Raw genomic sequence first — 115343 nt, forward strand, 5'->3', positions numbered from 1 at the left:
AGATGGTTTTGGCAAATTTATCAATGTGGCGGTTTTGAAGGGCGATCAGATTAAAATCATTGATGAAAACAGTAGCGCATTGCCTGATTGTCCTGCCTTAATTGGTTCGATGATAGGAGTAGCTTCACCTTCTTCTTGGAATGACTCTCTGAACGTATTAGTACAATTGGCTGTTGCGATGCGAGCGCACCAAAGAGGAGGAGCATTACTGATTGTGCCTTCACAGCATGATAATTGGCGTTCGTCGATAATATATCCAATTACTTATTCTGTACAACCTGTTTTTGCAGGACTTTCTTTGCTGAATCATAAAGGAATTGATTTGCAGAATTATGCTTTTCAAAGTAAGCTCAATCAAGCGATTAATGGAGTTGCAGGGCTTACTGCCGTTGATGGAGCTACAATTATTAACGATAAATTTGAAGTATTGGCTTTTGGAGCAAAAATAGGGCGTTCACCCTCTGGCAAAGCGCTTGAAGCAATTTTAGTAACTGAGCCAATTTTAGGAAATGAACCTCAGGTGGTACATCCAGTACAGAATGGAGGAACGAGACATCTTTCAGCTGCTCAATTTGTTTATGACCAACGTGATGCTATTGCTTTGGTGGCTTCGCAAGATGGAAGATTTACAATTTTTTCATGGTCGCCTTGTGAAAGAATGGTTCATGCACATCGTGTAGATACTTTGTTATTATAAGTTAACAAGTAACACTTAGCCCGTCATAAGCTAATTTAATATAAGCAGGAAGTTCTTCATCAACATCACGGTGTAAACCCATTTGATGGCTGATATGAGTAATGTAAGCTTGTTCTGGTTGAATTTTATCGAGTACTTCTACTGCTTCCGACAAAGTAAAATGTGATAAGTGTTTTTCTTTTCGCAAAGCCCCAATTACTACAATTTTAGAGCCTTTTACTTTTTCGATAGCTTCATCAGAAATGTAGTTTACGTCTGTAATGTATGTAAAATCACCAATTCTGAATCCATAAACTGGAAGTTTGAAATGCAATACTTCAATAGGAGTGAAGGTAATCCCTTCTACCTCAAATGGCGTATTATGAATTTCGTTGAGTGTAATTTGCGGAGTGCCAGGATATTTTATTGCTGTAAAAGCATAAGCAAATTCTTGTTGGATTTGCTCTAAAACTGACGGACGAGCATAAATGGGCATATCTCTTTTTTGAGAGAAATTGTAGGCTCTAACGTCGTCTAATCCTGCTGTATGGTCTTTGTGTTCGTGGGTGAAAATTACAGCATCAAGCTTGTGAATGCGTTCACGAAGCATTTGTTGCCTAAAGTCTGGACCAGTATCAATAACAAAACTTTTGTCGGCTATTTCTAGGTGAATAGAAACCCTAAGACGTTTATCACGGAAGTCGAGAGATTGGCAAACTTCACAACCACAAGCAATGACAGGTACTCCTTGCGATGTTCCAGTGCCTAGGAAGGTAATTCTCATAAAATGATGAAGTATCAATTATGAGTTATGAATATATAATGATAGAAATTACAGTTTCATAACTCATAATTCATTTTCATAACTATTCAGTAAGTGATTTTACTTGTGCTACTAAAGCATCAAAATTAAGAGGCTTAGCAAGCATATCATCAAAACCAGCTTCTTTGAAATCTTCCATTGAATAGTTTCTAGCATTACCAGTAATAGCAATCATTGGTATTTTTGCTTTCGCTTCATCTTTCAAACTACGTACTGCTTTAGCACATTCCATGCCGTCCATTACGGGCATATTAATATCTAGCAAAATGATGTCAAAATCTTCTTTTTCAAGAGCATCTAACACTTGTTGCCCGTTTTTAACAGAGTGAATTTCGAAATTTTGAAATTCTAAAATCTTCTTAGCAAGGTTCTGGATAACTGAGCTATCTTCGGCAATCAGGACTTTCTTCATATTAAGGTTAATGATTGATTAATGTGGTAAAGATAAGTAACAGGAAACAATTAACAATTACCAATTAATAATTAAGCGTTTTTTTTGTAATTAAATCTTCACTTTTAAAGGTAAGTATTTACATCTATAAGCATTGTAAAGCTAATCAAAAATATTAAAAATCGCTTATGAAATTATCATCAAATTCGATAATGTGCTATTATGAGTGAATAAAATGATAAGTTTCTATATAAAAAAAGCTTGTTTGCGTTCTACGGCAAACAAGCAGAGTAAATTTTAACAGAGATAATTACTTCACTTTGAAAGCAACAGCAACTTTATCCCACATCAACGTTACGTCGCCGTTGTTTTCTGCTTTGATGGTAAAACGTTCCATCATGTCGTTAGCTTTTGGCGTTGCTTTTACTCTTAAAACATCTTCGGCTTCGTTATATTTGAAAGCTCCCCATTGTTTAGCAACTTTATTGAAAATGATTGTCCATTCTTTTTCTCCAGGAATTGTAAATAAACCATATTTCCCAGCTTTCAATATTTGTCCTTGTACTGTAACATCTTTACTTACTTCAAAAGTTGTAGCCTCATTTGCTCCTGTACGCCAAACTTTGCCAAAAGGCGCTAAGTTTCCATCCCAAACATTACGTCCTTTTACCGCAGGTTGACTGTAATTGATTGTTAAAGTAGTTTCTCCGATTGTCGCAGAAGTGGAAGCTGGTGGAGAAGGTTTTGATTTGGTGTCAGCCATTGCCTCATGTTGAGCATTGCTGATAAAAGCTGTAACAGTAAAAAAGGCTAATAAAAGTAATTTTTTCATTTTGATAAATCAGTTTAAGTTATTTTTGAAAGGAGTTCTCCATCTAAGCAAACGCAAAAGATTTTATAAAGTTTTATTTTAATGGAGTTATTTTACTGCAAATTTGTTATATTTCTATTAAACGATTATTATAATTTAGTAGATGAAGAGATTTTTATTTTCAGAGAACCCCGTATTAACCTATTTTGATAAACAATTCGAGCAAGAAAATATTCGTAGAGAACGACAAAGGGCGGGCGTTTTATTGATTTTTTTTTCAATTAGTTTTCTTTCTTATGCTTTGTTTGCCAAAACTGTATATCAATTAAACTACTTGAATGGGCATGAAAATGTTCCTCAAATTATATTTTTGTACTTGGCATTCATGACCTTCTACGAACTTACGGTTTGGATATCAATGAAGTACCTTTTAAAAGTAATGAGCCAAATGCCTTTGGTGGCAAAGTTTGGTAATGCTTCCTTAGAAATTACTTTACTTACTTTGGTGATGTATTTTGCGAGTCAAGAATATAATCATCCTATTCTGATAGTCCTTTCCCCATTGGTGTATATCTATTTTATTTTTATCATTCTTTCTACTTTACGTTTAAGCTTTGCTGTGTCTTTATGGACTGGACTGTTAGCAGGAGTTGAATACTTTTTTCTGAGTAATCATTTGATAGAATCGGGTACAATTGTTTCCGAACATGATATTTACACGAAACAGATGTTTTCGTATTTGCTCAAAACGTTTTCGTTGGTTTTTGGAGGATTATCTGCTGGTTATGTGGCGATGCAAATCCGTAAAAGTATTCAACTTTCGATAGAAAGAATGGAAACACAAGAACATATCGTTGAAATGTTTGGTCAGCAAGTTTCGCCAGAAGTCGTGCAAGTAATGTTAGAACAAAACGGTATTTTAAAAGCCAAACATCAAAAAGTAAGTATTATGTTTTTGGATATTCGAAACTTTACTGTGTATGCCGATAAGCACACTGCCGATGAAGTAATGAATTATCAGAATGTTTTTTTTGAAGTTGTGGCGAATACCGTCAATGAATATAATGGAATTGTTAACCAATTTTTAGGCGATGGCTGTATGGTTACTTTCGGAGCGCCTATTCCTTTAGAAAATCCTTCTGAAAATGCTGTCAAAGCTGGTTTGAGCATCATTGAGAAAATCAGTAAAATGAATGAAATGGGAACGATTCCTAATACTGGTGTAGGCATTGGAATTCATACAGGAGATGCTGTTGTTGGAAATATCGGAACAGATACTCGTCAACAATATAATATTACTGGAAATGTGGTGATACAGGCTTCAAGAATTGAACAATTGAATAAAAAATACCAATCTCAATTATTGATTAGCCAAGAAGTAATGGATGAAATTTCAGCGATTCCAATTGATACTGTTCAAGTAGGTTCAGTTAAGTTGAAAGGAATGGAAAATGAAATGTTTTTATGGAAATTAGCATAAATAAAAAGGAGGGACTTGAATTTCCCTCCTTTTTATTTTTAGAAAAATAATCCAGCTTTTACTGAAAATAAATTACTTTCTTCAGTTATTCCGTACATGCCAGTAATCACAACCATGTTGAACGGAGCAACCCAAATACCTCCTCCGTAGCCATGATGCCATTTCTCTGAATTTTCGTTTGGATTCCATACTCTACCTACATCATTGAATGCAAGTACGCCCGCATAAGCTGGAAATAAGTATGATTTAATATTGATAACTTTCAAACGAATTTCTGTATTGTTGTAGAAAGATGATTTTCCTGAAAAACGAGTACGCCTGTAACCTCTGATATTACTTAAACCGCCTAAGGAATTGGCTTGATACAATTCATAATCAGCAAGGTTCATCCCACCACCGAAACGAGTAGCCAAACTAACAACTGCTGGTAATTTAAAAGTATAATAAAACGATAAATCCGTTTTTAAATTAGCATATTTATTTTCTGTTACGTCGTTTGCACCTCTTTGTAAAGTAGCATCAAAATTCCATAAAATACCTCTTGTTGGAAAAATGATGTTATCTCTATTATCAAGTACAAATCCAGTTTTTAAACCAATAAAAAACTTGTCTTGATATATTTCATTGCCTGTCGGTGCAAATTCATGAATAAAACGTTTTGGATTTTCTTTGATATGCCATTCGTTTTTGATAGCTCCATAATATAAAGTCAATTTATTAAATCGACTTTTGAAAAGTGCTGTAATCTCTTCGTTTTCATACTGAATTCTGTAATAATCAATACCTTTTTCTTGTTTGTATTCAGATTCGTTACTCAAGCCAAAAAAATTATCAACCAAACCACCTTGTTGAATATTAGCTTTTAGTTCAAAATCTGTTTTTCCGATTACATCCATAAATTCTCCTTGATAGAAAATATTGTATGAATTTGTCCCGAAAGCATAATTTCCAGAAATAATGTGCTGTGAAGCGAATGGGTCTTTTCTAAAACCTTGACGAGTCCATTGTAACCCAGTTCCAATAAAAATTCCATCGTCAACATTGAAGGCAAAAGAACCAAGCGGAGCTATTCTGTCGTATTTAAAAGCTTCACGGTTATAATCATTTACAGCTTTTTTCTTACTTGTTAAATCTTTGGCTTCTGAACCTAAATATAAACTTGTATTGTCTTTTTTGTCGTAAATAAAAGTTTTCTTTCCTAAGCCAGCTACAGCCGAAGAATCACTAAAAATATCTTTTCCTTTTCCTCCAATCAAGCGTACTTTGATGCCTTTGTTGGCTTTGCCTAGCACTTGAAAATTGTCTTCACCATCTAATCCCCAAATTCTGATTTCTTTGGTAATTTTTGGCTCAAATGTTCTTTCATACAGTATTCTGCCAATTTCTCCATTTTTCTTTTGGTCAAAAACAGTTACTTTGGTTTCGCCATTTTCTAATCGATTGACAAAGAAATACTCGTCTTTATCACTTCCTAAAATATCAACTTCTTTACTTAAAAATTCATAAAGTTCTTTCGAATAAGTAGCTAAATCATCACGACGTTGTTTTAGTTTTTTAGCAATAATAGCAGAATGTTCAGGGAAATTTGGAAAATGACTCACTGCTGAATCAATGACTGAATCACTAATTTTTTGTTGTAATTCTGTTGCCATCGAAAGCCAATCTTTTTCTGAAGATTGTGTCAAAAACGAGCGGTCGAAGTAACGAGCATTGAATGCCAAACCCGCTACATCACGAATTTTATAATCGAAACCTTGAATTTTAGGCAAAATCCATTTTCTGGAAATAATAGTTGGTAAAAGCCCTTGATTGACAAAAAAAGCTTGGTCACGGTCACGTGGAATCGGTCTATAAGTAAGTCCTTTGTCGTTTTTGTTTTCAAAACCTGCCCAACGCCATTGGTCTTCGTGGCGGTCCCAATCGCCAATAAGCATGTCTAACAATCGGGCTCTGATTACTTCTTTTTCGTCAATATTACTGTGATTGTCCTCTGCGAGTTTTTCAACCACCTTTTGTGTACTCTGGATTTTTTTATAACCAGCAAAACTACCTTCTGGTCTTTCTTCAAAAAGTGCTAATTGATTTGTGAAAAGTCGTTTGTAATTTCCTAAAACATTACTTTCAGGAATAATTACCAAAGAAGGATTGGTGTGCAAAACACCAGCTGCTTCAGCTAAATGCGAAGCCACCAACGCCGCAAATGGATGGGAAGCAGAAATTTGGTCTGAAACAATATCGGTCGTAAACTGACTACGAATGGCTTCAGGAACGGCTCTTTCTGGATATTTTTCTACGGAACGAGTAACGAATTGTTCGCCTTTTGGATTTTGGTAACGCAATGAAAGCGTTTGAAAACCACCACCCCTTTGGATTACTTTCAATCCACCTTGCTCTTGCTCAAAATCTATCGTTTTGGGTTTGATGGCGGTCGTCCAAATGTCACGATAATTTTTACCTAATAAAAAACTTTTGAGTTTACCCGCTTTATAATTTGGGTTAGGGACGATTCCTTCTGATTGTATTTTGGCAGTTTGTAAATCTTTTGGGTCAATAGCATTAGTATTCAATAATATTTCTGTGCTGTAAAGTTCTTTGCCATTTTCGCCATCGCCACCTAAAAAAGTAAGTATTGTTTTATTATCGAAGAAATCTAAACGAGCAAAACCAATTTGTGAACTCGCAAATTTTGAATCTTTGCCCATTTTCACAGGCGTGTTTTTTGAACCAGCCCCAGAAGTAATATAATTGATAGAATCTCTTTGAATCAATTGCAAATTATGTTCGTGACCGTTGGCATAAATTACATTTTTGTACTGCTTAAAAATTCCGACCAATCCATCACGCATTTGCTTGTATTTCGGGTGTGGAATATCCTGAATATCACCAATTAATGTTCTATACAATGGATAAATTGAACCCAGAACAGGTAATGGAATGTGTACGTTTAATTCATGAAAAGGCAAAAGATGGTCTTCTAAAGTGAAATATCCACCATGAGAACCGTGCGAATACATGGGATGATGTCCCATCACAATCACTTTTTTATGCCGATTTCTATCTAAAATATCATTCACACTTACTAGCATTTCCTGTAGTGATTTTACTTCACAGTCAGATTCTGCTTCTGGTTTTTTCCAAGGATGAAGCCACCATTGTGTATCTAAAATAACAGCCGTTACTTGGTCATTCAGGGCTACTTCATGTGGCGTAGGACAGCCTCCTTTCGGAAAAAATACATCTTCTCTTTTCAAAAAATCAGAAACAAATTTTTCTTGATTTTTAATATATTCCCAACCTTTTTTCCCACCTTGTTGCCAATCGTGATTTCCCGGAATGATAAATGGTTTTCCTTCGTAATCTTTTAAAATCGCTAATTGTTCTGCTAAACGAGTGGAATCATTTTTTCGATTGGGTTCATCAAGATTACTTAAACCTTTTGGGTAAACATTATCTCCCAAAAAAACAATAGAAGAATTTTTCCCAGCCTTCTGCATTTGTCTTTTTAATGGCGTTAGTACTTGGTTTGCACCATTTTTTGGTGGTTCACCAGCGTCACCAATTAAAAAGATAGAGTAATTGGGAGTGGTTTGACTGTAGCCCAATGTTGCATTCCCCAAGATAGAAAGTAATAGACTAAAGCCTGTAACAATGTTCTGTTTGAGAGCTGTCTTCATATATGTTTTGGTTGATAAAGATGGAGGCTTAGTAATGGACTTGTTAATAGTTATGAATTGTGAATTATAAATTATGAGTTGTCCAGCGATTTGATTGTAATAGCTCGTTTGTTTTACTGTTACGATCTATTTTTTATAATCAAATTTCAAGATATAACCATCGCCACCATCGCCTTCTGATGAAATAAATAGATTTCCATCAGGCGTAAAACAAATGCCTTCTGGTTGTTTATAAAGTGAAGGACTCAAATCTACTAAAGCTTCTTTGGCTCCGTCTTTTGATAAAATCAAGAGTTTTTTCCCTTGTGAAGCAATAATAAAAACTTGCTGAGTGATTGGGTGCACTGCAATTCCTGAAGGTCTGAACATTTTTTTGCCATCTTTTCCTACTAATTTTTCTTCTGGAATGGCAATAGATTTAAACAATACTTTTCTGTTGAAATCGTAAGCATAAATCATCTTTTTGTTATCAACATCTTTTACTCTTTGCTTGGCAGCTAATAGTAAATTTCCAGTTTTGGGGTCATAGCCAAGTCCTTCATATTCAATTACGTCTGGGTCGCTACAATCAATTTCTCTTTCAAAAGCTTCACCAATTTTAAAGCTCTTAATCATGCCATTGCTTTTCAGTATAAATACTTCATTTCCAATTACTTCAACGCCTTCATAGTCACCTTTTTTGCCAAAGGGAATTGTCTGTGAAATTTCTTTTTTTACAAAGTCGAAAATAAAAACTTTGCCTTCTTCGTCATTAATGCAAGCCAATTGATTATTTTTATAAAATGACAGTCCAGAAATTTCTTGAAGACTATTCGGTAGAACGATTTTTTCAGTAGGATTTTCAAAATCATACTGAAGCTTAAATGCCTCAGAATCTTCTTGTTTGATGTCTTTTTCTTGGTGTTTGTTTTTACTTTCACAAGAAAAGAACGACAATGGAACGAAAGTTAGTAGAATTAAAGTTTTGGAAGAGATCATTATGCTTTTATTTTAATGTTTTAAGTATATTATGCAAACGGAATTGCTCATAAAGGTACAAGAATATGCTGAAGGAATTTTAAAGAAATTACCTTCGGAATTGATTTATCATAATTTGGGACATACCCAACATGTGGTAAAAGTTTCGGAGGAAATTGGTAAAGCTTCTGACCTTTCAGATAAAGCGTTGGAAACGATTCTGATTGCTGCTTGGCTACATGATGTCGGTTACCAAGAAGGATGTATCAAACATGAGGATAGAAGCAAACTTATGGCGAAAACGTTTTTGGAAGGCTTAGAAGTTCCTGAAAAGCGTATAAACAAAGTTTTGGGCTGCATTGAAGCAACAAAAATGCCTCAAAATCCGCAGAATGAAAAGGAAATGATTCTTTGTGATGCCGATTTATCACATTTGGGGTCACCTGATTTTATGAATTATTCTGAAGCTTTGCGGGTGGAATTTTGTGCTATTTTGCAAAGTATTGGAGAAAAGAAATGGTGGGAATCGACAGTAGAATTAATTCAAAATCATCATTATTTTACAGAATACGCTCGTGAACATTTTGAAGCTTCAAAACAAGAAAATTTGAAAAAAGGTATATTGAAATTGGCTGAATTTCAAGGAGAAAGTAATTTTGAAATTCCTATTCCAGCTATTTCAGAAATTCACGAAAGTAAGTTTGATAAGAAACTCAGAAAAGAAACCGAAAAACTGAAAAAACCAGACCGTGGAATAGAAACGATGTTTAGAACAACATCAACAAACCATTTTCAACTTTCTGCTATGGCTGATAACAAAGCCAACATAATGATTTCGGTTAATTCAATTATTATTTCGTTGGTTCTCAGTGTATTGGCAAGAAAATTGGAGGATTGGCCAAACTTGATTTTACCAACAGCTTTATTGACAATTGTTTGCTTAGTCGCTACTATTTTTGCCATTTTGGCTGTTCGTCCAAATGTTACTTCTGGTAGATTTACTCGTGAAGATATTGAAGAGAAAAAGGCAAACTTACTCTTTTTTGGTAATTTTCACCAAATGGAATTGACCGATTATGAATGGGGAATGCGTGAAATGATGAATGATTCAGATTTCCTTTATGCCAGTATGACTCGTGATATTTATTATTTGGGCAAAGTATTGGGCATAAAATATAAATACTTGAGGGTATCTTATACTGTTTTTATGTTTGGTTTTGCGGCATCAGTTTTATCATTTGCTATTGCAATGTATTTTTTTAAGTAGATTTTTTATCGGAATGTCCCAAGCTTTTTTCTGGACAAACAAGGTCTCGAACAATTTGTTTGAGTTCCTTTGCTTCTGGAAAATGTCCTTCTCTTTTTCTATCAAAAATTACTTCATTTCCTAAAAAAACTTGAAAACGCCCAGACACTTCGCTTGGGCGTAAACTTACTTCGCCTAATTCTTCAACAAAAGTTGTCAGTAATTCTTGTGCCATCCAAGCCGAACGCATCAGCCAATTACATTTTGGGCAGTATTCTATGGTGATTTTGGGTTTCATATTTTAGCTGTGAGCTTTAAGCCATTAGCTTCGAGCTTTTTGTTTTTTAGTTTTGAGCTAATAGTTATGAGCAGTGAGCATTGTGTCTTTCAATATAAAAAACTCAAATCTCACCGCTCATAGCTGTTAGCTTATCACAAATTCCACCAATAAGTAAATTTCAAGACGATTGCTCTGTTTTTAATGTTCAAACTTCCGGGAATATAATTATCGGTATAAACCAAAAATATATCTGAGGCTGGTTTGTAACGCCATTGCACACGGCTATTAATATTTACATTTTGTACTTGTTCGTTGTACTGAATAAAGGTTGTCCAGAATAATTTGTTGGTAAAAGTAATATCAATTTTTGGACTAACTAACCAAAAATTTGATTTCACAATTTTATCAGCTTGGTCTTTCACAGGAATTTTTACATCACTAATATCAACATAATTGATATTGGCTGATAAACTCACATAAGGCTGGAAACGATAACCAAAATCACTTGAAATACTGAGTAGTTTTCCATCGCCAAAATAACTTCCATAACTTCCAGTAAAACCAAAAGTATATCTTTTTCTTGGGGTAGATAAATAATTAAGATTAAAAGAACTAAAACGATGTTCGCTACCTACAGCTAATTTATCATCACTTCCTTTATTAGTTGGGTCGAAAGGGCGTGGAAGCTTGATATAATTGGTTTCATAATAAGCAGTCAAACTACTTCTATCTTTCATAGTAACCAAGTAATAATATTGGCGTTGAAAGTCGGTCAGCACTTTTTCTGTATTCCAATAAGTATTTGAAGTAAAGGCAGGAGCATGATATTGAACAATACTTTCTTTCTGTTTCGGATAAAAATTATATTGTAATGGCATCGCAATTTTATGATAACCAACACGAGGAACATAGCCAATTTCAGGATTATAATTGCTTCCAACATATTCGTATTGAATACTTCCAAAGAAATTCAAACCATTATGATACACATTAAAAGCACTCACAAAATCATCGCCTTTTGTATTTGGGCTGTATGATTTTAAGTACATGGCTTTGCCCGTCCACAAATTACTTGCTGAAGCTAAATTGTATTCAAAACCAAAGTTTCTGTTGTATTGATTATAGCCTTTATTGATAATTTCATCATAATTAAGCGACTGCTTATTTAAAAGCATCATACTGATATTCGAACGACTAAATACTTTCTGTTGAAGTACCAATGCCGAAAAATTTTGTCCCGGACGATTATCCAAATCACTTGTTCCAGTTTGGATATTCATCGCACCGATTCTGAGGTTATTATTGATTTTTCCGCTCAATCTAGCGCCATAATTAATGGGTACTCCTAAGCCAATTCTTCTTGAAAAGAAAGGACGAATACTGCTCAAACCAAAATTATTGAAGAGGTCGGCATTTTCTAAAAAGAATTGTCGTCGTTCAGGAAAGAATAATTCAAATCGACTTAAATTGGTTACTTGTTTATCGACATCTACTTGAGAAAAATCTGGATTGACCGTTAAATCTAAATTCAAGGCTGATGAAACAGCGATTTTAGCATCTAAACCAACATCTTTTCTGATACTTGTGGCTGAACCATCTTGAAAATTTTTACTTGTTCCACCCAAAGCGTAAGGAATGATTGAGATATTACTTTTAGGAGTAGGAGGAGGGGTTTCCCAATTCATCGTTCCCGTATAAGCAAGCGTGATACTGAAATACTGTCTTGGAATTCTTGCCCAAGTAGATTTCTCGCCAGATTTTAAATCTAATCTGCTGAAATTCATCCCCCATTTGGTTACGCCAGCTTTGTATCGAAGTGTTTTAAACGGAATGGCTGCTTCAAAAATCCAGCGGTCGCCTAAGTATTTGGTTTCCGAAAACCATTTATTGTCCCAATTGGCATTCAAATTAGTTCCTTCAGAAATGATGCCGTCGAATTGTGCACCTGCAGCATTTACACCGAAGACAAAACCGTTAGTTAAATCATTGAAAGGTTCAAGGATAAACCAAAAATTATCATTATTTCCAAAGTTGAAATCTCTCTTCAAAGATTCTACGACAAATCCTTTATTTTTAATTTTTTCGTGACAAATGGCACTGATATATAAAAAGTTATCATCATAAGTAAGGCGTACTTCGGTGGGTGTTAAGCTTTGTGAAGTATCCATTGGCGTCATCATCCAGAAATCTTTAGCAATATCTGTTTTACTCCAAGCTTCATCATCAAGAACACCATCAATTTTGATTTTTGTGTCGGTTTTTTTGATATTAAACTGAAAGGATTCGTTAATCTTTTGCGAAAAAGATGAAATAGAAATAAGGATTATGGATAATAAAAGTAAAAGTTTTTTCATAGTAAATGATTCAACATATTGATTCTTATGCGAAGATACCCATAATCTTTTCGATTCATTGAATAATGAAAGAGTAGGTTTTTCTGTCCTGATTCACCAGATAAACAAACCTTGTGGTTCATTACTTTTTGTGTACATTATCAGCATCTTTTAATGACGAATGTCTACTTTTTTGTAATTCTTGCAATCATTGACTAATTTGTATAGAATTGTCAATCCTTTAAAACCACATCAAATGAAGTCAACCCCTCCTAATCAAGGAAAATTAGTTCGCTCTATTGGACTTACCTCAGCCGTAGTACTCATCATCAGTTCTGTTATTGGTACAGGAGTATTCAAGAAAGTAGCTCCGATGTCAGCCGCATTAGAATCTCCTTCCTTAGTATTAATTGCATGGTTTGTGGCGGGATTGATTAGTTTAGCAGGCACACTTTCGAATGCCGAAGTAGCCAGTATGTTGGCAGATTCAGGAGGCGAATTTGTATATTTCCGTAAAATCTATAATCGTTTTTTTGCATTTCTTTTTGGTTGGACCAACTTCGCTGTCATTCGTACAGCATCTATTGCTTCGATTGCTTATGTATTTTCACAATCTTTAAACAGTGTTTTCCCATTTCCGACTACAGCTCCTTCGTTGGCTGAAATAAATTTTATAGGATTACATCCTTTCGATAACCTCAGCGTAAAATTAGTAGCCATTGCTTTAATTATATTTTTAACCTACTTCAATTACAAAGGATTAAAATTAGGTGAAAACCTCAGTAGAGTATTAACGGCTTTGATGATTACCGTAATGTTGTTGATTGTTATTTTAGCTTTACTGTCAAACTACGGGAGTTTAGAAAATATTACGACCAACAGTGTTCGTTACAATGCAGATGAAATGTCGGGCGCTACGCTTTTTAAAGCGCTGGCTTTGGCTTGTTTGAGTGCTTTTTGGGGTTACGAAGGTTGGGCAAGTGTTGGTTTTATTGGCGGAGAAATGAAAAATCCGCAGAAAAATTTACCTTTGGCTTTAATCATAGGCACATTAATCATCATGGCTTTGTACATGTCGATGAATTTTGTGTATCTCTATATTTTACCAATTGATGATTTTATTCAAATTTATGAATCAAAAAATGGAATAGCGGCTGTGGCTGTAGTGAGTCATTTCTTAGGTTCTTGGGGTGGAATTTTGATTTCAGGATTAATTTTAGTGGCTACTTTCAACTGTGCAAGTACAACGATTTTGTTGGCGTCAAGACTTTTCTATGCGATGGCGAATGATAAAATGTTCTTCAAAAGTGTAGATTATATTCATCCAGATTATAATACGCCATCCAGAGCTTTGTTTATTCAAGCAATTTGGACTTCATTATTGGTGTTGTCTGGAACATTCGACCAATTGACCGATATGTTAATTTTTGCAGCATTTATATTTTATGGCGCAACAGCTTTTGGTGTGTTTGTTTTACGAAAAAAAATGCCAGAAGCGCATCGCCCTTATAAAGTAATTGGTTACCCTATTGTTCCAGCTATTTTTGTGCTTTTTTGTGTTATTTTAATTGTGAATACTTTAATAGAAAAACCAGTCGAAGCACTTAGCGGTTTAGGTTTGATGGCAACAGGCTTACCTTTTTATTATTATTGGACGAAAAAGAAATAGAAAATATGTTCTTGTTACCATCCAATTAATGAGATGGTAACAAGTTTATTCCTTATCAATAAGATTACATTCCTATCAAACCAAATCTTCTTAGTAATTTTGGAACTTAATTGGCTGGACAGCGATTAACTATTAGCCTGAAAAACAGCGATTTTATTATTCCAATTTATTTAAGATGTCAAAAAAAACTTACTATTCCCTTATTCTAATACTTGGTAGCTTAACCGCATTAGCGCCTTTTTCAATTGATATGTATTTGCCTGGTTTTCCAGCCATTGCAGAAGATTTGAATACAAGCGCTGCCAAAGTATCGCTTACATTATCTGGATTTTTTATTGGAATTTCAGCAGGACAATTACTTTATGGTCCATTATTAGACCATTTTGGTAGAAAAAAACCTTTATACTTCGGTCTCTCCTTGTATATATTAGCCTCAATTGCTTGTATTTGGGTGAAAAATATTGATAGTTTAATCGTGCTTAGATTCATCGAAGCCATTGGTGCTTGTGCCGCTACTGTTGCTTCTGTAGCGATGGTTCGTGATCTTTTTCCTGTAAAGGACAGTGCTAAAGTATTTTCATTATTGATGTTAGTTTTGGGAGTTTCTCCGATGATTGCCCCAACAGTTGGTGGAATTGTTACAGCTACTTTTGGTTGGCAAGCCGTTTTTATCATTTTAACTGTAATTGGTGCTTTATTACTTTTATCGGTAATACTTTGGCTTCCAAATAGCTATAAACCAGACCCAACACACTCTTTAAAGCCAGAACCTATCATTCGTGATTTTATTTCTGTAATTGTTGAACCACAATTTTATACTTATGCACTAACTGGAGCAATTTCTTTTGCGGGCTTATTTGCTTATGTTTCTGGTTCACCAATGATTTTTATGAATGTTTTTAAAGTAAGCGAACAAGTTTACGGATGGATATTTGCCTTTTTATCAATTGGTTTTATTGGTGCAAGTCAGTTAAATAATATTGTACTTCGTAGATTTAAGAGTGAACAAATTATTCAAGTAGCACTCAGAACACAAGTATTGGTTGGGTTTATTTTCTTAATTGCTTCTTATAATGATTGGCTTAATCTTGGCATTACGCTTTTCTTACTTTTCCTCTTTCTTTCTTGTATTGGTTTTGCCAACCCAAACATGGCAGCACTTTCTTTAGCACCTTTTTCAAAAAATGCAGGAACAGCCTCAGCCTTGATGGGAGCAATACAAATGGGAATGGGTTCTTTGATTTCGGTCGTAATCAGTATGTTCGATGAACCATCTACTTTACCAATGGTTGCCGCAATGGCAGGTTCGGCATTAATTGCTAACCTAGTTTATTTATTAGGCAAAAGAACAATTACTGAAACAGTTGAAATTGGAGACAGTGCAGAAGCTGGATTAGTGCATTGATATTAAAAAACTTAACAGAGATTCAAGGATATAAACTTTAATATTTATTAGAGTGTATATCCTTGTTTTTTTTTGAGCACCTATTTTAATTGTTGTACTTTCTGTGAAATTTTAACCACCTTTTTAACGATAGTCTAGCTTTTGTATCCATGTTAGTCTCGCATTAAGAATAAAAATCTTAGATAAACTACCGCTTAATAAAAATTGACTCACTTTCTAACTGATTTCTTGCACATTAATATATTATTTTTTTATGTTTGTAACGTCTATTCATAGACTCAAGTAGTTGACGTTCGCAGGTAAATGAGGATGAATGAGTATATATTTACTTGAGATTATCATGCCTTATAAAGTTTCAACGACCACTTCAATAGCATAACCACTTCCTGAATGAGTTTGAATGATTTCATTATATACAAACTCGTCTTTTTTTCAATTTATCTTATGAGTTATAATAATGGATATTAGCATCATTCATCAAGAATGCGCATTACTCCATGCTAGAATTGAATAATTCTTTTAACAATTAAATCATAAAAAAATGGAAACATTAGAACTATTGAAATTGGCTACGATTGAAACAGAATCAAGGTCTTTTAAGTCTTCTGGTTTAGAAGTTTTAAAGTACCAACCTGATCTTAAAAAAAGTAAAATGCTATTAACCCAACAAGGGACAGCTACATTGTTTATTGCCAAAAAAGGAGAACCTCTCTTAGATGAAATGTACAAATACCTAAAAGAGGGGAATGGAACAGAGCAAATAATTATAGAAAAGTTTATGAAGCAATTTAGCGGCATTAAAGAAATAGCATTAGAAGATGCTGTGTTGCTTCAAAAAAAACAGAATTTACTTGCTTCAGTACGATATGGAGGAAAAACACTTTTAGAAGGTTTTTTTGTTCCAGAAAAAATAAAAGTAGTTGGTGCATCTTTTCCTTATAATGGTGGGAGAATATCCGAAGAAGATTTTAAATTAATCCAGCATTACAAGAAAGAAAATTTAAAAGAAGAACTTCAAGGGTTTATTGTTTTACACGAACCTAATTTAACGAAAGCTGAAGCCGATATTCTCAAACAACTACCAGTTAATCAATTTGAATTGAACATTGGTACAAATCCACTCGGTTATGCTACAGGTTTAATTGCTATTGCTGTTGCTGTAAGTCTTGCTACTGGTATATGCTGCCCTCAACGGAATGAAGATTTTGTGATTCCAAATTATGCTTTTGATCCTTATGATATTCATTTACCTGATGCTGTTTTAAAGCAAATCAGTGTGTCTGCTGCTGCCTCTGAAATATTGAAAATTCGTAGAAACTTTCTAATTCATAAATATTAATAAATTTATTTAATGGATATATACGAATATGCGATACTTGTGTTCTTTTCATCTTGGCTTATATTAACAGTTGTGTTTCATTTTCCTTTGACTGGTAATTATAAGCTAAGAGTAAAAGACCCCTTTGGTATTATTCCTGATTGGCGTTTCTTTTGCCCAACTCCAATTAAGCATAATTATCATATTTTACATCGTGAGTTTTTGCAAAACGGCGATACTTCTCCTTGGCGTGAAATACAACTTTTACCTCCTAGAAGCTTACTTGATGCGATATGGAATCCAGGACGAAAATCCCGAAAATCATTTTTAGATATAACTATTGAATTAGCCAACGTAGCATCCACGAACAAGGATAATGAAAATGTAATAATAGGCTCAATTTCGTATTTAACAGTACTTAATTACATTTCCCAAATCAATATCAATACTAATGATGAATGTTCGTTTATACAGTTCGCTTTAATGGCAAGCTGTTCTATCAATAAAAGTGAAAACACTGAATTATTACTTTTATCTAAAGTACATTTAATCAAAGATGAACATTCAACTAGAAATACTTAGCTCAACAAAATTAATTTGTGGCATTTGTTGTATTGTTTATGCACTTGAAAAATTGCTTTATAAAAAGCCGAAGCATGATTTATTAAGTTGGGATGTTTTACAATTAAGACATCCTATTTTTATAAAAATCCCAATATTTGATAAGCTATGTTCTGACAATGGGATAAAAATAGTAACAGTTATTTTTCTCATTACCTCCTTAATTTCAATTATTACCGACCTTACGTTTATTCTAACTCCTTGCTATTTTATTATAGCCTTAAGTTTGCTGATTTTTTCTGCAAGAAGTGCTTATGGAATGGATGGCTCTGATCAAGTAATTTTCATTATAGCTACTTGTTTATTATTGGTTTATATCCATAATACTATTATTGTAAGAGATATTGTATTTTCATTTATTTCATTACAATTATTGTTTAGTTATTTTATTTCAGGTTATGCCAAACTAACTGCCAAAGTATGGAGGAATGGAGAGGCATTAGTTGGAATTATGGGAAATGATATTTATGGGAATACTTATGGGTACAATTTATTATCCAAAAACATTAGAATATCTCGATTGCTATCATGGATTGTTTTTTGTTGGGAGGCTTTTTTCTTTGTTAGTATTTTTTGTAATCAGGAGGTATTTATTAGTTTTATTGTAATTGGGGTATTGTTTCATTTGACAAATGCTATAATTATGGGATTAAATACATTTTTTCTCGCTTTTATTAGTTGCTATTTCCCTTTGATACATAGTTACTTATTATTGCATGGTTATGCTGTATTTACTCTTCAAGTATTTGAATTACAGGTTTTTATTAAGTGAGGTGGTGGGTTGTTTTAAATGAATTAGTTCAAATAAAATGAAAAATCCACTCAGATGATGAGTGGATTTTATTATAATAGTAACAAGTTCTATTTTCAAGAGAATCAAACTAAGCCCTAATTTTTACTTATGTCCCATAATGGTGTGACCCATTTTATCTCTTTTTGTTTTAAGATAGCTCTCATTATGAGGATTTGAGTCAATTTCAATAGGTACTGTTTCTACAATTTCTAAACCATAACCCAATAACGCAGCTCTTTTCTTTGGATTATTCGAAATCAAACGAATTTTACTTAAACCTAAATCTCTTAAAATAGAAGCACCTACTCCGTAATCTCTTTGGTCCATTTTAAAGCCTAATTCAAGATTAGCCTCCACCGTATCACGTCCCATTTCTTGTAGTTTGTAGGCTTTTAATTTGTTGATTAAACCAATGCCTCTACCTTCTTGGAACATGTATAAAATTACTCCTTTGCCTTCTTTTTCTACAATTTCCATCGCACGGTGTAATTGCTCTCCACAGTCACAACGACAAGAACCAAAAATATCACCTGTAATACATGAACTATGAACACGTACTAAAACAGGTTCATCTTTTTCCCAAGTACCTTTTACTAAAGCTAAATGCGTTTCACCAGTGTTGATTTGCTTGAAAGCAATCAAATCAAAATGACCAAATTCCGTTGGTAAATCAACACCAATTTCACGTTTGATTAAACTTTCATGCTTTAAACGATACTCTACTAAATCTTTGATGGTTACTAATTTCAAATCAAATTTATCAGCAATAGCTCTTAAATCTGGTAAACGAGCCATCGTACCATCTTCGTTCAATACTTCAATCAATACGCCAGAAGGCTTGAAACCTGCTAATTTAGCAAAATCCATGGCAGCTTCGGTATGTCCAGTTCTGCGAAGAACACCTTCTGTTCTTGCTTTCAAGGGGAATATATGCCCGGGTCTGCCTAAATCTTCAGGTCTAGTTTTTTCATCTACCAAAGCCTGAATCGTTTTAGAGCGATCATGTGCTGAAATACCTGTTGTACAGCCATTTCCCAATAAATCTACAGAAACAGTAAATGGTGTTTCGTGAGTAGCTGTATTTGAACCAACCATCATGGTTAAATCCAATTCTTTGCAACGGTCTTCGGTGAGTGTAACACACATCAAACCACGTCCTTCACGAATCATAAAATTGGCTAATTCAGGAGTCATTGCTTCAGAAGCGCAAATCATATCTCCTTCGTTTTCACGATCTTCATCGTCGGCAACGATGATAATTTGTCCTTGGCGAATTGCTTCAATCGCCTCTTCGATACTATCTAATTTTATCTTTGACATTGTTTTCTTGGTAAAATCTTGAATCTAGGCTCAGAGGTTGCTTCGTCATTACAATTCACTTGTATTTTTATAACCTCAAAGGTACGATTTTTTGTTCCGTTGCGTTAAAGATTAAAGCCTCGGATAGTCAAAAATATGTAATAAATTTGTTTGTTAAGGCAATTCCCAACAGCTTAATCCATCATCTTTCTATCTGTTATTGACAGTTCTAGTAGATTTTCTGTCGTAATTTGTTGGAATAAACTAGAAAATATTCCTGAATCAAAAGTCTTGAAAAGTTTATAGCACAATTTTTGCGTATAGTATTGAAGAAATTTACTTTGTATAAATGGATATTATTTTGAATAAAATTGTAAAAATTTTGATGACTCAGCTTGTTATGATACTGATGTCTGTCAATGTTTATGCGCAATGTAAAAATAAAGCTGAACCACCCGGAACTGCACAAGGAGAGTTCAGTATTAACGGCGTTAAAGTACAAGTGACAGGTGATGGCGATGGTAATAGTACAGCCTCTAATAACATTCCAGTTAAAATTTGTGAAGGAGAGACCGTAACTTTAAAAAATACAATTAATGCTACCAGTACAACAGGTGTTAATTATTGGTTGATGCCAGTAGCTCAGTATAATTCCTTGTCTGTTCCGCCTTCTACACCCAGTACTGCAAGTGCTAGTTATAATACAATCGGTGGAGATGCTTCAATTACAATAAATACGTCATCGTCTTGGTACACTGGCCCAGGTATTTATGTAATTACCCAAGGAGATAATTCTGGAAATGGAACGACGAGTGATTACCATCATGCTTGCCAAGTCATTGAAATTATTAAGCCAAGTACTCCAGTAGCTACTTATAGTGTTTGTGGTGGTGATTTAATTAGGTTGAAATTGGAGGCTGACCCGAACAATAATTACGATGAATATAATGTGACATTTTCGGCTGTTGGAAGTTTATTTAACCCTACTTTTAATGTAAAACCTACATCGTATCCACAGACTGTATCTAGTGGCCCAATTCCGGATAATTTTGATAGAATAATTACAATCGTAGGACAATCTAAAACAGGAACTTGCCCAGCTCCAACTTATACTTCTCCCTCAATTTCAATGACTGGAAATACGATTGCACGTCCTTTAATTTCTTCAATTACTGGTACTGCTACTTCGAGTGAATTTGAAATGGCTGTTTTTGCCCAAAATAATATTCAGCGAAAAGTATTTATGAGAGACCCACTCACAACGGTTAATTATGATTATACAAATCCTGTATCAAATTATACTTCTACTTCAACGACTACATTTGATAAAGTTAGAGTAATTGTACCAAATGCTAACAGACAATATTGCTTTAGAACTGAGGCTGTTGACGCCAATTGTCCTATAACAACAAATGTTAACCTTGCTAATTTAAGCACTGAAGAGGTTTGTACTACACCAGCAAATTTAGCGATGGTCAACAGTGCGGTTCAGGTTTCTTGGTTAAGAGCTTTAACAAATGTCACTGGAGGAGTCTATAACGACTACCGTGTTGAAAGATTATTAACTGACGGAGTAACAATTGATAAATTTTTTCCAGCAATTAATAATATTTCAACGCTTACGCTTACCGACGATGATGTTGTTTGTGGGAAAGATTATATCTACAGAGTTATTACTAATTATGGACAAAAATCTACATCTCAACTCTTGACAATTAAAGCTACTTCAACAAAACCGCTTGCTAAAATTGCCAATGTTTTCGCTGATGTTCAAGCAACAAATAATTTAATCAACGTCAAGGGTTTTTTTGAATCGGGTACTGATGAACCCACTCCAACTGAAATGCTAGAATACCGTTTTTATCGGGCAGATTCTTATAACGGTTCTTATCAATTTTTGCAAGCAACAGTACCGACAACCAATACAATTGATGATGCCACAGCTGATATAAATAAACAATCTTTCTGTTATTATATGACTTGGAAAGATTTGTGTGACAGAGAGTCGGTGCCATCTGAAAAAGTTTGTAGTATTTTCTTATCCTCATCAGTTTCTGTTATTAACTGGACGCCAGAATCATCATTTTCGATTGCAACTGATTTTTATCGGGTTAATAAAATTGACCCTGCCACTCGACTAGTAATAAAACCTTTGGCAAATAACCTGAAAAATACTTATGCTTTTAATGCACAGGGTTTGCCAGATAGCGAAGGGCAAGTAATTTATCTTCAAATCGAAGCTAAACCTATTACAGGAAGTATTAGTCAAAATACTCATTCTAACATTGTAAGAATTTATCGACCATCACTTTTATTGAGTCCTGATGCTTTTACTCCGAATAATGATGGTGTGAATGATCAATTTATTGTTTATGGTAGATTTGTTCAAAAACTAAAAATGAGTATTTATGATCGTTGGGGAAATCCTGTTTTTTATGGAGAAACAGATAATTATCCAAATAATTCTCAGTTAGGTTGGGATGGTACTTTGAAGAATGGTGAAAAAGCATTGCAAGGAATGTATGTGTATAAATTAGAACTAGAAGATGCTACAGGACAAATGATTACTAAGGAAGGAACATTATTTTTGACTTATTAGTAATTAATTTTTTCAAAAGAAAACTCATGCGCAACATGAGTTTTCTTTTTTGTGTTAAATGAATAGTGTTGTAACTTGCAAAGAAAAATTATTACCAAAAAATACGAAGATTATGTTTGATATGATGGGAATGCTTGGAAAAGTAAAAGACCTCCAAGCGAAAATGAAAGAGGCTCAAGAATCATTAGTTACAATTGTTGAAACTGGCGAAGCAGGAGCAGGGATGGTAATTGCTACGGTAAATGGGAAAAAACAAATCTTGAAAATTGAAATTGACGAAGACTTACTTAAACCTTCTGACCGTGAAGTTTTACAAGATTTAATTGTAGCCGCTACCAATAATGCAATGGAAAATATTGAAGATAAAATCAAAGACCATCTTCAAAAAGCTACCCAAGGTTTGATGCCAAATATTCCTGGAATGGATTTAGGAAGTATGTTTGGACAATAATTGTTGCAAACAAAGAATTCAGGAATAAAACTTTCATTCATTCCTGAATTTTATCATATTCTTACCTTTCAATTTATGTCTTTAAAAATTCAGAATTTAGTGAAGATTTATGGTACGCAAAGTGCCGTAAATGATATTTCTTTCGAAGCAAATGAGGGTGAAATCGTTGGCTTTTTAGGCCCAAATGGTGCTGGAAAATCCACAACGATGAAAATCGCTACTTGTTATCTTACTGCTACTTCAGGAAAAATTGAAGTTTGTGGCTACGATGTACAGCAAGATGCGATGGAAGTACGAAGAAATATCGGCTATTTACCAGAACACAATCCTTTATATTTAGAAATGTATGTGAAGGAATTTCTGCAATTTGTGGGCGGACTTTATCAGATAAAAGGACAAAAACTGCAAAATAGAATTGCTGAAGTAATTGATTTAGTTGGACTTACACTAGAGCAGAAAAAGAAAATCGGACAATTATCAAAAGGCTATCGTCAACGGGTAGGTTTGGCACAAGCACTTATTCATGACCCTAAAGTGCTGATTTTAGATGAACCTACTACTGGACTTGACCCCAACCAATTAGCTGAAATTAGAGGCGTTATTAGAAATATTGGAAAAGAAAAAACAGTTGTTTTTTCAACACATATCATGCAGGAAGTAGAAGCGATTTGTGATAGAGTAGTCATCATTAATCACGGAAAAATCGTAAATGATAGTTCGCTTTCGGTCTTGAAAACTTCTGGAAAAACAATGGAAGAAGTTTTCAGAAACCTTACCAATCATTAAGTGATGGTTTATTTTCCATCACTTATTTTAGGAATCAACATCGGTACTTCTTTTTGATATTTTTCATATTGCTTCCCAAATTCCTTTACTAATCTTTTTTCTTCAAAATGAATCCCAATCCTGATATAAAAAGTTAAGCTGATTGCCGTAACTAAATGCAAGGATGTTCCGAAAAAGCCAAAAGCTCCCCACAAAAAAATCAATATCCCCAAATAAAGTGGATGACGAACGATTGATGATAGTTCATCTTTAATTAATAATGGCTGTTTCTTTTTATTTGAATCTTTGAGAACATCTGTTCCTAAAAACTCAGATAAATCATATTGTTTTAAAGCTGAAAAGCCAAGAAATATTCCAGAGCCCATCATTAAACCTCCCAAAATTTGATTCATGATTGATTTTTCTAACAATAATTCTGTTGGAGAATCAAGCTGAAATTTAATAATAGGCAAAATTAATACAATTGCTAAGATGTTATAAATCAGTCGATAATAAATAGAAAATCTTCCCAAAACTGATTTGAGAAGATTTTTAAAACTTTCAGTGGCAGTTAAACTATGGAAAACACCATAAACTATCCAAAGTATTGATAATATAATTTCTGATTTCATTTTATACTCAAACAAAATTTTATTTGTTATTCTTGAGGTTTACTTTCTGATTCTTCTGTTGTTTCTTCCTGTAAATCAGTGTCAACATTTTCAATATTTTCAAATGTACTTACTTCATTATCATCTGCATTAACTTCATTTTCAGATGCTACAGTTTCGTTTTTAACTTTTGGTTCTTCAAAGAATTTATTCTGGAAAATCAAAATGGTTACAACACCACAAAAAATAGAAGCATCTGCAAAATTGAAAATTGGTGTTGAATACCAAGTTCCTCCCCAAATAGGTAACCAGTCAGGTAACCAACCTTGATAAATATCAAAAAAGAACATATCAATTACTTGTCCATGAAACCAAGGAGTAGGAGAATCTAAAGGAGCATTATGGAAGATGATTCCATAAAAAGTACTATCAACCACATTCCCAATGGCTCCACCTAAAATGGCAGCAATACTCCACAACAAACCTACATGAGCTTTTTTACGTGCCAATGATACCAAGTAAGCGCCAATTCCAAACATCGCCACTATTCTAAACAAACTTAAAACAATTTTGCCGTATGGCTTAGGAATAAATTCGAGGGTCATCCCAAATGCCATTCCTTTGTTTAATACATAATGCAACTTGAATAAATTACCAATGATTGGTACTTCATTACCTTCATATTGCAAATATTTATGAACAGCTACTTTAATAATTTGGTCAATAACAATAAGCAAAAAGGTAAGCCAAAAGTATTTATATGGGGAACGAAACATATTGAATTTGAGCGATTGGTTGGAAAAACTGATATGAATTGTTGGATTTTAATGAAAATGATAATCTTCGCAAGTTACAAAATAAAAGTCACAAAGTCAGAAACACTTATGTTAACTGTCTTTGTGACGAAATATTTAATCTAAAAGTATAATAGCTTCAAATAATATTATTTTTTGTGAAAAGCTAGTCTTTTTCTTCTCACAATTTCACGTTTGATTAAAGTAAATTCTCTACTTGCTTGTCCAGAAACAGAAGTATTTTCATCTGCACGACGGAACAAATATGGCATTACAGCTTCTACTGGACCATAAGGAACATATTTTGCTACATTATAACCAGCTTTTGAAAGGTTGTACGAAATATTATCCGACATCCCCAAAAGTTGAGCGAAATAGAAGTGTTTATCGGCTGGAGCTATTTGATTTTTTTGCATCAAATCAACCAAATGTTTACAACTAAATTCGTTATGAGTACCTACACAAAGCGAAATGATATTTCTGTTTTCTACGCAAAAATCAACGCCTAAATTATAGTCGTGGTCGGTTGCTGCTTTTGTTTCATGAACAGGTTCACAATAATTTTCTTCGTGTGAACGCTGACGTTCTTTTTCCATGTAAGCGCCTCTTACCAATTTTACACCTAAAAGGAAATTACTTTCACGAGCATGTTGAGTAGCATCTTTCAAATTTTGCAACATATCTTTACGATACATCTGGAAAGTATTATAAACAATACAAACCTCTTGGTTGTATTTTTCCATCATGCCATAAGTAAGGGTGTCGATAGTATCTTGAATCCAAGATTCTTCTGCATCAACAAAGATTCTTACTTTCAAAGCATGAGCTCTTCCACAAAGGATGTTCATTCTTTCTCTTACTCTTTCGAAAGCGGCTTTGTCATCATTATCTAATTCTTCCTCATTCTGGATTTTTTCAAGTAAATCCATACTTGCAATACCTGTTACTTTGAATACTGCGAAAGGAATAGAAATGTTCTCGTTGGCTTTTTCAATCGTTAGCAATACTTCTTGAGTAGTTTTGTCAAAACTTTTTTCATTGTCTTCGCCCTCTACTGAATAGTCTAATATTGTGCCAATATGAGATTTGTCCAAATTTTCTATTGTCTTATTACATTCGTGCAAAGTTTCTCCACCACAAAACTGTTCAAACACAGTAACTTTTATGAGTTTTTTTATGGGAAAATGAAGAAAAATAAAGAGTTTGATAAAAAAAGTCCCTAACTTTACGAGCCAATTCTGGTTCATACTTGCGAAGATTAAATAAATCTTCTTCAATTGTAAGTTAGATTTTGAAGAAAAAGCGATTGAAGTATCTTCAAAACTAACTTTTGTGGACTCCTTAATGGTTGATGTGGCTGGCATTTTGGTCATGTTACAGACGAATAATCGTATATAAATTAAAACTGAATGATAATTTATTGATTGATAATCAGTTTAATATGATTTAGAGAGTCGTCAGTTGTTTTACTAAAACGTGCAAATATAGCATATTAGAATAATACAAAAACAAATTTTATCGGATTAAATTTTTTAGTTTAGTATTTACTCAGATTTTAGAGAGAGAGCTTAATCAAATTTAAATAAAGCTTTTACAATATTAAATGAAATATTATGGAGGTTGATACTGTTTGTTACAAAATAATGTTTTGAAAATTTGTTAACTGTTGTTTGAAAAAAAATTAATTTTTTTGAGGATTTTAGAATCTTAGAGAATAGAAATTGATAGAGTATAGATAATAGCAGTTGATTTTACTTAATACTGTTTGCCAAATGAACGCAAATTTAGATGTAGTGCCGATGCAGGAATGGATAAAAACTGACGGCAAACCCTTGATTATCGCAGGTCCATGTTCAGCCGAGACGGAAGAACAAGTGTTGGAAACTGCTAATAGAATTAAAGCAGAAGGATATGCCCATATCATGCGTGCAGGTGTGTGGAAACCACGCACACGTCCAGGAAGTTTTGAAGGAATGGGAGAACCAGCTTTAAAATGGCTTGTTGAAGCAAAAAAACAAACTGGATTACCATTAGCTATCGAAGTAGCAACTCCTGAACACATCGAACTTGCTCTTAAATATGGAGTAGATGTATTATGGATTGGTGCTAGAACTACAGTGAACCCTTTTAACGTACAAGATTTAGCTGACGCTCTTAAAGGTGTTGATATTCCTGTATTAGTTAAAAACCCTGTAAATCCAGACTTAGCACTTTGGGTTGGTGCTTTTGAACGTTTGCAAGGATCAGGCATTAAAAAATTAGGTGCTATTCACCGTGGTTTTTCTAATGCTCAAGAAGTAAAGTATCGTAACTCACCAATGTGGCAAATGGCTGTTGAGATGAAACGTTTGTTTCCTCAATTACCTATCATCGGTGACCCATCTCACATGGCTGGAAAGCGTTCGTTGTTGATGGAATTGTCTCAAAGAATTCTTGATTTGAATTATGACGGGATGATTATCGAAACTCACCGTGATCCAGATGCTGCTTGGTCTGATGCTTCACAACAATTGACTCCTGAAGCTTTAGGAACAATGTTACGTGAATTAGAAGTGCGTCAAGCAAATTATGGTGCTGAATTTACTGACGAATTAGCAGCAATGCGTGCTAAAATTGATAATATCGACCGTGAATTAATGGAAGTATTAGCAGCTCGTATGGCTATCGTTGAGAAATTAGGTGAATACAAACGTGATAACAACGTTGCAGTATTACAATTAGATCGTTGGAAACAAGTTCATGCTGACCGTGCTAAACAAGCAAGTGGTTTAGGCTTGTATCCTGAATTCGTTGAAGAATTGTTCAAATTGGTTCACTTAGAATCAATTCGTAAACAAACAGAAGTAATGAGCTCTACAGTAGCTTAATTTTTCTGATAGTTTATCATAAAAAAGCGGTTGTTTCTAATCTGAAACAACCGCTTTTGTTTTATCGGGTTAATCTATAAATGAGCAAAGCTGTTCTTTGTACTAATTTTGGAAATTCTTTAATGTTCATAGTTTCTCCTGGAGCATGAGCCCCTTTGCCTGAAGCACCTAAACCATCCAAACAAGCAACATATTTGGCAATGTAAGAAATATCGCCTGCACCTCTTGAACCGGGGTCGCCAGCTTTTACTTCACCAAAACCTAAATCCAAACTTACTTTATTGACAACAGCCAGTAATTGTTCGTTTTGAGGAGTTGGTTCCATCGCTGGAATACCGTCTGAGAAAACAATTTCAGCTTTTGTTTTATTTAAACTTTGAGCAACAATTTCTTTCATTTTTAGCCTAGCATTTTCTTTCTGAGTTTCAGTAAGAAATCTCAAATCTCCTGAAACCATTACTCTTGGAGAAATAATATTATCTTTTCCAATGGTTTCATTGTTATTGTTAATCTCAGAACCACCCATGATTAATCCCGGATTGAAAGTCAAGTATTTTTCAGTACTTAGTTTTTCTCTGAATTCATTCAAGATTCTTGCAGCTTCATAAATTGCACCATAACCAGCTTGTTGGCTAAAAATGGTTGAAGAATGTCCCATCACGCCTTTTACATTTAATTTCCACCCACTTGCGCCTCTTCTAGCTGTAGCAACGGTATTCAAATTAACGGCAGTTTCAAAAGCCAAGGCGATTTCATTTTTCTGAGCTCTTTCTATAAAATCTTTTCTACTAATACTGGTTGGTCGGCCTGCACTTTCTTCATCTCCAGTGAAATAGGCAGTAAGTGAAGTATTTTCAAGTAAACCATTTTGATGAAGTGCTTTCAATGCAGCTAATAAAACAATGTCGCCACCTTTCATATCATTTACTCCTTGTCCTGTAACGGTAGAATCATTTAGATAAGTGTAAGGAGTGAAAGTCATTGCTTTTTCAAAAACAGTATCTAAATGACCGATAAGAAATACTTTTTTACCTTGATTCCCTTTTCGTTCTGCCACTAAATGCCCCGCACGGTTGAGCGAATCTGGAAGTGAAATCCATTCAGTTTTAAAGCCAATTTCATCGAATTCTTTTCTGAGAATACCGCCTACTTCACGAACGCCTTCGGTATTCATCGTTCCACTGTTGATATTTACAATCTTTTTGAGGAGTTGTTCAGTTTGTGGCATTTGCTGATTGATGTAGTCAACAATTTTCTTTTCAGTTGAATTTAGTTTTTGAGCTTTTGTGAAGTTTCCAAACAGGGCTAGAAAACTAGCTGTTAGTACAATTTTTTTCATGATTAATATTTTTGTTTATCCTAAAGTATTAATTTTTTGACAAAATCGAAAATATGAATGTTACTTAGAAGGCTCAAAAGGGAATAATTGTCAGGGAAATTGAGCAAGAATTTTCTATTTTGTAGAATTTTACTTAGTACTTTTGGATTCTCCTGATTGTCTAATTTCAGGATAAATACTCTTTGAAGATTTATAGAGGAAATATTTTGAACTTATCAAATCTTGTTTTGACTTATTTTGGGATATACGTACTAATCCATGAAATTTGACATGATTTGACCTTTTTTATGCTTATACTAAAGACAAATCATGACAATTATGTAATTTTTTTATAGTATTTTCGTTTCAAATTTTAATAGAGCAATTAGCATTAAAACTAAAAAAGTATGAAAAAATTAATTTTGTTTGCCTCATCAATAGTAATCATGTCTTCGTGCGTGAGTAAGAAAAAACTAACAGCTGCTCAAGCGGAATATGCTAACTTCAAAGCAAGCACTGAAAGCTCTCTTGCCAAAGCTAAAGCGGACTTAAACGACTGTGATAAAACAAGAGCAAGTTTAGAAGCTGATTTGAAATCGAAAGATGGAGATTTGCAAGCTAAGATTAAACAGTTGAAAAGCTTAGAAGATCAAATCGACTATTTGAAAAAAACTAACACTAATTTGTTAGACAGAATGTCGGATCTTTCTATCGTGAGCAAAGCTGGTGCTGAAAGTATCAAAAAATCTTTGGAAACTTTGAACGACCAAAGCAAATACATCAAAGACTTGAACTCTTCTGTTCAACGTAAAGATTCTTTGAATTTAGCTTTAGTAATGACATTGAAACGTTCATTAGCTGATGTAAATGATGATGATGTAACGGTAGAAGTGAAAAAAGGAGTTGTGTATATCTCAATTTCTGATAAAATGCTTTTCCAATCGGGTAGCGCAGTTATCAATTCAAAAGCTGAAACAGTTTTAGAAAAAGTGGCTAAAGTTGTGAATGACCACAAAGAGTTAGATATTTTAGTTGAAGGTCATACTGATAGTGTACCTATCGCTACTGACTGTTTGAAAGATAACTGGGATTTAAGTACTAAGCGTGCTACTTCAGTTGTTCGTTTGTTACAAACTAAATTTAGTGTAGCTCCTGAGCGTATGACTGCTGGTGGACGTTCTGAATTTGCTCCTAAAGATTCAAACGAAAATTCTGCTGGACGTAAATTGAACCGTAGAACTGAAATTATCGTAACTCCTAAATTGGATCAATTCTTCCAATTATTGGCGAATGGTCAAGGAAAATAAGATTTGATAGAAAATAATTGTTTGAATTATCAAACTAAATTTTTCAAATCTATTCAAATAAAAGCCTGTTTCCACTCTGGAAACAGGCTTTTTGTTTTATTTATCTCCTAGAATTATTGGCGTATTTCCTTTGCCACCTAAAACAATAACTTTAGCATTGGGTGAAAGCGCTAATTCTTTTTGCGCTTTTATCATTTCGTATTGCAATTGTTTATCACTCAAACCAGTAGAAAGGATTTTCTGATAATCGGCTATACCTTGTGCTTCAACTCGTTTACGTTCGGCTTCCTGTTTTTCTTTTTGGAGTATAAATTGCATTTTTTGAGCTTCCTGTTCTGCATTAATTTTAGATTCAATCGTTTGTTTTACAGAAGTTGGTAAATTGATATTTCGGATTAATAATTGTTCAAGCAACAAACCTCTTTTTGATAAATCTTTTTCAATAGATTTGAAAATTCTCGTTTGAAATTCATCTCTTTTGGTAGAATAAAGTGCTACTGCATCATAATAAACGGCATTATCTCTGATTTTTGTTCTTGTGATTGGTCGAACAACTTTGTCGTTATAATCTAAGCCAATTTCTTTTAGAATTTTTGGAGCATCGGCAGGAACAATTCTGTACAAAACTGTTAAGTCGATAATTACTTCTAAACCATCGGCGGTTAGTACCCTGATTGCATCGTCGCCGTTCTTACTTCCTTCATCGTGTATTGCCGACATCGTGTAGTTTTGCGTTTTGGTATCAAAGGTTTGTACTTCAGCTAAAGGATTTACAAAGTTTAGTCCACTTGATAAAGTATTAGGATTTACATTTCCGAATAATGATTGTACGCCTACTTCGCCTGCATCAATTTGTTTAACACCAGCATTGAGAAAACCGATTCCAACAATAATACTTCCAACAACTTTAACTGGGCGAGAAAAACGTGCAATTGATAAAGAAGGAGTATTAATAGCAAAGCCTACTACTAAAACGATGATACCTAAAATAATTACAAACATGGTTTTGGTTGATTTAAGTTTGAAATTTGAGATGCTTTCAGTTAAATGGCTGAAAACGAAAACAGTATCAAATATTAACTACTTGATACTGTTTTATCCTGAAATAGTATGGATGGTAAGTTTTAAGGACAAGGAGTGCTGTTAGAATGTTGTCAATTTATACAATTGTTATTTTTAATAATTTATCCCCAAACGTTGGTAAATAAAGCTCATTAACCAAGCTGGGCCTATCATTAAAAAGAGTAAATCTTTGAAGAAGGAAGGTTTTTTTCCTTCAATTTTATGCCCCCAGAATTGCCCAATCCAAGCCAAAACGAAAATGGTAACGCATACTTGCCAAAGCGGTACAAAAGCAGAACCTTCAATCAAATAACAAATAAATAAACAAATGGCTGAAAATAGAAACATCCCAGCAGATAAGGGTTTTGAAAGATTAAAGTAATAAATCAGTGTGAGCGTTAGCACAATTAATGCAACGTTACCTTGAATATTGCCCAGACTAAAGAATGAAAGTTTGATGCTATAGAGTAGCCCTAAAAGACTAAAAAAAATGAGTGGAACGCAAATCCAATGAACAGTTTTGTTCGTGGGGTTTTGATGGCTTTCTCCGTATTCGTCGAGCCATTGATTAATCGTTTTCATGTTGTATTAGTGATTTATGGTTAAGTAAGCACAATAATACTAAAAAATCTTTAAATAAGACAATTTATTTACTGCTTTTTTGTATTATTTTGTTATTAATCAATTTACAATTTTTTGTCTTTAAAAGATAATTTCATATCATCCATTTTAAATTCTTTATCTTCGTAAAAAGATAGATTTTTTAGAACCAAAAATAATTAGCGAAGTGTTTATTGAACCGTATCATAACCAACATCAACAAAATGGAAAGAAAACAGGCTGGATAGAAGTAGTCTGTGGCTCAATGTTTTCTGGTAAAACAGAGGAATTAATTCGTAGATTGAATAGAGCAAAAATAGCAAAGCAAAAAGTAGAAATCTTTAAGCCAGCCATTGATGTTCGTTATCATCATCAAGATATTGTTTCGCATAATTCTTCCTCAATTCGTTCAACACCAATACAATCTTCGCATGAAATCCTCTTACTTTCTGGTGATTGTGATGTCGTTGGTATCGACGAAACCCAATTTTTTGATGAAGGAATCGTTGAAATAGCAAATTCTTTGGCATTTAATGGAAAAAGAGTAATTATTGCGGGTTTGGATATGGATTTTCAAGGCAATCCTTTTGGTCCAATGCCAGCGCTAATGGCTATTGCAGAATACATTACAAAAGTTCACGCAGTGTGTATGGTTTGTGGCGACGTTGCCAATTATTCATACAGAAAAGCTGCTGGAAAAGAACAAGTAATGCTAGGTGAAACCGATAGCTATGAAGCAAGATGTAGAAAATGTTTTCATTTATAACATAAAAATTTATGCTTGTTGAAGTGTCAAAAAGAAGCAAAACAGTTTTTAAACCTAAAAACTCTCATAGGTTTATCTTAAATCTGCTAATTTTTTCTTGCTTATTGAATGTTAGTATTTCTTCTCAAATTTTAGCACAAGTCCCAATTGGTACTTGGCAAACGTACTTCAATTATACTAGCGCAAAAGATATTGCCATTGTTCAAGATAAGATTTACTGCGTGACAGAAAATGGCTTTTTTTATTATGATAAAAAAGCGAATGAATCCGTTAAACTTTCTAAAATTGATGGTTTATCAGAAATTGGCATTGTGAAAATTGCTTATGCTGTCAATCAAAATACGCTAATTCTTACTTACCAAACTGGAAATATTGATTTGATGCAACTTGATGAAAAGGCAGAACCGTCAAAAATCACTAATATTTCTTTGTTGAAAGAATCTAGTTCAATTCTTGGCAGTAAAGTAGTCAATCATATTTCAGTCAAAAATAACCTTGCTTATTTAGCTTATGATTTTGGTTTAGTAATTCTTGACCTTGAAAAAGAGGAAATTAAAGAAACCTATCAAAATTTAGGGGAAAATGGTAATGCTATCAAGATTTATAAAACAGAATTTGCAAGTGATTCTATCTTTTTAGCTACTTCTGTCGGCATTCGCAAAGCTAAATTTGCCAGTAATGTTAATCTACAATTTTTTGGTAATTGGCGTACTCTGACAGCAGAACAAAGTACTTTGGTAAATTGGCAGAATGGACTTATTATCGCAGCAGAATCTGGAAGAGTATCTTCTTATCAAAATGGTAAATTATCTGGTGTATTATTACTTTCTGATAAAATAACCTCCATCAACCATATTACAGGCAACAAATATTTCCTTATTGCCAATGGTCAGCTAAATATTTTGGATATGGATTTGCTGACTTTTACAAAAGTATCAGATGCCAAAATTCAATCTCCACAATTTTTAAGGACAGATTCACAAGGGAAATATTGGATTGCAGATCATAAAAATGGACTTTTGAGTAACGTCGAAGGAAATTATAAAACCTACAGTCCGAATAGTTTAGATACTTTATTCAGTAAAAGAAAAGATTCTGTCGTAGTAGATTTAGAAGGAAATACATGGATTAGGAGTAATAATTTTGGTGGAATAATGGTAAAAAACACCAGTAATCAACAAAAATACATCACCACTGGCGTAGGTTTTGGCAATTTACCAAGTACTACTGTGAAAACTTTGGCATTGGATAAAGACGGACAAATGTGGGTTGGTACTGACAGAGGCGTAGTTGTTTTTGATAATCCTGCAAATGTTTTTTCTGGTAGAAATTTTGATGCTTATACACCCGTTTTTGAAAGAAGAAGATTGTTAGGAAACGAAACAGTAACGGCAATAGGCATAGACGGAGGAAATAGAAAATGGATGGGAACGTTAAACGGCATCTTTTTATTCAATGCCGACGGAACGGAATTAGTCACAAATTTCACCGAAAGTAATTCTCCTTTGCCTTCTAATGCTATTGACTATATTACCCTTGAACAAAGTTCAGGAAATGTATTTATTCGTACAACAAAAGGTTTGGTTTCATACAGAGGTACTGCTACCGAAAGTACCAATAGTCAAGCTGCAGAAAATGTAAAAGTGTTTCCGAACCCTGTTAGACCAGATTTTGAAGGACAAATTGGTATTGAAGGATTGGTTGAAAATGCCTTCGTAAAAATTACAGACATTGCAGGAAATTTAGTTTATGAAACCAGAGCCAACGGCGGTACTGCTGTTTGGAGTGGAAAAACTTTAGATGGAAAAAGAGCTGAAACAGGAATTTACTTGATTTTTTCTGCGAATGCAAAAGGAGAGGAGACTTTGGTAAGTCGCTTGGCTGTAGTGAAGTAAGCGTAGCTTTGATAGACAAATTGAAAATGGGTTTAGAACTTTTAGATTCTAAACCCATTTTTTATTAATCTTCTAATTTTACATGTCCCCAGTTTTCGCCAGAACGAATTCTGTTGAGTTGCGTATGCGTAATACCAAATTGCTTGGCAATCATTTTCAAACGGTTTTTATCTGACCTAAGCATTTTCTTAATCATGATAACTTTACTTTCAGTCAATTTGTAATTTTTGGTACGTTTCGGAATTACTCTATCTTTCACCGCAGGATTTTCACGGTTATGGATAGTCATTTCATCACGAGAAACCCACTTTAGATTTTCCCAATGATTATTAAGTTTGTCATGATCAAGATGAATGACAAATTTCTGTTCTTCGTTTTGCTTTTCTAAAAAGAATTCAGCTACAAGTTTATGAACATACCTGTTTAATGACTTATTTCCTTTTGCCCTAATATTCAACGATTTATATCCTTGAATTTTAGATCCATTAATGATGTCTCCTTGAACTGGGTCATTTTGGAAACTCTTTAAACGACCATAGTTTGACACCTTATAAACAGGTGGATTTTCAACTTCGTTAAAAGGAATATCTACCCATTTTTCATTCCAAAAGCTTGCGCTTTTTTTGGTTCCTAAAGCAGTTTTTTTGTCGATCATTTGGTTTTTTTTCTTAAATTTTTTTGTGGTTATATTACTGGGGTTAAAGTAATGAGATGTTTTTCATTACTTTAAAATTGATAACGGTAAATACTATATTCTCCTTTTTCTAATAAATTAATTTGGATATTTTCTGTATTACAAGTGATGTCCTTTTTTTTATTAGAAGTAAAAATATGCTCTAAATGTTTAGCTTCTACGATATTTTTAAATGAAATTTCTTCACTTTCATGCTCAGTATCCAAGTTTACGATAAATAGATACTGTGGATGCTCGCTTTGTGTCCATGCTATTACTTTATTTTTTCCAGTGAAATCTGGAGCAATAAGCCACTGTGTACTTTGTTTTGCTATGGCAGAGCAAATTTCCTCCGAGATTTTTCTCAAGGTAGTCAAACCTTTGAATAATTCAGCATTTTTTCCCCATTGATATTTTGAATGCGTCGCTTTTGGTCCTTCAGTAAGTTGAAAGACATACAATTTAGTATAGTGTTCATTTGGAGCGGGACTAAAGTGGACGTCTCTCTGTTCAAAGCCTAAGCTCATATAAGAAGGCATATCACTTAAAAATAATCCCATGAACATTCTAATTTCGTTTCCTCTCAAGTAAAACTCATCAAATCTTGGGTCGTCTTTATCGGCTGTAATAATGGTAAAGTTGGGCGCAAAAGTACATGTTTTTAATAATGAATGATAACGGGCAAATGCCGAAACAAATGTTTCAGAACCCAATGTCATTGATTGTAAATCGCCTAAAGTACTATCGGCATCAGAACCTTCAAGGTGTTCTTCTTCTACGCCATAAGCCATTGTATTGGGCGGAGCCAAGAAACTCTCTGCAAAATACGAAAAAGTAGGTTTTGTTCGACAAATTATTCCTTTGATATATTTATGAATGTCATAATATTCATCTGGATTGGCTGGAGTACCTTCTTTTCTAAGCTGAACATGCGACATATCACCACGCATGAAATCAAAATTATACTGTTGGGCGAAACCCAAATATTTTGCTGCTGTATATTCCCAAACTTCTTTTCGTGGACTTGAAAAGTCTATTTCCCAATGTTGGTTGTTGTCTAAACTTTCATACAATTTGAATCTTGCCAAAGGACCAAAAACTCTTGACATTGCTTCTGGTTTTGAAATGGTATAATCTCTCCATACTCTGCCGTCTTCATCAATTGTTTTGGCTTCTTCACGTTTATCAACTGCTAGTCCTCTGTAAGGCGGAGCCATCGTAGCTGGTACAGGCTCATAACCCTCATTAAACAAAAAGCTGATTAATTGATTTCTTTTTTTATTTCTAACCCACAAATAACTTTTTTCGCCAAAAAGTACTTGTAACCTTTTTTCTTCTGGAAATAACTGATTATTGAAAAATACTTCGGGTTCTTTTGGATATTCTATGTCAACGACTGCTCCAAACTGTTGAAGAAAGACCAGAATACGTTCTTGAACTTTTTCATGTAAGTTGGCATCATGATTAATGATTTCAAACTCTTTTCTTTGTAACCATTCAAAAAAATGAGGATTAGCCAATGCTATTTCAGAGTATCTATCCGTATGCGGAATTACATCCATTCCTACCGTCTTACCAGTTAAATGTAAAAGATTACAAACTACTTTTAACTGTTTTTCTACGGTATTCAAGTGAGGGAAAGCTCTTGCTAATTCTTCATCGTAAAATTCTGGATTAATATTCCAACTTGCCATTCCGTACAAACTAGCCACAACGCCACATTCCCAAATAGGAAGTAAATGTATGGAAGATTGCGATGTAGGTAAAGTAAGAGAATATTTTACAACATTAAAAAAACTACTAATGGTACGAACATTAATACCGACCATATTGACCGTTTTAATCCAAGATGTATCTTTTTGATGAGCAACAGGACTTGGAACAGTAAAATCTGGATTTAAAGCTTGGTACAATGCAGTTTGTCCGAAACGTTTTTCTAAAATATAAAATAGTTGAATAGCTGGCATTGCTACTGATTGTTCAGGCAATAAGCCCACGATAAAGGAGTCTTTCTGGCTAGTGTACGCCAAAATAGCCTCCTGTTGATGATTAGCCCAAAAATGGCTAAATTCATCATAAGTATCAGGAATGTGCATATAAGTTGTATAAAAATGGTCTTGAATTTTCGGAAGAACTAAAAGCCTCCTGAAAAATGTTTAAAAATAAAATAAATTATTGGTAAAATCATACAAACATGAAAACATTAGTAGTTGGAGCATCAACAAATACAGAAAGATATTCATTTAAAGCCACTAAAATGCTGTTAGCCAAGGGACATGAAGTGGAATTATTAGGAAAAAGAGCAGGGGAGATTGAAGGCAAAGAAATCAATACGAGTAATCCTGATTTCAAAAATATAGATACGATTACCTTGTACGTTGCTCCTAATCATCAGCCTGATTTATATGATTATTTATTAGGACTAAAACCAAGAAGAATAATTTTTAATCCCGGAACAGAAAATGAAGTATTTGAAGAGAAAGCAAAAACAGCAGGAATTATTGTAGAAGAAGCCTGTACTTTAGTATTACTTTCCACTAAGCAATATTGATTGAAAACAAAAAAACTCAGAGAAATTTCTCTGAGTTTTTTTGTGGTTGTTGTATCTGCAATAATGATTAGTTGAAGATATAACGGATACCTATTTGTCCTTGCCATCTTGAACCTAAACCTGTTGATTTTTGGAATGATTCTGTTAATGGATTAGTACCACTTTGATAAGGGTATGTGAAAATTGGTTTACCAGTAGGTACAGAACCTGTACTTACAGCACCAACTGCATTGTCATATCCTACAAAATTTAACAATGCAGTACGGTAAGTTGTTTGGTTTAACCCCCAGTTTGGATTTACAAAATTACCAGCATTGAACATATCGAAGGTTAATTGAATTGTATTTACTTTCCCTCCAACTACGATATTGAAATCTTGGATAATTTTAAAATCAAAGTTTGTTGACCAAGGTAAAACAGCACCATTACGTTCAGCATATTGACCACGTCTTGAACTTAAGTAAGGGTCTTGACTAATGAATTTATCTAAATCAGCCCATTGTTGTGCAGCTGTGTAAGTTCCAATAGCTCTCAACAAGATTTCATTTTGGTCTTTAGGTACATAAATCAAATCATTAGTAGTTTGAGAATCACCATTCATATCACCAGAATAGATATATGAGTAACGTCCTGAAGGGCCAGTTGAATAAGTAAATCCAAAAGTAGTTGACATTTTATTGTTCAGATAATTCAATTTATAACTACCAAATCCTATAATGCGGTGAGTTTGTAAGAAGTTAGAATAAGAAGCAACATCAGCATTTGGGTTACCTACAACTACACGGTCACGCCACATAGATTGAGCGATAGAACCACCATCATTAACAGAACGAGAGTCAGTATAAGTATATGAAATACTTGCAAATAAACCGCTATCGAATGTTTTAGCAAGGGTACCTGTTAAAGCATAACTATAACCATTACTTGTGTTTTTCATTAAAATTGCATCAGAAATGTTTGGTTTTTCAGCTGTGTTTCCTCCTTGTGCTGTTGGAATCGAACCATAGATTCTGTTGTTTGCAGTTGATGGAAAACCGAGAGCATTAACATTATAGTAGATTGCTCTATTATCAGCTCCTAGTGCATTTCTTGGAGAAGTTGGTAAGTTAACGTTGTCCAAATAAACAGCATTTATATCCTTTGTATAAATACCTTCAAATGTTGCTAGCCAGCCATCACCTAAACTCTTGTCCACAGCAATATTTGCTCTGAAAATCTGTGGGAATTTAAAGTTTTCGTCAGTTACAGCTAAGTTATATGACGTAGGTTTGAAATTGTTAATATCTACAGCTGGACGATAAGCGTCAACATTAGCATTGAAAGGGCGGTTAGTAGGATTGTTGATACTTTCAGAACCAAATAATACACCGTTATTAGATAATTGATTAGATAACCATACATAAGGTACACGACCAGAGAAGATACCAAAACCACCACGAATTTGTGTTTTCTTTTCTTCATTAACATCCCAATTGAAGCCGACACGTGGAGACCATAACAAAGTGAACTCAGGAAAACGATCTGTCGCTAACTTTACACCATCTCTGAATGTAAGAGCTGGAACGTAAGGATTAGTTGTAGTTGCATTTTTCTCAACAGGGAAAGATGTACCATCTGCACGCAAACCTACTGTTACTTTGAATCCTTTACCAACATTGATTTCATCTTGAGCATATAAACTTAACGTACTTCCTTTCATTTTAGCGAAAGGGAAAGAAGATGTGTTAGACCATTGTTGACGATATTGAAGTGCATTTGAAGTTCCATTGTTTACACTTGCATAAAAATCATCAAATGAATTAAACTGATAACCACCATAATAATTTGGAGCAAAACCGTTGCGGAATGAATTACTTTCAAATGCCGCTCCAAATGTAAATACATTTTTACCTGAATAAACAGTTACGTTATCAGAAATTTGGAAGACATCTGTATCTAGTATGTTGTTAGCAGAGAAAGGTTCAAAACCAAAAGAAGTAGCTGACTGACCAGCACCATTGCCAATATCAACTGTAGGGAAAGGTGTGCTATTTACAGGTGATTCACGGTAATCACGCAATTGAGTATAACCAACAGTTAAATTATTTGCAATATTTCCACCAAAAGTTGAGTTTAATTCTGCAATATATGAATCTAAATTATTATTGATTCTATATAAACCACCGTGGAAAGGTAAGTTAGTACTTGTTGGTCCACGTCCATTAGATAAAGCACCTGAATTTGAAGCAGTAATATCAGAGAATGAACGAAGTGTATTATACTTAATATTCAATTTATGTTTATCAGAAATGTTCCAGTCTAAACGTGCATTGAATTTAGTACTTTCAGTTAATTTATCATAACCTTCGTATAATCCTGGATTGTAATTAAATTTTTCTAATAAAAAAGCTTTTAACTTATCCAAATCTTCTGCTTTAACAGAAGACGTAGTAGCAGGGTCAGCAGTTACACCTGTACGAGTAGCAACACGGGTAGAACCTGGGTCTTTTCTATTTTCTTTTTCAAAGCTAGCAAAAACGAATAACTTATTTTTGATAATAGCACCTCCTACACGACCACCAATTTGTGATACGCTGAATGTAGGATACTTATTTTCAATATCACCTATTTTCTCACTAACTAAACTTTGACTACGGTTAAATGTATAAGCCGAACCAGACCATTCGTTAGTACCACTTTTAGTAACTACGTTTACACTGGCACCAGTTGACATACCTTGGCGAACATCAAATGGGGCAATATTAACTTGAAACTGGTCAATTGCATCAACAGAAATTGGTTGTGCTCCAGCTTGTCCACCTACAGTACCACTTAAACCGAAAGTGTTGTTGAATAGAGCACCGTCAACAGAGATGTTATTGTATGAACTGCTACGACCAGCGAAACTTAAACCACCGTTTGAACGTGGGTCAAGACGAGCAAAATCAGTTAATGAACGGTTTAAAGTAGGTAAAGTTGTTACCTGTTTATTTCCAACAGTCGTAGCTGCACCTGTACGACCAGCATTAATCACTGAGCTTCTTGCTGCTACAACCTTAATCTCTTCAATCTGTGATGAAGCAGATTCCATTTTCGCATTTATGCGAAGGTCTTGAGAAAGTGTAAGGTTAATACCAGTTTTAACATTGTCTTTAAATCCGACAAAAGAAATGGTTACTTTATAAGGTCCACCCACTTTCATGTTAGCAATGTTGAAACGACCATCAGCACGAGCTGCAGTACCATAGCGTGAACCTGTTGGTTCATGAATAGCAATAATATTTGCGCCTGGTAAAGCATCTCCTTTTTCATCAACTACTGTACCAGATATAGCAGCAGTGGTCGATCCTTGAGCGAAAACCTGTACACTCGAAATAGTGGCTATGAGAGCTAAGAAAACTGCCATAACTACCTTTGTAGTAAAGAATTTTTTCATGTTGAAAATTTGGAATTTAGTTAGAATTTGAATTGTTGAATTTGTTTGCAAAATAACAACTTTTTTTTAGGAAGAACAATATACCTTTATTAAGAAACTGTAAACAAGAATAGCCTAATCGCTTGATTTGTAGGTATAGTGCAATTATTTGTTTGAAAAGTTTAGTTGTTTGCCTTTTTTTGGAAAAGAAAGATTCAATTATAAAATAACTTATTTATAACTCTATAAGTTTAGTATTTTTTGAAGATTTACCTCTTGCCAGTATATTTGATTTTAATAAACTAAATATCGCTATAAAAGTTTTTTTAAAAGGGGATTTAATAGATAATTTTGCTTGAATATGCCTTTTTAGGCTATTTGTAATATTGAAAAAGAAAGGGGAACTTTGAAAAAGTTATTCATTAAAGATGAATTTTTGATATATAAACATTAGCAATAACATTATTCATCCTGAATTTGAGAAAATTTCTTGAAGCTCAGCATGGTAATTTATACAATTTTCAATGAAATTATATTGTAGAAAAACAGGAGAAAGTGGTTCGAATATTGTCATTTTACACGGTATTTTTGGCTCGTCGGATAATTGGTTAACTATCGGTAAAGTACTTGCAGAGCAACATACTGTTTATATGCTCGACCAACGAAATCATGGTCAATCGCCAAGAAGTGATGTCTTTAATTACGAAGTAATGGCTGCTGATTTGAAAGAATTTATCGAAGAAAATGCTATCGAAAATCCTATTTTAGTCGGGCATTCAATGGGAGGAAAAGTAGTTATGCAGTTTGCGATGAATTATCCAGATGCTTTTGCTAAAATGGTGGTGGTTGATATTGCTCCTAAATTTTACCCTGTTCATCACTCAATGATTTTACAAGGATTGGCAGCAGTTGATTTAAAAAACTTAAAAAGTAGAACCGAAGCGAACGAGATTTTAAAAAGATTCGAAGAAAGTGAAGGCGTTCGTCAATTTCTTTTAAAGAACCTTTGGCGAAATCCTGAAAAAAACAATGAGTTCGATTGGCGAATCAACGTTCCTGTAATCACTAAAAATATTGATGTAGTTGGGCATGAACTTGAAAATGAACACAGTGTAACTCAACCTGTTTTATTTATTCGTGGAGCATCATCTCATTATATTCAGCCAGAAGATGAGCGTAAAATTTGGGAATTATTCCCGAATTATGAATTAGAAACCATAGAAGGAGCGGGGCATTGGGTGCAAGCTGATAAACCTCAAGAATTCATCGAAGTATTATCTCGATTTGTAAAAGCTTAAATGTTTTAAGAATTTTTCTGGATTACAATCTCAAACAAATCGTTTTAAAAATGCTTTTTTTAATTCCTTCCACATTAGCTCCTGATACTTCTGAATCAGTACTTTCTCCACAAATCAGAGAAGTAATCAAGGAAACTGATTATTATTTTGTTGAAAATATTCGCACGACTCGTCGTTTTATCAGCGAATTGAAAGTCGGTAAAGTAATAGACCAACTTCATTTTTTTGAATTAGATAAAGATACTCCTCTTGCTAAAGTAAAGCAGTATTTCAAAGAAATTCCTGAAGGCAAATCAATTGGCGTGATTTCAGAAGCGGGTTGCCCCGGCGTAGCCGACCCCGGTGCTTTGGCAGTACAGACCGCCCATCAGTTGGGAATGAAAGTAGTACCTTTGGTTGGTCCTTCGTCGATTCTTTTGGGTTTGATGGCATCAGGTTTTTCTGGACAATCATTTGTTTTTCATGGCTATTTGCCCATTGATAAAGTAGAAAGAGCTAAAAAAATGAAAGTACTTGAAAATGATGCAAGAAAAGGACAGACCCAAATTTTCATGGAAACGCCTTTTAGAAATAATCAATTGTTAGATGATTTATTGAGTAATTTAGCTTCCAGTACTTTTTTATGTATTGCTTGTAATGTAACGGGTTCAGATGAATTCATTCAGACAAAAACAATTGCTGAGTGGAAAAAACAAAAACCAGATTTGCATAAAAAACCTACGATGTTTTTATTATCAATCTAAAAATTTCGAGGATTTATCGTCATCTTTGTGCGCTTTTAAACATTAATTATTCACCACTACTATGATTCAAGTTCAAACATTTAGGTTTAACCCTTTTGGCGAAAACACGTATGTGCTCTTTGATGAGACCAAAGAATGTGTCATCATCGACCCCGGTTGCCATGTTTATGAGGAACGAAGTGCTTTGAAAAATTATATTCATGATCAAGGTTTGAAGGTGATTCATCTATTGAATACACATGCACATATTGATCATGTTTTGGGCAATGAATTTATCAAAAGAACATACGGTGTGAAATTACATCTTCATAAAGAAGATTTACCACTTTTATTGAATGCCGGAAGTAGAGCTGAATATTATGGTTTTCCTACTTATGAGGAGTCAACTGTAGATGTTTTTATTGAAGAAGGTGATGTAATTACTTTTGGTAAATCTGCATTAGAAGTAATTTTTGTGCCCGGTCATGCGCCCGGTCATGTGGCTTTTCTGAATAAAGCTGAAAAAATTTGTGTGAGTGGTGATGTGTTGTTCAAAGGAAGTATTGGTAGAACAGATTTCCCTTTATGCAGTTTTGAAGATTTAGAAAATAGTATTAGAACCAAACTTTATACCCTTGAGGATGATATGGTGGTATATCCCGGTCACGGTGAAACTACAACAATTGGTTTTGAAAAAATTTATAACCCTTTTATCCGATTGTAAAAAACCATCTTCATCTGAATAAAATGATTGAAATTAAAAAACACATTCCTAACACACTAACTTGTGCCAATTTACTTTGCGGATGCTTTGGAATTTTAAAGGTGTTCAATGGGGACTTACCAACTGCTTCTTACTTAATTGGAATTGCCTTAATTTGTGACTGGCTCGATGGTTTTGTGGCTAGATTGTTACATGTTTCTTCGCCTATCGGAAAACAATTAGATTCATTGGCAGATATGGTTACTTTTGGTGCTTTGCCTGCTTTTATGATATTGAATCTTATTGAAAGTAGTTGTACTGGTTATTGTACTACTGGGCTTTTCGGTTTTCATAAACCTTATATTGCTTTTGGATTAGCTATTTTTTCAGCAGTACGTTTGGCTAAATTTAATATTGATACTCGTCAAAGTGATTCTTTTATTGGTGTGCCAACACCTGCGAATGGAATGGTCGTGGCAGCTTTGCCACTTATCGCTTTTTATCAACCAGAATACAAAGATTTTTTTATCAATTATAATGTGTTGATTTTCTACTCTATCATCATGTCGTATTTATTGGTGGCAGAGTTACCGCTGTTTGCTTTGAAATTCAAGGATTTTGACTGGAAGTCAAATCAAACGAAGTATATATTCCTGATTCTTTCTATTTTTCTGCTAGTTTTCTTGAAATTTGTGGCAGTTCCTGTCATCATTTTAATTTACATTTTGCTGTCAATTATTCAGAATTTCTTACTGAAAAGTAATCAATAATAAAGAAATTGTTGTTTCCTACTTTGATTATTTAGGTTGATACTAAAAACCTCAAAATACCGCAAAAAAGAGTCTCGTGAGATACTTGAAGTATGTCCGTTGATATAAATTGCCGCAAAATACCGCAAAAAAATATCTCACGAGATACTTGAAGTATGTCGTGAGATATAAATTACCGCAAATTACCGCAAAAAAGTATCTCGTGAGATAATTCATGTATGTCTTGAGAATCTAAAAGACGCTCAAAACATCATTTCAATTTATTTTTTAATGAATTTCTTCGTGAATTGTTTTTCGCCTTGGCTAACATTCAATAAGTAAATTCCTTGCGGAAGTTGTCGGATGTCGATTGGATAGATTTTACCAGCGTCTTTTTGTTCACTTTCATAAACTGGTTTTCCCAATAAATTGTTGATTTTAAGTAATATCGTTCCTTTTTGTTGAGTGTTTACTTCAACCGTAATGATTTCTTCACTTGGGTTTGGATAGACTTTAATCCCAACTTCTTGTTCTTCTGCATTTGCCAAAATCCTTTCTTCTTCTAATTTCCAAGGTACTAAATTGGCTTCTGGTTTGGCTAAAGCCACGCTGCTCAATACATGAAATTGTCCAGGTGCTAATACATATTTCGTTTTTAAATCGCTTACATTGATTTCTGAATTGGTAAAGAAATCGTACCATTTGCCAGTACTAGGAAAAACATCTGTGATTGTCTTCTGCTCTAAATCAAAATTAGCAATCATGAGTATTTTTTGAGAAGCTGAATTCAAAGTAATTTTTTTAACAGTTGTTGAAAGCTCCGTTTGAAAATCACTCGTTTTAAATACTTCCTGATTCGTTTTTAGTTTAATTAATTCCGAAAATACTTTATACAGTTTCATTCGGTCGGCATCGTCTTTATAGTCCCAATGAATCGGTTTTTTGCCCGTTCTACCATTTTGGTCGATAGAAATATCATAGCCCAATTCTCCAAATTGCCAAACCATTTTCGGTCCCGGAATCGCAAAAAACATTGCTGCTGCCGCCTTTGTTCTTTCCATCACAGTTGCTACACTAAAAATAGCTTTACTGTTTTTCAAAGCATCATAAGCTACTCTTTCTTCATCGTGGCTCTCCATATAACCAATTGCTCCTGCATTTTTGAAACCACGAGCTTTGTAAGAAAGTCGGCTGAAATCACTGGCATTTCCTTTTACAGCATTTCTGAATTCACCGTTGAGATTCGCCCAAACCATCATGCCCAAATCTGTAAAAGTTTGTTCTTCTTTATCTTCTGAAAATAATTCAAGAATGAAGTAAGCATCTTTATCGAAGCTTCTGATATTATCGTAATATCCTTTTAAAATATCAACTCTACTTTGGTCGTACAGTCTAAACTGACTATCGTTTGAAGAACTTTTTTGTGTAAAGCCTTTGGCTAAATCCACTCGATAACCATCAATATTATACTCTTTCAACCAAAATTCATTTGCACGATTTACATACGCTTTTGTATTAAGGCTTTCATGATTGAAATCGAAGAAAACGCTAAATGGATGATTTGCCTGCTGATTGAAAAATGGTGAATCAGTAGAAGGTTGCGAGCCATCCCAATACATTTTCACATAAGGAAATTCATAATCTGCTTGGTTGAAAACAATGTCCAGAACCACAGCAATACCATTTTCATGACAAGTATCAATGAATTTCTTGAGGTCTTCTCTAGTACCATAAGCTTTGTCGGCAGCGAAGTAATAAATTGGATTATAGCCCCAAGAATCATTCCCTGTAAATTCCGTCACAGGCATTAATTCAATACAATTGATTCCCAATGTTTTTAAATAGGGAATTCTATTGATGGCATTTTTGTAAGAACCATCCGTATCAAAATCACGAATATGTAATTCGTAAATCACCAAATTATCTTGTGAAGGACGTTTGAAATTAGTCGTTTTCCATTGATAAGGTGTTTGTCCAATCTGAAAAATAGAAGCAATACTCTTTACCGTTTCGGGAAGCTTTTTCAAGTTCGGATAAGTATTACTTGTAATGTATTGGTCATTATTAGGGTCAAGTATTTTTTCAGAATATGGGTCGCCAACGGCTAAAGTACCATTTACTAAATACTGATAAGCATATTCTTCCCCTTTGGTTAAACCCTCAATTTCTAGCCAATAACGATTGCCATCAGGAGTACGTTTCATCAAATACTTCGCATCACTTTTCCATAGATTAAAGTCTCCAATGAGGTAAACGAAATCTTTTTTCGGAGCAAAAAGTACCAAAGCAACTTTTGTATCAGAGATATAATTAATACCATCTTTTAAACCCGCTGGCAAGGCTTCAGTAATTGGCGTTGGTTTCACAGTAACAATAAATTCCGCAGTGGATGTTTCGGTTAGGCTTGTGGCAGTAAATTTTACAGTTTGGATGGCTCCAGAAATATTCCCTACGTTCAAAGAATACTTCAAAGAATCGTTATTAATACTCGTTACAACAGTGCTACCATTCACCGTTAAACTTAAATTAGCTTTTTGAGATGCCACTGCTACAATAGGAATTGTACTGCCAGCGTTGGCAAAAAATGTTTTTTCTTGAGGTTGAATAAAAGCCACATTGAGCTTATTATCGTACATTGTTACAAAGAGGTCTTCGGTTTGGGCAGTGCCGTCGCCACTTTTTAATAATACTCCAAGTCTTTTGATGGTTGATGAAACTGGCACTGCATAATACTCTCTGGGTTTCATTTTGATACTCCATTGGTCATTACCTAGTGAAGTCATTTTTCCTTTTTCAAAAGGTTGGGCAAAATTGGTTTGCCCAGCAGGTTGATATTGAAAGGCATCGCCCGTTTCGGTAGTGCCTGCGCCAGACCATAAATAAACGTCAGATGTTTTGCCTAATAAAGCTTTCGCACGAGAATCTTTGGCAAGTTTAAGGTTGAAGATGATGGTAATTTCTTGGTCTCCATTTGGTAATGCAGGAATTGTGGTGACGACCTGTGCAAAAGAGCAGAGGCTAATCACCCAAAACAGAGCGAATAGTATTGTTGATTTTTTCATGATGTTTATAAAAGGTTGGTCAATGGAAACCCGAAGGTACTAGAAAGGAGCGAGTACTTTGGTAGAGTGCTACACAGGTATAACGTAGAAATATTTAATTGTTAAATAGTACTTTGAGGTGAATTTTGTCAAGAAAAAGAAGAAAAATCAGCTTTTAGCTTCTAGTTATGCAAAGATGAAGTATTTTACAGAACCAGAAACTAAATGTTTGATAAACAGTATTTTATTGAATTTTGAAGAATGGTTGAAGGGCATCATAAACACGGTGAATGGGCAAACCCATTACGGTAAAATATGAACCCTCCATGCGTGGAATACCAACCATTCCAATAAAATCTTGAACGCCATAAGCTCCAGCTTTATCGAAAGGCTTACAAGTTTTAATGTAATATTCAATTTCTTGGTTCGTTAATTCACGGAAGAAAACATTGGCAATATCGACAAAATTTTGCGTACCTTCCTTTGTCATCACGCAAACGCCAGTAATTACTTGGTGCTGACGACCCGATAATTTTTTAAGCATCAAGCTTGCTTCGATAGCATCTTTGGGTTTATTTAGAATATCATTATCCACAACCACGATGGTATCGGCAGTAAGAATGATTTGATTATCAAGCTCTTCTTTGAATGCCTCTGCTTTTTTGAGGGCTAAAAAAGCGGGAACTTCAATAGCTGGCATGGTATTAGGAAAGTCTTCGTTGGTATCTTTTACTTTAACAGTAAACTCAAAACCAGCCTCTCGTAATAACTGTTGGCGACGTGGTGAGTTGGACGCTAGAATAAGCGGTTTAGTTAATTGAAGCATTATTTCTTGTTTTGGGAAATTAAAATTAATGAATAAAACTCGACAAATTTACTCAAATTCAGTCAATCAGCTCATGAAGTTTATTTTCTTCATGAGTATATTACTTTTTATTACTCCCATCAATTCAAATGCACAAAATTTAGACTCAATTAGGATAGAAATTCCAAAGGTAAAAGCAACACCACTAGATGTCAGCATGAAATCTGAAAAAGATAGCCTTACTTTTACTAAACTCAAAAAGAAGTTTTCTAAAAATAAAATTCTCAGAGAAATCCATCATGCCTTGTTCAAAGATGTTTATAATACGAATAATCAAGGGCAAGAAATTGTAAAAATTGAAGACGATCCATTTACAGAATATGAAGGTAGAGTAATTCGTAAAATCTATGTAAAACGCCTGAGAGTATTCGGAGAAAGTATTGCTGATACCACTAGAATTGCGGAAGGCTTTGAAAAGTTTTTGAGTTCATTACATGCGAATACTCAAGAGAGTGTAATTCGAAAATCATTTTTGTTATTCAATGTGGGTGATATTGTTGATGCTGATAGATTAAGAGATAATGAGCGCTTGATGCGCCAAAGTGCTATTTTGCACGATGCCAGAATTTTGGTTTTGCCCGACCCAGAGTATCCTAATTTGGTAGATTTATTAGTACTTACCCAAGATATTTGGTCTTTAATTGTTGATGGCGAAGCCAATGGATTACAAAATTATTCAATCAGGGTTCGACAGGTAAATTTTAGGGGCGTAGGACATTCGTGGAGTAATACTTTTTTCATGAATACCCGTGAAAAACCCGCTTTAGAATATGCCAGTACTTATACCATTCCTTATATCGGTAAAACGTTTGTGACTGGTCAGGCTGAATTAGAGTTGAAGAGAACTTCTTCACATTATGCTTTTCGGCTTTTTCGTCCTTTTCTTACACCTGAAATGAAATTAGCAGGAGGTTTAGTAATAAGTAAAGATGAAAATGAACGCATGCAATTCAGGGCTTTTGATGGCACAACCTACCGACTTAACGATAGCACCAATTTCTTTTTTCCTATCAAAAAGGATTTTATAGATTTTTGGTTGGCTCGTGCCTTTAAAGTAAATTTTTTGAACAAAGGAAAAGACAGCCGTTCCAGATTTGTAGTCGGACTTAGATTTAGCGATGTAAGGTTTGATAAACGCCCAGAAGTAACGGCCGATACCAATCAACTTTATAGAAATCACCGAGATTATTTGATTGGAATCGGTTTTTCAAATAGAAAATACAAACGTGATATTTTGATTTATGGTTTCGGATTAACGGAAGACGTTCCCTACGGTTACTTGGCTAGTTTTGTAACAGGTATGGAAAATTCCGATGCTTTCGGGAGTCGTTGGTATGCAGGAATAAAACTTGCGAAAGGAGAGTACATTGGCAAAGCTGGTTATTTGTATGGATTAATAAATGTTGGAGGTTACTCAAACGGTACAACTGGAATGAGCATTGAGTCCAATTATTTCAGTACGCTTCATGCTTTTAGAAGACGTACACAAATCAGGCATTTTGTTAATTTACGATATGCCTTTGGTACACAACGTTACACAGGAGAGTTCATCAACGTTAATCGTGAAAATGGAATTTTAGATGTAAATAGTGATAAACTTTGGGGAACGAAAAAAATGGGTTTGGGTTATCAGATAGTGTTTTTTTCAAAATTGAATTTTGTCGGATTCAGAATTGCTCCATTTTTTCAGACAGATTTTGCATTTATTAATCCTAAAAATGAGTTTTTGTTCAAGCAAACGCCCTATACAAGTATTGGAATTGGGATACGCCTCAGAAATGAAAATTTAACGTTTAATACTTTCCAAATTAAATTTTCATACTTCCCAAATCTGCCCAATATACAAGTTTTGAATGCCTCATTTAATGATACCTATAATTTAAGACTAAAAGATTTTGATATTTCGGCACCTGAAATTGTACCTTTTAGGTAAAAAAATGACCGTTAACTAAGTTTTAAGCCATTTCGAAACAATATCTCATTAGCTTACGTTTTTAAAATTAGTATAAAGTTTAACCTAAGTAAACGATTAGATTATGTCCATTGAAAAAGACATTAAGCAGAAGTCCTTTAAGAATGTTTATCAAAAAGTTGCAGTGAATTTGATGTACACAGATAGTTGGTTATTGAATCACTATACACAACTTTTAAAGCCCTATAATCTCTCGGATAAACAATATTTCGTGTTAAAAATCCTTAGTGAAAGCCATCCCAATGCTGTTTCGGTTAATTTTATTATCGAAAGAATGTTAGATAAAATGTCTAATGCTTCTCGTTTGGTAGATAAATTAGTCGAAAAAAAACTTGTTGTTAAAGTTCGTTCAAAGATAGATAAGCGTTCAATGAACGTTGCCATTACTCCTAAAGGTTTATTATTAGTAGATGAATTAAACAAAAAAGTAGCTTTATGGGAAGCCAATTACTCAAAACTGACGAAAGAAGAAATTAAAGTACTTCATAATTTACTGAATAAGATGAGAGATTCGACAAGTATGTGAAATTAAATACTTGATATTCAGTGTGTTATTCTTATTAACAAAAAATTAACAATTAAATGTATTGACATTAAATGTTTTTACATTAAATTTGTATCGTAATAAAATTATGAGCATCGAAAAAGACATAAAACAAGCAAGCTTTAAATCAGCCCATTCAAAAGCGATGGTCAATATTGTTTATACAAACAATTGGTTGGCTACTTTGCAAATGGAAGTTTTAAAACCTTATGATTTAACACTTCAGCAATACAACGTTCTTAGAATTTTAAGAGGGCATCATCCAGAACCTATCACAGTGATAGGAATTATTGAAAGAATGTTGGATAAAATGTCTAACGCTTCAAGATTAGTGGATAAGCTTTTGTTGAAAGAGATGGTTGTAAGACGTGAATGTCCGAACGACCGCCGTGCTGTTGATATTTTGATTACTGAAAAAGGTTTAGACTTATTAGCTGAACTAGATGTATTACAAAAACAATGGGAGCAACAACTTTATGGTTTAACAGAAAGTGAAGCCCTACAATTAAGCGATTTGTTGGATAAATTGAGACAGTCGCCACCCGAATCAGAACAATAAATAATTTTAATAAATAACAATAAATAAATTCAAGTAATGAAATCTATCAAATCTATTCTTAGCGTTTTAGCAGCAGCTTTGTTTGTAAACGTAGCGGTTGCAGGTACTCCAAACACAGGTAAAAAAGCAACAACTTTAGCAGTTGATACAAAAGGAAGTAAAATTCACTGGTTGGCTAAAAAAGTAACAGGTCAGCACGAAGGTACAATTGCTATTTCTTCAGGTTCATTAGTAACTTCAGGAAATAAAGTAACTGGTGGTTCTTTTGTAATCGACATGAAATCAATCGTTTGTACTGACATCACTGATGCTGAATACAACAAAAAATTCATCGGTCACATCACAACTGGTGATTTCTTCGAAGTAGAAAAATTCCCAACTTCTACTTTCAAAATCACTAAAGTTGCTGGTGCAAACATCACAGGAGATTTAACTTTACACGGCATCACAAAATCAATCACTTTCCCTGCTAAAATTACAACTGCTGGTGGAAAAACTACTGCAACTGCTTCTATTCCAGTTGACAGAACAGATTTCAACGTGAAATACGGTTCTAAGAAATTCTTCGAATCAATCGGTGACAAAGCTATCGATGACGTTTTCAATTTAGATGTAACTTTAGTTGCTGGAAAGTAATTTCCCTTAAACCTTCATTCTAGGTTTTAAAATCCTCATAAAGTATTCTTTCGAGATGCTTTATGAGGATTTTTCTTTGTTCAATAAATTCAACAAAGGTATGCTTGCATAATAATTATATTTAATTCATATTGCATTATATTTTATCTTGAAATTGTATAAAATTGATTGCTATGAATTTTAATGAACCAATGCTAAGGGATGGAGCCTTGCGAGGAAAAACAATTATTGTAACAGGCGGAGGAACTGGCTTGGGGCGTTCGATGTCAAAATATTTTTTAGAGTTGGGTGCCAACGTTGTAATTGCTTCAAGAAAAAAAGCAGTTTTGGACGAAACGGCTGCGGAACTCATAGCAGAAACAGGAGGGAAAGTATTGGCGATTGCTTGTGATGCTAGAAATTATGATGAAGTAGAAAATGTACTGAAAAGTTCAGTTGAGCATTTCGGTGCTGTGCATGGCTTGGTAAATAATGCCGCAGGTAATTTTATTAGCCCTACCGAAAAACTATCACACAAAGCTTTTGATATTGTTGTTGATATTGTTTTAAAAGGCTCTTATAACTTTAGTTTAGCCGTCGGGAAATATTGGATTGAACAAAAAATAAAAGGAACAGTAATGTCTATAGTGACTACTTATGCTTGGACCGGTTCGGCTTATGTAGTGCCATCAGCAACAGCAAAAGCTGGGGTTTTAGCCTTGACACGCTCGTTAGCTGTAGAATGGGGGGCAAAGTATGGTATTCGTTTTAATGCCATTGCTCCGGGGCCGTTTCCAACACAAGGAGCTTGGGAAAGACTTTTTCCAGCAGAAGCGATGGGAGAGGAGTTGGCAAATAAATTAGCCCCAGAAAATAGAATTCCACTCAAAAGAGTAGGTGAACATCAAGAATTAGCGAATTTAGCAGCTTACTTAATGTCAGATTTTTCAGCTTATATTAACGGCGAAGTAATTACAATCGACGGTGGTGAGTGGTTAATGGGGGCAGGAGAATTCTCAGATTTAAACGAAGTATCTGAAGAAAAATGGGAAGCCATTGCTAAGGCTGTTCGAGGAAAAAAATAATAGAGTTTATGAGTTGAAGGTTTATGAGAAGACAAATACAGTTTCGACTCATAAACTTTCAACTCATATACTTGCTAAAACTTCACTTTCTTAATCCATTCTAAATCATACTTCATAGATTCCAGTGGAGTATGCCCTTGATAGGATTCTTGCTCGATGATGTACTCGGTTGTTCCAGCAGTTTTGGCAGCCATTTTCAATACTTCTGCTACATTCATAATGCCTTTGCCAAGCATTGAACTTTCCCAAGGCTCTTTTTCGCCTTTTACTTCGTCTTTCACGTGCATCAATTCAAAACGACCGGGATATTGTTTCAATAATTCCATCGGACGACCGCCACCACCGTACATATTACCAATATCTAATTGCTGGCAAACCAATTTAGGGTCAGTGTATTGCATAATGATGTCGTACACTTTTACACTCGTGAGACGAAGACTAAATTCAAAGTCATGGTTATGATAGCCAAATTTCACACCAGATTTCAAAGAAAGTTCACCTGCTTTGTTGAATACATCCATAAAGCGTTTGCAATCTTCAAAGTTTCTACGAAGACTAATATCCAACCACGGACTGATTAAATACTTTTGTCCAAGAATGGCTGCATCTTCCACGGTTTGTTTCCAAGAGTCAGTAAAATCTTGCTTAGTGGCATCCCAGTCTTCTCCTTTCATCACCACGTGACCACTTCGCATCGAAAGCCCTAAATCATCAATAATTTTACGAAACTCCTTTGGTTCGTAACCATAAAATTTATGATTGATGTAATTGGCATGTTCTACATTTTTATAACCCATTTCAGCAATAGCTTTTAGAGTAGCCAAAGGGTCTTTTTTCATGTCGTCACGGACAGAATATAATTGTAAGCCAATATTTTTTTGAGAAGATTTACTTGCCCAAAGAGTATCTGGAATCAGTAGGGCTGTTCCAGCCAAAGCAGTAGTTTGGAGAAATTTGCGTCGAGAATGGTTTTGGTTCATTGCTGATATTTTTTTTCAACAATATAAAAACTTCGTGCAGAAATGGTGTCTTTGCTTGTGATGAATTTCGGTTTTGGTGGCTATTTCTCAACCGCCACCAAACCCAATTTAGCTCCTTCTGCCAACACAAATGGAATGCCTGACTCTAAAGTATTTTCAATTTGTCCTTCTAAAATGGCTTCACGAACGGCTATTTTGATGATGCCTACTTCTTTGGATGGTTTAATGCCAAATAATTCCATAATAAGTTCGCCTGTTACTACTGGCTGAAATTGACGTAATTTGTCACTTTCTTCTACTTCTTTTAATTTCTGTTCAACGATGTCGAAATTGCGGAGGTATTTTTTTACTTTTTCACCATTTTTAGAAGTAATATCTGCCCGACAAAGTATCATCAAACCTTCTAAATCTTCGCCTGCTTCGTAGAGCAAACGTCTGAGTGCTGAATCGGTAATGGCTTCTTTGGAAAGAGCGATTGGACGTAAATGTAAACGAACCAATTTTTTTACAAAACGCATTTTTTCATTCAAGGGCAAACGCATCTCGGTGAAAATTCCTTTCACCCATTTTGCTCCCATTTCCTCATGTCCGTGGAAAGTCCAGCCACGCTTTTTATCAAAACGTTTGGTAGCAGGTTTGGCAATATCGTGTAAAATGGCCGCCCAACGAATCCATAAATCATCCGTTTTGGTTGAAGCGTTATCAAGTACTTGTAGGGTATGATAAAAATTATCTTTATGTCCTTTGCCTTCTTCGGTTTCTACGCCTTTTAGTTTTACGAACTCTGGAAAAATTTTTTCTAACAAACCACAAGAATCTAATAATAGAAAACCGTAAGAAGGCTTTTTTGCCAAAATGATTTTATTCAATTCATCAGTAATACGTTCTTTCGAAATAATATCAATACGTTCTCTTTCCTTGATAAGTGCATCAAAAGTATCTGGATGAATATCAAAATTAAGTTGCGTAGCAAAGCGAATAGCTCGCATCATTCTGAGCGGGTCGTCCGAAAAAGTAATACTCGGTTCTAAAGGCGTTTTGATGATTTTTCTACGAATATCTGCTAAACCATCAAAAGGGTCGATTAATTCACCAAAATTATTATCGTTCAACGAAATCGCCATAGCATTAATGGTGAAATCTCTGCGATTTTGGTCGTCTTCTAAAGTACCATCTTCTACGATGGGTTTGCGTGAATCACGTTGGTAAGATTCTCTTCTTGCTCCTACAAATTCTACTTCCCAATCGTCTAATTTTATCATTGCCGTTCCGAAATTTTTGAAAATGGAAAGGTAAGTATCTTCTCTGCCAGAGTTTTTGGCAACTAATTCTGCTAATTCAATGCCCGAACCTACACAAACGATGTCAATATCTTTGGAAGGTCGGTTTAAAATAAGGTCACGCACAAATCCACCTACTACATAAGCAGGTACATTTAAGGCTTTTGCGGCATCTGCCACAATTTTAAAAATTGGATTTGTATGTAAAGTTTCTGCGAAATTCATATTGATAAGTAATTGAGCGATTTATTGATTACTACATTTAAATCGCAGCGGTTGACCGCTCACAAATTACCCTTTGTATTATTGTTGATTGATTTTACTTGCTTTAGGCTGTATGTAATAAGCATAAAACTATCTTTTTTAACAAAAATGTAGTTTGCCTGATGCCTACTGCATCATTACTAATTACTACGCAATTTATTTTCTGATGAATTTAAAATCACCACCAAGCCCTAATTTTACAATTTGTGAAGGCTGAATATTTTTATTTTCTCCTTTAGGATTCTTCAAAATGAAGTCAACATTTTCAATGATTTTCGGAGAAATGTCTTCAAATTTTTGCGGAGAAGGTTCTCCAGAAAGGTTTGCCGAAGTAGAAACAATGGCACGTTCAAATTTGTAAACTAAACCTTTACAAAATTCATCTTTCACCAAACGAATCGCAATGGAACCGTCTTCGCCCAATAAATTAGGCGCAAGATTTTTTCCTTGTGGATAAATTACTGTCAATGGCTTTTCTGCGAATTCTACCAAATTCCAAGCAATTTCTGGTACTTCAGTTACATATTCTGAAAGTTGTTCGATTTTTGAAATCAAAATGATAAAAGCCTTACTTTCAGGTCTTTGTTTAAGCTGATAAAGTTTTTCAACGGCTTTTTCGTTGCGGGAATCACATCCTAAACCCCAAATAGTATCAGAGGGGTAAAGAAGAGTATCTCCTTTGCGTAAATGTTGAAGGGCGTCGTGGTACATGATTAATATTTTTTGCAAAGGTATGAAAAAAGCTTCGCTCTGCCTTCTTAACTGGAATGATTGTAATTTCAGCTTTTCCGTTTATTGACTTTTTGCCTCTTTTTGTGGAACGTAATGGAGTTTCCGAAGGTAAAATACTTCTCTTGGTAATTCATCTAAACGACTATTACCTTCTAACTTTCTTTTTCCCCAAACCAGAAAATTCTGATTGTACCAAGCAGCAACATTGGCATCTTCATCGGCTTTTTGCGTACTATCACTTTTTATTTCAAAGGTTTCAATTTCTCCTAATACTTCATTTTTCCTGATTTGTTGCATTTGTACTTTGCCTTTTTTGAAATAAGCCATCAAATAGCGGTCTTGTAAACTAGAAATTTGTACTTGTTCTACCAATTCACCACTTTCTAAATTATCCATGACCAAGGCATTATCCCATAAAAGATTTCCTTCTTTATCAAATTCACAAATGACGGCGTGCGTAAAACGATAATCGTCTTTGTTTTCATAATTCTTGAATCTAGTTCGGGTTACAGTATTGAAATTATTGTAGTTTTTAGGCAAAGTATAATAAATTTCAGCAACTAAAACTGCTCCTTTTTTAGTTTCTAATAAGTTGTGAACCAGTAATTTATAGCTAAAGTTTGGGTCTTTTCCTTCTTTCTTTTTTTGTTCAATTTTTTCTTTCAGCTTTTCTTGTTTCTTGGGCGACATAAAACTGAAAAAGTTTTTCAAATCAGCAAATTTGATGATGTTGGTATTTTTTTCGAGTCCTTCTTCCAGACGAGTAAGGTATAAACCTTTTGAAAATTCATTGCAGTTATTCGAAAAATTGCCGACCAAAAGCGATTCTTTTTCATTTAAAGTCAACATTTTTCCACTAATAAAACTCAAACTGTTTCCTTCTTTATCTGGCACATGAATTGTTCTCAAAGATTTGCCTTCGTAAGAGTAAGTTTGAATTACCAAACCACATTTTCCTTTTCTACGTTCTTTGACGATAACGTTTAATTCATTTCTTTTTTCATCAATTTCCAAAGCATTAATTTCCAGTCGGTCATCGTACAAACCGTGGAGTACTTTAGCTTTTTGATTGAAAAATGAAAAAGAAGCAACAATGGGTTTATCAAAATAAATTCCACCCAAAAAAGCCGTATTGCTCAATACTTTAAAGAAAGAAAAATCAATAATACTTGGTAGTTCGCCTTTAAATTCATCAATTTCTCCTCTGGCTAAATCGATTCTAACAATATTGATTTTAGGAGTTTCTGGAATACTAAAAAGCCAAAACAAGTAATCTTTGTTTTGGAAACTCATTTGAAGCTCATACTCATAAGCCATTGAAAAATTAGTAGTCCAAGTTAAATGAAAATCGGTATCGTACTTTTGGAATGTCCATTGCATACCATCATGATTGTACATGCCATTTTTTTCGAGCGTCAACAGCAAGCCATCATTTTCTAATGGCAAAACCGTCATTGTTTCTTCCGTTTTAGTATTCTTGGGAATTTCGATAGCAGCAACTTGGTTTAGCTGTGCAAAAATGTTTTGGGAAAGTAACAAAAAGGAAAGAAATCCTGTAAAAGCAATTTTTTGATGTATTGAAGTAAAACGATGAATTGTTCTTAACCTCAACAACAACGAAAGTTTAGTTAGTAGATACTTCATAGCTTGAATACATTTAGAATAACAAGTTACAAAATCCGATGTTTACTCAAGATAAAATTGGCTAACTTTGTAGAAAATTATGTGAACATTGTCACTTTTTATCATAAGGAGAATAAATAACAAAAATTATGAAAACAATATTAAATAGTGGAACATTGGCAATTATGATTTTCGGGATAGGACCATTTGCTCTTCTTTTATGGTCTTTCGGAATGGACGGGGAAATAGTTTTGGGATTGTGGGTTGTTTCTGGCATACTAACAAAAGTATTTATTGTTAACAGAAGAAAGTGAACTAATAAGTTAAATATGAGCATTTTACGAAGACTTTTTATGAGAAAAAAAATTCTTTTATTCTTTCACTTGTTACTATTTATGTCACTTAGTGATAATGTTTTTTCTCAGAAGAAAAGTAGCACTGATGTTCATGTAAACGGATATTATCGTAACAATGGGACATATGTCAAACCATATTATAGAACGTCACCTAATAAAACTAATTCTGATAATTTTTCAACAATTGGTAATACAAATCCATACACTGGTAAAGAAGGAACTATCATACCTGACAAGATACCAATCTCTTCTGATGAAGATATAAGTAATTATATTTCAAATATTAAATCTGTACCCAATAATAGTTTACAAGTTAAACCCAGTAAGGACATTTTTTATGAATGGGTAAAAAATGGAACAAACAGAAACGACGATTGGTATAATAAAATGGTTGATGAAAGAGATTTGTCTTTGTTCGGACACACACACAAATCGACAAACACTCTCAAGTTTATTGTAAAAAACAATAAGGCATATTTTTATAGTAAACCATTAAATAGTCATATCCAAAACAGATACTTAATCGCTGGAGATATAGGGAAAGTCGTTTTAATTGAAAATAGGTTTGTATTTATAGAATTTTATGATCTAAAAGGGAATAAGCAAAAAGGATGGATTCGTAGAGATGACATATACTTTTAGGAATATTGATGTTTAGATATCTGTTATAATAGGCATGGAGTTTTAATGAAAATGACAATAAATTTAAATTAAACTATGAAGTATAGTTTTGATGATTCTTTTGATAATGAATTTATATGGACTGAACTCTATTACCTTGAGTTTGAAATAAACTTAGGTTTAGATTGTCTAAAACAAATATTGAGTAGTAGTGATGTTTGGTTGACTAAAAGTCGAGAAATTTTTCTTGAAAAAACGAAAAAGGATAAAATTCTTACCACTGAAGTTACAGAAATTAAAGTTGCTCACTATAATGATAATTATCAACGAAATGAAATGTTAATTGATAATTTACAAATTTTACAAGGATACTCATTATGCCAATCTATTACATCATTTTTTGAGAGTAGCTTAAAAAATGTAAGTGAAAAAGTTCAGAGTGAGTTTAAGTCTGAGATGCAACTAAGCAAAAAAAAGTTTATGAAAATAGAAGGTTATTACAACTACCTAATTAAGGTATTTGGGAAAGTCGATATTGAATATGATGAACTATACCAGAGCATAATGAAATTTTATAAAATTAGAAATATCATTGTACATTCTGGGGGTATATCAATCAGTGGAGAGAAACAGATTATAGTGTCTTCAAATGACTTGAATAAAATACTTGATAAAATAGCTTTGTTTTTTAATAAGTTACTTCTACATATAAACAATAAATACTATGAAATGAAAAATTGAAGAGTATTTTCTAAATAATATTTAAAGAAGAAAGAAAAAATAAAAATAATGAATTTAGAAAAAATATTACAAGAGCACATCGCAGCGGCTTTGAAAGCTGAATTTGACGTAGAAGAATCTAATATTGCCCTTCAACCCACTCGTAAAGATTTTGAAGGTTCTTTCACTTTTGTGGTTTTCCCTTATGTAAAAACTTTACGTAAATCTCCTGTTGAATTGGGAAACGCTATCGGCAATTACTTGGTGGCTAATTCGGGTGTGGTGAAGGCTTTCAATGTTGTGCAAGGATTTTTAAATATTTCTATTGCTGATGCTGCTTGGCTTGATATGTTCGGTGGAATTTTTAAAGATAAAAAGTTTGGACAACTAGCCGATAAAAAGGAAACTGTAATGGTGGAGTATTCTTCGCCAAATACTAACAAACCTTTGCACCTTGGTCACCTTCGTAATAATTTCTTGGGCTTTTCGGTTGCTCAGATTTTGTCAGCCAATGGTTATGAATTAGTAAAAGCCAATTTAGTAAACGATCGAGGAATCCATATTTGTAAGTCGATGTTGGCTTATCAAAAATTTGGAAATGGCGAAACACCTGAGTCGTCAGGATTAAAAGGCGATCATTTGGTTGGAAAGTATTATGTAGAATTCGATAAGCATTACAAAGTAGAAATTGAAGCTTTAAAAGCGAATGGTTTATCAGAAGATGATGCTAAAAAACAAGCACCACTTTTAATTGAAGCCCAAGAAATGCTTTTAAAATGGGAAGAAGGCGATGCTGAAACCTTGGCACTTTGGAACAAAATGAACGATTGGGTTTTTGCGGGTTTCAACCAAACTTATCAAAAAATGGGCGTAAGTTTTGATAAAATCTATCGTGAATCAAATACTTATTTGCTTGGTAAAAAATCAGTTGAAGAAGGCTTGAAATCAGGTGTTTTCTTTCAAAAAGAAGATTCTTCGGTTTGGATTGATTTAACCGATGAAGGATTAGACCAAAAATTGGTACTTCGTAAAGATGGTACTTCGGTATATATCACCCAAGATATTGGTACTGCTGATTTGAAGTACAACGATTTTAAAATGTCGAAATCGGTGTATGTGGTTGGTAATGAACAAGATTATCACTTTGAAGTATTGTTCAAGATTTTGAAAAAATTGGGTCGTCCATATTCAGATGGTACTTATCATTTAAGTTACGGGATGGTTGACTTACCTTCTGGGAAAATGAAATCTCGTGAAGGAACAGTAGTTGATGCAGATGATTTAATGCAAGAAATGACTGATACTGCTCGTGAACGTACTTTAGAATTGGGTAAAATCGACGGTTTTTCAAAAGAAGAAGCCGAAGAACTGTATCATACTTTAGCAATGGGCGCTTTGAAATACTTCTTACTAAAAGTTGACCCTAAAAAAAGAATGTTGTTCAACCCAGAAGAATCAATCGATTTCCAAGGAAATACAGGGCCATTTATTCAATATACACATGCACGTATTTGTTCGATTTTAAGAAAAGCGCATGAACAAGGAATTATCGGCGTAGCAAGTAATTACAAAACCTTGCACGAATCTGAACAAGAAGTAATATATTTATTGAGCGAATACCCGAAAAAATTAGCAGATGCTGGTAGAGAGCTTTCTCCGTCTTTAATTGCCCAATATGCTTACGACTTGGCGAAGGCTTACAACCGTTTTTATAACGAAGTAAGTATCTTTAATGAGACCGATTTGGATGCTCAGCAATTTAGAATTGCATTTTCGAGTGTGGTTGGAGAAACAATTAAGAAGGCAATGGCGTTATTAGGAATAAATGTTCCAAGCAGAATGTAGCATTTGCCATTTCATGAAAAAGAAAATTATTTTAACTTTCATCTTAATCATCATCACAATTATGTTACTCAAACTATTGAAAATTGGCTCATTGATGGGTGCTTTAGCAGTACCTTTTACTCAAAATGATATTGCAGTTCGTCCAGAAACGATGGAAGCTCCAGCAAAGCAAGGTCTTTATGATTTCAAAGTGAAATCTTTAGATGGCAAAAATGTAGATTTGTCGATTTATAAAGGCAAAAAAGTAATTATTTTGAACACTGCTTCTAAATGTGGATTTACACCACAATATGCAGATTGGGAAAAATTCTATCTAGCAAACAAAGACAAAGTAGTAGTATTGGGTTTCCCAGCGAATGAATTCGGTGGACAAGAACCTGGTTCTGATGAAGAAATCTCTACTTTTTGCAAGAAAAATTACGGTGTTTCTTTCCCAATGTTTTCAAAAGTAGTAGTGAAAGGTGAAGGTAAATGTCCTTTATATCAATGGTTAACTACTAAATCATTGAACGGTTGGAACGACAAAGAACCATCTTGGAACTTCTGTAAATATGTTATCAACGAAAAAGGAGAATTAACTCATTTCTTTGCTTCAAAAATCAAACCTGATAGCCCAGAGTTTTTAGAAGCCATCAAATTATAATAGATTTTAAAGAAAACCTCACCCCCAACCCCCTCTCCTGTTGAGAGGGGGCTTTTTTAGCTCAAAAGCTCCCCTCTCAACAGGAGAAGGGTTGGGGGTGAGGTTCTTACCATTATTTATAACGATATGAAACACTGGATTTCTGCTGCCAGACCTCGTACTTTACCTCTTGCCCTTTCAAGTATTTTCATGGGAAGTTTCTTAGCTGCTGGTGCACATGCTTTCTCTTGGACTACCTTCACTTTAGCCGTTCTTACAACCATTTTCTTGCAAGTACTTTCTAATTTCGCTAACGATTATGGCGATACTGTCAGCGGTGTAGATACTGCTGAAAGAACCGTTGCCACTCGTGCCGTTCAAACAGGAGCAATTACTCGTGAGCAAATGACTAGAGCGATGATTGTCATGGCTGTTTTGTCTTTTATTACAGGTTCTTGGTTGATTTATGAAGGGTTGAAAGATACTTCTACGCAAGCAATACTTACTTTCTTTGGTTTAGGAATCCTTGCCATTATTGCTTCCATTACTTATACCGTTGGTAAAAGACCTTACGGTTACATGGGTTTGGGCGATATTTCTGTATTGATTTTCTTTGGTTGGGTTGGTGTATTGGGTACTTATTATTTGTTTGCTCATGAGTTTGTTTGGCTGAATGTTTTGCCTGCTACTTCATGCGGTTTATTTGCCGTTGGAGTATTGAATATTAATAATATTCGTGATATAGAATCGGATACTAAAACGGGTAAAAACTCTATTCCTGTTCGTTTAGGGAAAGATAAAGCCGTAATTTACCATTGGTTTTTATTAGGAACTGGTTTTTTGTGTACGGTAATTTATGAAACGATTATTACCTTAAAAGAACATTCAGAATTTAATATCAACTTAAGTTATAAAAATACTGACCTTCATCTTAACGTTGGCACTGGCGACCAGAACTTTAATTTACTTTGGTTGAACTGGCTTTTTGTAGTGACAGTTCCTTTACTAATCAGAATTTGTAAAGGTTTAGCCAAAGGAAAAACACCTGCACAAATCGACCCTTTCTTGAAAGTAATGGCATTAACGACTCTTTTGTTCGTCATCACTTTCGGTATTGGACAATTGATTTAATATTTGCTTCATTTTTTTAGCCCAATTCAATTTTAAGATATTACAAATTTGAACTAATAGGCATTAAGCCTAAAAAACCTGACAGTAAATTTGTAATATTGTGGGCTTAAAATCACCCATTATAAATTGTTTATCGTTTTTACTTATGAAAAAGAGTTTACTTTTCTTATCCTTAGCCTTTTTGCTAATCAGCCACTTTAGTTATTCACAGGGTCAGACTTTCCAAGAGTTAATGGATTTGGGCGTTACACAAAGTCGTCTTGGTAACCATGCGATGGCTCAAAGCTATTTTTCACAAGCAATTGCCCTTAAACCAGATGATGCTGTTGCCTATTATGACCGTGGAGTGACCAAAGCCAATTTGAAAGATAATCGTGGTGCTATCAACGATTTTGATAAAGCAATTGAATTGAACCCAAAATATGCGGAGGCTTATAGTGGTAGAGGGCAAAGTAAAGCTCGTCAAGATGACCACAAAGGTGCTTTGCAAGATTATAACAGAAGCATTGATTTGAATCCTGTTGATGCTAATGCTTATTTTATCCGTGGAATCAGTAAAGCAAAATTAGAAAACTACAAAGGAGCGCTTTCGGATTTTAATAAAACGCTTGATTTAACGCCTGATAATGCTCAAGGACTTTCTTCTCGTGGAACGATTAAACAAAAAATAGAAGACTATAAAGGAAGTTTGGAAGACTTTAACAGAGCTATTGAAATTAGCCCGAAAAGAGCTAGTTCATATTCTGGAAGAGCTTATAGCAAAATGAAAATGAACGACTATAAAGGTGCTATTGCTGATTATAGTAAATCATTGGAATTAGTGCCTGAAGATGCTGAATCTTTGTATTACAGAGGTTTTAGTAAATGTCAATTAGAAGATTTTCAAGGTGCTTTAGGTGATTTCGACCAAGCACTTACTCAAGACCCTGAAAGTGCGAGTGCATATTATGGTCGTGGATTTGCAAAAAGTAGATTAGGTAATACAAAGAGTGCCATTGAAGATTATAACAAAGCAATTGCTATCGGAAATACAGAAAATACGAAAGTAGTTTATACTGGAGCGATTACAAAAGTGATTTTAGATGAGCTTCGTAACAATGTGCAAGAACGTTTGAAAATGTCTGAAATTACTGCACAGCGTTCGGAAGTATATTATAACAGAGGTTTGGCGAAAGCAAAGTCTGGTGATGCTAAAGCTGCTATTGAAGATTATAACAAGGCAATTGCATTAAATCCTACTTATGCAGAAGCGTACTTTACTCGTGGGATGGTGAAATCTCAGATGGGTGACCAAAGAGGTGCGATTCAAGACTGTAATAATGCCATTACTTTGAATCCGAAATATTCTGAAGCTTATTATGTAAGAGGTATCATTCGTCATTCTTTGGGTGATACTGATGGTTGCAATGATTTAAGTAAAGCTGGCGAACTAGGTTTCACAGCAGCTTATGCAGCTATTCGTGATTATTGTAATTAAGACTTGAAGATGCAAGATACAAGAGGCAAGATGTAAGACGAAAGATATAAAATTTGTCTTGTGAAAATTTAGAGATTCAAGATTTGAGCTTTGGAGACAAGGTTTAAATCTTGAATCTTTTTTTTGGGCATTAAAACGATGCTCATGAGTATCGAATTGATTCATTCGAGCATTAAAACGATGCTCATGAGTATCGAATTGATTCATTCGAGCATTAAAATGATGTTCATGAGTATCGAATTGATTCATTCGAGCATTAAAACGATGCTCATGAGTATCGAATTGATTCATTCGAGCATTAAAATGATGCTCATGAGTATCGAATTGATTCATTCGAGCATTAAAACGATGCTCATGAGTATCGAATTGATTCATTCGAGTATTAAAATGATGCTCAGAAGGAGTGAAGGAATTTTATCAAAAATATTTTTCTCACAATCAAAAAAATAAAGAATTACAATTTAATTTGGAGTATATAGCCATTTGGATTAGTTTTAATTAATGGTTTTGGTCTTGATCTTAATTATGTAGTTATGGATAGATATGAACAATCTTTGTATATAGCTGAGGCATTGAAAGTGATATTGGACAATTCTCCTGAAAGTATTGTTTTAATATCTCCCGAACATAAAGTATTAGCCTTTAACAAAGTAATTAAAAAAGTTTTACAGATTTATTTGAACAAAGAAATTGTGGTAGGACATGATTATAGAGATTATGTGCTGGATGCTCACAAGGATTTGTATTTAACTAATTTTGAAAAGGCATCTAAAGGAGGGAAAGTCGTTATTCAAAACGAAACCAAATCTGCACTGGGTTCAATATGGGTAGAATTCACAATGAATCCTACTTATAATGCTGAAGGTGTTTTTTTAGGCGTTACTTTGATGGCTAAAAATATAGATGAGCAGAAAAGAATGGAGTTGGAATTAGAAAACATGGTGGAGACTTTTCAGGCAATTATTGAAAATAATACCGAATCTATTTTACTCCTAAGTGTTGATTACAAAATTTTACAATTCAATAAACCTGCCAAGGAAAGGATTTTTACCAATACCAATAAAGAGCTCAAGATTGGAGCTGACTTCAGAGAATTCATTTATCAAGAACAATCCGAAACATTTTTTACTTCTTTTGCCAATGCCATCAAAGGCAATAATTATGAAATAGAAGTAATGATGGTAGATGGCAATAATGAAAAATATTGGTTTCAGTCCCGAATGTTTCCTGTTTATAAACGTAATGGTGAATTACTCGGTATTTCGCTTTTTGCTTTGAATATTACCGATAAAAAGAAAGCAGAAATTTCATTAAAAGAAAGTGAATCAAAGTTTAGAAGTATTGTAGAAGCCGCCCCAACATCAATGCTGATTGTGGATGAAAAAATGAATATCGTTTTGTCGAATCCTGAAGCTGAAAGTGTTTTTGGCTATACCTTTGAAGAGCTAAAGGACAAAAATATCAAAATGTTGATTCCAGATAGATATCATGACAATCATGTACATTATCAAAAAAACTATTTGAATAACCCAGTACCTTATAAAATGGGGGCAAACAGATTTACACCTGCTATCAGAAAAGACGGTACAGAAATCATTGTTGAAGTGAGTTTAAATAGCTTTGAATTGGGCGATAAACGCCATGTGCTAACGATTATTCAAGATGTTACACAAAGAGTAAAACATGAAAAACAGATTCTTGATCAATTGAATCGACTTAAAGCAATTGCTTGGCAACAGTCGCATGGAGTAAGAAAACCAGTTGCTAATATTTTAGGAATTTGCCACTTGTTAAAGACAGATGCTGAGATAAGTAGTGAAGAAAAAGACTATTATATAGATTTATTATTTCAAGCAACAGAAGAGTTAGATGAAGTAATTCGAAACATCGTTAATTATGCCAACGAGCATTGAAAAGCGAGAAAAGCAAAAGAAATACAAGTCATCCCAAATTTTAAAGTCATAAAAAAGCGGTCGAAATTAGTTTTTCGACCGCTTTTTTATGATTGATGAGTAATGAATTCCTACTGTTTGAGCGGAGCGAGGCGGTTCGCCGCTGCGATTAGGAATTCTTGATTTTTTTGCGGCCGCCGCTGCGGTTACTTTTTGTATCAAGACAAAAAGTAAGGACGAGAACAAATCCAAGAATTTTTAAAATTCGCTATTTAAAGAGAAAATTCGGGATGACTCATGTTCCAAACCTTAATCGGTCGCAATTTTATTATACTTATTTTTATATTCAACAGGGCTAAGTCCTGTTATTTTTTTGAAAGTAGTTCTAAAAGCCTTCGTGTCGGTATAACCAACATCAAACATTACTTCATTGATGTTTTTTCGGCTACTTTCAATACTTCGTTTGGCAGCTTCAATTTTTACTCTTTGAATGTATTCTAATACCGAATTATTGGTCGCTAATTTGAATCGACGTTCAAAACTTCTTCTGCCCAAAGCTACTTTTTCAGCAAGATCTTCTACAGTAAATTTCTCTTCAATGTTACTTTCAATATATACTTGAATTTTTCGGATGGCATCATCCTTATGTTCTTTTTGTCCTTTGAACATCGCAAATGATGATTGACTGGTGCGGTCAATATCAATGGCAAAATACTTAGAAGTAAGAATTGCCGTTTCACGGTCAGCATATTTTTCGATAAGATATAGCAATAAATTCCAACAAGAGTTGGCTCCACCACTCGAATAAATGCCATCTTCATCCGTTACAATTTTTCCATCTTGTAAAATCACTTCTGGAAACATCGTTCTAAATTCATCATTAAATCCCCAATGAGTCGAACATTTTTTGCCATTCACCAAACCCGTTGATGCCAACAAAAATGCCCCAACACAAAGAGAAGCTACTTCCGAACCTTTTTGATGTTGGCTGATAATCCAATCAATAGTACTTTTATTAGCCGAAATACCTTCTTGCATATTGCCAGCCATTGGTGGAATAATGATTAAATCTGTATCGTCAACCTCATTGATAAGTAAGTCAGGAGAAACCACAAAAGGTCCATCAATGATTTGCATTTGCTTTTGTTGTCCGACCAATTTAATATCAAACAGTTTTTCTCTACCCGAATTGATAAGGAACTGATTCACAGTTTCAAACATAAACCGTGAAATAGCTACCACATGGATAGTTGAATGCTCAGGAATTAGAATTGCCACTTTTTTCATAGTACAAATATAGAAAAATACTTTGTCGTAAATTACCCTTCATTTGTCGTTTTTACATCGTTAATTTAGAAAAAGCTTTTGCACATTTGTATCATTAATAATTCATTCAAAAAACCTAACATTATGGAAAGTGTAACAAAGACCAAGATTACCGTAGAAGTTTTAATAAATGCTCCGCTCGAAAAAGTATGGGAGCAATTTAATGGCCCAGCGCACATCATTCATTGGTGTTTTGCTTCAGACGATTGGCATGCACCTGCGGCTGAAAATGATTTCAGAGAAGGCGGAAAAAGTAAAACCGTTATGGCTGCTAAAGATGGAAGTTTTTCTTTTGATTTTGAATGGATTTATACCAAGATAGAAGACTTGGCAATTGTAGAATATGTTTTGGAAGATGGCAGAGAAGTAAGCGTACAATTTGAACAAACAGCCAATGGTGTGAAAGTAACAGAAACTTTTGACCCAGAGCAACAGAATTCTCTTGAACTACAAAGAGGTGGTTGGCAAGCAATTCTTGATAATTTTAAAAAGTACGTAGAACAAAACTAATCCAATTTCATCAACATGTACACAAACGCTATTACTTCATGCTTATGGTTTGACGGACAAGCCAAAGAAGCTGCAACATTTTATGGTGCTGTTTTTAAAAGTAGCAAAATCACATCAGAAAACCCGATGGTTGTCACTTTTGAATTGAATGGAACAAAATTTATGGGACTAAATGGTGGACCGATGTTCAAGATTAATCCGTCTATTTCATTTTTTGTTACTTGTGGGAGCCTCGAAGAAGTGAATGAAATATGGGATAAATTGATTGATGGAGGAAAAGCATTAATGCCTATTGATACTTATCCTTGGAGTGAAAGATATGGCTGGTTACAAGATAAATTTGGTGTAACATGGCAAATCAGTATCGCCAACGACGGTGGAACTGAGCAGAAAATAAGACCATCGATGTTATTCACCAGTAATCAATTTGGTAAAGCCGAGGAGGCAATCAGGCATTATACAAGTATTTTTGGTGATTCAACAACAGATTTACTGATTCTGTATCCAGATGGTGGAGACCATGCAGGTAAAGTAATGTATTCAGAATTTCAGTTGAGTCAACAACCTTTAATTGCGATGGATGGTCCTGGAGTACATGAATATACTTTCAATGAAGGAGTTTCTTTGATGATTAGTTGTGAAACACAGGCGGAAATAGACCATTATTGGTATAAACTTACAGAAGGCGGCGCTGAAAGTATGTGCGGTTGGCTGAAAGATAAATTTGGAGTATCATGGCAAGTTGTACCTTCAATAATAGGTAAACTTATGAGTAATCCCGAAAAAGGAGGACGAGCTATGCAAGCAATCATGAAAATGCGAAAACTTGATATCGAAACATTATTGAACGCATAAACAGAAGTATATCAATGTTTTAAATCGTAGCGAAGAATCGCTCATAATTCAAAACTCTTACTTATCTTAGATGTCAACTATCAGTGCATATTTGAATTTTAACGGAAATTGTCGTGAAGCTATGCACTTTTATCAGCAATGTTTAGGAGGAAAACTTTCTATGCAAACACTCGCTGAACATCCTGATGCCGATAAAATGCCCAAGCAAATGAAAGCTTGCGTACTTCATGCTAGTTTAAGCAGAAAAGGCTTACTAATTATGGGAACCGATATGCTTGGCGACGAAGGTTTGATAAAAGGCAATACCATTTCATTATTATTACATTGCGAAAGTGAAACTGAGATTGAAGATTGTTATCAGAAACTCTCAGAAGGAGGAAAGCAAACACATCCAATTGCGCTAAGTTTTTGGGGAGCTTTATTTGGCGATTTAACTGATAAATTTGGCAATCAATGGCTATTACATTACCAAAAAAATAAACTTAAAACTAATAAACATGAAAACGACTAAAATTACTTTCTGGATTAGTACTTCATTGATTTTCTTATTTATGGGTGTAATGCCAGCGTTGACTGGCCACACGGAGATGGCAAAAGAGGGTACAAGACATTTGGGGTATCCTCAATATTTCGGAATGGCTTTGAACATCTTTAAAATAATAGGCTCACTAGCTTTGATTATTCCACAGATTCCCAAAGTACTTAAAGAATGGGCTTATGCAGGTTTTGTATTTGATATTATTTTTGCAACCATTAGTTTATGGGCAGTTGATGGATTTAATGCAATGCTTTTAGTTCCTGTTATAGTGATGGCTGTTTTATTGGTGTCATATTTTAGCTATCATAAATTACAAAACTCACAATCTTAATTATTGATACTAAGCAATGAAAGTTGTAAATAATATTGATGAATACATTGCCGATTTTCCTGATGAAACGCAAGTGCTTTTAAGGCAAATCCGTGAGACGATAAGCAACGCTGTTCCCGAAGCTACAGAAAAAATAAGTTATGCCATGCCCACTTTTTATTTAAAAGGAAACTTGGTGCATTTTGCTGCATATAAAAATCATATTGGTTTTTACCCAGCCCCATCAGGCATTACAGCATTTCCTGAAGAAATGGTTCATTATAAGTTTTCAAAAGGAGCGGTGCAATTTCCCCTTGATAAACCTTTACCCCTTGAATTTATTAAAAGAGTTGTTGCTTTCAGAGTAGAAGAAAACCTTAAAAAAGCAGTGAAAAAATGAATTCATTGATAGAACTTTAAGCAATCATGGCAAAGAAACCTAAACTTTCTGAGGGAGAGCAAGTGACAGAATATTTTGAAGCGTTGAATCATCCATTGAAGAATGTTGTTCAAGCATTAAGAAAAATTGTACTTTCTGTCGATGAAGAGATTGCTGAACAAATCAAATGGAATTCACCAAGTTTCTATTATACTGGAGCAATGAAACCCTTTGACCCAAAAGAATATAAAAGGGATATTGTTGTGTTCAATCTTCATAAAAATGACTGTGTATTATTGGTTTTTCCGACGGGAGCAACAATAAATGATATATCAGGATTTTTGGGAGGAAAATTTACAGATGCCAGAAAGATTGCTAAATTTATGACTTTAGAGGAAGTAAGTAACAAAGAAATGGCTTTGAAGAAGGTAATAAAAACCTGGTTAAACCAAGTAGATAAATAAAATTGATAGGCTAGGATGACAGAAATAGTAATAGAAATATTCAAAACGAATGTAAGCAACAAGCAAACATCGGACGAAGTATTAAACTTACTCAAGGGCTTTTATCCTCATCTTAAAATAAATTTTGACCTTGATGATTGCGACAATATTTTAAGAGTTCAAGGTCATAACTTTCCTTCAAACCACATCGTTGAGATATTAAGCCAGATGGGACTTTGTTGTGAACGAATAGAGTAATAATAAACACTAAATCCACTCAAATCTGAGTGGATTTAGTGTTTATTATATCGAAAACTAATTTTTAAGAGAAATCTAGGGACATCACTTTACTCATAAACTCTAAACTCATTTACTTTCATTTCTTTCCTCTGGTAAAAATTGCTACAATAGCTGTTGTAATAATTCCCATCAATAAAGCACCGATTAATCCTTCTTTGATATAATTCTCTAAACTAAAGTATTGTTCTGCTTCCACCTGTTTCATCAAACCAGCGCTAACTGAATAGTTAATGGCATTTGGAAAAAACTCAGGCGTGATAATTTCTGTGGTAATAATTTGAGTTAGTGGACTCAAAATCGCAATGATTACACTGATAATTGTACCAGAAACAAAGCCTTGCAGATAAGTCATAGAACCATGATAAAACTTGTTCTTTTTCTCTAATAAAGCAAAAACATACACTGTAATGGCAGGAATGGCGATAAAATTTGTATAGGTAGCATGTTTGTCGATATGAGTACTGTGTAAGCCAGCGAGCTTTTCGAGTAACATCCATATTAAAGACATGGCAACAAATATTATTGCCCATTTGAATTCGAGGGATAGCTTTTTCATGAATTAATTGGTTAAATTGTTAAAATTCATCAAATAGAAAAATTGTCTTTCCAACCGCACTAAATCATTCCTCTTGTATTTAAAAGCTCTTCCAAAGAATTACAAAAAGAAAAAACTCTGTGTACTTCACGAACTGGTTTTGCTTTGATTTCCTCAAAGCTCATCCATTTTACTTCTTGGATAATTTGTTCTTCCAATTCTGGGTCAGTACCTTTTTTGACATTTCCTTTTTCAAGATTTACCATGAAAAATAATTCAATTGCATGTAATGGTGCATCAATAAACTCACTGACAAACATAAAGTTTTCTATAGAGATTTCTGTATGCGTTTCTTCTAAAAACTCTCTTTTTATACCATCTGCTGCATTCTCTCCAAATTGTAAACCACCACCTGGCGGACACCAAAAGGCTGCATTTTCAACAACACCTTGATGTTTTATCATTAAAATTTTATCGTTTTGAACACAAATACCGCATACTCTTACTCGTAATTGTTCACCGTATTGAGCCATCACTTGCTCATGAACTCTGTCTATCATTTTATACTTAGGTTTTGAAAAGAGCTAATTTTTAGCCATTTCTTTATCATGAAGAAGCTTTATATATTTGATACTTCCGGCATTAAATATCTGAATAAAACTTTGTTCTTTCAAACCTTCAGATTGATTAATGTTTAATCTTTCAAAGGTCTGCTTGTTGACCATAAAATTTTGGGGAGAAGTATTTTCTATTTTCTGAAAACCCAACGTTTCATAGCTTCGTCCGTCAGACCAATCTCGGTCAGCATAAGACATCACGTCGTCGGGCTGATACTCATTAGAAAAAGCCTTTAAAAGCTTGTCCATTCCACCAACTACATGATGGTTTTTTAGTGTTGCAAAACGCAATAATTCATAAGAACGAGTACCTGCACGCTCGCCGTATTTCATCGCTCGTCCTGCACTAAAAGTAGCCACAGCAATTAATAATGGCTTATTTTTCTCTTGAATTAGTGCCGAATCTATAAATTTTTCAAGGTACTGAGCTTTCAAAAATAAGCCATATTTGAATTTAGATTTTACCGAAGCCTGCAAATGATTTTCATTTAAAAATACTTCTGCCGTCGGATTATCAATTCTTTCTACAAAGCAATGTCTGGCATTTAGTCGTTTAGAATATCCGCACATAGCCAAAATTCTGGCATTCACTAAAGTTGGATTTTGGACATAAACATCTTCCCAAAGATGAATAATTCTTTGTTCTTGAGACTGAATTTTTTCAGAAAAATCTTTGAAGAAATTGAGAGGAATTGTTGCATTTTGAAAAATTTCAAGTGAAATAAAATGTAAATGCAATTGATAATCAGGTAAATAAATGAGCTCAAAGGGAGAGTCACAAGTCTTTATTTCAAAACTAATTTGATGATTTTCTAATAAAGTATAAATTTCGGATTGCCACACAAGCTTGTGAATTATGAGTTTTGAGTGATAAATTATGAGTGGTTTGTCGCTGCGATTTTAACTATTGACCTTACTCTAATTTCCACTATAAAGTCATGTGTTTTACAGATACGACTCGATTTATTTTGAAGTAAGATATACTTTATCAATCATTTCTTGGTACTCAGATTGTTCGTCAGAAAAAACTGTAATTCCACCGCCACTTTTAAAGATAAGTGAATTGTTTTCCGTTTTTTCGATAAACCGAATCATGACTGAACTGTCTAAATTTTCACCATCAAAAATACCAAAAACGCCAGTATAATACCCTCGTTTATAGTTTTCAGCTTCTTCAATAATGGCTAAGGTCTGAGCTTTAGGCGCACCACAAATAGAACCTGCTGGCAATAATTTGAACAATAAAGTGCCGATTTGCTCATGGAAATTCTCAGGCAATTTCCCGCAAATTTCAGAACTTACTTGTAATAAATCGCCTTCTGAAGTTTGTACTTTACTAATATATCGAAAACGTTCAACCCAAACTTTTTCTGCCACCATACTAATATCATTTCTGATTAAATCAACGATGGTAGCGTGTTCTGCAAGTTCTTTTTTATTATTCAAAATCTCCGTTTCGGCATTGGGAATGTTTGCCGAAATTGTACCTTTCATGGGATGTGAAGAAATGATTCCGTCCTTGATTTTAATAAAAATTTCAGGTGAAAATAGCACAAATTGATTTTTGAAGTACAATTGATATTGAGCCGAGCTACGTTCAAAAATCTCTTTTAAACTCAAATTTACTTTAATAGGAGTGGGCTTGGTAAGGTTTACCAAAAAACTATTTCCACGAATTAAATGGCGTTTTACGATGTCGAACGATTGTTGATATTCCTGAAAACTAATCGGATATTTTTCTAAATAAAGAGGTTTTTCGAGTAATTCTTTTGCTGGATTGAAATTACTTTTGCTCCCAACTTTGTATAAAATATCCTCTTTTTCAACTTCCTCAAGTGGCAAAACTATCGGCTTTTTCATCTCATAGTCAATGATGAAAAGGAAAGGCTTGCGGTCTTTCCCTAAATCATTCATTAACTGAATGGCTTCTTTCGATGCTTGAGATAATATTTGTTTTTTGTAATTCATTTAACACAAAGACCTGCGAGGTTTTTCCTCACAGGTCTTTTAGCTTATTAATAACTATTTTTTAAGAAATAAAAAAGCTCATAACTCAAGGCTCAGAGCTCACAACTAAACCGCACTTTTTCCTTTCTCAATTGCCTTCGCTAACCCTGATACATCTGAACCTCCAGCCGTTGCAAAGAAAGGCTGACCACCGCCACCGCCTTTTACTTCTTTAGCCATATCACGGATGATTTGTCCAGCATTTAAGCTTTTGTCAGCTACCAAATTATCAGCAATCATTACTGCTAATTGTGGTTTGCCAGCTACTTCCGCACCCAAAACGCAATACAAATTATCAATTTTAGCTTTTAATTCATACGCCAATTGTTTCAAGGCATCAGCATTTGGAACAGAAACTACTTCAGCAATTACATTTACTTCACCAACCGCTTGTACTTTCGTTAATAAAGTTTCTTTGATAGCTTGTAATTTTTCAGATTCAAAAGCTTCGATTTTTTTACTTAAAATGGCTTTTTCTTCTAACAAAGCTTTTACGGCTTTAACTACGTCCGCTTGACCTTTGAACAAACCTTTTAATTCGTTTACAATTGCCAATTGTTCTTCAAACATCGCTAAAGCATTTTCGCCTGTGTAAGCTTCAACACGACGAACACCTGCCGAAACCGAACTTTCAGCTACGAATTTAAACAAGCCGATTTGACCTGTCGAAGGCACATGTGTACCACCGCAAAGTTCTACTGAGAAATTCGGGTCGAAAGTGATTACACGGACAAAGTCGCCATATTTTTCTCCAAAAGTAGCTGTTGCACCTGCAGCAATTGCTTCTTGAATGGGTACATTACGTTTTTCGTCTAAAGCAATATTTGCTCTGATTTTGGCATTAACGATGTCTTCGATTTTGCCCAATTCTTCGTCTGTTACTTTCGAGAAGTGCGAGAAGTCGAAACGAGTAAGGTCTTCGTTTTGGTAAGAACCTTTTTGCGAAATATGCGAACCCAATACTTCACGCATCGCCGAAAGCATCAAGTGCGTAGCGGTGTGGTTTGAAGTAATTTTACTTCTGCGTGCTGTATCAATTTTGGCTACTAAAGTTTTGTTGGTAGCGTATTGTTCAACAAATTTCTCGAAATTTTTATCGGTAGAAATATGAATAAACAAATCGTTTTCCTTTTTAGTATCCGAAATTTTGATAGATAAATCTCCTAAAACTAATACACCAGAATCGCCAACTTGTCCACCCATTTCTGCGTAGAAAGGCGTTTTATCTAAAACAATATGGTACTCGCTTCCAGCTTTAGTTTTTACTTTACGGTATTTGATAAGGCTTGCCGACGCTTCTGTTTCGTCGTAACCTACAAATTCAAAGTCGAAATCTTCATCTGAAACAATTGTCCAGTCGGTTGCTTCTTTCGATGAATCTTTACGAGAACGGTCTTTTTGAGCTTGAAGGGCAATTTTGTAGCCTTCTTCGTCGATTGATAAACCATTTTCACGAGCAATCAAAGCTGTTAAATCTGAAGGGAATCCGAAAGTATCATTCAATTCAAAAACGATTTCTCCTGCAATTCTTCCGTTTTTCTCTGTTTCAGCAATGATTTTATCTAATCTTGTCAAACCTGTTTCCAAAGTACGCAAGAAAGAATTTTCTTCTTCCAAAATTACTCTTTCTACAAATTCTTGTTGAGCGACTAATTCAGGGAAAACGCCATCAAATTGTTCAGCCAACAATGGAATAATGCTGTGCATAAACGGCTCACGGAATCCTAAATAAGTATAACCGTAACGCACTGCACGACGCAATATTCTACGAATTACATAACCGGCTTTGTTGTTTGAAGGCAATTGTCCGTCGGCAATCGCAAAAGCAATCGCACGAATATGGTCAGCAATTACTCTTAAAGCAATGTCTTCCCATTTGCCTTCACCGTATTTTTTACCAGCTTTTTCAGCAACAAAATTAATTGTATTAGAAAAAACATCAGTATCATAATTCGATTGTTTGCCTTGAATTGCCATACACAAACGCTCAAAACCCATACCAGTATCTACGTGTTTGGCTGGCAACGAAACCAAAGAACCATCCGCCATGCGTTCAAACTGCATGAATACGTTGTTCCAGATTTCAACCACTTGTGGGTGGTCGGCATTGACTAATTCTTTTCCAGATTTTTTGGCTACTTCTTCCGCATCACGTAAGTCGATATGGATTTCAGAACATGGACCACATGGGCCAGTATCACCCATTTCCCAGAAATTATCTTTTTTATTTCCAAGAATAATACGGTCTTCACCAACCATTGATGCCCAAATATCCCATGCTTCTTGGTCGAAAGGAACGCCGTCTTTTTCATCACCTTGAAACACAGAAACATAAATTCTATCTTTCGGTAATTTGAAAACTTCAGTCAATAATTCCCAAGACCAAGCCAAGGCTTCTTTCTTGAAGTAATCACCAAATGACCAGTTTCCTAACATTTCAAACATGGTGTGGTGGTAAGTATCAAAACCTACGTCCTCAAGGTCGTTGTGTTTACCAGAAACACGCAAACATTTTTGTGTATCGGCAATACGTTTTGATGGAGGCGTACCATTGCCCAAGAAAAAGTCTTTGAACTGAGCCATCCCTGAGTTGTTGAACATCAAGGTAGGGTCGTTTTTTGCAACAAGAGGAGCTGAAGGAACAATTAAGTGACCTTTTGATTTGAAGAAATCTAAAAACTGTTGACGTATTTCTTTGGAAGTCATTATAAAATCGGAATTTGGAATGTCGAAACACAATCGTTCGACAGCATTTTTTAAATTAACCGCAAAATTAGTGAATAGTCTTGGAGAATGTTAGTAAAACAAGAGAAAATGAGAAGATACAGAAAAAATGAAGTTTTTATGGTAATGAATTAATACTTCCGTAGAACGAGTTTCCAACTCGTCCAAACAATTGTATGTATTTTTACAAGTTGAAAACTAGTTTTACTTTTCTTCCTTTTACTTTTGAACTTAAACTTTATCACTCAAAACCATTCCTCCATGAAAAAGTACGCCAAAAAAGCCTTTATTTTTCGTAATCCTGAAATTCAACAAGAAATCGCTTCGCTCAATCCCATCACCGACCATCAGCGAATAGTATATTTGATGACAGCTTATGAATTTCCTTTTGATATGGTGCGGTCTTTAGAATTGGCATTGTTCCATACTTATGCTAGTCCAAGTATTTCAGGACTTTTACAAAGAACTGGCGAGTTTGTAAAAAGAGGACAAAAGCGTTATGACGATACTGGAATCTTGATTGCCCAATTTATGCAAGCTGGTTATGATAGCGAACTAGGCAAAAGAGCGATTGACCAAATGAATAAAATTCATGGGAATTATCGGATTGCGAATGAAGATTATTTACTGGTACTTTCTACATTCGTTTTTTATCCAATCAATTGGATGGAAATAAATGGCTGGCGAAAAATGAGTGAAGATGAAAAATTAGCTTTGTTTATCTTTTTCAAAGAAGTAGCGCAAAGAATGAATTTAACTGATATTCCTGAGGATTTTGAAGCATTAAAAAACTTTGCAGAACATTACGAACAAAAGCATTTTCGTTATGCTGAAAGTAATAAAGTGATTGCTGATGCCACGATAAAAATTGTAGCAAATTGGTTTCCAAGCTTTTTAAGGTTTGCCGTTAAACCTGTTTTTGCAGCTTTGATTACTGAAAAATTAAGAGAAGCCTTTGGCTATAAAAAGCCTTCGACGTTGTTTGGTGAAATATTAAATATGAGTTTCCAAATCAGGAAGTACTTTTTGAAATATGTCACTTTCAAAAAATATCCGACAGAAATCAGCAATACTTATTATCGTACTTATCCAAAACATGAATTTACGATAGAAACTTTAGGTCCAGAGTATTTGACGAAGAAGAAATAATAAGGTTCTCGTAAATCTATCCAAAACTAAAATATCAAGTATTCTACAAAATATCTATCTTTGCTATGTTTCTTAAATCCTTATTTTTGTTTTTTTTTGCCTGATGGAAAGTGTTAACCTAACCAAACGATATTATTCAATTTCAGAAGTTGCCCAGATGTTTGATATGAACATCTCTAAACTTCGTTTTTGGGAAGAGCAATTTCCGTCACTCAATCCTAAGCGTGACCGTTCTGGAGATAGAAAATATACTCAGGAAGACATTAAACACCTTGAAGAAATTGTGGATTTGGTAGAAGGACAAGGTTATACGATTGAAGGAGCAAAGCGAGCTTTAGAAGCAAAAAAACGTAAAAAACAAGAAAATCAAGCAATTATAGATAGATTAGCAGATATTAAAAAGTTTATGCAAGAGCTTCGTGAGGCGATTGATGAAAACAAAGAAGATGTTACTCAATAACCCGAAAGCTAATTTTATTCAAGCTTAAATATTTTTCACTTACAATTCTACCTTATTTTTATGTCTTCTACCGAAAACCTGCAATATCAAATTGCGCTCACATTAATTCCCAAAATTGGGGATGTACTTATTCGTCAACTTATCAGTTATTGTGGCGGAGCAGAACAAGTATTTAAAACACCTGTTGCGAAACTGCTTAAAATTCCCAACATCGGGAAAACATTAGCCCAAAATCTTCAAGATAAATCTGTTCTCGACAAAGCTTCAAAAATTATTGAAGAAGCTGAAAAACAGCAAGTAGCATTGTTGTTTTATACCGATAAAAACTATCCCAATCGTTTAAAACAGCTTTATGATGCGCCTGTTTTGTTGTATTATAAAGGCAAAGCCGATTTGAATCATACCAAAACGGTAGCGATAGTGGGTACTCGTCAATCAACAGAGTACGGAAAAAATGTCACCGAAGAAATCATTGAAGATTTAAAACCTTTTAATCCTTTGGTGATAAGTGGTTTGGCTTATGGCATTGATATTATTGCTCATAAAGCTTGTTTAAAAAACGCTGTTCCTACATTGGGCGTAATGGCAAGTGGGATTGATTTGATTTACCCTTATCAGCATAAAAACGTTTCTATTCAAATGCAAGAAACGGGTGGAATCATCACTGAACAAACCTTTGAAACTCAGCCCGACCCAAGATTTTTTCCTCAAAGAAATAGAATCATTGCTGGAATGGCAGATGTTACCATTGTTGTGGAAGCAGCTGCAAAAGGTGGAGCGTTGATTACGGCAGAGTATGCTAATAACTATCATCGAGATGTTTTTGCCGTGCCGGGACAATTAGGGAAATCTTTTTCAGAAGGTTGTAATAAACTGATTAAAGAAAGAAAAGCTGAGATTTATACCAGCATTCAGGATGTAATAGAAACTTTGAATTGGGATTTAGTTGGTCACGAGAAAAACCAAGTAGTCAAACAAACACTTGATTTAAGTGCTTTCACCGAAGAAGAAAGTCAGATTATGGCTTTACTCCATAAAAATCAAGTGATGGAAATTGATGAAATTGCTTGGCAATCGCAAATTCATATTGCTAAGTTATCGTCATTGTTGTTGAATCTGGAATTTCAAGGAGTACTAAAATCTTTACCGGGGAAGAAGTATGCGATTTCTGTGCGGTAATCGGCTTTCGGATGTCAGCTTTCAGTTTTATGAGGAAACAAAAAACCAATCTAATTTTATTCGAGTAGTAAATGTTTTATGAATGATTGTGTGAATTAAAAATTTGAAAATCAGCATTTTAATTCACAATTACTCACTCACAATTCTCAACTCTTATTTAGATTGGCTTTTTATTTACGTTTTTAGTAAATTATACTTTCCATTCAGAAGGATTATGTCTCCATTCTTGTAAAGTAATTAATTGACTTTCAGAAACATAGTTTTTTGCAACAGCTTCTTTAATCAAAGTATCATAATTACTTAAAGTATAAACTTTTAGGTTTTTCTCTGCAAAGTTTTTGTCCGCAATCTCAAAACCATAAGTAAAAATAGAAACCATTCCTAAAACATTTGCGCCAGCTTCACGCAAAGCATCAACTGCTTTCAGTGAACTTCCACCTGTTGAAACTAAATCTTCAATTAAAACTACTTTTTGTCCAGCTTTAATTTTTCCTTCTATTTGGTTCCCCATGCCATGTTTTTTAGGTTCAGGACGAACATAACAGAAAGGAAGGTCTAACCAATCAGCCACTAATGCGCCTTGTGGAATACCAGCAGTTGCTACACCAGCGATAATATCAACATCACTCCAATACGCCTTCACAGCTGATGCAAGCCCATTTTTGATAGCAGTACGCACTTTAGGATACGAAAGCGTGATTCTATTATCACAGTAAATAGGTGAATTCCAGCCTGATGCCCATTTGAAAGGTTGGTCTGGACTAAGTCGAACAGCTTGAACTTCTAGTAACATAGAAGCGACTGTTTCTGCAAGAGTACGTTGTGCCATTTTGGGGTTTTTGTTAAATCTGTGTGCAAAATTAAAAACTCTCAGTAATGTTTCGTAACAAAAGTTTAATTTTACGATGAAATATAAATTTTGATTTTAATTTACGAGCTAATCATTAAGGATCAATCCAACTAAAAATGATAATTTTCATTAACGAAAGACCAATTAAGGTCATAGGGAAAAAGAAAGCCCAAGCACTTACTTCAACAGAATTTGATCACTTGATAGATGCTCAGTTAGAAGCCATTAAAGCCAATAGTTTGCATGGTCATGTTTTGATTATCAATGTACTTTCTCCGACAATTTCTAGGTTATTCTCTCTCTTAAAAAATGAAGAGCTTCCTAATTTACAATCGATAACGTTAGTTTCAGAAAATAAAGATGCAACAGAAACGCAAATCAAATCTCAATACAAAGTGGTTAGAGCCGCTGGTGGAGTAGTGAGAAATGAAGAAGGTAAAGTGTTGATGATGTATCGCCTCAAAAAATGGGATTTGCCCAAAGGCAAACTTGATAAAGGGGAATCATTCAAAGTAGCTGCCGTGCGTGAAGTAGAAGAAGAATGTAACGTAAAAGCTAGATTAGAAGAAAAAATCTGTACCACATACCATACTTATACTTATAAAAACGAAGCCATTTTGAAACAAACAAAATGGTATTCAATGGAATTAGTTGACGACGCTAAAATGAAACCTCAGTTTGAGGAAGATATAGAAAAATTAGAGTGGATGGATAGAAAACAAATCCACATGGCAATGATAAATTCCTATTATTCGATTCGTTATGTATTAAAAAAATACTTTTACGAAGGCGAAGACAAATGAATTTAATCGAAAAAGTCTGCATGGAAATTCAATAAAAATACTTCATGGGTTGCACGGGTGACAGCCGTGTAAAGCCATCTGATAAAATCTTCATTGATATTTTCGTCGGTTAAATAACCTTGTTCTACAAAAACGGCATTCCATTGTCCACCTTGTGATTTATGACAAGTTAGCGCATACGCAAATTTTACTTGAAGTGCATTCAAATAAGGGTCTTTTCTGATTTCCTCATTCCTGATTTTCTTACTGGCAAAATGCTCATAATCTGCTGAAACGGATTCATACAATGCTTTATTTTCATCTTTAGACATCGCTGGTGTATTCGTATAAAGCGTACTTAGCATTACTTTGGCTTCGATGTGTGGATGTTCTTCATAATCTAATAAACGAAGCGTAAGTGTCGCAAACCTAAATCCGTGCATCTCTTCGATGCCTCTGATTTTCATTACTTCCACAAAATCACCATTTGCTAGAAAACCCGCTGGAGAATCTTCGCCCAACCAATGATAATTGTTTCGGACAATCATCAGCAAATCGCCAGCTGACAATTCATCTTCCATCGAAAAAATTTGCTGACGAATGTATCGATTATACTGAACAGCCGTTTTGTTGGAACGAGTCAGAATGATGGTATTTTCTCTGCCAAATTTTCGATAAGCGTAATTCAAACCATCTTCCAGTTTTTCGCCAGTCATTTTAAAGAAATCCTTAAAACCTTTGGTGTTGAAACTGATTTGAGGTTTTTCGTCTTTCAAAATATTTCTTAGATTCGTCGCATTAAACAAAATGCCAGAATCCGCATCTTGACGCATTACTTCTGTCAATTCTTGTTCCATTATTCCCAAATGAAACTGGCTTTCCATATAACCTTTTTCTAAAGCAGGCGACATTAATTTGCCCACAGGAGGTAATTGAGCAGTATCGCCCACAAAAATTACTTTATTGAAATTATAGTCTAATTCAGGATGCGAGAAAATAAATTTCATTAAATCGGTCAATAATCCGGGCGTGCCAAATTCTGCATCATCCGAAATCATCGAGGCTTCATCAATGATAAAAATTGTTTTGGTAGCGTAATTATTCTGTAATTGAAACTCTAAACTCCCAGTATATTGGTTGGCAACTTGTCGATAAATCTTCTTATGAATGGTCAATGCTTTGGTTTTAGAGTAATTACTCATCACCTTCGCCGCTCTACCAGTAGGAGCAAGTAATATAGCTTTGTAGCCAAATTTAGGTAATACCTTCATAATGGTACTCAATACCGTAGTTTTACCAGTACCCGCATAACCTTTTAATAAAAAACACAGCGGACCAAAATCATCTTGATTAGGAATAAACTTATCCATTTTCTGAAACAAGTCAATTTGCCCATTAGTAGGTTCAAAAGGGAACTTTTGGCGTAGTAGGAAGGAAGGGGTTGGTTTTGGATTTTCCAAGTGTTTAGCTATGAAATGAGTGTTGTCAACACAAAAGTAATCAAAGCACTTGATTGAATGAAGAATGAATTTGAAAATCAAACAACAAAAGTCTTCTAACAATATTAAACAAAAAAAGAGTGCTGATTCTCAAGCGTTTTTGCATGGAAATCAGCACTCATAAAATTGTGATTTGAGAATCTTAGAAAATCTTATAGCCTAGAGTCATTTGCCAAAGGTTTCCTTTTTGGCTATAGTTAACACTTTTTGATAAATCAACTACTGAAGAAATATCTGAAAGACTTCCTTCATAACGTAAATCAACAGACAATGAACCAAGATCAATACCAGCGCCAGCTTGATAGCCATAAGAAGCATTTTTGAACGAATCACCAATGTTGCTAGAATAATTTTTCAAGTCGTCACTAATACTGTTTGATACTTTAAAAGATGCTACAGGACCAGCATTTACACGAAGAGGACCAAATTTGTAACCAATCAACAATGGTACATCAAGACTTGTGTAATCAATTTTTACTGTTTCATAATCAGTAGACGAACCACTTTTTAATAGATTCAAGCTTCCTCCTTTTGCCGAGAAAATTAATTCAGGCTGTACAAAAAACGTTTTTCCTAATCGGAAATATACACCACCAACATAACCAGTTTTGGTATCTAAGCTTTGTTTTAAATTCGCTCCAACCGACTGACTTTCGAAATCAGTTTTTAATTGAGAGAAGTTTACACCACCTTTGATACCGAATGAAATTTGTGCAAAAACGCTACTGGTTTTTACAAAAATTAACAGGGCAACGAGTAAAATGATTTTTTTGTGCATAGTAGTAAAATTTATTTTGTTAGCAAGATAACAGTATATCACCGACCTGAAGTATTTTGTTACCCGTTTTTTTTAGCATAATTTAGTAAACGGTATGTATTTTAAGGTTAAACTTGATAATCAACAAGTAATTATAAGTATAGTCCTAATGGAGGATTTTAAAGAAATAAAGTATAGTTCGTTATCATTTGATAATGAGCTTGTTAAATCATAATATGGCAAAAACTAAAACTTCATTTTTCTGTCAAAACTGTGGAAATCAGGCACCTAAATGGTTGGGTAGATGCCCATCGTGTGGTGAATGGAATACTTTTGTAGAAGAAGTTGTACAGAAAGATGAGCCTCAAAAAGGTTCTTGGAAAGTAAGTACTTCCTTAAAAATTGCTGCAAAGCCAAGAGCAATTCAAGAAATTAATTTTCAGGAGCAAGCAAGAATCTTGACGAAAGATGCAGAACTGAATCGAGTATTGGGCGGTGGAATTGTTTTGGGTTCACTAGTACTTATTGGTGGTGAACCAGGTATTGGTAAATCTACTTTGATGTTGCAAATTGCTTTGATGTTGGATACGCACCGAGTATTGTATGTTTCTGGGGAAGAATCTGAACATCAAATCAAGATGCGAGCGGAACGTTTGGAAAACAAAAGTGACAATTGTTTTATCCTGACGGAAACACAAACGCAAAATATTTTTAAGCAAGTAGAGAATTTTGAACCTGATATTTTGATCATTGATTCAATCCAAACGCTTCAATCTTCATTCATTGAAGCGGGAGCAGGAAGTGTTTCTCAAGTAAAGGAATGTGCGGCTGAACTAATGAAATTTGCGAAAGAATCGGGAACGCCAGTTTTTATTATCGGACATATCACTAAAGATGGTTCTTTGGCTGGTCCAAAGGTTTTGGAACACATGGTGGATACCGTTTTGCAATTTGAAGGCGACCGTCACTTGGCGTATAGAATTTTGCGAACCACCAAAAATCGTTTTGGAAGTACTTCTGAATTAGGGATTTATGAAATGTTAAATTCTGGTTTGAGAGAGGTTTCGAATCCTTCCGAAATTTTGATTTCACAAAGAGATGAAGACTTTTCAGGAATTACGATTGGAGCGATGTTAGAGGGCAATCGTCCTTTATTAATCGAAACACAATCTTTGGTTTCTATTGCTACTTACGGTACTCCACAAAGAAGTTCAACGGGTTTTGATGCTAAACGTTTGAATATGTTGTTGGCAGTCTTGGAAAAAAGGGGAGGTTTCAGATTGGGTAACCAAGATGTTTTCTTGAACATTGCAGGCGGTTTAAAAGTAGAAGACCCAGCGATTGATTTGGCAGTTTGTGCTTCCATTGTATCATCTTATGAAGATATTTCTATTCCGAGTACAATATGTTTTGCGGCAGAAGTAGGTTTGGGCGGAGAAATCAGAGCCGTAAATCGAATTGAAAATCGTATTTCAGAAGCTGAGAAATTAGGCTTCAAAGAAATCTGGATTTCAAAATTCAACGCAAAAGGTTTGGATGTGAATAATTATAAAATCAAAGTAAGAATGGCTTCCAGATTGGATGAAGTATTTATGCAGGTTTTGAGGAAGTAATGCTTTTTCCCAAATCTTTTCCCAATTAATAAATTCTTTGCAACGCTCTGTGTATTTTTGTGAAACATTTAATTTTTAATAGCAAACTCAAATTTCAAGTATTATTGTTCAAAGAAAATTTTTGAACTTATGATTTGAAACTTAAATAATCAACATGGCAAGACCTTCTCAAAATCCTAACGATACTTCAAAAGCCACCAAAAAACCTAACGAAACTCCCCTTGCCAAACAGTATAATCAAATAAAAGCTCGCTATCCGGGTGCTTTGTTGTTGTTTAGAGTGGGTGATTTCTACGAGACTTTTGGGGAAGATGCTGTTCGTGCTTCTAAGATTTTGGGAATTACACTTACTCGTAGAAATAACGGTACTGCCGACGACCACTTGGCGGGTTTTCCACACCATTCTTTGGATACTTATTTGCCAAGATTGGTGCGTGCGGGTGAACGTGTAGCAATATGCGACCAACTCGAAGACCCTGCAACTGCTAAAGGAATTGTAAAAAGAGGCGTTACAGAATTAGTTACTCCGGGCGTTTCTTTCAACGATAATGTACTGGATACTAAGCAAAATAATTACTTAGCTTCTATTAGTTTTTCGTCTTTTTCTACAGAAATTATTGGTATTGCTTTCTTGGATATTTCAACGGGTGAATTCCTTTGCTCACAAGGAAGTGCGGCTTATATCGAAAAATTATTACAAAGCTTTTCGCCTTCAGAAGTACTTTTTTGCAAGAAAAATCGACAAGAATTTACGGCTTTGTTCGGTGATAAATTCAATACTTTCGGGATTGACGACTGGGCTTTTACTCGTGATTTTACCTATCCGCTACTTACCAATCATTTCAAAACAAATTCTTTAAAAGGTTTTGGCATTGAAACGTTAGCGGAAGGAATCATCGCTGCGGGTGTAATTATGCACTATTTAGCAGAAACTGAGCATAAAGAAGTAAGTCATATTTCCAGAATCAACCGCTTGGAAGAAGAGAAATATGTCTGGTTGGATAGATTCACGATTCGTAATCTGGAATTAGTAGCCCCGCAACAAGAAGGGGGGATTTCTTTGATTCAAATTCTTGACCAAACTACCACTCCGATGGGGGCAAGATTACTCCGCAAATGGTTGGTTTTGCCTTTGAAAGAAAAGTCTTTGATTCAAGAACGTTTAGAAACTGTTTCGTTTTTCAAAGAAAATACGGAGTTGCGTGAAGCTATAGAACAGCAACTCAAACCCATTGGCGATTTAGAACGATTGATTTCAAAAGTTGCCGTTCGCAGAATTAATCCACGAGAATTAGCTACTTTAAAAAGAGCATTATCACGCATTGAGCCTATCCGAGAATTGTTGATGAATTCTGTACATTCAGAAGATAAATCAGCCTCTGCCAAAGCTACTAATGTGACGATGCTGAAAAAGTATGCCGACCAATTGAATCCTTGTCAGTTTTTATTAGATAAAATTGAAAATGAATTACGTGATGAATCATTGCCCATTGTGACCAACCAAGGTGGAATGATTAAACATGGCGTTGATGAAGATTTAGACAGACTTTTAGGCATTGCTCATACAGGAAAAGACTTTTTATTACAATTACAAAACCGTGAAATTGAACGCACGGGCATTACTTCACTCAAAGTTTCTTTCAATAAAGTATTTGGGTATTATTTAGAAGTAACCAATGCCCATAAAGATAAAGTACCCAATGACTGGATTCGTAAGCAAACTTTAGTGAATGCTGAACGCTACATCACGCCAGAATTGAAAGAATATGAAGAAACTATTCTGGGTGCGGAAGATAAAATTGCGGTGATTGAATTCAGAATTTTTAACGAATTGGTCAATGTTGCGAACGATTACGTCCATCAAATACAGCAAAATGCTAAGATTATTGCGGTGTTGGATGTACTGACCAACTTTGCTAAAATTGCGGAGAAAAATAATTATGCCAAGCCACAAGTGTCTGATAATAAAGAGCTTGAAATTAAAGATGGTCGCCATCCAGTAATTGAACAACAATTGCCTTTGGGCGAAGTTTATGTGCCAAATGATTTGTATTTGGATGATGCTACCCAGCAAATTATTATCATTACAGGTCCAAATATGGCGGGTAAATCTGCTTTATTACGACAAACTGCATTGATAGTTTTAATGGCACAAATCGGTTGTTTTGTACCAGCCAGCGAAGCCAAAATTGGGATAGTCGATAAAGTGTTTACAAGGGTAGGAGCGAGTGATAACCTTTCGAAAGGGGAATCTACTTTTATGGTAGAAATGACCGAAACGGCAAGTATTTTGAACAACCTTTCGGACAGAAGTTTGGTCTTAATGGATGAAATTGGGCGTGGAACAAGTACTTATGATGGTGTTTCGATTGCTTGGGCAATTGCTGAACATTTACATAACCATTCAAATTATCGTCCAAAAACACTTTTTGCAACACATTATCATGAACTGAATGAATTGGCGAATGATTTTCCAAGAATTAAAAATTTCAATGTTTCAGTCAAAGAAATCAACGGTAAGGTGATTTTCATGCGCAAACTAAAAGAAGGCGGTTCAGAGCATAGTTTCGGGATTCATGTAGCCCAATTAGCAGGAATTCCCCAAGCAGTAGTGTATCGTGCCAGTGAAATTTTGGTAGAATTAGAAAAAAATCGTTCAAAAGAACAACATCGCCAAACGATTCGGGAAATGCCAAAACAGAATTTTCAAATGAGTATTTTCGGAGGAGAAAGCAATCCGAAATTTGAGAAAATTGAAAGCCTGTTAAAACATCTCGATATCAATGCCATGTCTCCAATAGAGGCTTTGTTGAAATTAAATGAAGTGAAGAAAATATTAATATAGACATTGCCATCTCGGAGATAGGTTTTTGCATGTTTTTACCGCAAGATTCTATCTCGGAGATGGATTTTTGCATGTTTTTACCGCAAGATTCTATCTCGGAGATGGATTTTTGCATCTTTTTACCGCAATATTCCATCTCAGAGATAGGTTTTTGCGTCTTTTTACCGCAAAGTTTCATCTTAGAGATAGGTTTGATATTTTCAGGAAATCGTTAGTGTTAGTAATTTACCTCCATTAAAAACAATCCTTGTGGCGGAGCCGCACCACCTGCTTTCTGGCGATTTTTTGATTGAATAATCTTTTCAAAATCTTCTACACTAATTTTCCCCATGCCTACTTCAATTAACGTTCCGACGATTGCTCTTACCATTCCTCTCAAAAATCTATTTGATTTAATGTGGAAAACCAATATGCCATTTTCTCTTTCTTCCCATCTTGCTTCCATAATAGTACAATTAAAAGTAAATACTTGTGAATGTAGTTTACTAAAGCTTTCAAAATCAATGTATTTGAAGAAGTACTGACAAGCTTCGTTCATCGCTGTTATATTCAGAACAGGAGTGAATTCATAGCATAAATCTTTTAGGAATGGATTCTTTTTTCTCGAAATATGATATTCATATTTTCTTGAAGTTGCCTCAAAACGAGAATGGTAATCGTCGGCAACAGTGAAAATATTCAAAATAGAAATATCAAAAGGCAACATTTTGTTCATGCGATAAACCGTATTTTCAGGATTAGGAATGGCTTCTTCCAAATCAAAATGTGCTGTTTGGTGTTTTGCATGAACGCCAGTATCTGTTCTACTACTCCCTACGATTTCAACAGGTTTCCTGAGCAAAATAGAAAGTACTTTTTCTATTTCGCCCTGAATAGTACGTGCATTTTCTTGTGCTTGCCAACCGCAATAATTTGTGCCTTTATATGAACAATCTATAAAATATCGCATTTCAATTTTATTACTGAATGAATGATGGTTTTGAAAGAAAAAAGCCAGAGTAATCTGGCTTTTTTTATTGATTAAGAAAATCTATCTCATGTTATGATAAACGTTCTGAACATCATCATCTTCTTCCAAACGCTCGATTAGTTTTTCAACATCAGCCATTTGTTCTTCAGTGAGTTCTTTGGTGTCATTCGGAATTCTTTCGAAATCAGCTCCTTGTAATTCAAACCCTTTTTCTTCTAAAAATTTCTGGATAGCTCCAAATGCAGTGAATTCTCCATAAATGTTTACTTGATTGGTTTCTAAATCCAAGAAGATTTCATCTGCACCGTAATCAATCAATTCTAATTCTAATTCTTCCACATCAATGTCGGCAGTTTTGGCAATTTTGAAAACAGATTTGCGTTCAAAAATGAAATCTAACATGCCTGTAGTACCAACACTTCCACCACATTTAGTGAAATGACTTCTGATATTAGCAATAGAACGATTGGTATTGTCAGTTGTACACTCTACTAACACCGCAACGCCATGAGCAGCATATCCTTCATAAACAATCTCTTTGTAGTCTTCTTGTTCTTTGGATGAAGCTTTTTTGATAGCACGCTCAACATTGTCTTTTGGCATATTCACTGCCTTGGCATTCTGGATAATTGCCCGTAAACGTGAATTTGAATGAGGGTCTGGTCCGCCCGATTTTACTGCAATGACAATATCTTTACCGATTTTGGTAAATGTTTTTGCCATTTGTCCCCATCGCTTAAATTTTCTTGCTTTACGAAATTCAAATGCTCTTCCCATTTCTATTTTTAATTGTGATTGCTACCTTTTCTTTTTGAGTTTGCAAAGTTAGGAATTATTAGGTTTTACGCAAAGGGAGAGTTTGTTTTAGCTTTTGGCTTTACACAAAAAAAGCTCATGAATTTCATGAGCTTTAGAGAATTATATTTTTTAGGTCTTACCAACCATCATCTGCTTTAGGTTTTACATTTGCTGAGGATGATTTTTTTACCACAGGTTTGCTAGCTGTTGGAGCCGTAGCAGTAGCCGCCGCAGTACCTTTTACTTGGCTGTCTAAATCGGTACGACTAAATACTCTGCTTACGATTTTCCATTCTTCACCAAATTTTAACATACTTAGTAAATCAACATATTTGAATTCACCAAAACGTAATTCAACTGTTGCTAAGGCAGAAATACCTATGTATGAATAGGAAATCAATTTTGTTGAACCACCCTTTGTTTGAATGCCACCAGCTGGTGTAGTTGAAATGAATTTAGCAACTGGAATATCTTGCAAAGTACCATTACTTGTATTGACACTTCTCAACAATGCCGTTGGATGAAAGGCAAGATTTAAACGAGCCGCATCGCCTTTCAAAACACCTTCCAAGTAATTATTCACACAAGTTTTGATGGCTTCATCTTCCGACTGGGCTTTCACAGTGAAGGAAAGACACATCAACAAGCAAAAAAAATTGAGTAGTAGTTTCGAGATTTTCATGTTTTTTTAAATTTTCATAAAAGGTTTTTTACCCTCTAAAATTAGCTTTTTTTTATGATTAAACGAGTTTTTAAATAATTATTGTCAAAATTAAACGAAGTAAATTATTCAATTTCTAATTCACCCGGTAAGCCTTCTCCACTCATAAAATACCATGCTTTTTCTGGATATAATATTGATTGTGCCACCTTTACTCTTGCTAAGGCTCTATTTGAAACATTTTGTAAAATAATAATAGATGAATTATCTCGATTATTGTGCATATAATAGTTTTTAAAACCATGCCACCAACCTGTATGGAAAGTTAGCCAAGTACCATCATCCAATAACTGAAGTCTCCAACCAAAACCATAATTTTTAGTCAACAAGTTTTTAAAAGAATGTGCAGGTAAAAAGGCTTCGTTGAGAGTACTCATTTTTACGAGTTTTTCACTGTTCAAAGCCATGTCCCATTTATATAAATCTTCAACGGTTGAATAAATTCCTTTATCACCTACCACACCATCGAGGTGGTCGAAAGGTACTTGCCAAAAACCTCTTCGTCTTGGCGTATAACCAACAGCCGCAGAACTTACTAATTCTGGTTTAGCAGGGTCGTAAACAAAGCTTTTCGACATTCCAGCTGGTGCAAACAAATTTCGCTTGGCATATTCTCTGAAATTCATTCCCGAAAGTTTTTCAACAATATAAGCCAACAAAGCATAGTTTGAATTATTATAGTTGAATCTACTATTTGGATAATAATTAATGCCGGGCTTGTGGCGAGCAAATAAATCAACCACTTGGTTGTTGGTTAGCGCTACTTTTTTATTAATGATTTTATCTAAGCAATACACGTAGTTTGGAATTCCAGAACTATGCGAAAGTAAACTTTTGATGGTAATACTTGGGTCGTAAGGAAAATTGGGAATGTATTTATATACGGGGTCGTCGTAATTTATCAAACCTTTTTCATGTAATTGCATGATGGCAACCGCAGTAAACTGCTTTGAAACAGAGGCTAATTGAAATTGGGTTTGAGTCGTATTAGAATCTTTTTTACTGAAACGTGCATAACCAAAAGCATTTTTATAAATCACTTTGCCATATTGCGAAACCAAAACGGCGCCATTAAAACCATTAACTTTATGAAGTTTCTTGAAAAAAGTATCAAGCTTACTAGCCTTTTTGGCGGCGAGTTTAGGGTCAAATAATTTGGTAATACTATCATTTCTGATAGAAATGTCTGTTGAAGTATTTTTGCCTAATTGTTTTGGCTGATGTGAGCAAGCCAATAAAACGATACCTGAAATTAAGCTACATATAATGATATGTTTTGTGTACTTTAATATTATCACGATGCTGTAAAGGATTATAATCTTAATTGAGTGGTCAATTAATGTAGCAATTTACTGCTGGAATTTGAAAATTGCCAATCTACTCTCTAAATTGAATACTATTTTATCACAATGCTAATAAAACGACGCTGATGTCAAAAAGATATATTATTCAGAATAAAAACTTAGGAACTTCGCCCGGTACGCTCACTTATGTAGGAAAAGAAGTTGATTTTGTAACCAAAATACTTTGGACTAGCTATAATTTTGAAGAATATGAAGTAGCCAAAATACCTACTTTAGATACTTTTAATGTAGAATTAACAGATAATAAAACCTATTGGATGAATGTTGATGGCATTCATGAACCTGCCGTTATTGCTACGATTGGAGATATGTTTACCTTACATCCATTAATGTTGGAGGATATTCTGAATACACAACAGAAACCCAAATTTGAGTATTATAATGACGAACAACTTTTTGTAACGCTTAAAATGATTGAATACAATCCTTATACTCGTGAAGTTGAAATTGAGCATTTAAGTTTTGTCATGGGCGATGGTTATGTGATTTCGTTTCAAGAAGAACGTTCAAAAGATATTTTTGAACCTATTCTGACAAGAATTAAAGCTTCGGCTGGTAAAACTCGAAAAAATGGTGCTGATTATTTACTCTATTCTTTGATTGACTTAGTAGTTGATAATTACTTTTCAGTACTTGACAAGCTTTCAGAGAATATGGAAAGATTGGAAGAGGATATTATTAAAAATCCCAATCCAAAATCATTGAACGAACTTTACAGTATGAAACGTGAGCTTACTTTAATGAGAAGAGCGATTTTCCCTTTGCGTGAAATGTTGGCGAATTTGATTAGGGAAGAAGCTCCATTGATTACTTCTAATACTGGTCTTTATTTAAGAGATGTCCTCGACCACGTGATGCAAGTTGTTGAAACGATTGATTCTTTTCGTGACTTAGGAGCATCGCTGATGGATTTGTATCTTTCACAGGCAAGTAATAAAATGAACAACGTCATGAAAGTATTGACGGTCATTTCGGTGATTTTTATGCCACTCACTTTTGTGGCTGGAATCTATGGAATGAATTTCGATTACATGCCAGAACTACATTGGCAATATGGATACTATGTTGTTTGGGGAGTAATGATATTTCTAGTAATTACGATGCTATTATGGTTTAAACGAAAAAACTGGCTCTGAAAACTAAAAATATTTTTTATTATTTATGGGTTTATTTTTTAGCCATTTTTTAGAAAATAATGCTTTTAAATACTTGGACGAGTGTGAAATTGAGTCATTTTCTTTCAAAAAAGACTCTTTGATATAAAATCTAGGTTTAAATAGAAGTTTGTACTAGTAAAAGTGCAATAAAAAAACTTTAAAATTCAATAAAATAATTTTTTGGCAGAAGTAAGTTTTAAAAATGAGCAATTAGGACTTAAAAATTACAGATTTTGAAAAAATAGCTTTTAAAATATAAATGCTTAAATGAAAAAAATATAAAACCTTAAAAAATAGCCTTTCCGTTATCTTATGAGTAAAACCACTCAGGAGTCTAACCGCTTGGTTTTTAATGACTTTTGTCTGAAATTTGTATTGAAGCATAACAATTTATACTTCGTTCGGTCAAAGAATCATTAAATTTTGTGAATATGGAAAGTGCATTTAATTCAATATTACTTATCTCAGGCCCGCATGGCGTGTATGAGGGAGTGCCGCCATTGGTTATGGCTGGTTTTATCGTAGTAGCTGGAGCATTAATATTTTTAGGTATTTATTTAAGTAAAAAACGCCGTGATTGGTTGCAACATTCAGTGTTGACAAGCGGTGAAGTTGTAGAAGTAAGCAAACGTTATGAACGCAGTGATAAATTAGGACAAAGCCCAATTTTCTTCCCTGTTGTTTCATTCAGTGTAAATGGGAGACAATTCAAAATTGAAGCAGACAAAGGGATGTCAATGCTTAGTCAAGTTGGACAAACCATGCAAGTAAGATATAATCCAGAGAATCCTTATGATTCTGCTTTGGGAGAAAGAAGTATTCCAGGGTTAAATCCATCAGTTTTCTTAATATTAGGAATCGTTTTATTGTGTACTAGTGCAATTTTAATGTTCTAATTTTTTGGGTGATTAACAAAAAGGGGATGAATTTTAAATTCATCCCCTTTTTGTTTGCAAACTTTTGCAATAAATTTCAAAGAATCTCTACATTTTTATTTCTAAAACCAGCCAACAAGCTATCATTCGGGGCTAAACTTGTAATTAAATAGTCTAATCTTGTAAAATCGCAAACTTTATAATTTTCTTCTCGATTAATTTTTTCTTCAATTACACAAGTAACAATTTTTCTAGAAATACTCATCATCTTTTGTTTCAACAATGATTCTTCATAATGCCGAATAGCCAAACCTAATTCTGGATTGATACTGTTTGTTCCCATGAAATAGACATCAGCATGTATATGTTCAAGGTCTTGAACAGTTTTACTTCCCATCGTAATTTGGTAACGTTTATAGAAGGAACCTCCCAACAAAATGATTTCTACCTTAGGATGTTCTGCTAATGCTGTAGCCAAATGTGGATTATTGGTTACAACGGTAAGTTCCATGTTTTTAGGGAGTTGCTCGGCGATATAGAAATTGGTTGTGCCTCCATCCATCAAGATGATTTTATGATTTTCAATCAATTTCATAGCCTTTTTAGCAATGGTCACAAATTCAGTATTGACGATTCCAAGTCCTTTACTTGCTTTGATTGACAAGTACGAATTAGCAATAGCTCCACCATGAACTTTTTTTAGAAGTCCACGATCTTCCAACTCAATGATGTCACGCCGAACGCTGTCGTAAGACACATTTAGTATTTGCCCTAAATCTACTAATGTCACTTTTTTATCAGTACTTAGTTTATCTAAAATTATTTGTTGGCGTTCTTCTTTTAACATAATACCCAATTTGAAGTATAAAAATTAAATTCCTTGAAAATTATTGCAAATATTTGCAATAATTTTTGCTTTTATAATAAAAGTTTGCATAAATTTGTATCACAAGCATTAACCATTTCTTTAAAAAAACATTAACCATTTTTATAACAATCAATTTTTATATCAATCAAACCTGAATAATGAATCAGAAGCATTTTTACTCAAATTGTTTTTGATTGTAATTATGTTTTGAAAGGTTGAAGTTAAAAGTGCAAGGATTATTTCTTGCACTTTTTTATTTATAGCTGATAAAAAATTCGTTTTACTCTTTCGCTTACACTTGTCAATACTTCATAAGGAATAGTGCCAATTTTATGAGCTAAGTCGATGATGGTTAATTCTTTATTGAAAATAATTACTTCGTCACCTTCTTGAACATGAGGTACATCAGTAATATCAATCATGGTCATATCCATACAAACATTGCCAACAACGTTACATTGATGACCATTGATTAATACTTCACCAACACCTCTGCCATATCTTCTATCAAAACCATCGGCATAACCAATTGCAATAGTTGCAATTTTAGTATCTCTTTTTAATTCACCTTTCCTTCCATAACCCACTGTTTCATCCGCTTTGATGTGTTTAATTTGCGAAATAACTGTTTTCAATGTTCCAACAGTTTGCAAATTTACTTGATCCTCAGCTTTTGCGGCTACACCATAAAGTCCAATCCCAAGGCGAACCATATCTAATCTTGCTTCCGGAAAACGAGCAATCCCTGCCGAATTAGCCAAATGGCGAGAAGGAATATAACCAAGAGCTTCCGAAATTTCATTTGCCATTTCAGTAAAAGTATTGACTTGCTTTAAGGTAAAATCATCAAAAGCTTCCTCGTCAGCCGCCGCTAAATGGCTGAAAATTGTCGAAACCCACAAATTCGGATTCGATTGCAAACACAAAAGCAAGTCAGGAAGTGCTTCTTTTTCAAAACCCAAGCGGTGCATTCCTGTGTCAATTTTCAAATGAATTTTCGAACTTAAATTTCTGCTATCAATATAGTCTGAAAATTCTTGCAAAATTCTAAGACTATAAATTTCAGGTTCTAAAGAATAAGCTACTAATTGTTCAAAATCATTTGGAGAGGGGTTCATCACCATAATGGGCAAGTAAACACCGTTTTGTCTGAGTGCCACGCCTTCATCAGTGTAGGCAACAGCCAAGTAGTCAACGCCATGAAATTGAAGCAAATTTGCCACCTCTGTGCTACCAGCACCATAGGCAAAAGCTTTTACCATTACCATCATTTTAATTTGTTGTCCAATTTTATCACGATAGTAATTCAAATTGTTGGTAATGGCATCTAAATTAATTTCAAGAATGGTACCATGTGTTTTTTGGACAAGTCGATTTACGATTTGTTCAAAACCATATTTTCTTGCTCCTTTAACCAGAATCGTACAATTGTGTAATGATTTTATGATTTGACTATCCAAAAAATCTTGTGTGTTTTTGTAAAACAGAATGTTAGTTGCTGTTTTAGCAGAGCTTACAAGAAAATGGCTTTTATTACGAGAAATCACATCGCCAATACCAATGAAATACTCTAAATGTCTTTCTTTAACTAAATGTGCAATTTGTTTATAAAGCTCTTTTTCAGGAATTCCTGTTTCTAGTAAATCACTTAAAATGAGTACTTTTTGTTGTCTTTGCTTTTGTTGACTTAGAAAATTAAGAGCAATCGTCAAACCTGCCAAATCATTATTATAAGTATCATCAATCAAGTAATTTGAATTAATGCCTTGTTTCATTTCAAGCCTCATAGAAACAGGACGAAGTATTTGTAATCTTGCCTGAATTTCGGAAGTACTGTATCCTAAATGCCAAAGTGTAAGCATACAATGAATGGCATTTTCAATAGATGCTTCATCTGTAAACGGAATATCGAAAGATGTCGTAAATTTTTCAGCATTATTAGCTGTAGCTGTTAAATCTAAAAATACTTTGGTATTTTCTGCATCAACTTCCCAATCAGCACGAATACCAGTATTTGCCATTCTTGACCAATTGATGATTTCACAATTTGGATTTTCAATGATAAACTCTGATTTCACAATCTCATCTATTTCAACATAATCAGCACAATAAATAAGTGTTTTGACATGCTTGAATAGTTTGATTTTCTCTTTTATTTTCTGTGAATTGCTAGTAAAAAACTCGCTATGGGCAGTGCCAATATTCGTGAAAATTCCAATTGATGGCTGAACGACTTTTTCCAAATTTTCCATTTCATTGGGTTTGGAAACGCCAACTTCAAAAATTCCAAGATTATGGCTTTCATTAATTTGCCAAACAGAAAGTGGTACTCCAATCTGCGAATTATAACTTTTAGGGCTTTTTACAATTTTGAAACGATTTCCTAACAATTGCGAAAGCCACTCTTTTACAATGGTTTTGCCATTACTTCCAGTGATACTGATAATGGGTAAATTAAAATGTTCACGATGTCTTTGCGCTACTTCTTGCATAGCAGTAATGCTATTATCAACTTGCCAGATTTTTGCATCTTTGAATCTTTTTAATTCACGAAGAATTGCTGGACTAAGCGCATTCGTTTCGACTACAAATTCACGAACTCCTTTTCGGTATAAATCATCTAAAAAAAGATGACCATCATGATGTAGCCCTTTGATGGCAAAGAAAATAGAACGTTGTGGCGATGAAAGCTGACGGCTATCATTCAAAAGATATTGAGCACTTGTGTTGATGGGTAATGACTGAAATTCCACGTTTGTTTTATTTTAATTATCTCAAAGATAAATACAAAAAGGCGATACAATTTTGTATCGCCTTCAAATAATGCAAATGCTTTTTTATTTATTGCAATGCGGCAACACCTGGTAATACTTTGCCTTCCATATATTCTAACAAAGCTCCACCGCCTGTTGATACATAAGAAACTTTATCTCCATAACCAGCATTGTTCACTGCTGAAGCAGAATCTCCACCGCCGATCAATGAGAAAGCTCCGTTTTCTTCAGTTGCTTTTACTACTGAGTCTGCAATGGCATTTGTTCCTTTTGCGAAGTTAGGGAATTCAAAAACACCCATCGGGCCATTCCATAATACCGTTTTAGAAGCTTCAACTACTTTCTTGAAAATTTCAGCTGATTCTGGACCAATGTCTAAACCTTCCCAACCATCAGGAATTTCGCCTTTTGCAGCAATTAATGTGTTAGCGTCGTTTGAGAACTTATCAGCACATAAATTATCAACTGGCATATATACATTTACTCCTTTTTCAGCTGCTTTTGCTAAAATAGTTTTTGCTAATTCTACTTTATCTGGTTCAGAGATTGACTTACCAATTTTTCCACCTTCTGCCAAGACAAAAGTGTAAGTCATACCGCCACCAATAATCAAATTATCAACTTTATCTAAAAGACGTTCGATGATTAAGATTTTATCAGAAACTTTAGAACCTCCCATGATTGCTGTAAATGGACGTTCAGAGTTTTCTAATACTCTTTGAGCATTTTCAATCTCAGCTTGCATTACATAACCACAAATTCTGTCTTCGAAAAACTGACCAATCACTGCTGTTGAAGCATGAGCACGGTGAGCTGTTCCGAAAGCATCATTTACCCAAACATCACCTAACTTAGAAAGCTTTTCAGCGAATTCTACATTTCCTTTTTCTTCTTCTTTGTAAAAACGAAGGTTTTCTAATAATAAAATCTCTCCGCTTTGTAAGCTAGAAGCCAAGTCTGTCGCTGACTGACCGATACAGTCATCTGCAAATTTTACTGGACGACCAAATACAACTGAAAGTGGATTCACAAGGTGTTTTAATGAATACTTTTCAGTTGGTCCATCTTTCGGACGACCCAAGTGAGACATTAAAACTACTGAACCACCATCATTCAAAATTTTAGTGATTGTAGGAATCGTAGCCTTGATACGAGTATCATCAGTAATTTCAAAACGCTCGTTTAAAGGCACATTAAAATCTACTCGGATTAGGGCACGTTTGCCAGCAAAATTGTAAGAATTGACAGTTTTCATGGATAAAGTAAATTATGTATTTTTTGTTTATGGCAAAATAATATTCTGATAATAATAGATATTTCAAAATATTTTATTCTTTTACAAAGAGAATAAGCTTTTTGTGAATTGTTCTTGAATACAATTAGAAGATTATTAACTTAGAAATGAATTCAAGAAACAAATATACATTTTTCATTATCATTCACGAAAAAAGTAAATGATTTGAGTGTTTTTTCTTAGAGAATCATTGAAAGATTATATTTAATATTATTATGTCAATATTCTCCACCGGCACCACCTCCACCAGTACTTCCTCCGCCAAACTTAAGGTTTTCATCGTTCGAATGTAGCTTCGTATTTACAAGTTCTGATAACAAAATGGTATCTAAATTTAACCCTTCATAATTATTATCTGGTGCATAAGTAAAGCCAAATTTAGGTTGTTTTAGCTGATAGATAATAAATGAAGCTGCGGCAATCAACAAAGTCCCGCAAATCAATAAAGCGATTTCTGTAGGAATGATTCCGAAATAATATCGATAAGTAAAGAATGAAAAAGCAGCAGTCAATAAGCCCAATACCAAAAATGTTCTGTCTCGTTTTTTTAATCCAAAGGCAATGTAAGCTATTGGAATTAGTATGGTGAAAAGATAAAATAAAGGAGCTAAACCAATTTGCGGAGCAACCGAAGTAATTACTTTGTTAATCATTGCATTGCCTTCCCGAACGATAAAATAATTCACGCTCAAATAAGCTGAAGCCAAAGTCAGTGTTTTAAAAATATCTAAAGATGTTTCATAATAAAGATAATCTGCTCTTTGTTTTAGTTTTGCTACAAAGTAATAAGCACCTAAAGAAAAAAATAGCATGATAAATGGCAAAAGTGTTTTTCCGACAGAAAATGTGAGTGAAAAATCCACTAAAATAATCACCAACAAAAAGTAAATAACACAGGCTACAAAAACATCTGCATAACGAATATAAGCCACAATAAAGAAAGGTAGTATAAAAGAAAATTCAAGCCAAGCGGGTAAATGTAAAGGTTCTAACTGAACGTAAATGACAGTAACAAATGCTACGATGGCACTGTATAATAAACCGTTATCAATGCCAGATTGAAATATTTTTTTGGTTTTGATAAGAGATTCTAAGAGAAAAACTAAAAATACTCCAAAGGCAAATGCTAAAATGGTTAAACCTGTTCTGGGACTTTCTCGAAAAGTATTTTCAAAAATTAAGTACAATAATGACACACTAAAAATGCAAGCCAAACAAGTAAAAAGAAATAATGCAATTCTGATAAATGGATTCGGCTGGTAAAAATCTAAAGGAAATTGATTTTTGATTTCAATATTTTGTTGTTCAGAAAGTAATCCTTTTTCAAACCAATCTTGGGCTTTACTTTGAAGAAAAGAATTGTCAATCCATTGTTGTTGATATGCTTTCATAGGCGTTTTTAGCGTTTTTTAAGAATTTTCTTCAAATTAAATAGCAAGAATATCACACCTATTCCAGTGGCAACGAAGTAATACGCCGCAAACCAAGCCCTTACTGAACCTGCTGGGAAAATATCAAAAATAGCTTCGGTAAAGGCGATGTAGGCAAAAACAATTCCCGTCAACAAAAAAACATAAGACTGTTTTATTTTGGCATAGAAAAATAAACCGACAGAAATTGCCAGTACAATTAATGTGTACAAATACTTGTGATGCTCACTAAAAACGCCTGCAATTCCTGCAATTAATGCCAAATTACTTCCCAATAAAAGATAAGAAAAGGCAAAATGCTGTTTGAGCTTTCGGAGCTCAGAAAGTAAACCTATTGCCATGTATAAAAGTCCGAGAGCGATTGAAGTAAAAATAAAATAAGGAGCTGTAAAATCGTTCTTAGAAAATACTGCTAATGGAGAAATAGAAACCCCAACCCAAGAAGCAAAAGCCGTTATTGCCATTGAAAGTATGCCACGATGGTCAAAAAAATAAGCAGAAAAGAAAAAAACGATGGCAGGAATAAAAGTAATCAAACCATATTTTTCACCAAATAAATTGTATTGATATTGTAAATAGCCTTCCAAAGTTAAGAAACACAGGCAACCCAATAATAAAGCAAAATCTGCAAATGGATTTACTTGTTCTACAGCATCCCAAGTAAAGTTTTGTTTTTTCCAGCAAGAAAAAGCAAAGCATGCTACCACTAAAAAACTAATGAAAATTACAATCGCTGCATGACCAATTGAATCAAGATTTTGATAGATAACAATTCCCAAACCGCTACTCAAAAGAAAAATACCTAAATAAAGTAAAAGCCTTAATTCATAATGTAGTGAAAATGGTTTTGACTTTTCAAAGTCATTAATCTTTTGTACTTCCTTGGTAGAAATAATGGATTTTGCATGAAATATTTCAAAGACTTTTTGGTCTGTCATACCTAAATAGGATTGTTTATCTTTGTAAATTACGAAAAAAATGATTGAATGGCTCCTGAAAAAATAGAATTGCCTCCTAAATATTACTTGGAGTATTTCCAATACTTGCTGACTTTCGTTCAAAAAAAGTACCAACATATTCTGAACGAAAATGAACAGCAATTCTTGTCTGGCTTTGATGCTTTGACGGAAGACGAAAAATGTCTATTCATCAGATTTGCCAATCGTACAGGTTCTTTTTTTAGAACTGAAAAATTGAAATATGCTGAAATTGAGGATATTCCAGAAGTATTAAATAGTTTAATTAACAAAGGTTTTGTAGAACCTTTATCTAGCAAACATCTTCCGCAAGCGTATGAAGTATTAGATATTTTTAATAAGTCTGAGCTGATTTTTTTAGCAAAAATGCTCAATTTAGAAACCAGAGGAAAAGCTTCCTTGAAAAAAGAAGAAGTACTAGATTGGCTTTTGGAAGTTGGAAACTGGGAAGAAATTCATTTCCTACTCAACGAAAAAGATTTTTCAGCCATTCACGCTGTTCAGCATTCGGTCGTAAAAGTATGTTTTGAAGAAGAAGTACAACTTTTGAAATTTCTATTTTTTGGTACTCGTCACGGCGACATGTCAGAATTTGTAACTCGTGATTTAGGGTTTCAATCTTATGAAAAATACGACGAAGATAAAATGGTGGCGTATTTTCAAACTCGACAAGAAGTTGAGGATAAACTAAAAGTAAGTTTGGCTCGTGAAGATTTCTATTTGATGCAAGAAGCCAAAATTGAATACCTAGAAATCTTTAATTGGTTTATGGATTGGACGGAAACGCATCGTAAAGAACTTACCGAAATCGCCATTCCAACCTTTGAACGCTTTACTTTAAAAGTTGGTGCTTATTTAGAAAAACTCAAAGCGCTGGACGAAGCATTAATTGTATTTCGTTTAACAGAGCAATCGCCTTCAAGAGAAAGACAAGTACGAATTTTAGATAAACTCAAAAACAAAGAAGAAGCCAAAGCACTCTGCGAATTGATTTTGGCAGAGCCACAAAATGCCGACGAACATTTTTTTGCAGAAGATTACCTAAACCGATTGGAAGCGGCTCTTCAAAAAAAGAAATCGAAGAAAGCCATTACACAACATTTACATGGTTCAGAATCCATTACAATTGATTTGATTTGGAAGCGACAAGTAGAAATGGGCGTGATTGATTATTACGAACGACATGGAAAGAAGGCAACTTTTACCGAAAATCATCTTTGGAGAAGCTTATTCGGCTTACTTTTTTGGGATATTATTTTTGATACAGATACTTTAGCCATTCACCATCCTTTACAGCGTTCGCCTTCAGATTTATTCAAACCTACTTTCTTTGAAAAGCGTAAGGAAAGGATGGAAGAACGTCTGTTGATGTTGGAAGATATTGACGCAACTACGATTTATATTCATAATATTTTCTTTGAAAAGTACGGAATAACCAATCCTTTGGTAGATTGGTATGGCGGACTTTTCCCATTGATTCTTACCCTTTTAGAAAAACTTTCTCCTGAACAAATAAGCTTGATTATGCTAGAAATGGCAAGAAATTTAAGAGAAAATGTAAGAGGTTTCCCAGACCTGATGATGTGGTCTGATGGTGAATATTGCTTTGTAGAAGTGAAGTCTCCAACGGATAGTTTATCGAATCAGCAATTGTATTGGCAACGTTTTTTTGAGAAAATTAATGTGCAATCTAAAGTATTAAGAGTGGAGTGGCAGAAGCCAAATTTAGATGAATTTTTATAGATTTTATAAGCAGTTTTACCCATAAAAAACTTCTTTTTTGCACTTTTCTAATAAGTTTTCATCGTCACTATATACCAGGATTCAATAACTTTGATTATTCAAAGAATGTGGATTTAACATTTGGATAATCAAAATATAATCTCTAAATTCATTATAAGAAAAAGCTCAGAAAAGTTATAGACCCTGTTTTAATGAGAGGGTTTATTTGACTAAAACGGAGAGTTCTTTGTTTAGACTTTAATGTTTCTTATTCATTGTTTTTTTGTTGAATTATTTTTTTTGTTTGATTGCAATAAGCGGAAAATTGTTAGAGTAAGTAAAAAAGAATTAGAAACAATAAGGTAAAACAGAGAACTGCTCCATTGAGCAAAAGCTTTATCTGAGAGCTTTCTTTTAAAATTTGTTTAACTTAAACACCGAGTGCGTATGAAATTACAAGTGCATTCAATTCACTTCGATGCTGATATCAAGCTATTGGAGTTTATCCAGTCAAAATTAAACAAGCTGGATACGTTTTATGACCGAATTACTGGAGGTGAAGTATTTCTCAAAGTAGATAAAGGAGATACGAAAAAGGTCAGAAGTAAAATGTTGGAAGTTAAAATTAATTTACCCGGAGGAACGCTTTTCGTAAAAGAACAGGGTAAAACATTTGAAGAAGCAATGGATATTGCCATTGAAGCTTTAAAAATCCAACTTAAAAGATTTAAAGAACGAATACAAGAAAAAGCTAATCCGACTAGAAATGTACTGATGTCGATGGCTATGGAAAGTTAATATTTTATTGCAAATTGCTTTGAAAGGGAACTTCATTTGGAGTTCCCTTTTTTATTTGTCTTCGGATAGAGTATAAATTGATTTTTTTAGGCTTGAGATATAAATTAGATAATATTATAAAATGGTTAATAGTAAAAAAAAATAAGGCGCCGATTGACGCCTTATTTTTTTTGTAATATATTCAAAGATTTTTGTAATTAAGCCAAACCAAATTTAGCTTTTACAGCATCCACATAATCTAATTTTTCCCAAGTAAAAAGCTCTACTTCTTTTTCAAAAACAACACCGTCTGGTCCTTTGAATGATTTTATTACAATCTCATTCGTACGTCCCATGTGTCCGTAAGCGGCTGTTTCTGAATAAATTGGGTTACGTAATTTCAAACGTTGTTCAATTGCATATGGACGCATATCGAAGATTTCTTCTACTTTACGAGCAATCTCTCCGTCAGTTAAACCAACTTTGCTAGTGCCATAAGTATTGATGAAAAGTCCGCAAGGTTGAGCAACACCAATTGCATACGAAACTTGTACTAACACCTCATCAGCTAAACCTGCAGCGACTAAGTTTTTCGCTACGTGACGAGTAGCATAAGCTGCCGAACGGTCAACTTTTGAAGGGTCTTTTCCAGAGAATGCACCACCACCATGAGCACCTTTTCCGCCATAAGTATCAACAATAATCTTACGACCTGTCAAACCTGTATCTCCGTGTGGACCACCGATTACAAATTTACCAGTTGGGTTGATGTGATAAGTAATTTCACCGTCAAACAAACCTTGTAGTTCTGGCTTACATTTATCTTTTACTCTTGGAATTACGATATTGATAACATCAGCTTTGATTTTCGCCAACATTGTTTCATCATCAGAGAATTCATCATGCTGTGTTGAAACAACAATGGTATCAATTCTTTGAGGAACGTTATCGTCAGAGTATTCAATCGTTACTTGTGATTTTGCATCTGGACGAAGGTAATTAATCAATTCTGGTTCGCTGTTACGAATCGCAGACATTTCCTTCAAGATTTGGTGAGCCAAATCTAAAGCCAAAGGCATATAGTTGTCAGTTTCTTTGGTGGCATAACCAAACATCATCCCTTGGTCACCAGCACCTTGCGCATTTGCTTTCGATTCGAAATCATCAGCCGTTACTCTGTCAACACCTTGGTTAATATCAGCAGATTGGTCGTGGATAGCAGAAATAATACCACAAGAATTTGCCTCAAACATGTATTCAGATTTAGTATATCCGATTTTACGAATTACATCACGAGCAATCGTTTGTACATCAAGGTAAGTATTTGTTTTTACTTCACCTGCCAATACCACCAAACCAGTGGTTACAAGTGTTTCGCAAGCTACTTTTGAAGATGGATCAAACGCCATGAAGTTATCAATTAATGCGTCTGAGATTTGGTCTGCTACTTTGTCTGGGTGTCCTTCCGATACCGACTCAGAGGTGAAAAGATATGCCATTATGAATATTTTATATTTTGTGAATCAATCAAAGTACAAATTTATCACTAATATTTTTATTTGACAATTTGGCTTATTGAATGCGCTATTTATAGATAAATTATCTTTAAATAAGTATATATTTAAGGATATTAACTATAAAAAAGATTATTCACATAAAATATTAGGAGTAATACTACCATATTTTAATAGAGTTTTGAAAGGATAACTCCTTTTAGTCCTAAAATAAAAGGAAAAGAAGGAACACTCTGCATGATACTAATATCTTTCAAAACGCTGGTGTCTTCATCTAAAAATTTCAATACATCGGCAGGACGATTGTATTGAAATAGCTTTGTAAATATTTCATCCGCAGGCATTCTTTTATGAAGCATCACATTCAAGAGCACACTATCCAAAAGGGCTTTCCAAGTACTTGTTCTGAAATTCCCTTTAAAAGTAAGCGGAATGTTTTTGCTTTTCGCCACTTCCAAATCCTTCACTAATTGTTGTAAAAACCTTTGTGTCCGCTGAAAACTATAACCCGTAGAAGCCTTTACATAACCCCCAGCCGTACCAATTCGGATAACTTTAGGCGAAGGTGAAATTACTTGTGGCTCATCCGACATCGGGATTACGCCTGATTCTATTTCCGTAATTTGATAGTTTTCAATCTTTAAAATCTCTTGAATATATTGTTTTAAAGTATCATTGTACGAAGCTTCGTCGAGTAAATTATCTGAGAAAATAGTAAATTCTATCAAAGCTTTTTTCTCGGAATGTGGCAACACATATACAAATCTACATTCATTTTGTTGTTTAATTCTAAAATCAAAAAGAGTAGGTTCTTCAGGTTTAAAACTTGCTTGAGACGTTTCAATTACCCAGCCTTTAAAGTGTTGCAACATATTATGATACTTCGCCTGATTGAATTTTGATACTGTAATACTATCAAAAACAAAAGCTTTGGCTTTGAAAATACCTTGATTAGTCATCACTGTAGCTTCATCTGCAGTACTTTCAATGTATTCAATCTCAGCTTGCAAGAAATTAATATTCGGATTCTTTTTGAGCTGAGGAATAAGATATTGATAGAAGTCTTCTCCACGAAGCATTTTATAAGAATACTCCTCAATGTTCAGAAATGAAGCAAAATCTTGATGCCCATAAAACCAAAGTCCCTTCCATTTTCTATAAATAATCTCTTCAAAAGGACTATTTCCCTGTTCCCAAAAGCACCAAGTATGGTCATTCGCCTGCTTTACATCACGGTCGATAATTAAGATAGACTCATTTTTCAATAAGCTTTTATTCAAATAAAAAGCCAAAGAAAGCCCCGCCATACCGCCACCAGCAATGATATATTGATAAGTATTTGGAAGATTTTGATTCATGGTAAATATGAAGAAAAGCCAATTTAATGATTTTGTACGAAAACCATTCTACTCAATCAACTTGAAAAGCTAAATCTTGTTTGAAAATTTGTAGCGATGAGCTTATTTATTATTCATCTTGTTTGGTGGAATGGTCATCTAATAAAAGATAAAGCAAAAAAAGACTTGCCAATTTTTTAAAAATTGACAAGTCTAATATTTACAGCTTGCAAGTTCCTTAAATCAGTATTAGGGCTGAAGGTTTGAAATTATCCAATTTTATTTGCTCATTAACTGATAAAAAATTTAGATGTAATTTTCAAGAACAACTTGTAGCGGCAACTCTTGCAGTTGCCGTTTCAGACGAGGCAACCGCAAGGGTTGCCACTACAACAAATCATTTGTTAAATAAGCATTTTGAATACTAATTTAATCCTTCATACAGTAAAAATCAGGACGCTTGATTTCTCAGACGACTTACAAGATTTCTAAATCAGGAAGCTTAATTTCTCGGACGACCTATAAGATTTCTAAATCAGGACGCTTGATTTCTCAGACGACTTGCAAGATTTCTAAATCAGGATGCTTAATTTCTTGGACGACTTACAAAATTTCTAAATCAGGACGCTTAATTTCTTGGACGACTTACAAGATTTCTAAATCAGGACGCTTAATTTCTCGGACGACTTACAAGATTTCTAAATCGGGATGCTTAATTTCTCGAACGACTTACAAGATTTCTAAATCGACTTGCAAACTCCCAAGCCTTTAAAGCTACTTACTTTTTCTTGGAATACGTAATACTAATCCCACTCACTTGCTTATACGCTGGACTACTTGCTCCAAATGCCGCTTTTATATATTTTTTCACATCAATACTAATATAATATAAACCTGTTCCTTCTTCATATAAAACCTTATCCCTCAGAAGTCTAGCATTACTAAGATCAGTATAAATAGCCGAAACGTGTTCGTTGGCACTACTTTGTTGGTTAATTAAATTCTTTACAGTACTTACTTTCAAATCCACTTCATTAGGAGCATAACTAGGCTCGCTTTCTAAAATAGCGACCAACGCTTTTAAATGCTCAACTTGCTGGTTAAAAGATAGTTGTGACGATGAAATTGTTTTAGGAGTTTCACTATTACTACTATCTAAATTGTTGGTTGTTACCTTAGTAGAGCTTGCCCTCTTCCCTTGCAGTTTTCGATTAAATCCTTTTACATCTTTCTTCGTAGCATCTGGGGCATCGGTAGTATCAAAAACATTAATGAGCCGAGTAGATAAAGGTTTATTGTCTTTAAACAACAAAGCCCTTTCATTGATAGCGATATTATAGGCAGTATTTTGTCTAATAATTTCGTCGATTGCATTCTTTGCTTGGCTGTGAACGGTTTCTAAAGAAGGGATTTGAATAGAAGTTTTGCTAGGTTGGTATTGAGTGCCGAATCCTTTGCAGAAATTAATAAGGTTTAGGAAGTTTTTCACGTTCATAACGTGTCCTGTTTCTGATGTTGTAGTCATTTTTGTTGATTTTGGAAAAAGTGAGAAATTAATAATAAGGTAGCTTAGAGCAATCAGCTTTGAGTTCCACAATAGAATACATCTACCTAGCTCTCAGCTAATTAAAATTAATATTTTTTTTCAATTGAAAAGACGAGCACCTCCGTATTTTTATTAAACGGTAATTTTTTGGGTGGAAATTCGCTTGTATCTCCATTACAGGGGGATGATATGTTTGTAGAGAAAGGAAAAGGGGAGAAATGTACGACTCCCAAAGGTTAGAATAGGAGGGATTGGTACAAGAAAATAATAACAAAGACAATATAAGAAGTACGACTAAACTTTAGCATATTTGGGGGGGGAAGTAGTATTTAAAGTAAATAAACTTGGGGAAATGAACATCATAAAACATTGGTTTGGCAAAACTATCTCGTTTCCCGTCCTTGTTGGTATTTGTTCACTAACAACTAGTGCTTAAGCAACGCACCAATTATCAAAACCATATTTTTTGAGTTGTAGGAAAGCCTAAGACTACTTGAAGGATGTAAAGTAAGTTTGCATCTTTAAAATAGTATAAATAGACTTTTCCCAATCCCGAAGGGATGTCAGGATTATAGAAAAGAGCAAGATATTGTTTTTAAAACCCCGAAGGGGTGATATAAATGTGTCGTATCACCCCTTCGGGGTTTTTAGTTTTTTGTTAATGGCTTATCTATAATCCTATCATCCCTTCGGGATTTTGATTTACTCCGTTGTTAGTGTTTCTTTCGCCTTTGTTGGTGTTTCTTCACCAACAACAGGTGTGAGGTGTGTAAGCACCTCACCAATTATCAAAACCATATTTTTGAGTTGTTGTAAAGCCTAAGGCTAATTGGAGCATTTTTAAAATAATGGAAATAGAGCTTTTCCTCAATCCCGAAGGGATGTCAGGATTATAGAAAAGAGCAGATATTGTTTTTAAAACCCCGAAGGGGTGATAGTAAATGTGGGTTTTTAGTTTTTGTTAATGGCTTATCTATAATCCTATCATCCCTTCGAGATTTTGATTTTCGTCATTGTTGTTTGTCACGGGTCACCAAGGCTAATGATACGTGTATAAGCACCGTACCAATTCTCAAAACCATAATTTGAGTTGTATAAAAGCCTAACATTAGTGACAATTATAATGCAGAACCAAGTATCTAACACAATACAAAATATGGATAATTTTAAAGAGGCTCAAGAAGATATGAGAGATGGCTACGGCTATGGCTCAATCGGCATTTTTGTTTCAGGGACAGTTTGGATAACTGCTGGTTTAATGGTGAATTTATATTCATCCCAAAAAGGTATTTGGACCTTAATTATTGGGGGAATGTTCATTTTTCCATTGGCAACATTAATTGAAAAACTAATAGGTATCAAAGGAGGACATCATAAAGATAATCCTCTCGGAAAACTTGCAATGGAAGGAACAATATGGATGATTATGTGTATTCCTTTAGCTTATGGTTTGTCTTTGGTTAAAACAGAATGGTTTTTTCAAGGAATGTTGTTGATAATTGCCGGACGATACTTGACTTTTGCAAGTATTTACGGTTTGCGTATTTATTGGCTTTTGGGAATTGTTTTAGGCTTGGCAGCTTATGGTCTATTTATCATGAAAGCATTAGATTTTGTCTCTGCATTGACAGGCGGTTGCATTGAAATCGTGTTTGGTGTAATTGTTTATGTTTTATATAGAGATAACAAACAAAAGGATTGAGTGTTTCTGCCAATGTTGATGTTTGAGACAGGGTTGATAAGACCAACAAGACCTGTGGTTAAACTGTAATTTTTTCAAAGATAGACGTTAGCAGATATTGCATTTGAACACTCGTCATAGAAATTCAAGCTTTTAAAATTTTATATTTGTGTTATGAACTTAATACAAATTAAGATGACAAATATTCCCTTAAAGAACTTATCAAAAAAGATTTCAGATTTACTTAACGAAGCTCGAAAAAGAGTACTTCAAACGGTAAATCATACCATGGTTTTGACTTATTTTGAAATCGGAAGAATGATTGTTGAGGAAGAACAAAATGGAAAAGAAAGAGCTGATTATGGAAAACAATTGCTATCTGAACTATCTAACAGCTTGAATAAAGAATTTGGAAAAGGTTTCTCGATAACGAATTTACAGCAAATGAGACAATTCTATCTTGTTTATTCAAAACAGCAGACACTGTCTGTTAAATCTGAAAAAGGTCAGACAGAGTTTAACGAATTCAAGCTTAGTTGGTCTCATTATCTAAAACTAATGCGAATTGACGATGAACTTGAAAGAAAATTTTATGAAATTGAAACTTTCAAAAATAATTGGAGCTTAAGGGAATTGGACAGGCAATACAATTCTGCATTATTCACAAGACTTGCATTAAGCAAAAACAAGAGTGAAATTTTAAAACTTGCTGAACAAGGTCAGGTTATAGAAAAACCCCAAGATGCCATCAAAGACCCTTATGTTTTAGAGTTCATCGGGCTTCCAGAACAAAACACTTATTCAGAAAGTGATTTAGAACAAAAGCTTATCGACAAACTTGAACACTTCCTTTTGGAACTTGGAACAGGTTTTACTTTTGTTGCAAGACAAAATAGAATAAGTTTTGATGACAAACATTTCAGAATTGATTTAGTTTTTTACAACCGAATTTTGAGATGTTTTGTACTCATAGACCTGAAATTAGGAGAATTAAAGCATCAAGACATAGGACAAATGCAGATGTATGTTAACTATTACGATAGAAAAGTAAAACTTGAAGACGAAAACAAAACAATCGGAATAATTCTTTGCCAAAACAAAAGTGAAGCAGTGGTTGAGTTCACACTTCCAGAAAACAATACTCAAATTTATGCAAGTAAATATTTGACAGTTTTACCAAGTAAAGAAACGTTAATAAAACTAATCGAAAAGGGCTAAACAGAAAAGTAACATCAGGTAATAAATAAGGTATTGCCAAAATCGGAGCTGAATGGCTTTGACAGATAGATTCTGTTCTTCGATTGAACTTTTGTGCTAAAACACTTTGCCACTAAGCCGTAAAACTTTTAGAGTCAATATTGAAAAACTACAAAACGAGACTAATTTAACAATGAAATACTTTTTCTTGCTGACAATTTTAACGATAATGTCATGTTCGCCTAATATTAGATCAAAAATCACCTCTAAACAATCTTTATTATCTGACAATGAACCTGTTTTGGTTTTTCAGAAAGATGAACCTTTTGACAATAATGGAATAAAAATTGGGACGATTAGGGCTGGGGACTATGGTATGTCAACAAATTGCTCATATAACGAAGTTATCAGAACGCTAATTCAGCTTGCTAAACAGAATGGGGCAAATATTCTAAAAATTACAGAACACAAAACACCTGACTTATGGAGTACTTGTGACAGAATAACTGCACAAATTTATAGAGTTCCTGATTTTAGGAAATATGAAAAAGAAATTGTTTGGTCACCAAATCGCAAACTCACTTGGGATGACTTTAAAGGAAGTCCCAAGCCAATTTCAAATACCAACGTTGCAGCGACATCTTATTGTGGATTCGGGTTTGAAACGAACAGAGTAGCGTTGTTTAAAAAAATAAAAATTTACACCAAAGCAGTTTTTGATTGCAAATTGAGTTGGGTAACACAAGACCAAGTTGGCAGACAAGACTTATTAGAACACGAGCAAACTCATTTTGACTTATGCGAAGTATATTCGAGAATATTAAGAAAAAGAATTGAAGAGAAAAAATTGACAGTTTTCAGTATAGAGAATGAAGGAAATGCTATTTTTAAAGAGGTTTATGATTCCTATTTGAACAGACAAGAACTTTATGAAAAGGAAACGAATTACGGACTTAACAGACAAAAGCAAATTGAGTGGACTAAAAAAGTAGAGAAGGAACTCGCAGAACTTAACACATCTTTGTAAGATAAAATATTTACATAATTATGTAATCCGCCATTGTTGATGTTTGAGACAAGGCTGCTAAAATCAACAATACCTGTAGTAAACTATAGTTTTTCACAGATTGCCATTGGCAGAAATTGTTAACACATAACTAAACATAATATGAAACTACAAAACCTAATACTCACAATTTTAATATCATCCTATTCAACGTTGGCTTACAGTCAAAAAACTTATAAAGGTCTTCCTGTTGTAGAGGCAAATAATGCAAAAATCAAATATTATGTAAACAATATTGAAAACAGTAATTGGACAGTTACACCTAAAGTTGCAGACGATAGCCTTCTAATTAAAACCTACCTTTCTGAAAAAACTAAAATTTTGTTCAAGTTCAAGACAGATATTGATAGTATTAAATTTGAGATTAATCATGATGAAACCAAACGTTTCTATGTTCATTTAAACAAGGAATCTTATGCCTTGACAACTGTAAGAAGACAGAAGATTTTTATTCCAACGTTAAATTATGCTTCAACTAAAAGCAACCCTAAATATAAAATTTTATACACCAACGACAATGAAAAAGGGTATCTTGATTCCTTGAATTCAAAATATCCGATTCCTTTCAAAAATTCAAAAACGCAAATTGATAAAGTTTTGACTATCTTAAATTGGACTCGTAGCCAATGGGAACACAGAGGAGATGTAAGCCCTAAAAAAATGATGCTATCTCAATTTTAGATGAAGTAAAGGAGGGGGGAAGGTTTCCTTGTTTTGCTTATGGATATGTCTTAGCATCACAGTTAAAGGTTTCAGGATTTAAGTCAAGAGTTATATATCTTAAAACCAGTGATATCGCAACGTCAATGCGAGGAGGAGGACACGTTGCGACTGAAGTTTTTATCGATGAATTACAAAAATGGGTTTTTGTTGATGCTCAATTTAACGCCATGCCTTTTCTCAATAATGTTCCTTTGAATGCCGTAGAATTTCAAAATGCTATTAGAACAAATTTTGATAAACTGGAATTTAAAAGTCTGGGGAAAGTTGATAAAATGTCCTACATAAATTTTGTTCAACCTTACCTTTATTATTTTGATTGTTCTTTTGACCAACGTGAAGATGTAATTACAGAGCGAAACAGAGTAAATAACAAACGAAGTTTAATGCTTGTCCCTTTAGCTACTGAAAATCCGACTTTCATGTTGGTATGGAATTCAAAAATTGATTACTGTGAATACACAAACTCAATTGATGATTTTTATGCAAAGCCTAATTAGGCGAAAAGAACTTCTGCCAGAGTATTTATGAAAAGTAGGTGCTAATCGCTGAATGGTGGTATATTAATAAACATTTATATCAGCTGGTGAAATGCTACTTCATGAATGTAAGTAACCAGCTTATGAATATGCAACCAAGAATTGAAACTTTAACCGAACGAAAACTAATTGGCAAGCGACTGACAATGTCATTAACGGATAATCAAACTTTTAAACTTTGGCAATCATTTATGCCAAGACGGAAAGAAATTAAAGGCAACTTGACGGCTGAATTATTTTCTATGCAAGTGTACCCTCAATCGTTTGACTTTGCTTTTTCTAATCTTAATTTGGAATTTGAAAAGTGGGCAGCTATTGAAGTAGCAGACTTTAAGACTGTTCCTGATGAAATGGAAACTTACACATTGACAGGCGGACTTTATGCAGTTTTTGATTATAAAGGGTTAAGCACTGATACTAAAATATTTGAGTATATTTTCGGAACGTGGTTGCCAAATTCAACAAACTATTTACTTGATGACAGACCTCATTTTGAAATATTGGGAGACAAATACAAAAACAATGACCCAAACTCAGAAGAAGAAATTTGGATACCAATCAGACCAAAAGAATAATGCAAGTTTGGCGTTATAGGGCTGAACTGTAAGATTTTAATTTTAGTAATTTGGTGTCATTGGCTTAATTCCATTAGCAATTTCTTTTCTGCAAAGCTTTCAATCCAGCAGGCATATTTATAGAACTGTATCTTCGGATTACTGATGGCATGACTTCATTCATACTATCAGTTTAAAAAACTTTTTATTTTTTTTAAATATTTCTGTAACCTTTCATAATTACTGCAGTTACCAATACAAATTACACAAAATCAACCTTAATTACTTGGATAATCTTTCTGACAACGCACTCATGCTAAAAGTAAAAGCTGGAGACCTCGATAAGATGGGTCTGCTCTTTGAACGATACCATCGTTCATTGTATGGCTTTCTTTTTCACATGACGAATCAGAAGGAAGTAAGCGAGGATATGACTCAGAATGTGTTTTATCGGATGCTTAAATATAGAAATGCGTTTGTGGGCGATGGTGAGTTTAGAACTTGGATGTATCATTTGGCTCGCAATGTGTTGAAAGACCATGCCAAAAAAACTATCAAAAATGGCGCTCAATACGATATAAAAGATTTTGAGGAAAGAATAGGAGGGAGTACACTGGCTGATGAACAATTTGAGAAAGAAGAAGAATTGAACATGCTAG

General features: G+C 34.2%; 99 protein-coding genes (2 of these 99 only partly in view). 55 read left to right on the forward strand and 44 right to left on the reverse strand.

Annotated elements, in window-relative coordinates:
- A protein-coding gene (locus ABID42_RS06510; RefSeq protein WP_323260158.1) for a putative sensor domain DACNV-containing protein crosses the window boundary here: on the forward strand, positions 1-697 show its 3' portion. It extends 446 nt beyond the left edge of the window; 697 of the gene's 1143 nt are visible here — the last part of the coding sequence; its start codon lies beyond the left edge, outside the window; it ends in the stop codon at positions 695-697.
- A 1-nt stretch (position 698) separates the two neighbouring features.
- On the opposite strand, the gene ABID42_RS06515 is transcribed toward ABID42_RS06510, so the two are convergent.
- The 3 genes from ABID42_RS06515 to ABID42_RS06525 form a co-directional block, all read right to left on the reverse strand.
- On the reverse strand, positions 699-1460 hold the full coding sequence (locus tag ABID42_RS06515) for an MBL fold metallo-hydrolase (protein ID WP_367282947.1): 762 nt from the start codon (positions 1458-1460) through the stop codon (positions 699-701).
- Between the two features lie 82 nt (positions 1461-1542).
- Positions 1543-1911 (reverse strand): response regulator, encoded by a 369-nt coding sequence (locus tag ABID42_RS06520; protein WP_323260162.1) that lies wholly within the window; start codon positions 1909-1911, stop codon positions 1543-1545.
- A gap of 289 nt (positions 1912-2200) precedes the next feature.
- The gene (locus ABID42_RS06525) at positions 2201-2722 is read right to left on the reverse strand and encodes a DUF2911 domain-containing protein (RefSeq protein WP_367282948.1); all 522 of its coding nucleotides are present in this window, start codon (positions 2720-2722) and stop codon (positions 2201-2203) included.
- Between the two features lie 142 nt (positions 2723-2864).
- On the opposite strand from ABID42_RS06525, the gene ABID42_RS06530 reads away from it, so the two are divergent.
- Positions 2865-4181, forward strand: coding sequence for an adenylate/guanylate cyclase domain-containing protein (locus ABID42_RS06530; protein WP_367282949.1), 1317 nt, complete (start codon positions 2865-2867; stop codon positions 4179-4181).
- Between the two features lie 38 nt (positions 4182-4219).
- On the opposite strand, the gene ABID42_RS06535 is transcribed toward ABID42_RS06530, so the two are convergent.
- Positions 4220-7855, reverse strand: a complete 3636-nt coding sequence (locus ABID42_RS06535; RefSeq protein WP_367282950.1) for a BamA/TamA family outer membrane protein — start codon at positions 7853-7855, stop codon at positions 4220-4222.
- A gap of 126 nt (positions 7856-7981) precedes the next feature.
- Positions 7982-8833, reverse strand: a complete 852-nt coding sequence (locus ABID42_RS06540) for an SdiA-regulated domain-containing protein (protein WP_367282951.1) — start codon at positions 8831-8833, stop codon at positions 7982-7984.
- 31 nt (positions 8834-8864) lie between these two features.
- Here ABID42_RS06540 and ABID42_RS06545 point away from each other — a divergent pair, with 31 nt between their 5' ends.
- Positions 8865-10079, forward strand: a complete 1215-nt coding sequence (locus ABID42_RS06545; RefSeq protein WP_367282952.1) for a Pycsar system effector family protein — start codon at positions 8865-8867, stop codon at positions 10077-10079.
- On the opposite strand, the gene ABID42_RS06550 is transcribed toward ABID42_RS06545, so the two are convergent.
- Positions 10072-10356: an Rdx family protein gene (locus ABID42_RS06550; protein ID WP_367282953.1), complete on the reverse strand. Its 285-nt coding sequence runs from the start codon at positions 10354-10356 to the stop codon at positions 10072-10074. The two genes, ABID42_RS06545 and ABID42_RS06550, sit on opposite strands and share 8 nt — an antisense overlap.
- A gap of 134 nt (positions 10357-10490) precedes the next feature.
- Positions 10491-12692: a DUF5916 domain-containing protein gene (locus ABID42_RS06555; protein WP_367282954.1), complete on the reverse strand. Its 2202-nt coding sequence runs from the start codon at positions 12690-12692 to the stop codon at positions 10491-10493.
- A 235-nt stretch (positions 12693-12927) separates the two neighbouring features.
- Between ABID42_RS06555 and ABID42_RS06560 the strand changes: the two genes are divergently transcribed.
- From ABID42_RS06560 to ABID42_RS06580, 5 genes are all read left to right on the forward strand, one after another.
- On the forward strand, positions 12928-14340 hold the full coding sequence (locus tag ABID42_RS06560; RefSeq protein WP_367282955.1) for an APC family permease: 1413 nt from the start codon (positions 12928-12930) through the stop codon (positions 14338-14340).
- Positions 14341-14515: 175 nt separating this feature from the next.
- A complete protein-coding gene (locus tag ABID42_RS06565; protein WP_367282956.1) occupies positions 14516-15745 on the forward strand; it encodes a multidrug effflux MFS transporter in 1230 nt (409 codons plus the stop codon).
- A gap of 541 nt (positions 15746-16286) precedes the next feature.
- On the forward strand, positions 16287-17084 hold the full coding sequence (locus ABID42_RS06570) for a hypothetical protein (RefSeq protein WP_367282957.1): 798 nt from the start codon (positions 16287-16289) through the stop codon (positions 17082-17084).
- A 12-nt stretch (positions 17085-17096) separates the two neighbouring features.
- On the forward strand, positions 17097-17645 hold the full coding sequence (locus ABID42_RS06575; protein WP_367282958.1) for a hypothetical protein: 549 nt from the start codon (positions 17097-17099) through the stop codon (positions 17643-17645).
- Positions 17620-18456, forward strand: a complete 837-nt coding sequence (locus tag ABID42_RS06580) for an HTTM domain-containing protein (RefSeq protein WP_367282959.1) — start codon at positions 17620-17622, stop codon at positions 18454-18456. Before ABID42_RS06575 ends, ABID42_RS06580 begins: the two co-directional genes overlap by 26 nt.
- A 123-nt stretch (positions 18457-18579) precedes the next feature.
- Here the strand turns inward: ABID42_RS06580 and ABID42_RS06585 are convergent, their stop codons facing one another.
- Entirely contained in the window at positions 18580-19797 is a 1218-nt protein-coding gene (locus ABID42_RS06585; RefSeq protein ID WP_367282960.1) for a bifunctional 3,4-dihydroxy-2-butanone-4-phosphate synthase/GTP cyclohydrolase II, read from the reverse strand.
- 364 nt (positions 19798-20161) lie between these two features.
- On the opposite strand from ABID42_RS06585, the gene ABID42_RS06590 reads away from it, so the two are divergent.
- The 3 genes from ABID42_RS06590 (at position 20162) to gldA (ending at position 23612) form a co-directional block, all read left to right on the forward strand.
- Entirely contained in the window at positions 20162-22375 is a 2214-nt protein-coding gene (locus ABID42_RS06590) for a T9SS type B sorting domain-containing protein (RefSeq protein ID WP_367282961.1), read from the forward strand.
- Positions 22376-22487: 112 nt separating this feature from the next.
- The gene (locus tag ABID42_RS06595; protein WP_323260193.1) at positions 22488-22826 is read left to right on the forward strand and encodes a YbaB/EbfC family nucleoid-associated protein; all 339 of its coding nucleotides are present in this window, start codon (positions 22488-22490) and stop codon (positions 22824-22826) included.
- A gap of 75 nt (positions 22827-22901) precedes the next feature.
- Positions 22902-23612 (forward strand): gliding motility-associated ABC transporter ATP-binding subunit GldA, encoded by a 711-nt coding sequence (gene gldA, locus ABID42_RS06600; RefSeq protein ID WP_367282962.1) that lies wholly within the window; start codon positions 22902-22904, stop codon positions 23610-23612.
- A gap of 8 nt (positions 23613-23620) precedes the next feature.
- Here the strand turns inward: gldA and ABID42_RS06605 are convergent, their stop codons facing one another.
- The 3 genes from ABID42_RS06605 to ABID42_RS06615 form a co-directional block, all read right to left on the reverse strand.
- On the reverse strand, positions 23621-24223 hold the full coding sequence (locus ABID42_RS06605) for a methyltransferase family protein (RefSeq protein ID WP_367282963.1): 603 nt from the start codon (positions 24221-24223) through the stop codon (positions 23621-23623).
- Positions 24224-24249: 26 nt separating this feature from the next.
- Positions 24250-24978 (reverse strand): lipoprotein signal peptidase, encoded by a 729-nt coding sequence (locus ABID42_RS06610; protein ID WP_367282964.1) that lies wholly within the window; start codon positions 24976-24978, stop codon positions 24250-24252.
- A gap of 167 nt (positions 24979-25145) precedes the next feature.
- Entirely contained in the window at positions 25146-26360 is a 1215-nt protein-coding gene (locus ABID42_RS06615; RefSeq protein ID WP_367282965.1) for a proline dehydrogenase family protein, read from the reverse strand.
- A 408-nt stretch (positions 26361-26768) separates the two neighbouring features.
- Between ABID42_RS06615 and ABID42_RS06620 the strand changes: the two genes are divergently transcribed.
- Complete coding sequence (locus ABID42_RS06620) at positions 26769-27863, forward strand: chorismate mutase (RefSeq protein WP_323260203.1); 1095 nt, start codon at positions 26769-26771, stop codon at positions 27861-27863.
- 61 nt (positions 27864-27924) lie between these two features.
- On the opposite strand, the gene ABID42_RS06625 is transcribed toward ABID42_RS06620, so the two are convergent.
- Positions 27925-29202 carry a M20/M25/M40 family metallo-hydrolase gene (locus tag ABID42_RS06625; RefSeq protein ID WP_367282966.1) on the reverse strand — a complete coding sequence of 426 codons (1278 nt, stop codon included), beginning with the start codon at positions 29200-29202 and terminating at the stop codon, positions 27925-27927.
- 386 nt (positions 29203-29588) lie between these two features.
- Between ABID42_RS06625 and ABID42_RS06630 the strand changes: the two genes are divergently transcribed.
- Positions 29589-30488 (forward strand): OmpA/MotB family protein, encoded by a 900-nt coding sequence (locus ABID42_RS06630; protein WP_323260207.1) that lies wholly within the window; start codon positions 29589-29591, stop codon positions 30486-30488.
- A gap of 96 nt (positions 30489-30584) precedes the next feature.
- On the opposite strand, the gene ABID42_RS06635 is transcribed toward ABID42_RS06630, so the two are convergent.
- Positions 30585-31490, reverse strand: a complete 906-nt coding sequence (locus ABID42_RS06635; RefSeq protein ID WP_323260209.1) for a prohibitin family protein — start codon at positions 31488-31490, stop codon at positions 30585-30587.
- A 174-nt stretch (positions 31491-31664) separates the two neighbouring features.
- The gene (locus tag ABID42_RS06640; RefSeq protein WP_184133086.1) at positions 31665-32132 is read right to left on the reverse strand and encodes an Mpo1 family 2-hydroxy fatty acid dioxygenase; all 468 of its coding nucleotides are present in this window, start codon (positions 32130-32132) and stop codon (positions 31665-31667) included.
- Between the two features lie 205 nt (positions 32133-32337).
- Here ABID42_RS06640 and ABID42_RS06645 point away from each other — a divergent pair, with 205 nt between their 5' ends.
- Both ABID42_RS06645 and porZ read left to right on the forward strand, forming a co-directional pair.
- Positions 32338-32916, forward strand: coding sequence for a thymidine kinase (locus ABID42_RS06645; protein WP_367282967.1), 579 nt, complete (start codon positions 32338-32340; stop codon positions 32914-32916).
- Positions 32917-32927: 11 nt separating this feature from the next.
- Positions 32928-34811: a type IX secretion system anionic LPS delivery protein PorZ gene (gene porZ / locus ABID42_RS06650; protein ID WP_367282968.1), complete on the forward strand. Its 1884-nt coding sequence runs from the start codon at positions 32928-32930 to the stop codon at positions 34809-34811.
- A gap of 64 nt (positions 34812-34875) precedes the next feature.
- On the opposite strand, the gene ABID42_RS06655 is transcribed toward porZ, so the two are convergent.
- Positions 34876-35466 carry an HNH endonuclease gene (locus tag ABID42_RS06655; RefSeq protein ID WP_323260217.1) on the reverse strand — a complete coding sequence of 197 codons (591 nt, stop codon included), beginning with the start codon at positions 35464-35466 and terminating at the stop codon, positions 34876-34878.
- A 71-nt stretch (positions 35467-35537) separates the two neighbouring features.
- Positions 35538-37580: a hypothetical protein gene (locus ABID42_RS06660; protein WP_367282969.1), complete on the reverse strand. Its 2043-nt coding sequence runs from the start codon at positions 37578-37580 to the stop codon at positions 35538-35540.
- A gap of 98 nt (positions 37581-37678) precedes the next feature.
- Here ABID42_RS06660 and ABID42_RS06665 point away from each other — a divergent pair, with 98 nt between their 5' ends.
- Positions 37679-38035: a CoA-binding protein gene (locus tag ABID42_RS06665; protein WP_367282970.1), complete on the forward strand. Its 357-nt coding sequence runs from the start codon at positions 37679-37681 to the stop codon at positions 38033-38035.
- Positions 38036-38102: 67 nt separating this feature from the next.
- Here the strand turns inward: ABID42_RS06665 and ABID42_RS06670 are convergent, their stop codons facing one another.
- Positions 38103-41450, reverse strand: a complete 3348-nt coding sequence (locus ABID42_RS06670) for a TonB-dependent receptor (RefSeq protein ID WP_367282971.1) — start codon at positions 41448-41450, stop codon at positions 38103-38105.
- Between the two features lie 503 nt (positions 41451-41953).
- Between ABID42_RS06670 and ABID42_RS06675 the strand changes: the two genes are divergently transcribed.
- The 4 genes from ABID42_RS06675 (at position 41954) to ABID42_RS06690 (ending at position 44922) form a co-directional block, all read left to right on the forward strand.
- A complete protein-coding gene (locus ABID42_RS06675) occupies positions 41954-42727 on the forward strand; it encodes an alpha/beta fold hydrolase (RefSeq protein WP_323260224.1) in 774 nt (257 codons plus the stop codon).
- 50 nt (positions 42728-42777) lie between these two features.
- The gene (locus ABID42_RS06680; protein ID WP_367282972.1) at positions 42778-43470 is read left to right on the forward strand and encodes an SAM-dependent methyltransferase; all 693 of its coding nucleotides are present in this window, start codon (positions 42778-42780) and stop codon (positions 43468-43470) included.
- 61 nt (positions 43471-43531) lie between these two features.
- Entirely contained in the window at positions 43532-44173 is a 642-nt protein-coding gene (locus tag ABID42_RS06685; RefSeq protein WP_367282973.1) for an MBL fold metallo-hydrolase, read from the forward strand.
- 23 nt (positions 44174-44196) lie between these two features.
- Positions 44197-44922 (forward strand): CDP-alcohol phosphatidyltransferase family protein, encoded by a 726-nt coding sequence (locus ABID42_RS06690; protein ID WP_367282974.1) that lies wholly within the window; start codon positions 44197-44199, stop codon positions 44920-44922.
- Between the two features lie 260 nt (positions 44923-45182).
- Here the strand turns inward: ABID42_RS06690 and ABID42_RS06695 are convergent, their stop codons facing one another.
- Together ABID42_RS06695 and ABID42_RS06700 are read right to left on the reverse strand one after the other, a co-directional pair.
- Positions 45183-47963, reverse strand: coding sequence for an alpha-amylase family glycosyl hydrolase (locus tag ABID42_RS06695; RefSeq protein WP_367282975.1), 2781 nt, complete (start codon positions 47961-47963; stop codon positions 45183-45185).
- A 223-nt stretch (positions 47964-48186) separates the two neighbouring features.
- Positions 48187-48768: a Maf family protein gene (locus ABID42_RS06700; protein WP_367282976.1), complete on the reverse strand. Its 582-nt coding sequence runs from the start codon at positions 48766-48768 to the stop codon at positions 48187-48189.
- Between the two features lie 91 nt (positions 48769-48859).
- Here ABID42_RS06700 and ABID42_RS06705 point away from each other — a divergent pair, with 91 nt between their 5' ends.
- The 5 genes from ABID42_RS06705 to ABID42_RS06725 all read left to right on the forward strand — a co-directional run bounded on the left by ABID42_RS06705 (position 48860) and on the right by ABID42_RS06725 (position 53582).
- Positions 48860-50740, forward strand: coding sequence for a hypothetical protein (locus ABID42_RS06705; RefSeq protein ID WP_367282977.1), 1881 nt, complete (start codon positions 48860-48862; stop codon positions 50738-50740).
- Positions 50741-50843: 103 nt separating this feature from the next.
- Positions 50844-51305: a MarR family winged helix-turn-helix transcriptional regulator gene (locus tag ABID42_RS06710; RefSeq protein ID WP_367282978.1), complete on the forward strand. Its 462-nt coding sequence runs from the start codon at positions 50844-50846 to the stop codon at positions 51303-51305.
- A gap of 106 nt (positions 51306-51411) precedes the next feature.
- Positions 51412-51882, forward strand: coding sequence for a MarR family winged helix-turn-helix transcriptional regulator (locus ABID42_RS06715; protein WP_367282979.1), 471 nt, complete (start codon positions 51412-51414; stop codon positions 51880-51882).
- Between the two features lie 36 nt (positions 51883-51918).
- Positions 51919-52518, forward strand: coding sequence for a YceI family protein (locus ABID42_RS06720; protein ID WP_323260242.1), 600 nt, complete (start codon positions 51919-51921; stop codon positions 52516-52518).
- A 173-nt stretch (positions 52519-52691) separates the two neighbouring features.
- A complete protein-coding gene (locus ABID42_RS06725) occupies positions 52692-53582 on the forward strand; it encodes an SDR family oxidoreductase (RefSeq protein ID WP_367282980.1) in 891 nt (296 codons plus the stop codon).
- 74 nt (positions 53583-53656) lie between these two features.
- Here the strand turns inward: ABID42_RS06725 and ABID42_RS06730 are convergent, their stop codons facing one another.
- From ABID42_RS06730 to ABID42_RS06745, 4 genes are all read right to left on the reverse strand, one after another.
- Positions 53657-54562 carry a sugar phosphate isomerase/epimerase family protein gene (locus ABID42_RS06730; RefSeq protein ID WP_367282981.1) on the reverse strand — a complete coding sequence of 302 codons (906 nt, stop codon included), beginning with the start codon at positions 54560-54562 and terminating at the stop codon, positions 53657-53659.
- A gap of 80 nt (positions 54563-54642) precedes the next feature.
- Positions 54643-56067, reverse strand: coding sequence for a CCA tRNA nucleotidyltransferase (locus ABID42_RS06735; protein WP_367282982.1), 1425 nt, complete (start codon positions 56065-56067; stop codon positions 54643-54645).
- Positions 56068-56262: 195 nt separating this feature from the next.
- Entirely contained in the window at positions 56263-56817 is a 555-nt protein-coding gene (locus tag ABID42_RS06740; protein ID WP_323260249.1) for an L-threonylcarbamoyladenylate synthase, read from the reverse strand.
- 81 nt (positions 56818-56898) lie between these two features.
- Positions 56899-58482, reverse strand: coding sequence for a hypothetical protein (locus tag ABID42_RS06745; protein WP_367282983.1), 1584 nt, complete (start codon positions 58480-58482; stop codon positions 56899-56901).
- 374 nt (positions 58483-58856) lie between these two features.
- Between ABID42_RS06745 and ABID42_RS06750 the strand changes: the two genes are divergently transcribed.
- The 7 genes from ABID42_RS06750 (at position 58857) to ABID42_RS06780 (ending at position 67146) form a co-directional block, all read left to right on the forward strand.
- Positions 58857-59459 (forward strand): hypothetical protein, encoded by a 603-nt coding sequence (locus tag ABID42_RS06750; RefSeq protein ID WP_367282984.1) that lies wholly within the window; start codon positions 58857-58859, stop codon positions 59457-59459.
- Between the two features lie 75 nt (positions 59460-59534).
- Positions 59535-60179 (forward strand): hypothetical protein, encoded by a 645-nt coding sequence (locus ABID42_RS06755; protein ID WP_367282985.1) that lies wholly within the window; start codon positions 59535-59537, stop codon positions 60177-60179.
- Positions 60180-60227: 48 nt separating this feature from the next.
- Positions 60228-62003, forward strand: coding sequence for an arginine--tRNA ligase (argS, locus tag ABID42_RS06760; protein WP_367282986.1), 1776 nt, complete (start codon positions 60228-60230; stop codon positions 62001-62003).
- Between the two features lie 13 nt (positions 62004-62016).
- Complete coding sequence (locus ABID42_RS06765; protein WP_367282987.1) at positions 62017-62646, forward strand: glutathione peroxidase; 630 nt, start codon at positions 62017-62019, stop codon at positions 62644-62646.
- Between the two features lie 126 nt (positions 62647-62772).
- The gene (locus ABID42_RS06770; RefSeq protein WP_367282988.1) at positions 62773-63756 is read left to right on the forward strand and encodes a 1,4-dihydroxy-2-naphthoate polyprenyltransferase; all 984 of its coding nucleotides are present in this window, start codon (positions 62773-62775) and stop codon (positions 63754-63756) included.
- A 145-nt stretch (positions 63757-63901) separates the two neighbouring features.
- A complete protein-coding gene (locus ABID42_RS06775) occupies positions 63902-65233 on the forward strand; it encodes a tetratricopeptide repeat protein (RefSeq protein WP_367282989.1) in 1332 nt (443 codons plus the stop codon).
- Between the two features lie 533 nt (positions 65234-65766).
- On the forward strand, positions 65767-67146 hold the full coding sequence (locus ABID42_RS06780; RefSeq protein WP_367282990.1) for a PAS domain S-box protein: 1380 nt from the start codon (positions 65767-65769) through the stop codon (positions 67144-67146).
- Between the two features lie 288 nt (positions 67147-67434).
- On the opposite strand, the gene ABID42_RS06785 is transcribed toward ABID42_RS06780, so the two are convergent.
- The gene (locus ABID42_RS06785) at positions 67435-68412 is read right to left on the reverse strand and encodes a GlxA family transcriptional regulator (RefSeq protein ID WP_367282991.1); all 978 of its coding nucleotides are present in this window, start codon (positions 68410-68412) and stop codon (positions 67435-67437) included.
- A gap of 123 nt (positions 68413-68535) precedes the next feature.
- Here ABID42_RS06785 and ABID42_RS06790 point away from each other — a divergent pair, with 123 nt between their 5' ends.
- The 6 genes from ABID42_RS06790 (at position 68536) to ABID42_RS06815 (ending at position 71507) form a co-directional block, all read left to right on the forward strand.
- Positions 68536-68961, forward strand: coding sequence for an SRPBCC domain-containing protein (locus ABID42_RS06790; protein ID WP_367282992.1), 426 nt, complete (start codon positions 68536-68538; stop codon positions 68959-68961).
- A 15-nt stretch (positions 68962-68976) separates the two neighbouring features.
- Positions 68977-69816, forward strand: a complete 840-nt coding sequence (locus tag ABID42_RS06795; protein ID WP_367282993.1) for a VOC family protein — start codon at positions 68977-68979, stop codon at positions 69814-69816.
- 70 nt (positions 69817-69886) lie between these two features.
- Positions 69887-70327 (forward strand): VOC family protein, encoded by a 441-nt coding sequence (locus ABID42_RS06800; RefSeq protein WP_323260269.1) that lies wholly within the window; start codon positions 69887-69889, stop codon positions 70325-70327.
- Positions 70314-70685 (forward strand): DoxX family protein, encoded by a 372-nt coding sequence (locus ABID42_RS06805; RefSeq protein ID WP_323260271.1) that lies wholly within the window; start codon positions 70314-70316, stop codon positions 70683-70685. The genes ABID42_RS06800 and ABID42_RS06805 overlap by 14 nt, the downstream gene beginning before the upstream one ends.
- A gap of 16 nt (positions 70686-70701) precedes the next feature.
- Positions 70702-71064 (forward strand): iron chaperone, encoded by a 363-nt coding sequence (locus ABID42_RS06810; RefSeq protein ID WP_323260273.1) that lies wholly within the window; start codon positions 70702-70704, stop codon positions 71062-71064.
- A 26-nt stretch (positions 71065-71090) separates the two neighbouring features.
- Positions 71091-71507 carry a DUF1801 domain-containing protein gene (locus ABID42_RS06815; RefSeq protein ID WP_367282994.1) on the forward strand — a complete coding sequence of 139 codons (417 nt, stop codon included), beginning with the start codon at positions 71091-71093 and terminating at the stop codon, positions 71505-71507.
- Between the two features lie 355 nt (positions 71508-71862).
- Here ABID42_RS06815 and ABID42_RS06820 read toward each other — a convergent pair whose 3' ends face one another.
- The 5 genes from ABID42_RS06820 to alaS form a co-directional block, all read right to left on the reverse strand.
- Positions 71863-72342 carry a DUF4199 domain-containing protein gene (locus ABID42_RS06820; protein ID WP_367282995.1) on the reverse strand — a complete coding sequence of 160 codons (480 nt, stop codon included), beginning with the start codon at positions 72340-72342 and terminating at the stop codon, positions 71863-71865.
- Positions 72343-72401: 59 nt separating this feature from the next.
- Entirely contained in the window at positions 72402-72881 is a 480-nt protein-coding gene (locus ABID42_RS06825; RefSeq protein WP_367282996.1) for an NUDIX domain-containing protein, read from the reverse strand.
- A gap of 24 nt (positions 72882-72905) precedes the next feature.
- Positions 72906-73781, reverse strand: a complete 876-nt coding sequence (locus ABID42_RS06830; protein WP_367282997.1) for a hypothetical protein — start codon at positions 73779-73781, stop codon at positions 72906-72908.
- Positions 73782-73901: 120 nt separating this feature from the next.
- Complete coding sequence (locus ABID42_RS06835) at positions 73902-74906, reverse strand: aminodeoxychorismate synthase component I (RefSeq protein ID WP_367282998.1); 1005 nt, start codon at positions 74904-74906, stop codon at positions 73902-73904.
- Between the two features lie 105 nt (positions 74907-75011).
- A complete protein-coding gene (gene alaS, locus ABID42_RS06840; RefSeq protein ID WP_367282999.1) occupies positions 75012-77651 on the reverse strand; it encodes an alanine--tRNA ligase in 2640 nt (879 codons plus the stop codon).
- Positions 77652-77930: 279 nt separating this feature from the next.
- Between alaS and ABID42_RS06845 the strand changes: the two genes are divergently transcribed.
- From ABID42_RS06845 to dprA, 3 genes are all read left to right on the forward strand, one after another.
- Positions 77931-78818, forward strand: a complete 888-nt coding sequence (locus ABID42_RS06845; RefSeq protein WP_367283000.1) for an oxygenase MpaB family protein — start codon at positions 77931-77933, stop codon at positions 78816-78818.
- 103 nt (positions 78819-78921) lie between these two features.
- A complete protein-coding gene (locus tag ABID42_RS06850; RefSeq protein ID WP_367283001.1) occupies positions 78922-79278 on the forward strand; it encodes a MerR family transcriptional regulator in 357 nt (118 codons plus the stop codon).
- 60 nt (positions 79279-79338) lie between these two features.
- Complete coding sequence (gene dprA, locus ABID42_RS06855) at positions 79339-80457, forward strand: DNA-processing protein DprA (protein ID WP_367283002.1); 1119 nt, start codon at positions 79339-79341, stop codon at positions 80455-80457.
- 190 nt (positions 80458-80647) lie between these two features.
- Here dprA and pyrE read toward each other — a convergent pair whose 3' ends face one another.
- Complete coding sequence (pyrE, locus tag ABID42_RS06860; protein WP_184133232.1) at positions 80648-81286, reverse strand: orotate phosphoribosyltransferase; 639 nt, start codon at positions 81284-81286, stop codon at positions 80648-80650.
- A 137-nt stretch (positions 81287-81423) separates the two neighbouring features.
- Between pyrE and ABID42_RS06865 the strand changes: the two genes are divergently transcribed.
- Positions 81424-82110 carry an NUDIX hydrolase gene (locus ABID42_RS06865; protein ID WP_323260294.1) on the forward strand — a complete coding sequence of 229 codons (687 nt, stop codon included), beginning with the start codon at positions 81424-81426 and terminating at the stop codon, positions 82108-82110.
- Positions 82111-82112: 2 nt separating this feature from the next.
- Here the strand turns inward: ABID42_RS06865 and ABID42_RS06870 are convergent, their stop codons facing one another.
- On the reverse strand, positions 82113-83549 hold the full coding sequence (locus ABID42_RS06870; RefSeq protein ID WP_367283003.1) for an ATP-dependent DNA helicase: 1437 nt from the start codon (positions 83547-83549) through the stop codon (positions 82113-82115).
- Between the two features lie 181 nt (positions 83550-83730).
- Entirely contained in the window at positions 83731-84366 is a 636-nt protein-coding gene (locus ABID42_RS06875) for a porin family protein (RefSeq protein ID WP_323329323.1), read from the reverse strand.
- Positions 84367-84581: 215 nt separating this feature from the next.
- Between ABID42_RS06875 and radA the strand changes: the two genes are divergently transcribed.
- Positions 84582-85958 (forward strand): DNA repair protein RadA, encoded by a 1377-nt coding sequence (radA, locus tag ABID42_RS06880; RefSeq protein WP_323260299.1) that lies wholly within the window; start codon positions 84582-84584, stop codon positions 85956-85958.
- 154 nt (positions 85959-86112) lie between these two features.
- Positions 86113-88803 carry a DNA mismatch repair protein MutS gene (gene mutS / locus ABID42_RS06885; protein WP_367283004.1) on the forward strand — a complete coding sequence of 897 codons (2691 nt, stop codon included), beginning with the start codon at positions 86113-86115 and terminating at the stop codon, positions 88801-88803.
- Between the two features lie 217 nt (positions 88804-89020).
- Here mutS and truA read toward each other — a convergent pair whose 3' ends face one another.
- The 4 genes from truA to ABID42_RS06905 all read right to left on the reverse strand — a co-directional run bounded on the left by truA (position 89021) and on the right by ABID42_RS06905 (position 92590).
- Positions 89021-89752, reverse strand: a complete 732-nt coding sequence (truA, locus tag ABID42_RS06890) for a tRNA pseudouridine(38-40) synthase TruA (RefSeq protein WP_367283005.1) — start codon at positions 89750-89752, stop codon at positions 89021-89023.
- 81 nt (positions 89753-89833) lie between these two features.
- Entirely contained in the window at positions 89834-90550 is a 717-nt protein-coding gene (locus tag ABID42_RS06895) for a YebC/PmpR family DNA-binding transcriptional regulator (protein ID WP_323260305.1), read from the reverse strand.
- A gap of 157 nt (positions 90551-90707) precedes the next feature.
- Entirely contained in the window at positions 90708-91253 is a 546-nt protein-coding gene (locus ABID42_RS06900) for a nuclear transport factor 2 family protein (protein WP_323260307.1), read from the reverse strand.
- Between the two features lie 104 nt (positions 91254-91357).
- Entirely contained in the window at positions 91358-92590 is a 1233-nt protein-coding gene (locus ABID42_RS06905) for a serine hydrolase domain-containing protein (RefSeq protein ID WP_367283006.1), read from the reverse strand.
- Positions 92591-92721: 131 nt separating this feature from the next.
- On the opposite strand from ABID42_RS06905, the gene corA reads away from it, so the two are divergent.
- Together corA and ABID42_RS06915 are read left to right on the forward strand one after the other, a co-directional pair.
- Positions 92722-93792: a magnesium/cobalt transporter CorA gene (gene corA, locus ABID42_RS06910; protein ID WP_367283007.1), complete on the forward strand. Its 1071-nt coding sequence runs from the start codon at positions 92722-92724 to the stop codon at positions 93790-93792.
- A 452-nt stretch (positions 93793-94244) separates the two neighbouring features.
- Positions 94245-94709, forward strand: a complete 465-nt coding sequence (locus ABID42_RS06915) for a DUF3592 domain-containing protein (protein WP_323260314.1) — start codon at positions 94245-94247, stop codon at positions 94707-94709.
- 76 nt (positions 94710-94785) lie between these two features.
- Here ABID42_RS06915 and ABID42_RS06920 read toward each other — a convergent pair whose 3' ends face one another.
- From ABID42_RS06920 to ABID42_RS06940, 5 genes are all read right to left on the reverse strand, one after another.
- Positions 94786-95535 (reverse strand): DeoR/GlpR family DNA-binding transcription regulator, encoded by a 750-nt coding sequence (locus tag ABID42_RS06920; RefSeq protein ID WP_323260316.1) that lies wholly within the window; start codon positions 95533-95535, stop codon positions 94786-94788.
- 278 nt (positions 95536-95813) lie between these two features.
- A complete protein-coding gene (locus ABID42_RS06925; RefSeq protein WP_367283008.1) occupies positions 95814-98309 on the reverse strand; it encodes a bifunctional UDP-N-acetylmuramoyl-tripeptide:D-alanyl-D-alanine ligase/alanine racemase in 2496 nt (831 codons plus the stop codon).
- A gap of 88 nt (positions 98310-98397) precedes the next feature.
- Complete coding sequence (locus ABID42_RS06930) at positions 98398-99585, reverse strand: phosphoglycerate kinase (protein ID WP_323260320.1); 1188 nt, start codon at positions 99583-99585, stop codon at positions 98398-98400.
- Positions 99586-99842: 257 nt separating this feature from the next.
- Positions 99843-101015 carry a hypothetical protein gene (locus tag ABID42_RS06935; protein ID WP_367283009.1) on the reverse strand — a complete coding sequence of 391 codons (1173 nt, stop codon included), beginning with the start codon at positions 101013-101015 and terminating at the stop codon, positions 99843-99845.
- An 8-nt stretch (positions 101016-101023) separates the two neighbouring features.
- Complete coding sequence (locus ABID42_RS06940; protein ID WP_367283010.1) at positions 101024-101992, reverse strand: DUF2157 domain-containing protein; 969 nt, start codon at positions 101990-101992, stop codon at positions 101024-101026.
- A 48-nt stretch (positions 101993-102040) separates the two neighbouring features.
- Here ABID42_RS06940 and ABID42_RS06945 point away from each other — a divergent pair, with 48 nt between their 5' ends.
- Together ABID42_RS06945 and hpf are read left to right on the forward strand one after the other, a co-directional pair.
- On the forward strand, positions 102041-103774 hold the full coding sequence (locus tag ABID42_RS06945; RefSeq protein WP_367283011.1) for a VRR-NUC domain-containing protein: 1734 nt from the start codon (positions 102041-102043) through the stop codon (positions 103772-103774).
- Between the two features lie 426 nt (positions 103775-104200).
- Complete coding sequence (gene hpf, locus ABID42_RS06950) at positions 104201-104551, forward strand: ribosome hibernation-promoting factor, HPF/YfiA family (protein ID WP_323260328.1); 351 nt, start codon at positions 104201-104203, stop codon at positions 104549-104551.
- 197 nt (positions 104552-104748) lie between these two features.
- Here the strand turns inward: hpf and metK are convergent, their stop codons facing one another.
- The 3 genes from metK to ABID42_RS06965 all read right to left on the reverse strand — a co-directional run bounded on the left by metK (position 104749) and on the right by ABID42_RS06965 (position 108906).
- The gene (gene metK, locus ABID42_RS06955; RefSeq protein ID WP_367283012.1) at positions 104749-106029 is read right to left on the reverse strand and encodes a methionine adenosyltransferase; all 1281 of its coding nucleotides are present in this window, start codon (positions 106027-106029) and stop codon (positions 104749-104751) included.
- A gap of 185 nt (positions 106030-106214) precedes the next feature.
- Entirely contained in the window at positions 106215-107402 is a 1188-nt protein-coding gene (locus ABID42_RS06960; protein ID WP_367283013.1) for a lycopene cyclase family protein, read from the reverse strand.
- Positions 107403-108159: 757 nt separating this feature from the next.
- Complete coding sequence (locus tag ABID42_RS06965; RefSeq protein ID WP_367283014.1) at positions 108160-108906, reverse strand: hypothetical protein; 747 nt, start codon at positions 108904-108906, stop codon at positions 108160-108162.
- Positions 108907-110083: 1177 nt separating this feature from the next.
- Between ABID42_RS06965 and ABID42_RS06970 the strand changes: the two genes are divergently transcribed.
- The 7 genes from ABID42_RS06970 to ABID42_RS07000 form a co-directional block, all read left to right on the forward strand.
- The gene (locus tag ABID42_RS06970) at positions 110084-110629 is read left to right on the forward strand and encodes a DUF7010 family protein (protein WP_367283015.1); all 546 of its coding nucleotides are present in this window, start codon (positions 110084-110086) and stop codon (positions 110627-110629) included.
- A gap of 174 nt (positions 110630-110803) precedes the next feature.
- Complete coding sequence (locus tag ABID42_RS06975) at positions 110804-111826, forward strand: PDDEXK nuclease domain-containing protein (RefSeq protein ID WP_367283016.1); 1023 nt, start codon at positions 110804-110806, stop codon at positions 111824-111826.
- Between the two features lie 172 nt (positions 111827-111998).
- Positions 111999-112832, forward strand: coding sequence for a hypothetical protein (locus tag ABID42_RS06980; RefSeq protein WP_367283017.1), 834 nt, complete (start codon positions 111999-112001; stop codon positions 112830-112832).
- Positions 112833-113024: 192 nt separating this feature from the next.
- Positions 113025-113552, forward strand: a complete 528-nt coding sequence (locus ABID42_RS06985) for a hypothetical protein (RefSeq protein WP_367283018.1) — start codon at positions 113025-113027, stop codon at positions 113550-113552.
- Positions 113553-113677: 125 nt separating this feature from the next.
- Positions 113678-114091, forward strand: coding sequence for a hypothetical protein (locus ABID42_RS06990; RefSeq protein ID WP_367283019.1), 414 nt, complete (start codon positions 113678-113680; stop codon positions 114089-114091).
- Positions 114092-114219: 128 nt separating this feature from the next.
- Positions 114220-114705 (forward strand): GyrI-like domain-containing protein, encoded by a 486-nt coding sequence (locus ABID42_RS06995; protein WP_367283020.1) that lies wholly within the window; start codon positions 114220-114222, stop codon positions 114703-114705.
- Between the two features lie 292 nt (positions 114706-114997).
- Positions 114998-115343, forward strand: the 5' portion of a protein-coding gene (locus ABID42_RS07000) for an RNA polymerase sigma factor (protein WP_367283021.1). Its footprint extends 179 nt past the window's final position; 346 of the gene's 525 nt are visible here — the first part of the coding sequence; it begins with the start codon at positions 114998-115000; the stop codon falls past the right edge of the window.

The sequence above is a fragment of the Arcicella rosea genome, from assembly GCF_040543805.1.
Lineage (GTDB): Bacteria > Bacteroidota > Bacteroidia > Cytophagales > Spirosomataceae > Arcicella > Arcicella rosea.

Coding starts and splice junctions, on each gene's coding strand:
- ABID42_RS06515 (WP_367282947.1), bottom strand. CDS start 1,460: ATGAGAATTACCTTCCTAGGCACTGGAACATCGCAAGGAGTACCTGTC.
- ABID42_RS06520 (WP_323260162.1), bottom strand. CDS start 1,911: ATGAAGAAAGTCCTGATTGCCGAAGATAGCTCAGTTATCCAGAACCTT.
- ABID42_RS06525 (WP_367282948.1), bottom strand. CDS start 2,722: ATGAAAAAATTACTTTTATTAGCCTTTTTTACTGTTACAGCTTTTATC.
- ABID42_RS06530 (WP_367282949.1), top strand. CDS start 2,865: ATGAAGAGATTTTTATTTTCAGAGAACCCCGTATTAACCTATTTTGAT.
- ABID42_RS06535 (WP_367282950.1), bottom strand. CDS start 7,855: ATGAAGACAGCTCTCAAACAGAACATTGTTACAGGCTTTAGTCTATTA.
- ABID42_RS06540 (WP_367282951.1), bottom strand. CDS start 8,833: ATGATCTCTTCCAAAACTTTAATTCTACTAACTTTCGTTCCATTGTCG.
- ABID42_RS06545 (WP_367282952.1), top strand. CDS start 8,865: ATGCAAACGGAATTGCTCATAAAGGTACAAGAATATGCTGAAGGAATT.
- ABID42_RS06550 (WP_367282953.1), bottom strand. CDS start 10,356: ATGAAACCCAAAATCACCATAGAATACTGCCCAAAATGTAATTGGCTG.
- ABID42_RS06555 (WP_367282954.1), bottom strand. CDS start 12,692: ATGAAAAAACTTTTACTTTTATTATCCATAATCCTTATTTCTATTTCA.
- ABID42_RS06560 (WP_367282955.1), top strand. CDS start 12,928: ATGAAGTCAACCCCTCCTAATCAAGGAAAATTAGTTCGCTCTATTGGA.
- ABID42_RS06565 (WP_367282956.1), top strand. CDS start 14,516: ATGTCAAAAAAAACTTACTATTCCCTTATTCTAATACTTGGTAGCTTA.
- ABID42_RS06570 (WP_367282957.1), top strand. CDS start 16,287: ATGGAAACATTAGAACTATTGAAATTGGCTACGATTGAAACAGAATCA.
- ABID42_RS06575 (WP_367282958.1), top strand. CDS start 17,097: ATGGATATATACGAATATGCGATACTTGTGTTCTTTTCATCTTGGCTT.
- ABID42_RS06580 (WP_367282959.1), top strand. CDS start 17,620: ATGAACATTCAACTAGAAATACTTAGCTCAACAAAATTAATTTGTGGC.
- ABID42_RS06585 (WP_367282960.1), bottom strand. CDS start 19,797: ATGTCAAAGATAAAATTAGATAGTATCGAAGAGGCGATTGAAGCAATT.
- ABID42_RS06590 (WP_367282961.1), top strand. CDS start 20,162: ATGACTCAGCTTGTTATGATACTGATGTCTGTCAATGTTTATGCGCAA.
- ABID42_RS06595 (WP_323260193.1), top strand. CDS start 22,488: ATGTTTGATATGATGGGAATGCTTGGAAAAGTAAAAGACCTCCAAGCG.
- gldA (WP_367282962.1), top strand. CDS start 22,902: ATGTCTTTAAAAATTCAGAATTTAGTGAAGATTTATGGTACGCAAAGT.
- ABID42_RS06605 (WP_367282963.1), bottom strand. CDS start 24,223: ATGAAATCAGAAATTATATTATCAATACTTTGGATAGTTTATGGTGTT.
- ABID42_RS06610 (WP_367282964.1), bottom strand. CDS start 24,978: ATGTTTCGTTCCCCATATAAATACTTTTGGCTTACCTTTTTGCTTATT.
- ABID42_RS06615 (WP_367282965.1), bottom strand. CDS start 26,360: ATGCCAGCCACATCAACCATTAAGGAGTCCACAAAAGTTAGTTTTGAA.
- ABID42_RS06620 (WP_323260203.1), top strand. CDS start 26,769: ATGAACGCAAATTTAGATGTAGTGCCGATGCAGGAATGGATAAAAACT.
- ABID42_RS06625 (WP_367282966.1), bottom strand. CDS start 29,202: ATGAAAAAAATTGTACTAACAGCTAGTTTTCTAGCCCTGTTTGGAAAC.
- ABID42_RS06630 (WP_323260207.1), top strand. CDS start 29,589: ATGAAAAAATTAATTTTGTTTGCCTCATCAATAGTAATCATGTCTTCG.
- ABID42_RS06635 (WP_323260209.1), bottom strand. CDS start 31,490: ATGTTTGTAATTATTTTAGGTATCATCGTTTTAGTAGTAGGCTTTGCT.
- ABID42_RS06640 (WP_184133086.1), bottom strand. CDS start 32,132: ATGAAAACGATTAATCAATGGCTCGACGAATACGGAGAAAGCCATCAA.
- porZ (WP_367282968.1), top strand. CDS start 32,928: ATGCTTGTTGAAGTGTCAAAAAGAAGCAAAACAGTTTTTAAACCTAAA.
- ABID42_RS06655 (WP_323260217.1), bottom strand. CDS start 35,466: ATGATCGACAAAAAAACTGCTTTAGGAACCAAAAAAAGCGCAAGCTTT.
- ABID42_RS06660 (WP_367282969.1), bottom strand. CDS start 37,580: ATGCACATTCCTGATACTTATGATGAATTTAGCCATTTTTGGGCTAAT.
- ABID42_RS06665 (WP_367282970.1), top strand. CDS start 37,679: ATGAAAACATTAGTAGTTGGAGCATCAACAAATACAGAAAGATATTCA.
- ABID42_RS06670 (WP_367282971.1), bottom strand. CDS start 41,450: ATGAAAAAATTCTTTACTACAAAGGTAGTTATGGCAGTTTTCTTAGCT.
- ABID42_RS06675 (WP_323260224.1), top strand. CDS start 41,954: ATGAAATTATATTGTAGAAAAACAGGAGAAAGTGGTTCGAATATTGTC.
- ABID42_RS06680 (WP_367282972.1), top strand. CDS start 42,778: ATGCTTTTTTTAATTCCTTCCACATTAGCTCCTGATACTTCTGAATCA.
- ABID42_RS06685 (WP_367282973.1), top strand. CDS start 43,532: ATGATTCAAGTTCAAACATTTAGGTTTAACCCTTTTGGCGAAAACACG.
- ABID42_RS06690 (WP_367282974.1), top strand. CDS start 44,197: ATGATTGAAATTAAAAAACACATTCCTAACACACTAACTTGTGCCAAT.
- ABID42_RS06695 (WP_367282975.1), bottom strand. CDS start 47,963: ATGAAAAAATCAACAATACTATTCGCTCTGTTTTGGGTGATTAGCCTC.
- ABID42_RS06700 (WP_367282976.1), bottom strand. CDS start 48,768: ATGCTTCAATTAACTAAACCGCTTATTCTAGCGTCCAACTCACCACGT.
- ABID42_RS06705 (WP_367282977.1), top strand. CDS start 48,860: ATGAGTATATTACTTTTTATTACTCCCATCAATTCAAATGCACAAAAT.
- ABID42_RS06710 (WP_367282978.1), top strand. CDS start 50,844: ATGTCCATTGAAAAAGACATTAAGCAGAAGTCCTTTAAGAATGTTTAT.
- ABID42_RS06715 (WP_367282979.1), top strand. CDS start 51,412: ATGAGCATCGAAAAAGACATAAAACAAGCAAGCTTTAAATCAGCCCAT.
- ABID42_RS06720 (WP_323260242.1), top strand. CDS start 51,919: ATGAAATCTATCAAATCTATTCTTAGCGTTTTAGCAGCAGCTTTGTTT.
- ABID42_RS06725 (WP_367282980.1), top strand. CDS start 52,692: ATGAATTTTAATGAACCAATGCTAAGGGATGGAGCCTTGCGAGGAAAA.
- ABID42_RS06730 (WP_367282981.1), bottom strand. CDS start 54,562: ATGAACCAAAACCATTCTCGACGCAAATTTCTCCAAACTACTGCTTTG.
- ABID42_RS06735 (WP_367282982.1), bottom strand. CDS start 56,067: ATGAATTTCGCAGAAACTTTACATACAAATCCAATTTTTAAAATTGTG.
- ABID42_RS06740 (WP_323260249.1), bottom strand. CDS start 56,817: ATGTACCACGACGCCCTTCAACATTTACGCAAAGGAGATACTCTTCTT.
- ABID42_RS06745 (WP_367282983.1), bottom strand. CDS start 58,482: ATGAAGTATCTACTAACTAAACTTTCGTTGTTGTTGAGGTTAAGAACA.
- ABID42_RS06750 (WP_367282984.1), top strand. CDS start 58,857: ATGTCACTTAGTGATAATGTTTTTTCTCAGAAGAAAAGTAGCACTGAT.
- ABID42_RS06755 (WP_367282985.1), top strand. CDS start 59,535: ATGAAGTATAGTTTTGATGATTCTTTTGATAATGAATTTATATGGACT.
- argS (WP_367282986.1), top strand. CDS start 60,228: ATGAATTTAGAAAAAATATTACAAGAGCACATCGCAGCGGCTTTGAAA.
- ABID42_RS06765 (WP_367282987.1), top strand. CDS start 62,017: ATGAAAAAGAAAATTATTTTAACTTTCATCTTAATCATCATCACAATT.
- ABID42_RS06770 (WP_367282988.1), top strand. CDS start 62,773: ATGAAACACTGGATTTCTGCTGCCAGACCTCGTACTTTACCTCTTGCC.
- ABID42_RS06775 (WP_367282989.1), top strand. CDS start 63,902: ATGAAAAAGAGTTTACTTTTCTTATCCTTAGCCTTTTTGCTAATCAGC.
- ABID42_RS06780 (WP_367282990.1), top strand. CDS start 65,767: ATGGATAGATATGAACAATCTTTGTATATAGCTGAGGCATTGAAAGTG.
- ABID42_RS06785 (WP_367282991.1), bottom strand. CDS start 68,412: ATGAAAAAAGTGGCAATTCTAATTCCTGAGCATTCAACTATCCATGTG.
- ABID42_RS06790 (WP_367282992.1), top strand. CDS start 68,536: ATGGAAAGTGTAACAAAGACCAAGATTACCGTAGAAGTTTTAATAAAT.
- ABID42_RS06795 (WP_367282993.1), top strand. CDS start 68,977: ATGTACACAAACGCTATTACTTCATGCTTATGGTTTGACGGACAAGCC.
- ABID42_RS06800 (WP_323260269.1), top strand. CDS start 69,887: ATGTCAACTATCAGTGCATATTTGAATTTTAACGGAAATTGTCGTGAA.
- ABID42_RS06805 (WP_323260271.1), top strand. CDS start 70,314: ATGAAAACGACTAAAATTACTTTCTGGATTAGTACTTCATTGATTTTC.
- ABID42_RS06810 (WP_323260273.1), top strand. CDS start 70,702: ATGAAAGTTGTAAATAATATTGATGAATACATTGCCGATTTTCCTGAT.
- ABID42_RS06815 (WP_367282994.1), top strand. CDS start 71,091: ATGGCAAAGAAACCTAAACTTTCTGAGGGAGAGCAAGTGACAGAATAT.
- ABID42_RS06820 (WP_367282995.1), bottom strand. CDS start 72,342: ATGAAAAAGCTATCCCTCGAATTCAAATGGGCAATAATATTTGTTGCC.
- ABID42_RS06825 (WP_367282996.1), bottom strand. CDS start 72,881: ATGATAGACAGAGTTCATGAGCAAGTGATGGCTCAATACGGTGAACAA.
- ABID42_RS06835 (WP_367282998.1), bottom strand. CDS start 74,906: ATGAATTACAAAAAACAAATATTATCTCAAGCATCGAAAGAAGCCATT.
- alaS (WP_367282999.1), bottom strand. CDS start 77,651: ATGACTTCCAAAGAAATACGTCAACAGTTTTTAGATTTCTTCAAATCA.
- ABID42_RS06845 (WP_367283000.1), top strand. CDS start 77,931: ATGAAAAAGTACGCCAAAAAAGCCTTTATTTTTCGTAATCCTGAAATT.
- ABID42_RS06850 (WP_367283001.1), top strand. CDS start 78,922: ATGGAAAGTGTTAACCTAACCAAACGATATTATTCAATTTCAGAAGTT.
- dprA (WP_367283002.1), top strand. CDS start 79,339: ATGTCTTCTACCGAAAACCTGCAATATCAAATTGCGCTCACATTAATT.
- pyrE (WP_184133232.1), bottom strand. CDS start 81,286: ATGGCACAACGTACTCTTGCAGAAACAGTCGCTTCTATGTTACTAGAA.
- ABID42_RS06865 (WP_323260294.1), top strand. CDS start 81,424: ATGATAATTTTCATTAACGAAAGACCAATTAAGGTCATAGGGAAAAAG.
- ABID42_RS06875 (WP_323329323.1), bottom strand. CDS start 84,366: ATGCACAAAAAAATCATTTTACTCGTTGCCCTGTTAATTTTTGTAAAA.
- radA (WP_323260299.1), top strand. CDS start 84,582: ATGGCAAAAACTAAAACTTCATTTTTCTGTCAAAACTGTGGAAATCAG.
- mutS (WP_367283004.1), top strand. CDS start 86,113: ATGGCAAGACCTTCTCAAAATCCTAACGATACTTCAAAAGCCACCAAA.
- truA (WP_367283005.1), bottom strand. CDS start 89,752: ATGCGATATTTTATAGATTGTTCATATAAAGGCACAAATTATTGCGGT.
- ABID42_RS06895 (WP_323260305.1), bottom strand. CDS start 90,550: ATGGGAAGAGCATTTGAATTTCGTAAAGCAAGAAAATTTAAGCGATGG.
- ABID42_RS06900 (WP_323260307.1), bottom strand. CDS start 91,253: ATGAAAATCTCGAAACTACTACTCAATTTTTTTTGCTTGTTGATGTGT.
- corA (WP_367283007.1), top strand. CDS start 92,722: ATGTCAAAAAGATATATTATTCAGAATAAAAACTTAGGAACTTCGCCC.
- ABID42_RS06915 (WP_323260314.1), top strand. CDS start 94,245: ATGGAAAGTGCATTTAATTCAATATTACTTATCTCAGGCCCGCATGGC.
- ABID42_RS06920 (WP_323260316.1), bottom strand. CDS start 95,535: ATGTTAAAAGAAGAACGCCAACAAATAATTTTAGATAAACTAAGTACT.
- ABID42_RS06930 (WP_323260320.1), bottom strand. CDS start 99,585: ATGAAAACTGTCAATTCTTACAATTTTGCTGGCAAACGTGCCCTAATC.
- ABID42_RS06935 (WP_367283009.1), bottom strand. CDS start 101,015: ATGAAAGCATATCAACAACAATGGATTGACAATTCTTTTCTTCAAAGT.
- ABID42_RS06940 (WP_367283010.1), bottom strand. CDS start 101,992: ATGACAGACCAAAAAGTCTTTGAAATATTTCATGCAAAATCCATTATT.
- ABID42_RS06945 (WP_367283011.1), top strand. CDS start 102,041: ATGGCTCCTGAAAAAATAGAATTGCCTCCTAAATATTACTTGGAGTAT.
- hpf (WP_323260328.1), top strand. CDS start 104,201: ATGAAATTACAAGTGCATTCAATTCACTTCGATGCTGATATCAAGCTA.
- metK (WP_367283012.1), bottom strand. CDS start 106,029: ATGGCATATCTTTTCACCTCTGAGTCGGTATCGGAAGGACACCCAGAC.
- ABID42_RS06960 (WP_367283013.1), bottom strand. CDS start 107,402: ATGAATCAAAATCTTCCAAATACTTATCAATATATCATTGCTGGTGGC.
- ABID42_RS06965 (WP_367283014.1), bottom strand. CDS start 108,906: ATGACTACAACATCAGAAACAGGACACGTTATGAACGTGAAAAACTTC.
- ABID42_RS06970 (WP_367283015.1), top strand. CDS start 110,084: ATGGATAATTTTAAAGAGGCTCAAGAAGATATGAGAGATGGCTACGGC.
- ABID42_RS06975 (WP_367283016.1), top strand. CDS start 110,804: ATGACAAATATTCCCTTAAAGAACTTATCAAAAAAGATTTCAGATTTA.
- ABID42_RS06980 (WP_367283017.1), top strand. CDS start 111,999: ATGAAATACTTTTTCTTGCTGACAATTTTAACGATAATGTCATGTTCG.
- ABID42_RS06990 (WP_367283019.1), top strand. CDS start 113,678: ATGCGAGGAGGAGGACACGTTGCGACTGAAGTTTTTATCGATGAATTA.
- ABID42_RS06995 (WP_367283020.1), top strand. CDS start 114,220: ATGCAACCAAGAATTGAAACTTTAACCGAACGAAAACTAATTGGCAAG.